General features: G+C 56.2%; 112 protein-coding genes (1 of these 112 only partly in view). 69 read left to right on the plus strand and 43 right to left on the minus strand.

Annotated features, from left to right (window positions below; all coding sequences use genetic code 11):
• The first annotated feature begins 225 nt into the window (after nucleotides 1-225).
• The 16 genes from KA369_12975 (at nucleotide 226) to KA369_13050 (ending at nucleotide 19005) form a co-directional block, all read left to right on the plus strand.
• On the plus strand, nucleotides 226-1827 hold the full coding sequence (locus tag KA369_12975) for an FGGY-family carbohydrate kinase (GenBank protein MBP7736882.1): 1602 nt from the start codon (nucleotides 226-228) through the stop codon (nucleotides 1825-1827).
• Between the two features lie 67 nt (nucleotides 1828-1894).
• Nucleotides 1895-2581, plus strand: a complete 687-nt coding sequence (locus KA369_12980) for a class II aldolase/adducin family protein (protein MBP7736883.1) — start codon at nucleotides 1895-1897, stop codon at nucleotides 2579-2581.
• 176 nt (nucleotides 2582-2757) lie between these two features.
• Nucleotides 2758-4230 (plus strand): aminotransferase class III-fold pyridoxal phosphate-dependent enzyme, encoded by a 1473-nt coding sequence (locus tag KA369_12985; GenBank protein MBP7736884.1) that lies wholly within the window; start codon nucleotides 2758-2760, stop codon nucleotides 4228-4230.
• 71 nt (nucleotides 4231-4301) lie between these two features.
• Nucleotides 4302-5537, plus strand: a complete 1236-nt coding sequence (locus tag KA369_12990; GenBank protein ID MBP7736885.1) for an MFS transporter — start codon at nucleotides 4302-4304, stop codon at nucleotides 5535-5537.
• A 42-nt stretch (nucleotides 5538-5579) separates the two neighbouring features.
• Nucleotides 5580-8513, plus strand: coding sequence for a Glu/Leu/Phe/Val dehydrogenase (locus KA369_12995; GenBank protein ID MBP7736886.1), 2934 nt, complete (start codon nucleotides 5580-5582; stop codon nucleotides 8511-8513).
• Nucleotides 8514-8695: 182 nt separating this feature from the next.
• The gene (locus KA369_13000) at nucleotides 8696-10288 is read left to right on the plus strand and encodes a SpoIIE family protein phosphatase (GenBank protein ID MBP7736887.1); all 1593 of its coding nucleotides are present in this window, start codon (nucleotides 8696-8698) and stop codon (nucleotides 10286-10288) included.
• Nucleotides 10289-10425: 137 nt separating this feature from the next.
• A complete protein-coding gene (locus KA369_13005; protein MBP7736888.1) occupies nucleotides 10426-11982 on the plus strand; it encodes a hypothetical protein in 1557 nt (518 codons plus the stop codon).
• A gap of 93 nt (nucleotides 11983-12075) precedes the next feature.
• Nucleotides 12076-12777 (plus strand): HAD family phosphatase, encoded by a 702-nt coding sequence (locus tag KA369_13010; GenBank protein MBP7736889.1) that lies wholly within the window; start codon nucleotides 12076-12078, stop codon nucleotides 12775-12777.
• Nucleotides 12778-12805: 28 nt separating this feature from the next.
• Entirely contained in the window at nucleotides 12806-13357 is a 552-nt protein-coding gene (locus tag KA369_13015; protein MBP7736890.1) for an RNA methyltransferase, read from the plus strand.
• A 137-nt stretch (nucleotides 13358-13494) separates the two neighbouring features.
• A complete protein-coding gene (gene rfbA, locus KA369_13020; protein MBP7736891.1) occupies nucleotides 13495-14370 on the plus strand; it encodes a glucose-1-phosphate thymidylyltransferase RfbA in 876 nt (291 codons plus the stop codon).
• The gene (rfbC, locus tag KA369_13025) at nucleotides 14370-14915 is read left to right on the plus strand and encodes a dTDP-4-dehydrorhamnose 3,5-epimerase (protein ID MBP7736892.1); all 546 of its coding nucleotides are present in this window, start codon (nucleotides 14370-14372) and stop codon (nucleotides 14913-14915) included. The genes rfbA and rfbC overlap by 1 nt, the downstream gene beginning before the upstream one ends.
• On the plus strand, nucleotides 14912-15775 hold the full coding sequence (gene rfbD / locus KA369_13030; GenBank protein MBP7736893.1) for a dTDP-4-dehydrorhamnose reductase: 864 nt from the start codon (nucleotides 14912-14914) through the stop codon (nucleotides 15773-15775). Before rfbC ends, rfbD begins: the two co-directional genes overlap by 4 nt.
• Nucleotides 15776-15797: 22 nt before the next feature.
• Nucleotides 15798-16868, plus strand: a complete 1071-nt coding sequence (gene rfbB, locus KA369_13035; protein ID MBP7736894.1) for a dTDP-glucose 4,6-dehydratase — start codon at nucleotides 15798-15800, stop codon at nucleotides 16866-16868.
• 39 nt (nucleotides 16869-16907) lie between these two features.
• Nucleotides 16908-18035, plus strand: a complete 1128-nt coding sequence (locus KA369_13040; GenBank protein MBP7736895.1) for an NAD(P)/FAD-dependent oxidoreductase — start codon at nucleotides 16908-16910, stop codon at nucleotides 18033-18035.
• The gene (locus KA369_13045) at nucleotides 18025-18684 is read left to right on the plus strand and encodes an HAD family hydrolase (protein MBP7736896.1); all 660 of its coding nucleotides are present in this window, start codon (nucleotides 18025-18027) and stop codon (nucleotides 18682-18684) included. Before KA369_13040 ends, KA369_13045 begins: the two co-directional genes overlap by 11 nt.
• Nucleotides 18685-18705: 21 nt before the next feature.
• Nucleotides 18706-19005, plus strand: coding sequence for a hypothetical protein (locus KA369_13050; protein ID MBP7736897.1), 300 nt, complete (start codon nucleotides 18706-18708; stop codon nucleotides 19003-19005).
• A 114-nt stretch (nucleotides 19006-19119) separates the two neighbouring features.
• On the opposite strand, the gene KA369_13055 is transcribed toward KA369_13050, so the two are convergent.
• Nucleotides 19120-19389: a hypothetical protein gene (locus tag KA369_13055; GenBank protein MBP7736898.1), complete on the minus strand. Its 270-nt coding sequence runs from the start codon at nucleotides 19387-19389 to the stop codon at nucleotides 19120-19122.
• A 394-nt stretch (nucleotides 19390-19783) separates the two neighbouring features.
• Here KA369_13055 and KA369_13060 point away from each other — a divergent pair, with 394 nt between their 5' ends.
• From KA369_13060 to KA369_13075, 4 genes are all read left to right on the plus strand, one after another.
• Nucleotides 19784-20254 (plus strand): transcriptional repressor, encoded by a 471-nt coding sequence (locus KA369_13060; protein ID MBP7736899.1) that lies wholly within the window; start codon nucleotides 19784-19786, stop codon nucleotides 20252-20254.
• A 59-nt stretch (nucleotides 20255-20313) separates the two neighbouring features.
• Entirely contained in the window at nucleotides 20314-20577 is a 264-nt protein-coding gene (locus KA369_13065) for a DUF5320 domain-containing protein (protein MBP7736900.1), read from the plus strand.
• 74 nt (nucleotides 20578-20651) lie between these two features.
• Nucleotides 20652-20837 (plus strand): CooT family nickel-binding protein, encoded by a 186-nt coding sequence (locus KA369_13070; protein ID MBP7736901.1) that lies wholly within the window; start codon nucleotides 20652-20654, stop codon nucleotides 20835-20837.
• Between the two features lie 16 nt (nucleotides 20838-20853).
• Nucleotides 20854-21150 carry a hypothetical protein gene (locus KA369_13075; protein MBP7736902.1) on the plus strand — a complete coding sequence of 99 codons (297 nt, stop codon included), beginning with the start codon at nucleotides 20854-20856 and terminating at the stop codon, nucleotides 21148-21150.
• An 81-nt stretch (nucleotides 21151-21231) separates the two neighbouring features.
• On the opposite strand, the gene KA369_13080 is transcribed toward KA369_13075, so the two are convergent.
• From KA369_13080 to KA369_13155, 16 genes are all read right to left on the minus strand, one after another.
• Complete coding sequence (locus KA369_13080; GenBank protein ID MBP7736903.1) at nucleotides 21232-21582, minus strand: iron-sulfur cluster assembly scaffold protein; 351 nt, start codon at nucleotides 21580-21582, stop codon at nucleotides 21232-21234.
• A 44-nt stretch (nucleotides 21583-21626) separates the two neighbouring features.
• On the minus strand, nucleotides 21627-22151 hold the full coding sequence (locus KA369_13085; GenBank protein ID MBP7736904.1) for a gamma carbonic anhydrase family protein: 525 nt from the start codon (nucleotides 22149-22151) through the stop codon (nucleotides 21627-21629).
• A gap of 49 nt (nucleotides 22152-22200) precedes the next feature.
• Nucleotides 22201-22467: a hypothetical protein gene (locus KA369_13090; protein MBP7736905.1), complete on the minus strand. Its 267-nt coding sequence runs from the start codon at nucleotides 22465-22467 to the stop codon at nucleotides 22201-22203.
• Nucleotides 22464-23045, minus strand: a complete 582-nt coding sequence (locus tag KA369_13095) for a carboxymuconolactone decarboxylase family protein (protein ID MBP7736906.1) — start codon at nucleotides 23043-23045, stop codon at nucleotides 22464-22466. The genes KA369_13090 and KA369_13095 overlap by 4 nt, the downstream gene beginning before the upstream one ends.
• 105 nt (nucleotides 23046-23150) lie before the next feature.
• Nucleotides 23151-24293 (minus strand): YibE/F family protein, encoded by a 1143-nt coding sequence (locus tag KA369_13100; protein ID MBP7736907.1) that lies wholly within the window; start codon nucleotides 24291-24293, stop codon nucleotides 23151-23153.
• Nucleotides 24294-24301: 8 nt separating this feature from the next.
• A complete protein-coding gene (locus KA369_13105; protein ID MBP7736908.1) occupies nucleotides 24302-24640 on the minus strand; it encodes a NifB/NifX family molybdenum-iron cluster-binding protein in 339 nt (112 codons plus the stop codon).
• Complete coding sequence (locus KA369_13110; GenBank protein MBP7736909.1) at nucleotides 24637-25506, minus strand: Mrp/NBP35 family ATP-binding protein; 870 nt, start codon at nucleotides 25504-25506, stop codon at nucleotides 24637-24639. Before KA369_13110 ends, KA369_13105 begins: the two co-directional genes overlap by 4 nt.
• 46 nt (nucleotides 25507-25552) lie before the next feature.
• Nucleotides 25553-26068, minus strand: a complete 516-nt coding sequence (tsaA, locus tag KA369_13115; GenBank protein ID MBP7736910.1) for a tRNA (N6-threonylcarbamoyladenosine(37)-N6)-methyltransferase TrmO — start codon at nucleotides 26066-26068, stop codon at nucleotides 25553-25555.
• A 64-nt stretch (nucleotides 26069-26132) separates the two neighbouring features.
• A complete protein-coding gene (locus KA369_13120; GenBank protein ID MBP7736911.1) occupies nucleotides 26133-27833 on the minus strand; it encodes an FAD-dependent oxidoreductase in 1701 nt (566 codons plus the stop codon).
• 21 nt (nucleotides 27834-27854) lie between these two features.
• Entirely contained in the window at nucleotides 27855-28721 is an 867-nt protein-coding gene (locus tag KA369_13125) for a 4Fe-4S binding protein (GenBank protein MBP7736912.1), read from the minus strand.
• On the minus strand, nucleotides 28721-29581 hold the full coding sequence (locus KA369_13130) for an ATP-binding protein (protein ID MBP7736913.1): 861 nt from the start codon (nucleotides 29579-29581) through the stop codon (nucleotides 28721-28723). Before KA369_13130 ends, KA369_13125 begins: the two co-directional genes overlap by 1 nt.
• Before the next feature lie 14 nt (nucleotides 29582-29595).
• A complete protein-coding gene (locus KA369_13135; protein MBP7736914.1) occupies nucleotides 29596-30441 on the minus strand; it encodes an MBL fold metallo-hydrolase in 846 nt (281 codons plus the stop codon).
• Nucleotides 30442-30661: 220 nt separating this feature from the next.
• Nucleotides 30662-31135: a hypothetical protein gene (locus tag KA369_13140; protein ID MBP7736915.1), complete on the minus strand. Its 474-nt coding sequence runs from the start codon at nucleotides 31133-31135 to the stop codon at nucleotides 30662-30664.
• A 39-nt stretch (nucleotides 31136-31174) separates the two neighbouring features.
• Entirely contained in the window at nucleotides 31175-31534 is a 360-nt protein-coding gene (locus KA369_13145; GenBank protein ID MBP7736916.1) for a NifB/NifX family molybdenum-iron cluster-binding protein, read from the minus strand.
• Nucleotides 31531-31956: a hypothetical protein gene (locus KA369_13150; GenBank protein ID MBP7736917.1), complete on the minus strand. Its 426-nt coding sequence runs from the start codon at nucleotides 31954-31956 to the stop codon at nucleotides 31531-31533. Before KA369_13150 ends, KA369_13145 begins: the two co-directional genes overlap by 4 nt.
• A 263-nt stretch (nucleotides 31957-32219) precedes the next feature.
• Nucleotides 32220-33533, minus strand: coding sequence for a sigma 54-interacting transcriptional regulator (locus KA369_13155; GenBank protein MBP7736918.1), 1314 nt, complete (start codon nucleotides 33531-33533; stop codon nucleotides 32220-32222).
• A 114-nt stretch (nucleotides 33534-33647) separates the two neighbouring features.
• Here KA369_13155 and KA369_13160 point away from each other — a divergent pair, with 114 nt between their 5' ends.
• The 4 genes from KA369_13160 to nifS all read left to right on the plus strand — a co-directional run bounded on the left by KA369_13160 (nucleotide 33648) and on the right by nifS (nucleotide 36704).
• On the plus strand, nucleotides 33648-33971 hold the full coding sequence (locus KA369_13160) for a DUF134 domain-containing protein (protein ID MBP7736919.1): 324 nt from the start codon (nucleotides 33648-33650) through the stop codon (nucleotides 33969-33971).
• Nucleotides 33968-34330 carry a NifB/NifX family molybdenum-iron cluster-binding protein gene (locus KA369_13165; protein ID MBP7736920.1) on the plus strand — a complete coding sequence of 121 codons (363 nt, stop codon included), beginning with the start codon at nucleotides 33968-33970 and terminating at the stop codon, nucleotides 34328-34330. The genes KA369_13160 and KA369_13165 overlap by 4 nt, the downstream gene beginning before the upstream one ends.
• 307 nt (nucleotides 34331-34637) lie before the next feature.
• Nucleotides 34638-35483, plus strand: coding sequence for a Fe-S cluster assembly protein NifU (gene nifU, locus KA369_13170; GenBank protein MBP7736921.1), 846 nt, complete (start codon nucleotides 34638-34640; stop codon nucleotides 35481-35483).
• 27 nt (nucleotides 35484-35510) lie between these two features.
• Nucleotides 35511-36704, plus strand: a complete 1194-nt coding sequence (gene nifS / locus KA369_13175) for a cysteine desulfurase NifS (protein ID MBP7736922.1) — start codon at nucleotides 35511-35513, stop codon at nucleotides 36702-36704.
• A 50-nt stretch (nucleotides 36705-36754) separates the two neighbouring features.
• Here the strand turns inward: nifS and KA369_13180 are convergent, their stop codons facing one another.
• Complete coding sequence (locus KA369_13180; protein MBP7736923.1) at nucleotides 36755-37513, minus strand: hypothetical protein; 759 nt, start codon at nucleotides 37511-37513, stop codon at nucleotides 36755-36757.
• Nucleotides 37514-37817: 304 nt separating this feature from the next.
• On the opposite strand from KA369_13180, the gene KA369_13185 reads away from it, so the two are divergent.
• From KA369_13185 to KA369_13210, 6 genes are all read left to right on the plus strand, one after another.
• A complete protein-coding gene (locus KA369_13185; GenBank protein MBP7736924.1) occupies nucleotides 37818-38444 on the plus strand; it encodes a YdcF family protein in 627 nt (208 codons plus the stop codon).
• A 33-nt stretch (nucleotides 38445-38477) separates the two neighbouring features.
• Nucleotides 38478-39122, plus strand: a complete 645-nt coding sequence (locus KA369_13190; protein MBP7736925.1) for an HAD family hydrolase — start codon at nucleotides 38478-38480, stop codon at nucleotides 39120-39122.
• A gap of 578 nt (nucleotides 39123-39700) precedes the next feature.
• Nucleotides 39701-40582, plus strand: a complete 882-nt coding sequence (locus tag KA369_13195; GenBank protein MBP7736926.1) for a DUF4349 domain-containing protein — start codon at nucleotides 39701-39703, stop codon at nucleotides 40580-40582.
• A 114-nt stretch (nucleotides 40583-40696) separates the two neighbouring features.
• On the plus strand, nucleotides 40697-40867 hold the full coding sequence (locus tag KA369_13200; protein MBP7736927.1) for a hypothetical protein: 171 nt from the start codon (nucleotides 40697-40699) through the stop codon (nucleotides 40865-40867).
• Nucleotides 40868-40969: 102 nt separating this feature from the next.
• A complete protein-coding gene (locus KA369_13205) occupies nucleotides 40970-41971 on the plus strand; it encodes a methyltransferase domain-containing protein (GenBank protein MBP7736928.1) in 1002 nt (333 codons plus the stop codon).
• A 26-nt stretch (nucleotides 41972-41997) separates the two neighbouring features.
• Entirely contained in the window at nucleotides 41998-42645 is a 648-nt protein-coding gene (locus KA369_13210; GenBank protein MBP7736929.1) for a rhomboid family intramembrane serine protease, read from the plus strand.
• 51 nt (nucleotides 42646-42696) lie between these two features.
• Here the strand turns inward: KA369_13210 and KA369_13215 are convergent, their stop codons facing one another.
• The 6 genes from KA369_13215 to KA369_13240 all read right to left on the minus strand — a co-directional run bounded on the left by KA369_13215 (nucleotide 42697) and on the right by KA369_13240 (nucleotide 49603).
• Complete coding sequence (locus KA369_13215) at nucleotides 42697-43071, minus strand: anti-sigma factor antagonist (GenBank protein MBP7736930.1); 375 nt, start codon at nucleotides 43069-43071, stop codon at nucleotides 42697-42699.
• 130 nt (nucleotides 43072-43201) lie between these two features.
• Nucleotides 43202-45304 carry a PAS domain S-box protein gene (locus tag KA369_13220; protein MBP7736931.1) on the minus strand — a complete coding sequence of 701 codons (2103 nt, stop codon included), beginning with the start codon at nucleotides 45302-45304 and terminating at the stop codon, nucleotides 43202-43204.
• A gap of 226 nt (nucleotides 45305-45530) precedes the next feature.
• Nucleotides 45531-46361, minus strand: a complete 831-nt coding sequence (gene flgF, locus KA369_13225; GenBank protein MBP7736932.1) for a flagellar basal-body rod protein FlgF — start codon at nucleotides 46359-46361, stop codon at nucleotides 45531-45533.
• Nucleotides 46362-46428: 67 nt separating this feature from the next.
• Nucleotides 46429-46875 carry a hypothetical protein gene (locus KA369_13230; GenBank protein ID MBP7736933.1) on the minus strand — a complete coding sequence of 149 codons (447 nt, stop codon included), beginning with the start codon at nucleotides 46873-46875 and terminating at the stop codon, nucleotides 46429-46431.
• A gap of 153 nt (nucleotides 46876-47028) precedes the next feature.
• Nucleotides 47029-48297, minus strand: a complete 1269-nt coding sequence (gene murA, locus KA369_13235) for a UDP-N-acetylglucosamine 1-carboxyvinyltransferase (protein MBP7736934.1) — start codon at nucleotides 48295-48297, stop codon at nucleotides 47029-47031.
• Nucleotides 48298-48472: 175 nt separating this feature from the next.
• Nucleotides 48473-49603, minus strand: a complete 1131-nt coding sequence (locus tag KA369_13240) for a transglycosylase SLT domain-containing protein (protein MBP7736935.1) — start codon at nucleotides 49601-49603, stop codon at nucleotides 48473-48475.
• A 315-nt stretch (nucleotides 49604-49918) separates the two neighbouring features.
• On the opposite strand from KA369_13240, the gene KA369_13245 reads away from it, so the two are divergent.
• The 3 genes from KA369_13245 to KA369_13255 all read left to right on the plus strand — a co-directional run bounded on the left by KA369_13245 (nucleotide 49919) and on the right by KA369_13255 (nucleotide 51606).
• Nucleotides 49919-50206, plus strand: a complete 288-nt coding sequence (locus KA369_13245; GenBank protein ID MBP7736936.1) for a hypothetical protein — start codon at nucleotides 49919-49921, stop codon at nucleotides 50204-50206.
• Nucleotides 50207-50349: 143 nt separating this feature from the next.
• Nucleotides 50350-51225: a hypothetical protein gene (locus KA369_13250; GenBank protein MBP7736937.1), complete on the plus strand. Its 876-nt coding sequence runs from the start codon at nucleotides 50350-50352 to the stop codon at nucleotides 51223-51225.
• A gap of 108 nt (nucleotides 51226-51333) precedes the next feature.
• The gene (locus KA369_13255) at nucleotides 51334-51606 is read left to right on the plus strand and encodes a hypothetical protein (GenBank protein ID MBP7736938.1); all 273 of its coding nucleotides are present in this window, start codon (nucleotides 51334-51336) and stop codon (nucleotides 51604-51606) included.
• On the opposite strand, the gene KA369_13260 is transcribed toward KA369_13255, so the two are convergent.
• Nucleotides 51603-53462, minus strand: coding sequence for a helicase-associated domain-containing protein (locus KA369_13260; GenBank protein MBP7736939.1), 1860 nt, complete (start codon nucleotides 53460-53462; stop codon nucleotides 51603-51605). The two genes, KA369_13255 and KA369_13260, sit on opposite strands and share 4 nt — an antisense overlap.
• A gap of 204 nt (nucleotides 53463-53666) precedes the next feature.
• On the opposite strand from KA369_13260, the gene lepB reads away from it, so the two are divergent.
• The 3 genes from lepB (at nucleotide 53667) to KA369_13275 (ending at nucleotide 58758) form a co-directional block, all read left to right on the plus strand.
• Nucleotides 53667-54761, plus strand: a complete 1095-nt coding sequence (gene lepB / locus KA369_13265) for a signal peptidase I (protein ID MBP7736940.1) — start codon at nucleotides 53667-53669, stop codon at nucleotides 54759-54761.
• Between the two features lie 67 nt (nucleotides 54762-54828).
• Nucleotides 54829-56673: a hypothetical protein gene (locus tag KA369_13270; GenBank protein MBP7736941.1), complete on the plus strand. Its 1845-nt coding sequence runs from the start codon at nucleotides 54829-54831 to the stop codon at nucleotides 56671-56673.
• A gap of 267 nt (nucleotides 56674-56940) precedes the next feature.
• Entirely contained in the window at nucleotides 56941-58758 is a 1818-nt protein-coding gene (locus tag KA369_13275; protein MBP7736942.1) for a long-chain fatty acid--CoA ligase, read from the plus strand.
• A 15-nt stretch (nucleotides 58759-58773) separates the two neighbouring features.
• Here the strand turns inward: KA369_13275 and KA369_13280 are convergent, their stop codons facing one another.
• The gene (locus KA369_13280) at nucleotides 58774-60180 is read right to left on the minus strand and encodes a SpoIIE family protein phosphatase (GenBank protein MBP7736943.1); all 1407 of its coding nucleotides are present in this window, start codon (nucleotides 60178-60180) and stop codon (nucleotides 58774-58776) included.
• 12 nt (nucleotides 60181-60192) lie between these two features.
• On the minus strand, nucleotides 60193-61134 hold the full coding sequence (locus KA369_13285; protein MBP7736944.1) for a PAS domain S-box protein: 942 nt from the start codon (nucleotides 61132-61134) through the stop codon (nucleotides 60193-60195).
• Nucleotides 61135-61436: 302 nt separating this feature from the next.
• Here KA369_13285 and KA369_13290 point away from each other — a divergent pair, with 302 nt between their 5' ends.
• Nucleotides 61437-62354, plus strand: a complete 918-nt coding sequence (locus KA369_13290) for a FecR domain-containing protein (protein MBP7736945.1) — start codon at nucleotides 61437-61439, stop codon at nucleotides 62352-62354.
• A gap of 35 nt (nucleotides 62355-62389) precedes the next feature.
• Here the strand turns inward: KA369_13290 and KA369_13295 are convergent, their stop codons facing one another.
• Both KA369_13295 and KA369_13300 read right to left on the minus strand, forming a co-directional pair.
• Complete coding sequence (locus KA369_13295) at nucleotides 62390-63715, minus strand: phosphatidylserine decarboxylase family protein (protein MBP7736946.1); 1326 nt, start codon at nucleotides 63713-63715, stop codon at nucleotides 62390-62392.
• Between the two features lie 16 nt (nucleotides 63716-63731).
• Nucleotides 63732-64253, minus strand: coding sequence for a hypothetical protein (locus tag KA369_13300; protein ID MBP7736947.1), 522 nt, complete (start codon nucleotides 64251-64253; stop codon nucleotides 63732-63734).
• A 194-nt stretch (nucleotides 64254-64447) separates the two neighbouring features.
• On the opposite strand from KA369_13300, the gene KA369_13305 reads away from it, so the two are divergent.
• From KA369_13305 to KA369_13330, 6 genes are all read left to right on the plus strand, one after another.
• Nucleotides 64448-64699 carry a SemiSWEET family sugar transporter gene (locus tag KA369_13305; protein ID MBP7736948.1) on the plus strand — a complete coding sequence of 84 codons (252 nt, stop codon included), beginning with the start codon at nucleotides 64448-64450 and terminating at the stop codon, nucleotides 64697-64699.
• Nucleotides 64700-64787: 88 nt separating this feature from the next.
• The gene (locus KA369_13310; protein MBP7736949.1) at nucleotides 64788-65681 is read left to right on the plus strand and encodes a hypothetical protein; all 894 of its coding nucleotides are present in this window, start codon (nucleotides 64788-64790) and stop codon (nucleotides 65679-65681) included.
• A gap of 236 nt (nucleotides 65682-65917) precedes the next feature.
• Entirely contained in the window at nucleotides 65918-67489 is a 1572-nt protein-coding gene (locus KA369_13315) for a hypothetical protein (protein MBP7736950.1), read from the plus strand.
• A gap of 202 nt (nucleotides 67490-67691) precedes the next feature.
• Nucleotides 67692-68576 (plus strand): hypothetical protein, encoded by an 885-nt coding sequence (locus KA369_13320; GenBank protein ID MBP7736951.1) that lies wholly within the window; start codon nucleotides 67692-67694, stop codon nucleotides 68574-68576.
• 330 nt (nucleotides 68577-68906) lie between these two features.
• Complete coding sequence (locus KA369_13325) at nucleotides 68907-69791, plus strand: alpha/beta hydrolase (GenBank protein MBP7736952.1); 885 nt, start codon at nucleotides 68907-68909, stop codon at nucleotides 69789-69791.
• 61 nt (nucleotides 69792-69852) lie between these two features.
• Nucleotides 69853-70965 carry a DUF362 domain-containing protein gene (locus KA369_13330; GenBank protein MBP7736953.1) on the plus strand — a complete coding sequence of 371 codons (1113 nt, stop codon included), beginning with the start codon at nucleotides 69853-69855 and terminating at the stop codon, nucleotides 70963-70965.
• A gap of 13 nt (nucleotides 70966-70978) precedes the next feature.
• Here KA369_13330 and KA369_13335 read toward each other — a convergent pair whose 3' ends face one another.
• From KA369_13335 to KA369_13345, 3 genes are all read right to left on the minus strand, one after another.
• Nucleotides 70979-71482: an N-acetyltransferase gene (locus tag KA369_13335; protein MBP7736954.1), complete on the minus strand. Its 504-nt coding sequence runs from the start codon at nucleotides 71480-71482 to the stop codon at nucleotides 70979-70981.
• A gap of 27 nt (nucleotides 71483-71509) precedes the next feature.
• Nucleotides 71510-72106: a TetR/AcrR family transcriptional regulator gene (locus tag KA369_13340; protein MBP7736955.1), complete on the minus strand. Its 597-nt coding sequence runs from the start codon at nucleotides 72104-72106 to the stop codon at nucleotides 71510-71512.
• 75 nt (nucleotides 72107-72181) lie between these two features.
• Complete coding sequence (locus KA369_13345) at nucleotides 72182-73459, minus strand: sensor histidine kinase (protein MBP7736956.1); 1278 nt, start codon at nucleotides 73457-73459, stop codon at nucleotides 72182-72184.
• A gap of 282 nt (nucleotides 73460-73741) precedes the next feature.
• On the opposite strand from KA369_13345, the gene KA369_13350 reads away from it, so the two are divergent.
• Nucleotides 73742-75622 (plus strand): motility associated factor glycosyltransferase family protein, encoded by a 1881-nt coding sequence (locus KA369_13350; protein ID MBP7736957.1) that lies wholly within the window; start codon nucleotides 73742-73744, stop codon nucleotides 75620-75622.
• A gap of 39 nt (nucleotides 75623-75661) precedes the next feature.
• Here the strand turns inward: KA369_13350 and KA369_13355 are convergent, their stop codons facing one another.
• The 3 genes from KA369_13355 to KA369_13365 all read right to left on the minus strand — a co-directional run bounded on the left by KA369_13355 (nucleotide 75662) and on the right by KA369_13365 (nucleotide 79321).
• Nucleotides 75662-76300, minus strand: a complete 639-nt coding sequence (locus tag KA369_13355; GenBank protein MBP7736958.1) for a hypothetical protein — start codon at nucleotides 76298-76300, stop codon at nucleotides 75662-75664.
• A 257-nt stretch (nucleotides 76301-76557) separates the two neighbouring features.
• On the minus strand, nucleotides 76558-77892 hold the full coding sequence (thrC, locus tag KA369_13360; protein MBP7736959.1) for a threonine synthase: 1335 nt from the start codon (nucleotides 77890-77892) through the stop codon (nucleotides 76558-76560).
• A 151-nt stretch (nucleotides 77893-78043) separates the two neighbouring features.
• Complete coding sequence (locus tag KA369_13365; protein ID MBP7736960.1) at nucleotides 78044-79321, minus strand: homoserine dehydrogenase; 1278 nt, start codon at nucleotides 79319-79321, stop codon at nucleotides 78044-78046.
• 215 nt (nucleotides 79322-79536) lie between these two features.
• Here KA369_13365 and KA369_13370 point away from each other — a divergent pair, with 215 nt between their 5' ends.
• The 8 genes from KA369_13370 to KA369_13405 all read left to right on the plus strand — a co-directional run bounded on the left by KA369_13370 (nucleotide 79537) and on the right by KA369_13405 (nucleotide 88528).
• On the plus strand, nucleotides 79537-80136 hold the full coding sequence (locus KA369_13370) for a TetR/AcrR family transcriptional regulator (GenBank protein ID MBP7736961.1): 600 nt from the start codon (nucleotides 79537-79539) through the stop codon (nucleotides 80134-80136).
• A gap of 412 nt (nucleotides 80137-80548) precedes the next feature.
• A complete protein-coding gene (locus KA369_13375; GenBank protein MBP7736962.1) occupies nucleotides 80549-81727 on the plus strand; it encodes a BamA/TamA family outer membrane protein in 1179 nt (392 codons plus the stop codon).
• A 71-nt stretch (nucleotides 81728-81798) separates the two neighbouring features.
• Nucleotides 81799-82584 carry an outer membrane lipoprotein-sorting protein gene (locus KA369_13380; GenBank protein MBP7736963.1) on the plus strand — a complete coding sequence of 262 codons (786 nt, stop codon included), beginning with the start codon at nucleotides 81799-81801 and terminating at the stop codon, nucleotides 82582-82584.
• Between the two features lie 5 nt (nucleotides 82585-82589).
• Nucleotides 82590-83840, plus strand: a complete 1251-nt coding sequence (locus KA369_13385; protein ID MBP7736964.1) for an ABC transporter permease — start codon at nucleotides 82590-82592, stop codon at nucleotides 83838-83840.
• Nucleotides 83841-83881: 41 nt separating this feature from the next.
• A complete protein-coding gene (locus tag KA369_13390) occupies nucleotides 83882-85144 on the plus strand; it encodes an ABC transporter permease (GenBank protein ID MBP7736965.1) in 1263 nt (420 codons plus the stop codon).
• Nucleotides 85145-85208: 64 nt separating this feature from the next.
• On the plus strand, nucleotides 85209-85907 hold the full coding sequence (locus KA369_13395) for an ABC transporter ATP-binding protein (GenBank protein ID MBP7736966.1): 699 nt from the start codon (nucleotides 85209-85211) through the stop codon (nucleotides 85905-85907).
• On the plus strand, nucleotides 85904-87448 hold the full coding sequence (locus KA369_13400; GenBank protein ID MBP7736967.1) for a hypothetical protein: 1545 nt from the start codon (nucleotides 85904-85906) through the stop codon (nucleotides 87446-87448). The genes KA369_13395 and KA369_13400 overlap by 4 nt, the downstream gene beginning before the upstream one ends.
• 156 nt (nucleotides 87449-87604) lie before the next feature.
• Nucleotides 87605-88528 (plus strand): FecR domain-containing protein, encoded by a 924-nt coding sequence (locus tag KA369_13405; protein ID MBP7736968.1) that lies wholly within the window; start codon nucleotides 87605-87607, stop codon nucleotides 88526-88528.
• A 29-nt stretch (nucleotides 88529-88557) separates the two neighbouring features.
• Here the strand turns inward: KA369_13405 and KA369_13410 are convergent, their stop codons facing one another.
• Nucleotides 88558-91206, minus strand: a complete 2649-nt coding sequence (locus KA369_13410) for a PAS domain S-box protein (protein MBP7736969.1) — start codon at nucleotides 91204-91206, stop codon at nucleotides 88558-88560.
• Between the two features lie 312 nt (nucleotides 91207-91518).
• Between KA369_13410 and KA369_13415 the strand changes: the two genes are divergently transcribed.
• Complete coding sequence (locus tag KA369_13415; protein ID MBP7736970.1) at nucleotides 91519-92760, plus strand: glycosyltransferase family 4 protein; 1242 nt, start codon at nucleotides 91519-91521, stop codon at nucleotides 92758-92760.
• On the opposite strand, the gene KA369_13420 is transcribed toward KA369_13415, so the two are convergent.
• Nucleotides 92757-93470 (minus strand): carbon-nitrogen hydrolase family protein, encoded by a 714-nt coding sequence (locus KA369_13420; GenBank protein ID MBP7736971.1) that lies wholly within the window; start codon nucleotides 93468-93470, stop codon nucleotides 92757-92759. The genes KA369_13415 and KA369_13420 overlap by 4 nt on opposite strands.
• 152 nt (nucleotides 93471-93622) lie before the next feature.
• Between KA369_13420 and KA369_13425 the strand changes: the two genes are divergently transcribed.
• The 5 genes from KA369_13425 (at nucleotide 93623) to KA369_13445 (ending at nucleotide 97608) form a co-directional block, all read left to right on the plus strand.
• Nucleotides 93623-94384, plus strand: a complete 762-nt coding sequence (locus KA369_13425; GenBank protein ID MBP7736972.1) for a hypothetical protein — start codon at nucleotides 93623-93625, stop codon at nucleotides 94382-94384.
• Nucleotides 94385-94389: 5 nt separating this feature from the next.
• Nucleotides 94390-94980 (plus strand): septation protein IspZ, encoded by a 591-nt coding sequence (locus tag KA369_13430; protein ID MBP7736973.1) that lies wholly within the window; start codon nucleotides 94390-94392, stop codon nucleotides 94978-94980.
• Nucleotides 94981-95155: 175 nt separating this feature from the next.
• Nucleotides 95156-96064: an SDR family NAD(P)-dependent oxidoreductase gene (locus KA369_13435; protein MBP7736974.1), complete on the plus strand. Its 909-nt coding sequence runs from the start codon at nucleotides 95156-95158 to the stop codon at nucleotides 96062-96064.
• Nucleotides 96065-96478: 414 nt separating this feature from the next.
• On the plus strand, nucleotides 96479-96745 hold the full coding sequence (locus KA369_13440; protein MBP7736975.1) for a hypothetical protein: 267 nt from the start codon (nucleotides 96479-96481) through the stop codon (nucleotides 96743-96745).
• 11 nt (nucleotides 96746-96756) lie between these two features.
• Nucleotides 96757-97608, plus strand: a complete 852-nt coding sequence (locus tag KA369_13445) for a uridine kinase (protein MBP7736976.1) — start codon at nucleotides 96757-96759, stop codon at nucleotides 97606-97608.
• 233 nt (nucleotides 97609-97841) lie between these two features.
• Here KA369_13445 and KA369_13450 read toward each other — a convergent pair whose 3' ends face one another.
• Nucleotides 97842-99089 (minus strand): hypothetical protein, encoded by a 1248-nt coding sequence (locus KA369_13450; GenBank protein ID MBP7736977.1) that lies wholly within the window; start codon nucleotides 99087-99089, stop codon nucleotides 97842-97844.
• Nucleotides 99090-99292: 203 nt separating this feature from the next.
• Nucleotides 99293-99913, minus strand: a complete 621-nt coding sequence (locus tag KA369_13455; GenBank protein MBP7736978.1) for a TetR/AcrR family transcriptional regulator — start codon at nucleotides 99911-99913, stop codon at nucleotides 99293-99295.
• 195 nt (nucleotides 99914-100108) lie between these two features.
• Between KA369_13455 and KA369_13460 the strand changes: the two genes are divergently transcribed.
• The 7 genes from KA369_13460 to KA369_13490 all read left to right on the plus strand — a co-directional run bounded on the left by KA369_13460 (nucleotide 100109) and on the right by KA369_13490 (nucleotide 108530).
• The gene (locus KA369_13460) at nucleotides 100109-100546 is read left to right on the plus strand and encodes a hypothetical protein (GenBank protein MBP7736979.1); all 438 of its coding nucleotides are present in this window, start codon (nucleotides 100109-100111) and stop codon (nucleotides 100544-100546) included.
• 19 nt (nucleotides 100547-100565) lie between these two features.
• Complete coding sequence (locus tag KA369_13465) at nucleotides 100566-101423, plus strand: SDR family NAD(P)-dependent oxidoreductase (GenBank protein ID MBP7736980.1); 858 nt, start codon at nucleotides 100566-100568, stop codon at nucleotides 101421-101423.
• Nucleotides 101416-101835, plus strand: coding sequence for a hypothetical protein (locus KA369_13470; GenBank protein MBP7736981.1), 420 nt, complete (start codon nucleotides 101416-101418; stop codon nucleotides 101833-101835). Before KA369_13465 ends, KA369_13470 begins: the two co-directional genes overlap by 8 nt.
• 302 nt (nucleotides 101836-102137) lie before the next feature.
• Nucleotides 102138-102884 carry a sigma-70 family RNA polymerase sigma factor gene (locus tag KA369_13475; protein MBP7736982.1) on the plus strand — a complete coding sequence of 249 codons (747 nt, stop codon included), beginning with the start codon at nucleotides 102138-102140 and terminating at the stop codon, nucleotides 102882-102884.
• 6 nt (nucleotides 102885-102890) lie between these two features.
• Entirely contained in the window at nucleotides 102891-103547 is a 657-nt protein-coding gene (locus KA369_13480; GenBank protein MBP7736983.1) for a TetR/AcrR family transcriptional regulator, read from the plus strand.
• A gap of 21 nt (nucleotides 103548-103568) precedes the next feature.
• Entirely contained in the window at nucleotides 103569-106880 is a 3312-nt protein-coding gene (locus KA369_13485) for a methylmalonyl-CoA mutase family protein (GenBank protein MBP7736984.1), read from the plus strand.
• A 279-nt stretch (nucleotides 106881-107159) separates the two neighbouring features.
• Nucleotides 107160-108530 (plus strand): methyl-accepting chemotaxis protein, encoded by a 1371-nt coding sequence (locus KA369_13490; protein ID MBP7736985.1) that lies wholly within the window; start codon nucleotides 107160-107162, stop codon nucleotides 108528-108530.
• A gap of 24 nt (nucleotides 108531-108554) precedes the next feature.
• Here KA369_13490 and KA369_13495 read toward each other — a convergent pair whose 3' ends face one another.
• The 4 genes from KA369_13495 to KA369_13510 form a co-directional block, all read right to left on the minus strand.
• Nucleotides 108555-109505, minus strand: a complete 951-nt coding sequence (locus KA369_13495) for a hypothetical protein (GenBank protein ID MBP7736986.1) — start codon at nucleotides 109503-109505, stop codon at nucleotides 108555-108557.
• Nucleotides 109506-109603: 98 nt separating this feature from the next.
• Nucleotides 109604-109993 (minus strand): hypothetical protein, encoded by a 390-nt coding sequence (locus KA369_13500; GenBank protein MBP7736987.1) that lies wholly within the window; start codon nucleotides 109991-109993, stop codon nucleotides 109604-109606.
• A gap of 98 nt (nucleotides 109994-110091) precedes the next feature.
• A complete protein-coding gene (locus KA369_13505) occupies nucleotides 110092-111264 on the minus strand; it encodes a hypothetical protein (GenBank protein ID MBP7736988.1) in 1173 nt (390 codons plus the stop codon).
• Between the two features lie 110 nt (nucleotides 111265-111374).
• Nucleotides 111375-112307: an alpha/beta hydrolase gene (locus tag KA369_13510; GenBank protein ID MBP7736989.1), complete on the minus strand. Its 933-nt coding sequence runs from the start codon at nucleotides 112305-112307 to the stop codon at nucleotides 111375-111377.
• 222 nt (nucleotides 112308-112529) lie between these two features.
• Here KA369_13510 and KA369_13515 point away from each other — a divergent pair, with 222 nt between their 5' ends.
• The 4 genes in view from KA369_13515 to KA369_13530 are tightly spaced (at most 4 nt apart) and all read left to right on the plus strand, a layout consistent with a single transcriptional unit that may run on beyond the window.
• Nucleotides 112530-112754, plus strand: a complete 225-nt coding sequence (locus KA369_13515) for a 4Fe-4S binding protein (protein ID MBP7736990.1) — start codon at nucleotides 112530-112532, stop codon at nucleotides 112752-112754.
• On the plus strand, nucleotides 112747-113814 hold the full coding sequence (locus KA369_13520) for a 3-methyl-2-oxobutanoate dehydrogenase subunit VorB (protein MBP7736991.1): 1068 nt from the start codon (nucleotides 112747-112749) through the stop codon (nucleotides 113812-113814). Before KA369_13515 ends, KA369_13520 begins: the two co-directional genes overlap by 8 nt.
• Nucleotides 113811-114560: a 2-oxoglutarate oxidoreductase gene (locus tag KA369_13525; protein ID MBP7736992.1), complete on the plus strand. Its 750-nt coding sequence runs from the start codon at nucleotides 113811-113813 to the stop codon at nucleotides 114558-114560. The genes KA369_13520 and KA369_13525 overlap by 4 nt, the downstream gene beginning before the upstream one ends.
• Before the next feature lie 4 nt (nucleotides 114561-114564).
• Nucleotides 114565-114977 carry the 5' portion of a 2-oxoacid:acceptor oxidoreductase family protein gene (locus tag KA369_13530; GenBank protein MBP7736993.1) on the plus strand. It continues 136 nt past the right edge of the window, so only the first 413 of its 549 coding nucleotides appear in the window; its start codon is at nucleotides 114565-114567; its stop codon lies beyond the right edge, outside the window.

Below are 114977 nucleotides of genomic sequence, written 5' to 3' on the forward strand. Positions count from 1 at the left end.
CATGGATTAGTAATAAGGAAGGGGTTTAAGGGGCGGAGCCCCTTAAACCCCCCCACATTTTCATTTTCTGATTGGTCTGTTTTTGATAAGACCCGGGCCTGTTTTCATGGTATATATGAATCAGCAACGAAAACAGTACAGCGTGATCTAACGGCGCTATCAGGTCGGTTGAGTTGCCGCGGTGGTCGGCTTGAATTTCCAATAATAACATGAGGGAAATAGAGTATGGCGGAAACGTATGTTGTTACCCATGATGTCGGAACTACCGGCAACAAGTCGTGCATTTATCGCATAAGCGATCGCATAGAGCTGGTCGATTCAAGCCTGGTCGAATATCCCCTCTATACCGTGGCGGACGGCGGCGTTGAGCAGAAGGCCGACGAATGGTGGATGGCCATCTGCGCCGCCACGAAAACCGTCATGAAGCGGTCAAAAATAAAGCCCAAGCAGATCAAGGCCATGACCTTCAGCGCCCAGATGCAGAGCCTGGTCCTCGTGGACGAGAAGGGGAAGGTCCTCAGGAATCCGATGAACTACATGGACGGCCGTTCCGTCGAGCAGCTCGACCGTTATTTTAATACCGGCCTCATTAAAATCGACGGGAAGTGGAACGCCCTGACGGCCCTTAACTGGCTCAGGATCACCGGGGGACTGGCCGGTACGGCCAAGGACCCCCTCTGGAAATATCACTGGGTGAAGGACAACGAGCCCGAGATCTTCAAACGGGCCCATAAATGGCTCGATGTAAAAGAGTACCTGATACTCCGGTGCACCGGGAAGTACAGCATGTCCAAAGACTCGGCCCACCTCACGTTCCTGTACGATACCCGGCCGGGAAAGCTGGGGTGGCACAAGGGACTGTGCAAAAAGTTTGACGTCGACATGGACCATCTTCCGCCTGTCGTGGATTCCACCGATATCGTGGGGAGCCTTCTTCCAGGGCCGGCGGCCGAGATGGGTCTTGCCGAAGGGCTTCCTGTGTTTGCCGGCAGCGGCGATGTCACCCTCACCGGCGTCGGATCGGGATGCCTGGACCTCCATGACGCCCATATCTACATCGGCACCTCCGGCTGGGTCAGCGCCAACGTTGAAAAGCGCATGGTGGATGTCACGAATTTCTGCGCGTCGATCCTCGGGGCCATGCCCGGCATATATAATTTCACCGGGGAGCAGGAAACGTCGGGGGCCTGCCTCAAGTGGGTCCGGGACCACATGGCCCTTGATGAGATCGGCATGTATCTCGACGCCAAGCATGTCGTCGACAAGACCCAGGAGTATGACAGCCTCTTCGATTTCCTGAACGAGGTCATCAGCCAGACTCCGCCGGGGTCGGGCGGCGTGATCTTCACGCCCTGGCTCCACGGGAACCGCTCGCCGCGGGAGGATCCCTACGCCCGGGGCATCTTCTTCAACCTGTCCCTTGACACGGGAAAGCGCCAGATGATCCGTTCGGTCCTTGAGGGCATGGCTTTCCACAAGCGGTGGATCCTGGAGGCCCTTGAGAAAAGGATACCCCGCCGGGAAAGCATACGCTTCGTGGGCGGCGGCGCCAAGTCCGAGGTGGGCTGCCAGATCATGGCGGACATCACCGGCCGGCATATCGAGACCGTGGCGAACACGCAGAACGTCGGCACCATCGGCGCCACGGTGGTGTGCGCCGTCGGCCTGGGGCTTTATAAGTCCTTCCAGGAGGCGAAGAAGCTCATACCGTCGGTGAAGACCTATGAGCCGCGAAAGGAGCTCAAGGGCATGTATGACGGGCATTTTGAGGTGTTCAAGAAACTCTATGACAGGAACAGGAAGCTGTTCGCGAGCTTGAATAAATAACATGTAATAATTCCCCCGCCGCCTTCGGCGGCGGGGGAATTAAAGAAACCAGTTAAAGGATAAAGCCATGGGAAAATACGATATCTATAAGAAACAGGTCTTCGATTGCATCATGGAGCTGGTCCGCGAGGGATACGTGCAGGGGACCGGCGGCAACGTGTCGATGCGGGTCGGGAACGAGGACGTGGTCGTGGTGACGCCGTCGCAGCGGGAATACCACGGCATGACCGTTGACGAGATCTGCGTCGTCGACTTCGACCTGAAGCCCGTCGAGGATAACGGCTTGAAGCCCTCGATGGAAACGGCCATGCACATCGCGGTGTATAAAAACCGGCCCGATGCCGGCGCCGTGGTGCACACCCACCAGATCTACGCCAGCGTGTTCGCGCTCCTCAACCAGCCGATCCCGGCGCTCTTCGACGAGGTCTCCATGACCATCGGCGCCCTTGTCGAGGTCGTGCCGTACGGCCTGTCCGGCAGCCCCCAGCTCATTGAGAACGTGAAGTCGAAGCTGGGGAATCGGAGCAACTGCTACCTCCTCCAGAACCACGGGGCCCTGGCGCTGGGGCCGGACCTCGCGAAGGCGAAGCGCTGCGCGGAGCTCCTGGAAAAGTCCGCCCACGTGTACTGCCTGGCCCTTTCCACCGGGAAAGAGGTCGGCGTCCTGCCCCAGAACATCCAGGAGATGATGGGGAAGATCGTGGCGGCCAAGCAGGACGCGGAGATCAAGCGAAGGGAAGAGATGAAAGGGTAACAGGATAAAAAATAGACCCTCACCTCGCCTCCGGCGCGCCCTCTCCCATTGAGATTGTGAAAAAGGAGAGGGCTTCGGTTCATTCTCCCCTTCTCCTTTTTTCAATTCTTAATGGGAGAAGGGGCCGGGGGATGAGGGCGGAAAAGATATTATTTATTTACAAAAGGAGAAACATCATGAACAAGGCAACCACACAACAATACGGAATATCCCACTGGCCCGATACTGAGGAGCTCCAGAAGCGCCTGTATCACCTGGCCAACGAGCTGCCGATACACCAGGTGGCGCGGGATAAGATGCAGGAATATCTGAAATACTTCGATGACAAGTGCGTGAAGTCCAAGGAGATGATCGGCCGCGCCAAGGAGCTGATCCCAGGCGGCGTGCAGCACAACCTGGCCTTCAACTATCCCTTCCCCCTGGCCATCACCAGGGCCGACGGGGCCTATCTCTGGGACGTCGACGGCAACCGGTACATCGATTTTCTCCAGGCCGGGGGGCCGACCCTCCTGGGCAGCAACTACCGGCCGGTGCAGGAAAAGGTCATCGAGGTCATAAAGGAGAGCGGACCGGTGACCGGCCTCTTCCATGAATACGAGCTGAAGCTGGCGGAGATCATCCACCGCAACATGCCGTCGGTGGAGATGTTCCGCATGCTCATGAGCGGCACCGAGGCCTGCATGGCGGCGGTGCGCGCCGCGCGCTGCTTCAACGGCAAGAAATACCTCATCAAGATCGGCGGCGCCTACCATGGATGGAGCGACCAGTTCGTGTTCGGCATGAGGGTGCCCGGCGTGGGTCCCCTTGATGCCCACGGCATACCGGCAGGGGCATACCAGTTCACCCAGGAGATTTTCCCCAATGACATCGACGGCCTGCAGAAGCGGATGGAGGAGAACGAGAAGGACGGCGGCACCGCCGCGGTCTACCTCGAGCCCCTCGGACCGGAAAGCGGCACCAGGCCGGTGCTCCGCGACTTCAACCAGAAGGTGCGGGAGCTCTGCGACCGCTTCGGAGCCCTCCTGATATTCGACGAGGTGGTCACCGGGTTCCGCATCGGCCTGGGCGGCGCCCAGGGCTATTTCAACGTGAAGCCCGATCTCACCGTGTTCGGCAAGTGCGTGGCCGGCGGCTACCCCGGCGCGGGCGGCGTCGGCGGCCGCAAGGACGTCATGCTCTGCTACGCCGCGGGCATCGGCGGCGGCCCCGGGGGCAAGCGCGCCATGGTGGGCGGCACCCTCTCCGCCAATCCCATGTCCTGCGCCGCAGGCTACTACTGCATCAAGGCGATCGAGGAGACCGGCGCTCCTGTCAAGGCGGGGGCGGCCGGGGACAGGCTCACCAAGGGGCTGGCGGATATCTTCGAGCGCAACAAGCTTCCCTTCGTGGCCTTCAACCACGGCTCCATCTGCCACATGGAGACCGGCGCCGCTATGCTCATGGACATCAAGAATCCCAATATCTTCAAGGAAGTGGGGATCCGGAAAAAGGTCATGGAGGAGATGGGGGCCGCCATGATGGCCGAGGGGATCATTACCCTGGCCGGGAGCCGTCTCTATACCAGCATGGCCGATACCGACGACGTCATCGACGACGCCCTTGAACGGTTCGACCGGCTCTTCAAGCATATCGAGGTGAAGAAAGACTAGGGGCTGCATCGGAAAGCGCGGTCTCGCGACCGCGCTTTCAACACACATATCAAGGGAGGATATAAAACGAGATGGCTGAAGATATGAAATTCAAAGTGTACGGCTACCGGTGGGTGGTGCTGGCGGTCTTTTTCCTGATCACCGTCGCCATCGAGATCCAGTGGCTGTCCTTCGCGCCCATCGCGCGGGAGGCGAGGGCGGCATACGGTTTTGGCAGCGACGAGGGGATCTATATCGATCTTCTCGCGCTTATCTTCCTGGTACTGTTCATTATCATGTGCATTCCCGCGTCGTATATCATCGACAGGTACGGGATCAGGAAGGGGATAGGCATCGGCGCGGCCCTGACCGGCGTCTTCGGCCTGATGAAGGGGATCTTCGCTACAAGCTATCCCATGATGGTGGTCTGCCAGGTCGGGCTCGGCATCGCCCAGCCCTTCATCCTGAACGCCGTGACCAGGGTGGCGGTCAACTGGTTCCCCCTGAGCGAGCGCGCTACGGCCGTGGGCCTCGGAACACTCGCCCAGTACGTGGGCTTCATAGTGGTGAGCATGGTGACGCCCTACCTGGTGGTGAAGAGCGGGGAGACCTACGATCTCTCCGGGATGCTCATGACCTGGGGCGTCGTATCCGCGGTGATCGCGGTGCTCTTCCTGGCGCTGGTGCGGGAGGAGCCGCCCACGCCGCCGTCGGAGCAGGGCGCCGAGGAGCGCCTCCTCTCGCGCGACGGTTTCAAGCATATCATGAGCCACAGGGACATGCGGATCGTCCTGGGGCTCTTCTTTATCGGTCTCGGCATGTTCAACGCCATCACCACGTGCATCGATCAGATCTGCGAGATCAAGAAGCTCACCACGGAGCAGACGGGGATGATCATGGGGGTGATGTTCATCTCCGGGATCATCGGCGCGGTGGTGCTGCCGACCCTGTCCGACAAGCTCCGGAAGCGGAAGCTTTTCATCCTGCTGGGCATGGCCCTCATGACGCCCGGCCTGGCCGGCCTGGCCTTAGCCGAAAGCTACGGCCTGATGATGGCCTCCGCCGCGGTCGTGGGATTTTTCCTGCTGGGCGGGGCCGGTCCTGTCGGGTTCCAGTACGCTGCTGAAGTGAGCTTTCCCGCGCCGGAGTCCCTTTCCCAGGGGATAATCCTCCTTGCGGGCCAGATTTCCGGCATCCTTTTCGTGGTCGGCATGAACGTGGCGGGCATGATCCAATTCATGACGGTATTTATCGTCCTGGCGGTTATCAATATTGCCCTGGCGATTCTTCTCAGGGAATCGCCCGTGATCCTGTCGGGGCAGAAGTAGAGAAGATCCCGCGCTGTGCGCGGGGTATCGGGAGGTGCGATCATGATGGAGCAGAACAGTACTGGACCATACGAAGAAAGGCTGAGCAGGATCAAGTCCAGGCTCATATCGGACAAGGATGTGCAGAAGCTCTTTGATCACATGGTGGGCCATTCCGATCTATCTCCGGAATCGATCATCCACGAAATAGAAAGCGTGGCGGAAAAGATCAATTCGTGGGATTATCCGTACCTTTCCCGTGACCTGGATGAGCTTTCCCTCGGCATCGAGGACGTATCGTTCCTCCTGGAGCACAACCGCTACCAGGAAAAGGAGCGCTGCGGCGCCGACGGCTGCTACAAGAATATCGATGTCCGCGGCGATTTTGCCGGCAAGCGCCTCTTCCTGATATCGGATACGACCGACCTGGTCAGGAAGACCACGGCGGCCATTGAGCGGATCATGCGCGATGAGCCCTCCACACGGTTCCGCCTCTACTCATACCTGATCTCGTTCCATCCCGAGAACAGGGACATCCGGAGGCTCTACATCCTTGAAGGGGAGGAGACCGTGCCCGTCAATACTGACGAGGGAGACAGGGCCGTGGCCTTCATGCTTGACGGGCTCCGCGGGCATGAGCCCGCCATCGCCGTTGAAGACATGAGGGAATTCGTGAACTCCTGCGGCCGCGGCTTCATTTCCCGGGGGCTCGTGAACACCCGCAAGAACAATATCGAGAATTATTTCCTGCCCTGGCTCGGGATGCGCTCCCGTATCAGGAACGACGAGGACCTTTCCATCGACGTCGTCCCGGACCCGGTGGAGGACCGGGCCGCCGAAAAGCTGGTGCGGCTCTGGCTTCCCCTGGAAAAATTCCAGGAGAACTTCGGCACCATCAACAGGATCTTCGAGCGCCGGGGCATCGCCATCAACCGGCAGTACTTCGAGATGTTTTTTTTCCGCGACCGGGCCTTTGTCGCCCTCATCACCTGCATCGACGCGGCGATGCTCTCGCCCGAGGTGGAGGATTTCCTGAAGGGGGAGCTGTACAACCGACTGGTGCTGTTGCAGTCGGCCCCGGTGTCGGTGGGCGAGATCAGGAAGCTCCTCGATCGCATCAGGGGCGCCAGGGACTATGAAAAGCTCGACCTGATCGAGCTGATGCAGAAGAACAAGCAGAAGGAGTACCTCATCCCGCTGGTGTATCTCCTGAACGACAGGAACCGTGACATCCGCGAGAAGGCCTTTGGCCTGATCAAGCACTATCTCCTGAACCCCACGGCGGAGATGAAGAACGATTATTACTGGTCCACTCTGAAGAACATCATGACCGCCTCCACGGTCCCCCTTGAGCGGGAGCCGGACCGTCCCGCCCGGGCCCTCACCGACGAAGAGATCATTAACCTCATCACCTTCCGCGATATATATTACGATGATTACCGGGAGCCCCTGACCGGCGTGCAGTACCTCTTCATCCGCATCAGCGGGACGGGCATAGGCAAGGGAGGGATCCGGGCCGACGCCGATCACGTTTCCTTCTCGGGGGAGGGAGCTCTTTCGACCAATATGCTCTTCAAGACCCTCGGCCTGGGGATCCCCCTGTACGCCGCGGGCAAGGGGGGCATCCTAGGGGACCTGCGGCTCAATAAGCTGCCCGCGGAGGAGCGCGCGGCTGCGCGGGAAAATATCCTTGGCGCCTATGCCGATTTCCTCTACTACAGGGCCGGGGTCGGCCCTTTCTCCGACGTGCCGGCCGGGGACGTGGGCATCGGCGCCGAAGAGATAGGCATCATGTTCCGCCGCATCACCGATAACGCCGGGCGTGACCTCAACCGCATCGTGAAGGGGGAAATCTCACCGCGGTCGCCGGAGGGCCGCATTTTACAGGAGCATTTCGGCATCGATACCGGGTCCGAAGCCGCGGTGCGGACCCTCGCCACGGACCGCGACAGCCTTGAAGGATATACCGCTGCCTCCATAACCGGGAAGCCCGGCGCGCGGGGACTGCGGATACGGGCGGGGGCCACCGGCCGGGGCCTGGTGGAGGTCCTGGCGACGCAGCAGAATTACGGCGATTACGGCGACGCCTCCCTCTGGTCGGACCCGGCCCGGGTGAATGACGCCATATCCTCTGACGAGGATTTTTACCGCCTGGCCCACCGCCGCATCAGGATGCTCACCTTCGCGGTGCAGGGCTTCGGCAAGGTAGGGGCCTCCTTCGCCGGCCTGATCGATCAAATAGGCGGCACGATTAAGATGATTTCCGATGTCAGCGGCACCCTGGCCAACGAGCACGGCATCGAGGGGATTTCAACGCTCCACGGCCTCTGCAAGGGCGGGACCTTCCGCCTCGCCGACGCGCCGCTGGATATCCTTGACCGGAGCCGCTTCTTTCCGGCTGACACGGTGCGCCCCCTGTCGGCCGTGGTGAACGTCGTGGTGCCGTCGGCTCTCGAGGATGTCATCGTCAACCGCGACGACCACCGCGGCAGGACCGTTAATGTGAAGGGCCTGGAGGGGGAGTATGTCCTCCAGGGAGCCAACGGGCCGGTGACCGCCGATGCCGAGGATGTTCTTTCGGAAATGGGGAGGATTTCCTTCCCCGACATCCTGGCGAATTCCGGCGGAGTCCTGGCCTCGTACCTGGAGTGGCTCAACGGCCTTATCCAGGTCTTCGGGTACGGTCGCCTGCACCGGGAGGGGTTCGTCCATCCCATCGTGCATAACCTTGTGGGCCTCTTCCATCCCGGGGCCGAAACCGGGGCGCTGAGGCAGGTGGATGAGCGGGTATATGACTACGCCTTCAAGTTCATTCTCCGGTGGGCCACGGTGGAGACGATACGGCTTTCCCGCACCTACAAGATATCGATGCGCACCGCCTACATGGCCCTGGGCATACGACTCGCGGCGCGGGAGGGAAGGCTCTCGGGACGTTTCAGGACCGCCGTCGAGAAGCTCCGGGACAGCTTCGCCGGCGTCGTTATTCCCGGGCCATGACCGCCGTTCGGAGTTATCTGGATAAACGCGGTTTAAATACTATATAGTATCATCATCGTGACCGATCGATATACTGGGAGAAATCCCGTCCACGATGGGCGGGACGGGGACCGGGCGCCATCAGTCGCCCCGGCCTCTGCCGATATGCCAATAATAAACGCCGCATCGGAAGGAGCGAATCCGTGAACTGGTTATCTGTGCCTGTTTTTATGTCCGCAGCAGTTTCGTTCTATGTCGGATTCTACTATCTGTGGATGTATTTCAAGAGAAGATCGGAAAAGGAACAGCGCTCCTTTGCCGTGACCTGCTTCATCGTAGCCGCCTATGACCTTTTCTGCGGGGGGCTCTACAACGCCCCGACCCTGGCCGACGGCATGTTCTGGCAGCGTCTCCAGTTCGCGGCCCTGGCCCTGCTGAGCATCGCGGTGCTCTGGTTCCTCTTCGATTTTTCACATTATGCGATCGGCAGGATGTTTTACGTCATCGCCGGCTATTTTCTCGTCATCTTCATCCTGGGCCTCGTCGTCAGGAACGAGCTTACGCTTTCGCTGGACAATCCGATGCTGAAACAGGTGAAGCTGAACGACCTGATCGACATCACCTACCGGGAAGTCGATCCCGGCATCATCTACCGGGTGCAGTATGTCTCCATGATGGCGGGCTATGTCTGGATCCTCTACCTGATCGTGAAGGATTACATCGGGGGGAACAGGAAGATCCTGCCCCTCCTCGTTTCCTTTGTCCTCTTTTTCATCGCTGCGATCAATGACGTGCTGGTGGGCGCCGCGGTGTATCCTTTCATCTATGTCGTGGAATACGCCTATATCATCATCATCCTGTCGATGGCGCAGATACTGATGAGCCGCTTCGTGACGCTCCAGCGGGAGGTGGCTGAGCTGAACAGGAACCTCGAGCAGAAAGTGATCGAGCGGACCGAGGAGCTCAACGCCGCCATGGAGGAGCTTGAGGCGATCAATGACCGCCTGGTCCATACCAACGCGGAGCTCGAGGAGGCGCAGCGGATCGCGTCCCTCGACATGGCCATGGCGGCGGAAGTGCAGGAGGGGCTTTTCCCCAAGGAGCCGCCCCCGTCGGAAGAGTGGGATATCGCCTTTTCCTACGTGCCCAAGGCGGAGGTTTCGGGAGACCTGTACGATTTTTACCTTGTTGACGACAGGCTTGCCGGCCTCTCCCTCTTCGATGTTTCCGGCCACGGCATAGCCGCGGGGATCTTCACCCTCCTGGCAAAATCGATCCTCGGCAGGAACTTCCTGGAGATGAAGGGCGCCGGCCTCGGCAGGATCATGGAGAAGGTGGACGCGGATCTCAAATCGGAAATAAGCAATGTCGACAACTACCTGAGCGGCATCGTCCTCAGGTTCCGTGATGACCGCGTGGAGTACGTCAATGCCGGCCACCACGCCCTCCTCATTCGACGGGCCGCCACGGGCGCGGTCAGCGCGGTCAAGCCGGCGGACCGGGACCAGCGGGGATCCATCCTCGGCAAGGACGCCATCGGCGGGGATTTCGACGTGGTGCGGTTCCGCATGGGCGGCGACGACGCCCTGCTCCTGTATACCGACGGCCTTGACGAGAGCGTCAATGTCAGCGGGGAACGGTTCGGCCCGGAGCGCATCAAGCGATTCTTCGCCATGGGGCCGCGCGGATCCGCGCGGGAGCTGCTGGACCATATCCTTGACGAATTCAACGCCTTTCTCGGGACGAAGGGGCCCGGCGACGATTGCACCGTTATCGTGGTGAGAAGATCGGAATAATCGTTGATCCTTCCAAATTGGAACTGTATTATCAAATAAAAGAGTTGACCTTTGGATTATTTGTACCATTATAATCCGTTCGGCGATAGTTAATGTAACGGGAAAATCCGGATTTCATGCTTATCAACGAGGGTGTTATGCTTTCCAAACTGAATGATTATTTCCTTGGCATCTATAACGACTCGAGTTATATTCTCAAACAGAAGGCGAGGATCATTCTCACCATATCCCTCATTGTCTTCAGCATAGTGCCGATTGTGATAATCATGAACATGGTGACCGGGCAGACGGCCGTCGAAATCAATGCCCCCCTTATCCTGGTCATGGCTATAGTCATCGTTGCCATATATTTCCTCAAAAAAGGAAAATACGGCATAGCGTCGCATATGGTGCTGATTATCTCGCTTCTGGCCGTATGGGCTTCGCTTTATCTGGATGATAGTAAAAGCCCCATTGTTGTCCTGGATACTATTGTATATATTCCCGGTATCCTAGTCCTGACGCCGCTGGTCGTTTCCAGAAAAAAATTCGTTATCCTTCTTTATGCGGCGGCCAATCTTGTCATATTCATACTTTTCGTGCTTTTCATGTCCGATAGATTCAAACTGGACCAGAACACCGTCATCGATTACCTGGTCGACAGCTCCATTGCCATTGTGTTTGTGGGACTCATCTCGTACCAGATATTCAAGATCAATAAAACGGCCCTTGACCGCTCCGAGGAGGCGGCCCGGAAGAACGAGGACCAGTACCGGGTCATCAGGGGCCTCCTCGACTCGATCAAGGGCGTTTCTGAAAAGCTGTCGGTGAGCTCCAGCGAGGTGTCGCGGGAATCCGATTCTTTCTCCATTCAGTCCCAGAGCGAGGCGTCGGCCATCGAGCAGATAACCGCCACGTCGGAGGAGATCTCCAGCGGCGTCGACATCGTTTCAGACAGCGTGGTGCGCCAGTACACCAGCATGATGTCCCTCACGGGGAACATCGAGACCCTTTCCGGCACCATCCGGGAGATGGCCGGCCGGATCCAGAAGGCCTTCGCCCTGACCGACGAGGTGTCCGGCGTGGCGAACCGCGGGGGCGATGTCCTCTCGGCCATGAGCCGGAGCTTCACCACGGTCAATGAGAGCTCCGGCCAGATGACCGGCATCGTGGGCATGATCGGCGACATCTCCGACAAGACGAACCTCCTCAGCCTGAACGCGGCCATCGAGGCTGCGCGGGCCGGCGAGGCCGGCAGGGGCTTCGCCGTGGTCGCGGACGAGATATCGAAGCTGGCCGACCAGACCGCGGCCAGCATCAAGGAGATCGATTCCCTCATCAAGGCCAACGTGGAGGAGATCGGCCGCGGCATGGCCAACGTGGAGGCCACGGTGGCCACCATGATGAAGATCATCACCGGGGTAAACGCCATCAGCGCCGAGATCCGGGAGATATCCCGGCAGATGGAGAACCAGAAGGATATCAACCGCAGGGTCAACGAGGAGGCGGGGGCCGTGATGACCATGTCCGACGAGATCAACCAGTCCATGACCGACCAGAAGACGTCCATGAACGAAATCGTGAAATCCATCACCAGCCTGAACGAGATCACCCAGGTCTACTCCGAGGGGGCCCGGAAGCTGTCGGAACAGTCCCGCGACCTGGACCGGATGGTTCGGGATCTCCACACCATGTCCCTCATCGTGGACGAGTGAGAATAACCGGCGGCAACGCATAAAAATCCTTGAATTATAAGCCCATCTTTGCCAGATGTATCTCTCTGGAGTGAAGATTCCCGACCCGGTGTGATGATGAAAAATTCCGACATTCTGGAAATGCTATCAGGCGCGGCCATGGCATTTTTCGACCTGGACGAGACGATTACCGACGCCGATACGGATTCCCTCTGGGCGTCATGGCGGTCCCGCCGTGACCTCCGGGGCTGGATTGAGCGCGCCTGGCTGGCGAAGCTCTACCGTGCCTTCCGGGGGAAGCGAATGGTCATCGATGAATATATGAGATACCAGCGTTTCCGCATCGGCACCCTCGGCGCCGATGAGTTCAGGGCCATGGGCAGGGCCTTCTTCGAGGAATCCGGGCGTCTCCATATTTACCGGGACGCCGAGGAGCTGATAGCCCTGCTGAAAAAAAACGGATGCAGGGTCGTGCTCCTGACCGCGCAGAACGAGTGCATCGCCGGGCCCTATGCCGACCAACTCGCAATGGACGCCATGATCGCAAACCGATTCCATGAAGAGGGCGGACGGTTCACCGTGGCTGTCAGGCCCTACAGCTTCGGCGAAGGCAAGGTCGTCCTGGGCAGGCGCCATGCCGAAGACGCGGGTATCCCCCTCGGGCGCTGCGCGTTTTTCGGCGACAGCATCTATGACGCGCCGTTCCTGGAACAGGCGGGATTCCCCTTCGCGGTGAACCCGGACCCTCTCCTGGCGGCGCGGGCCCGGGAAAAGGGCTGGCCTGTACTGCGCTTCAGCGGCGTAACCCGGGTATAGGGAAACATCTCAGGAGATGGATGACCCCATGGATCGCGACGTCATCAGGAAATTGACCCATCAGGAATTGAAATCAGCCCGGCCCACATCGGACCAATGCAAAGAAATGAAGCGGTTCCCGGTGACCGTGGTGTGCGAGGACATCCGGAGCCTCTACAACGTGGGCTCCATCTTCCGCACCTCCGACGGCGCGGGGATCGAGAAGCTCTACCTGTGCGGCTATACCGGCCATCCGCCGCGCTCCGAGATCGACAAGACCGCGCTGGGAAGCGTGGAAAGCGTCCCCTGGGAATACTACCCGAACCAGTTCGAGGTCGTCCGCGGTCTCAAGGCCCGCGGTTACCGGATGGTGGCCCTCGAGCATACGGATCGGAGCGTCCCCTATGACGAAGCGCGGTATGATTTCCCGGTCTGCCTGGTCCTGGGCAACGAGGTAAAGGGAGTGACCGGCGAGCTCCTCTCCCTGTGCGACATGGCGGTGGATATTCCGATGCACGGCCTGAAACAGTCCCTCAACGTCACGGTTGCCTATGGGATCCTGGTGTATCATGTTGCCGGGATATGCAAAAAACGGGGATAAAAAAATTAATTTCCCATTGACGGGTAACCATGGGACAATAAGAATTTACCTTCTGTGATTGCGGTGTTGTAAAATGTACATATTCCCTGAATAAAAGGGATACTTCTGTAACTATAATACTATTTATTGAGGCTTTTATGAAAGGAATTATACTGGCAGGCGGGTCCGGTACGCGGCTCTATCCGATAACGCACATCATGTGCAAGCAGCTTCTTCCCGTCTATGACAAGCCGATGATCTATTATCCCCTTTCCACGCTCATGCTGGCGGGGATAAAGGACATTCTCATCATTTCGACACCCAGCGATGTTCCCCATTTCAATGAGCTTCTCGGCGACGGCAGCAGGCTGGGGATCTCCCTCTCCTACAAGGTGCAGGATAGCCCCCGGGGCCTGGCCGACGCCTTCATCGTCGGGGAGGATTTCATCGGGAAGGAAAGGGTCTGCCTGGTCCTGGGGGACAATATTTTCTACGGCCATGGGTTCACGGAGATGCTGATGGACGCGGCAGCGTCCGAATCGGGCGCCACCGTGTTCGGCTATTACGTGAACGATCCGGAGCGCTACGGCGTCGTAGATTTTGACAAAAAAGGAAACGCTCTTTCCATCGAGGAAAAACCGAAACAGCCGAAGTCGAATTACGCGGTGGTGGGTCTTTATTTTTACGACAACGAGGTGGTGTCCATCGCCAAGTCGATCAAGCCGTCGGCCCGGGGCGAGCTGGAGATCACCGAGGTCAACAACCAGTACCTTAAGCGCGGCAGGCTCAAGGTCAAGATCATGGGCCGCGGCTATGCCTGGCTCGATACCGGCACCCATGAATCGATGATAGAGGCCGCCCAGTTCGTGAAGGCCATTGAGGACCGCCAGGGCCTGAAGATATCCTGCATCGAGGAGATCGCCTACGCGAAAAAATACATAGATGAGGCGCAGTTGCGAACCATCGCGGAGCCTCTCAGGAAATCAGGATACGGCGAGTACCTGCTGAAAATTTTAAAACAGGATGCTTTTTGATGCCCTTTACCTTTACCAGTCTCGATATCAAAGGCCTTGTCCTCGTTGAGCCGCGGGTCTTTCCGGACGAACGGGGCTTCTTCCTTGAGTCATACAAAGAATCGGAATTCGCCCGGGAGGGGATATCCTGCCGGTTCGTGCAGGACAACCATTCCCTTTCGAAACGGAACGTCATCCGCGGTCTCCATTTCCAGAAGGCCCCCCGGGCCCAGGGAAAGCTGGTGCGCGTTATCCGCGGCTCTGTCTGGGATGTGGCTGTTGACCTCAGGAAAGATTCCCCCGCGTACAGGAAGTGGATAAGCGTTGAGCTTTCCGATGAAAATAATAAGATGTTCTTTATCCCCGCCGGATTCGCCCACGGCTTCCTGGCCCTGACGGACGACGTGCACCTCCAGTACAAGTGCACCGAGGAGTATGATCCGGCCCTTGATACGGGCATTCGATGGGACGATCCCGATATCGGCGTTTCCTGGCCGGTGAAGGACCCCATCGTCTCCGCTAAAGACCGGGAGCTTCCCTATCTGAAAGACGTGGCGGACCTATGATCTGGCTCATCGGCAACAGGGGCATGCTCGGCACGGATGTGGAGCAATCGCTGAACCGGCATTCCCTCGCGTACAGGGCCTCCGATGTCGATGTCGACATCACCGACTATGCCGCTCTCAAGGCCTATGCCGCCTCTTCCCCCGTCGAATGGATCATCAACTGCTCCGCCTACACGGCCGTGGACGCCGCCGAGGATGAGCGCGAAAAGGCCTTCCTGGTCAACGCCGAAGGCGTTCTGAACATAGCGCGGGTCGCGAACGAAATCGGCGCGGCCCTTGTCCATGTCTCTACCGATTACGTGTTTGACGGCGACAAAACCGAGGCCTACCGGGAGGACGACCCCACGAATCCCATCGGCGCCTACGGCGAGAGCAAGCTTGCCGGGGAGCGGCACGTTGTTTCCGCCCTGGAGCGCCATTTCATAGTCAGGACCGCGTGGCTCTACGGCGAAACGGGAAAGAATTTCGTCCATACCATGATCAGGCTCTTCAGGGAGCGGGACGAGGTGAGGGTCGTGGCGGACCAGTGGGGAAGCCCCACCTTCACCGGGGACCTCGCGGAGGCGCTGGTAACGGTGGTGAAAAGCAATTCAACGCGGTACGGCATCTATCATTATACGAACGAGGGAAGGACCACGTGGCATGAATTTGCCCTGGCCATATACGACCTGTCGCGGCGCCACGGCCTGGTCGACCGCGACGTCCGGATCGTGCCCATCACCACGGCGGAGTATCCCACGAAGGCGCGGCGCCCGAAGAATTCTTACCTGTCTAAAGAAAAGATGATCCGCGACCTCGGGGTCCGGTGCCGTCCCTGGCGGGAGGCCCTGGAAGAATGCATCGCCGGTCTGAAGAAATAATTATTGATCAGTGGAGATACAGATGAGAAAGCTCAGCAACATCATGGTCACCGGCGGGGCCGGTTTTATCGGGTCCAACTTCATTCGATACCTCTTCGGCCGGAGCGATTTTTCCGGAACCATCGTCAATGCGGACAAGCTCACCTATGCGGGCAACCCTGAAAACCTTACGGATATAAACGACTCCCACGGCGGCAAGCGCTATTTTTTCGAGAAGGTCGATGTGTGTGATTTCGCTGCAATCAAGGCGCTCTTTGAAAAGCACGCCATCGACACCGTGATCCACTTTGCCGCGGAATCCCACGTGGACCGGTCCATTTTCGGGCCGAAGGAATTCATCGAGACCAATATCATGGGGACCTTCAATCTGCTGGAAGTTGCCCGGGAATGCTGGAGCGGGAGGGATGATGTCCTCTTCCACCATGTCAGCACGGACGAAGTGTATGGGTCCCTGGGCGATACCGGGTATTTCTTCGAGACGACCCCCTATGATCCGAGGAGCCCCTATTCCGCCTCAAAGGCGTCGTCGGACCACCTGGTGATGGCCTACAGCCACACCTACAACATGCCGGTGACCCTGTCGAACTGCTCCAACAATTACGGCCCCTACCAGTTTCCGGAGAAGCTGATTCCGCTGATGATCCAGAACATCCAGGACGAGAAGCCCCTGCCGGTATACGGCGACGGCAAAAACATCCGGGACTGGCTCTACGTCGATGACCATAACTCGGCGGTGTGGCTCATCGTCAACAGGGGGAGGGCCGGCGAAACCTACAATATAGGCGGGGAAAACGAGTGGGAGAACCTGAAGCTGGTCCATGTGCTGTGCGAAAAAATGGCGGCGGCCATGGGGAAGGAAAAGGAATACTATAAAAAGCTGATCACCTTCGTGAAGGACCGTCCCGGCCACGACCGCCGCTACGCCATAAATTGCGACAAGATCAAGAAGGAGCTGGGCTGGCGCCAGAGCTACGATTTCGACGGCGGGCTGGACAGGACGATCCGCTGGTACCTGGACAACGAGAAATGGGCGGCCCGCGTCAGGAGCGGGGAATACCGCACCTGGATAGAAAAGAACTATGACAAGCGTTGATGCCCGCGGATAGGGGGCCTCGCTGGAGAATTAATTCCAGTGCCAATTGATTTTAAATATACGGTCATCGGCGCCGGAGTCGTGGGCCTTGCCATAGCCAGGGCCTTGGCCGAGGACGGCAGCGGCGGCGATCTCCTGGTCGTGGAAAAAGAAAGGACCTTCGGCCGCGGCACGAGCTCCCGCAACAGCGAGGTGATCCATTCCGGGCTCTATTACCGCACCGGGAGCCTCAAGCACCGTCTCTGCCTGAGGGGGAGACGGCTCCTCTACGACTATTGCGCACTGAAAGATATCCCCCACAATAAATGCGGCAAGCTTATCATAGCCGCATCTCCCGAAGAAGAGGCAGAGCTGGAATGGCTCAGGCGTCAGGCTGAGCGCAATAACGTTGAAAACGTCGTGCTTCTGGGCAAAGAGGAATCCCTTCTTCTTGAGCCCCGCATCAAAGTGACCGCGTCGCTGTTCCTGAAGGAAACAGGCATCGTCGATAGCCATTCCCTGATGAAGTCCCTGGAAAATGACGTGAAACAGAAGGGCGGGACCGTCCTCTATAACGCCCCCGTTGTGTCGGTGCGGCGCGCCGGTTGTTACGAGATCAAGCTCCAAGACGGCGCCTCGTTCACATCGGAGTGTTGCGTCAATGCCGCCGGCCTGTCAGCGACGGCCATAGCGGCCATGATCGGTGTTCCGGCGCCGACGCTCTATCCCTGCAAGGGATCCTATTTTTCCTACACGGGACCGCTCAAATGCCGCCACCTGGTCTATCCGGTGCCTGAAAAAAAACTGACCGGCCTGGGAGTGCACGCGACCATCGATCTGGGCGGCAGGATGCGCTTCGGTCCCGATACCGAGTACGTGAGCGCCATCGACGATTACTCCGTCGGCAATGAGAAGCTGGACTACTATTATCGCTCGGCGAAAAAGATTTTTCCGGAGCTGCTCCGTGAAGATCTTCAGCCCGATACCGCCGGCATCAGGCCGAAGATCCAGGGCCCCGGCGATCCCGAGGTGAAGGATTTTTATATACGGGATGAAGGGGACAGGGGTTTTCCCCATCTGATAAATCTCATCGGCATCGAATCGCCGGGCCTGACCAGCTCATTGGCCATCGGCGAATATGTGAAAAATCTCATCAATAATGATATGAAAGTAAATCATGAAATATAAGGCGGTCTTATTCGATCTGGACGGAACCCTCCTGGACACGCTTCATGACATCGCCGACTCGATGAACGCGGTCCTTGAGAAAAACGGGTTTAAGCCCCATCCTGCCGAGCGCTATAAAAAATTTATCGGCGGCGGCGTCGGCGATCTGGCCAGAAGAACGCTTCCAGCCGGCGTCGATGACGGGACGGCCGCGGATATTTCGATGCAGATGCGCAAAGAGTACGCTCATCGGTGGGGCGTCAAGACCAGGCTCTATCCCGGCATAGAGACCATGCTGGACGGCCTGGTTGAGCGGGACGTGGCAATGTCGATCCTGTCGAACAAGCCCGATGATTTTACCCGGATCATGGGCGGCCATTTTCTCGGCGCCTGGCCGTTCCGGATCATTATGGGCGCCTCCGATGTGTTCCCGAAGAAGCCAGACCCCTCGGCGGCATTATACATCGCCCGCCAAATGGGAATCGATCCCGCGGTGTTCCTGTACCTGGGAGACTCGGACGTTGACATGAAGACCGCGGCGGCGGCCGGCATGTTGCCCGTTGGCGCGCTCTGGGGATTCAGGGACGCGGAGGAGTTGCGAGCACATGGGGCAAAGCATCTGCTGCGGAAGCCGGGAGACCTGCTGGACCTTTTTCGCACAGTGTCCTAAGTTTGTGACCGGGAAGGGGATATGATGGAAGCGGATGCCGACGACGTTATCCCCCGTGCCGATGTCGTGGCGATAACCGGGACTTCCATAACAAACCATACCCTGCCCCGGCTGCTGGATCTGTGCCGGCGCGGGTCCTATATCATAATGCTGGGGGATTCGGTCCCCATGTCCGACGTCCTGTTCGACTACGGCGTTGACGCGCTCTGCGGCACGCGGGTGGCAGACGCCGCCCTGGCCCTGAAATGCGTGAGCCAGGGCGCGAACTTCAGGCAGATAAAGGGAGTGAAAAGGCTTACCCTGAGAAAGGATGCGCCATAGGGAATGAGCGGTATCATGGCGGATTATGGAAGCCATCAAACCGGTTAATAAGGATTGCTCCCGGACTACATGGATGTCAATGGTTCAATACCTCGCTGTTTCAAGGCGGAGCGTTCAGCGCTGGTGGCTGACAAGCCATTCCTTTACCCAGTATTCCGTGATAAGCCCTTCCTTGATGTAGGGGTCTTTTTTGCAAATATCTTCCGCCGTCTCCCGGTCCACCGCGGGGAAGATGATCAGGCCTCCTGTCCTGTCCCTGAAGGGCCCGTCGGAAAAGGCCTCGGGCGCCTTTTCCTCCCAATAGGCGATATGGGCGGGAATGGTCGTCTTCAGCTTGAGCGGCTCAAACTTCATTGAGTAGTAAAACGCGAATGTCTGCTTCATTGTATCTCCTTGGGGCTTTTGCCCGGCCCATGCCGCCGATAGACCATCATGATGGGCGGCGGCACCGTGGGGGTTATTCCGGTATTCCGGCAGCAGCCTGACGCGCGTTAATAAAGAATGCGATTGTACCTGGCTGATGTTTCACCGGTGAAGGATAAGCAGCGGCAATTTTTTTTCAAGCATTTACCCTTATGAGAAGCATATTTCTTAATTGACAATATGGCAAATAGCGCAGCCCTTGATGACATCCATAGCCGGTATATCGGCATGCTGAAATAAACAATTATTTCTCATAAGTATTTTTCTGGAATTATTCATTAAATTGTTGACGGCACAGGTTGTTTTCGATATATTGATAATGAAAATCATTTTCAATTAGAATCGCGAGGATGAATTGAGAGGCAAAGGACACGGAGGAGGAGCGTGGTGGCAAAACCGGTTCCACGACATCGGGGCGCGCGTGACGGCGCCGCGCGAGGTCGTGATCGATGTGCTCCATGAAACCGACGATCACGTGAGCGCCACCGACGTATACGTTAAGGCGCACGAGATGAACCCGTCCATAGGACTCACCACGGTGTATCGCACCCTGGACATGCTGACGCAGATGGGCATTGTTCAGAAGTTCGATTTCGGCGACGGCAAGGCCCGGTACGAGCTCGTCAATAATCCGGATGGAAAGAAACACCATCATCACCTGATCTGCCTCCGCTGCAAGGCGATCATCGATTATTCGGAGTTTCTCGATGACGAGCTTGAGTTCATCGGCAAGACCCAGGGCCGGCTTTCAAAGAAATATGATTTCGATATCACCGATCACGCGATCAGCTTTTACGGCTTTTGCGATCAATGCAGAAGGGGATGATTTTTTTAAGATTTTAATGAAAATGGTTTTCATTATTATTTGTATCAAGGAGGTTTGATATGCCACGGGGAGACAGGACCGGTCCGCTCGGATACGGACCGATGACGGGAAGAGGCGCGGGGTTATGCGCTGGCAACGGGGCTCCCGGATATATGAACCCGGCTTGCGGCCGGGGACGGGGTTCTGGCGGCGGAGGACGCGGCTTCGGCGGCGGCCGGGGATGGAGGAATATGTTCTACGCCACCGGCCTGCCCGCATGGGCGCGCGGATATCCGACGGGGACCATGCCGGCCGCTTATGGAGCAATGGCTCAAAAAAAATAATTGCCAGTGGTGAGTAAAAATGAAATACTGCAGGGCAGTCCATTTTCAGCATAACCGGAGGTTCCGCCATGTGCATGCCGACCGTATGGATAAAAGATAATGCGGGGGAAGAACAGATATTCGCGGAAACCGCCATATTGAGAGTCGAGGAGAATACCGTCGTTTTATCGACCCTTTTTGGCGAACAGAAAGTCGTCAGGGCGGTAATTGAAAAGATAGATTTCATGAATTCCCGGGTCATATTAAGAAGGGGGATCTGAAAAAGGGGGGTTATCAATGAATGAAGAAAACGGGCATCATGGTCATAGGCATCACCATGACCATGGCCATACCCATACCCATACCCATGAAACGCATAGTGCCGATCTGAATCCGGAACGGCTCAGGACGCTTATCCCGTATCTCAAAAAGCACAACCTGGATCATATCGAGGATTTAAAGAAATGGCGCGCCCAGTCGATTCAATCGGGTTTTAACGATATCGCGGAGGAGTTCGCGCGGATCGCCGTGCTTTCCGAAGAAATCGACCGGCGCTTCGCCTCGGCTCTTGATCTGCTCGAAAAGCGCGGATAAGAATGATCGCCCATCAGGATCGATCACACAGCCATGGGGGCGGCAATGAACGCCGCAGATAAGCCGTTCACGGAAAGAGCGTCACGTTACGCTCTTTTTATATACATAATCGGCAATGGCCTTTAAGAGCGCCATGGCCGCCAGTATGGAGCAATGGACATGGTCTTCCGGCAGGTCCGCGACCTCGTTTCTTATCGCGGCGGGCGAAATGCCCATGGCCTCGTCGATATGCTTTCCCTCGACCAGCTGTGCAGCCGTTTCCCCGCAAATGCCGGTATGGCCGCACCCGTCGGTGTAAAACCTGGCATCCGTTATGACATCGTTCTGTATAACGAGGTAAAACTCCATCTCGTCTCCGCAGATTCCTTTGACGGAGGCGCTGCTGTCAGGGTCATTCGATCTGCCAAAGTGGTTGAATTCGGAAGTCTCCATGCCGTTCCTTCTATTGATTTTTATAAAATGAAATCACCGCCATGTCACCCTATGACGGAACAATCGGTCTTGTACTGCTTGGCCAGGTCAACATAGATCTGCTTGGCCCAGGTCCATTCGGTCTTGTTATGCTCCTTCAGATCGCCGAGCTCGCGGGACGGAACGCCGGCGTAGATTTTACCCGGCGGTATTATCTGCTTCCTCGTAACCAGCGCCTGCTCGGCCACCAGGGACCATTCCCCCACTTCGGAGAAATCGCTTATGGTGGCCCTCATGCCTATGGTGGCGTAATCCCGGATGACGGCGTTATGGATCATGACGCCGTGCCCCACGGTGACCCGGACGCCGATTTCCGTCTTGTTGAGGGGACGGGCGTGGATGATGACCCCTTCCTCTATGGCGCTCTCGTCGCCGATGGTGATGGTTCCGTAGTCGCCCCGGAGGATGGCCCCCCACCCGACATAGCAGTTTTTCCCGATGCGCACGTCGCCGATGATTTCAGCGGTCGGGGCGATCCAGGCGCCTTCGCCGATGATTGGTTTCCGGTCTTTGATCTGATAGATTGGCATTATTTTCCTTCCTGTGGCATATTGTGGTACAACATAACAGTTGCAATGTTCATTGATGTGAGCCGTCCGTGCCGCGGGCTTTTTGTATCAGGTCGAAAAGGCTTGATATCTTATCGGGAGGCGGAGCGAATATCCGCGCTATCTCGGATTCGGAAAAGTTGCCGCTGATATAGTGTTCAATGTCGATTGTTTCGAACCAGCAGTCTTTGATCCTCCTGCACGGCATCCCTTCGCTTACGGTGCGGCAGTATCTGAACGGCACATAATGTCCCAGGGCGCGGCAATAAGCCGTTTTATCGTCATGCTCTTCTTTCATGATTCGATTGCACCGCTCTTTTTTTTCAGGAACAAGGAAAGCGGGAAAAGGAAGGGAAAATTCAGCAGGAAGAAAAAGAATTCAAATGCCAGGGCGCTGTTTTCCGCCTTGACGCCGCGGATCCTTGACAGAAAGGCGTCGAAGGTGTTGCCGCTCAGGTTGCCGAAGAAAATGGCCCGAATGTAGAGTATGATATCTTCCGCCGTTCTTTCGCCATAATAATCGAAAAGCCTGTTCGTTACCTCCGGGTCCGGCTTTCTGTCCGTTTCAGCGTAGTTCTGCGCGTAGAGCAAAGCCGGAATCTCCTGTGCGGAAGCGTTGGCGTGGAATTGCAGGTCCAGGATCTCCCTGATCTCGTTTTCGGTCATGCCGGAGGAAAGGGCCTGTTTCGCGTGGAACCATGAGCAGTAGCGGCAGCCGTTGACGGCCGTGACCACCAGCATGATTTTTTCCGAGAAAGATCTGGCAATGGCTTTATTCCTGAAGGCCCTGACGAATCCCGGTATGTTTTGCATGATAAAACCGAGATCCTCCCGGTACTGCCTGAACGTGTATATCTTTCCTTTGAAGCTGTCCATGATCGTTGTGAAGTAATTGAAATACCAATAGCGTTTTATCGGCCCTGCTATTGTTTGAAGTACATCAGATGCAATTGATAATCATTGTCAAGTGAGATTTCTTTTTTATTTTACCGCGGCCCGCTTCATCTGCTTCCGCTTGTTAAGCTCTATGCAGATGATCGCGGTCAGGGGCATGCTGAGAAACATGCCGATGCATCCGACCGCCGATTTCACCAGCTCCGAGAGCACCGGGTTATAATTGAACACCAGCATGAGGGGCGTTGCCGGGTCGAAACGCATGGCGATGAGAAGGACCAGGGGCAGGGCGCTCCCGACGTAGGCGAACATGAGGGTGTTTACCGTGGCCCCGAGCATGTCGGAGCTGACGGTGATGACTGATTTAAACGCTTCCGAGACGGAAATCTCGGGATGTACCCGGAAAATCTCCTCGGTGGCCGATACGATGGAGATGCAGACGTCCATGATGGCGCCCAGGGCGGCGATCACGATGCCGGCAAGGGCGAGGCCGCGCAGATTGACATCGATGGACGAGGCGTAAAACACCGTCATCATCTCGCCGGTGACGATGCCCGACAGGTGCATGATCCACCCGGAGAAAAGGGCGAGGGCCGTCGCCAGGAGCACGCCGGACGAGGCCCCCAGTATGGCCGCCAGGGTCTTTGTCTTGAAACCGAGGATGATGGGAACCGTGATCAAGATCGCGAAAAGCGAAGTCCCCACCGCGATCGGAAGCGGCGAATGCCCCTTAAGGGTCATGGGGATCAGGACATAGAATATCAGGATGATCGTCGCGATCAGGGAGAGCATCGAAAGTACTCCGCGCAATCTTCCGACGAACACTATGGAGACGACGAGCAGTATGGCAAGAATGACAATGCCGGCCGTGTTGTCCACATCGTAGATGGATATCTGCTCGACATCGTCGGCGCCGTCCATCCGGGAAATGCCAATGAACACGGTGTTGCCCTCGCGGTAGAACATGTCCCGCGGCATGTCGTCCTCGCCCCGGTAGACGGACACGTGGGTCTGCCCTTTCCTTTCGCCGTCGATGATGCGCAGGTGCACGCGCATCTCGACGAGGGAGGCGCCGGCCCCCCCGGTCCGGATCCGCTCGATTTTTTCGACCTTTGCCCGGGCGAATTCGCGCAGATCAACATAGGCTTTTTTTTCTTTCGCCTGGACGCCTGTGAACACAAAAAGGAGCGCCCCCATGATCGCTGCTGTTAAAAAAAATTTTTTTCCCATGGCTCCCCCTAGTGATCGCAGACGTTCGATCCCGTAACCAGGTGCCCGTCCAGGTAGTCCTTCACTATGGCCGATGGCTCTCCCGCCGGGGCGCCGGTTATGACGGCGACGCCGTTTTCCTTGAATATGGACACGGCGCGGGAACCGATGCCGCCGGCTATGACGCACTTGACGCCTTTATCGGCGAGCCAGCGCGGCAGAAGGCCCGGCTCATGGGGCGGAGCGTTGAAGGTCGCCCGTCCGCTGATCTGCTTCGTGGTGTCGTCCACGTCGAACACTTCGAATTGATCACAGTGACCGAAATGGAGGCACAATTTCTTATCCGATACTGGTAATGCTATCTTCATTTTTTAGCTCCTTGCAGTATGGTGTCGACGATATTGGAAAAGCTTTTATGGGCGGGCGTTTTTTCCGCCCCGTTGTTCCCATGAAAGGGATTGCCGCTGTCGCCGCTGGCGACGATATGGCTCTCGATCGGTATTTCCCCGAGGTAGGGCACGCCCATGTCTTCCGCCATTTTCCTTCCGCCGCCGTTTTTGAAAATGTTCGTTTCCTTGCCGCAATGGGGGCAGGTGAAGCCGCTCATGTTTTCGATGACCCCTATGACCGGCATGTTGAGCTGCTTGCAGAAGCTGACGGACTTGCGCACGTCGATGAGGGCCACGTCCTGGGGCGTGGTGACCACGACGGCCCCGTCGGCGTTATCGATGAGCTGGCATACCGACAGGGGCTCGTCGCCGGTGCCCGGAGGGGAATCGACGATGAGGTAGTCAAGGTCGCCCCATTCCACCTCGGACAGGAACTGCTTGATGACGGTGTACTTCATCGGCCCCCGCCAGATCACCGCAGTATCGTGATCCTGAAGCAAAAATCCGATCGAGATGACCTTGAGGAATTCATTGTAGGGGACCGGCGTCATTTTGCCGTTACTGGTTCCCACCACCTGGCCGAGCTCCATGCCGAGCAGCTTCGGCACGCTGGGCCCGTGGATGTCGATGTCGAGGAGTCCGGTCCTGAATTTTTTTTCCGCGAGGGAGACGGCGAGGTTGACGGCGACCGTGCTTTTCCCGACCCCCCCCTTTCCTGAAAGAACGATTATTTTATGCCCTATGCGGGACAGGTTTTCCCGGAGGGCGGCTTTCTCCTCCTCGTCCTTGTTCGCCCCCTGCGCGCAGGCGCTTTGCTTTTTTTCGTTTTCCTTGATGCTGGACATGATAATCTATACTCCTGTTAATATTATAGTGCGTACTAATTAAATACTATTTATCCTTAAACGGTTTCTGCAGCCATTCGTCGTGGCTTCTCGTTTTTGTCGTCACTCCATCGGAATGGCCCGTTGATATGGTTTTCATCCAGCCGGTCCTTACTTCGTCATCATCAGAGGGAGCGTCAAAGCGCGGATTATACGGCTTGATGTCAAGGAGCGGCGTCCCGTCGAGCATATCCACGTCGCGTACGGTCAATCTTCCCCCCGTAACGCCGACAAGGGTGACGAGGGACAAGCCGATATGGTTGGGGCGGTGGGGCGAGCGGGTCGAAAATACGCCGCGTTGCTCCGTGTCCATGTACGGTTTGGTAATCGTCCTTTCCTCATTGCTGACATGGAGATGATAGAGAAGGAATATATGTGAAAAACCCTCGAGATCGCGGGATGCATCCCGGTACTCATCGATGAGCTCGATATACCCTTCAGCGCCGGGATGGAGGCGGCCCTGCACCGGGATACTGTCCGATACGCTTTTAAACGGCGTATGTATGACGCCGATCGGTTTCATGATGATATCGGTTGATCTCACTTGATATTTGCCCTTCTATTTTAAGTCCTGGTCCCGGCCAGGATCATTTTTTTGCAATTTTGGCATAGGGCCAGCATACGATACCGCCGTCCATGAAGCGCACATTGCTGAAACCAGCCGCTTCCAGGATCTTCTGCGCCTCATAACCGCGAAGGGAAATTTTGCAGAAGGGAATTATATCCCTATCCTTCGGCAGCTCGGAGCAACGCTCGCGCAGCTTTCCGAGAGGGATGAGAGTGACGCGCTTGTCGTCAATCCTTACCTGCTCGAATTCCTGGGGCGAACGGACATCGAGAAAAACAAAATCCTCGTTCCGGTCAATCATTTCTTTGACTTCGCGGGGCGGTATTGAACGGGCTATTCCGTTGATCTTGTTTTGAGCGATATTCGCGGCTGTGATGATATTGTCCATCGCCGGTGAAAATGGCGGGGCGTAAGCGAGGTCGAGATTGCCGTAATCATCGATTTTCAATCCCTGGGTCATGGCGGTTATGACTATCTCAATCCGTTTTGCCACGTCTCCGGGGCCGATAATCTGTGCCCCCAGGATCCTCCGTGTCGCGGTATCAACGATCAGCTTGATGATTATCAGTTTGGCCTCGGGATGGAAGTGGGGCCGGTCCGGAGCAGGACTGAGCACGATAACAATGTTATGGCCGGACTGCCTGGCGCTCGATTCAGTAAGGCCGGTCCGCGCGACATTTATGTCAAAAACCCTGCAGATGACTGTCCCCATGACGCCGGGATACTCCGATGTTTTCCCGCAGATATTATCGGCGATGATCCTGCCGTGCTTGTTCGCCGTTGACCCCATGGGAGCATATATGGGTCCGCCAGTTACAATACTGGTGTTCTCAACGCAATCGCCTCCGGCGTAAATCGACGGATCGGAGGTGCGCAGGTGTTTGTCAACGCGTATGGCTCCTGTTACGCCTATCTCAAGACCGGCATCCGCCGCAAGTGAAACCGCTGGTTTGTTCCCGATTGCGACCAGCACCAGGTCGGCTGGGAAGCCGCCCTGTGAGGTGGATACGCTTATGACATTACCCTGGTCGTCTCCATTGATTTTCATAACGGATGCTCCAAGTACGAGGTTGACCCCCTGTGCCTTCAGTTCGTTATGTACATGGAAGGCCATCTCGTCGTCCAGGAGTGATGGCAGAACCTTGTCCATTTTCTCTATAACCGTAACATTCATGCCCTGGCTGACGAATGATTCCGTCACTTCGATTCCAATGAGCCCGCCGCCGATGATAACCGCGTTTTTACCGATAAGTTGTTTTTCCATATCGCGGATCTTTCGGCCATCCTCCACCGTGGTGAGGAAATTCACGCCGTTCAGGTCCATGCCGGGAATGGGAGGCGCAACGGGGCTCGACCCGGTGGCCAATACCAGGGTATCGTAGGGGATTTCAGCTTCCTCTCCAGAATCAACCTTGACGGCGTGAATCTTCTTCCCTTGGCGGTCGATGCGCTTGGCCAGCGTCTTGTTCAATACTGTTATATCCTTGACGTTTTTGAAAAAAATCGTGTCCCTGACGACACCTGCCGGCGTGGTCATTAACTCTTTATAGTCATTTACCTCTCCTGATAGATAAAAGGGGAGGCCGCACCCGGCATAGGAAAGAAGCTCGCCTTTCTCGACGATGGTAATTTCCGCTTCTGGGTCGAGTCGGCGTATTCGTGAAGCGGCCTTGGGGCCGCAGGCGACTCCGCCGATGATTACTATCCTTTTTTTGCTCATTGATGGTACCTCTCTTTGAATTTAATTATCCTGAATAAGTGACGAAATCCGATTCCATAATGATAGTATGGATTGGGCCGCCGCCCCGGCGGAGTGCTCCACCACGCTTTGGCCGGCGATCTGGGCGCGGCTAACGTCCGTGTCATAGGGTATCTCGCCCGCCACCGTGATGCCGTTGCGCGCGCAGAAGGTCTTTATTTCGGCGACCTTCTCCAGGTTGATGTCCGCCTTGTTCACGCATACCGCTGTCTTTATGTTGAAATGACGGGCCAGTTCATGGATTCTCTTCAGGTCATGGATGCCCGATACGGTCGGTTCGGTCACGACCAGGGCGACAGCGGCGCCCGACATCGTGGCGATGACCGGGCATCCGGTGCCCGGCGAGCCGTCGACGATGACAAGTTCGTATCCTTTTTCGCCGGCGATTTCCCGCGCCTTTTTCTTGATGAGGGTGACCAGCTTGCCCGAGTTCCCCTCGGCGATGCCGAGCTTCGCGTGGACGAGAGGGCCGTGGCGGGTATCGGACAGGAACCATTCCCCGGACACGTGATCGTTCATCGTGACTGCGCCGGCGGGGCAGAATCGGACGCAGACGCCGCATCCCTCGCAGGATATCGGGTCGACGGCGAAATCATCGCTGATCGCGTCAAAGCGGCAGTACCGGAGGCATTCCCCGCAGGCCGTGCAGGTCTTCCCGTTAATGACGGCCTTCTTTCCGCCTGCAAAGACCGTTGTCGATCGCACATCGGGTTTCAGCACCAGGTGCATGTCCGCGGCGTCCACATCGCAGTCGGCGATGACCTTGTTTCGCGCGAGGCACGCCAGCGAGGCCGCCACGCTCGTTTTACCCGTGCCACCCTTGCCGCTGATGATTACCAGTTCGCGTATCATGATCGCGCATGCTCCTTATGATTCCTGGTTAAGTGCAGGGTGATGTTCCTGAAATCCTCCGCGTGATTCGCCAGGAGATAGGAAACGCAGTCTCCCCGCGAGTAGTCCTCGGCGATTTTTCTCACATTGGGGATGCGCGCAATGATCTCTATCCCTTCGGCGGCGCAGTAATCGAAGACGCCCCTGTCTCCCATGTCGGACCTGTTGACAACCACGCCGAAGGGTGTGCCCAGCGCACGCACCGCGCCGACGGCGAGGATGAGATCGTTCAGCCCGAAGGGCGTCGGCTCGGTGACCAGCACGATGTAATCGCTCTCCTTCATCGCCTCGACCGCCGGGCAGGACGTGCCCGGCGGGGAGTCGATGATCCGTATCTCCGAGTCGGGATGGCACAGCTTCACCGCCCTGATGAGGGGCGGCGACATGGCCTCCCCGATGTTGAGCCTGCCGCCGGCGAATAGAATGCCGTCGCGGGACCCGGATTCAGTGACGCCGGTGGTCCTGTCGATTTCCGAGATCGCGCCTTCGGGGCAGACGTGATAACAACCGCCGCAGGAATGGCACATGTCGGCGAACAGCAGCGGTTTTCCCTTGACCAGGACTATGGCGCTGAAGGCGCATAGGCCCTCGCACTGGCCGCAGCCGCTGCAGAGGGCTTCATCGACAATGGGAACCGGGACGGCGAACTCCTCCGTCCCGGTTATCTCGGCTTTAAGGAAAAGATTGACGTTCGGCTCCTCGACGTCGCAGTCGAGAAGGGCGACCGTCACGCCGCTGCCGGCAAAGTGGGCGGCCAGGGACATGGCAATCGTTGTTTTTCCGGTCCCTCCTTTTCCGCTGGCGATGGCAATATTCATGATCACCGTGCCGATTAAAATTCAAAGGAGCTGCCGACCGAGGCGTTGGCGAACTCGTTCTTGAATTCAGCGGCGAACCGCGCCGCCATCTTGAGTCCCGTGCAGTGTGACACGGCTATTTTTTTGACCTGATACCGCCTCAGCGTGTCCATCGCCTTTGCCACGTACTCTTCAGGGGCGCTTTCAAGGTGGGTGCCGCCGATAACGGCGTGAAATTCCTTGTGGCCCGTCTTTTCGGAAAGATCGTCCAGTATCTCCACGATGCCCGCGTGGGCGCACCCGAGAAGCACCACCGGTCCGGACTCAGTATCGATAATAAGCGAGAGATCGTCCGTGAAGGGATCATCGACGATCGCGCCGTTGATCTTCTGCTTGAGGCGGACGTCCCATGTTTTCCAGTCCGCCGGGCGCTTCACGTCTGAAAGCGCCGATATATTATCATTTATCTTCGTGAAGCCCTTGATAATATTGAATTGGGCGCCAGCTTTTTCATAATCTTCCCGCGAGGCGCGCATCCCGATGGGCAGCTCGATGGTGTTCTGCGGAAGGGGCACGACCGCCTTCTTGTCGTTGAAGGCGTCGGGGTGAAGGTACACCTGGGTCTTTTCCTTCCTGTTCTGGAGCACGGCAAGGAGGCCGCCGGTATGGTCGAAGTGGCCGTGGCTCAACACGACGCGGCCGATGGCGTCGAATTGCTTTCCCATTTTCTGCATGTTGTTCACGATCCCGAATCCCTGGCCCGTGTCAAAAAGGGTGGTGTCCCCCGATTCGATCAGGCAGGAAAAACCATGCTCGCCGATGAGGGGCGGGGCCGGAACTACAACGCTGTTCTCGCACAATACGGTAATCTTTGTTTTCATGTCGCATCCTTGAAATGAATTTTTAATACGATAAGCGCTCCCCGGCTCTAATTGTTCTCCGCCGGGGAGCGCCATTCTCTATGAAAGAAGGCATGTCGTGAAGCGTCTCTATCGGCGCCGATCTCGCTTAATCTTCTTCCCGGGGGACCCGTTCTCCGTCCCCGTGGCGTTCTTCCTATCGCCATGACTGTTTTTATCAATCACAAATTTTATAAAACCGTCATCCATAGACCCTCAATTTTCTGAATATCGCCATGCGTCTGTGGCAGAGGCTCTCGATCTCCCGCAGAGAGGCGTCCATCATCGAGAACCGGTCGCTTATGTGCAGGTCGGTCTCCATGCAGGTCAGTGATTCAATGGCGCTGACGCACTCCTGGATGATCTGTTCCAGCCTGCCGTCGATTTCTTTAAGCGCCGACAGGTCTTCGGGAGATATGGGATCGAACTTGTATTCAACGCCCGGCTCGAAATGACTCATCTCTTTTCGTATGCGGTCCATCCGCGACCGTACCGCCAGTATCCTGGACATCAGCTTTTCCATTCCCTTGTCCCGCGCCTTGACGAGACAGGTTTCATTCTTCCTGATGATCCTGTCGAATAGCTCGACCATCCTTGTCCGAATCATCTGGTCGCCTTTCCCAAGAGGATAGGCATTGTAGCCGTTAAATTGATTATAAACCGTTGATTCGTTCATCTGCGCCTCCCTTGATGAGCACAAGATTTGAAACGATGCTTACCAGTGGCCCTCGACGTTCGCCGCCGCTGTTTTTTCCAGTGAGCCGGAACGATACGCCTCGATCGCTTCGCCCACCGTGCCTCCATTCTTGAGAAATATTTCGATGCCCGCCGCGGTCAGGGCGGCATGGGCCTTGGGGCCGACGTTGCCGGTGATGAGGACCCCCGCTCCCGAGTCAGTGACCGTTTTGGCGGACTGGATCCCGGCGCCCTGGGCCGCGTCCAGGTTCTTCACATTGTTCATATATTCATGGGAATCGGTCTCCATGTCGTATATGATGAATCCCGCGGCGCGGCCGAACCGTTCGTCCATTGCCGCGTCAAGGTCTTTGCCTGATGCCGGTATGGCTAGTTTCATTGATTATCCTCTCTTCCTGTTTTATTCTTGTTCACGGCGGATTTCCTTCCGCATTTTCCGAACCGCTGTCCCGGGCGCCCAGAGCATCTGCCTGGTCCCGGACAATATGAGCTCAGCGTATCTGTTAGATAATGCTCGATTATTTCCTCCACAGGGCCGTAGATCATCGGAAGCAGGCGCATCCCTTTTTCATTTATGATATGCGCCACGCATCCGCTCACCGCTCCGCAAATGATGGTGTCCACGCCGATTTCCTTGAGCTTTTCCACGCGCCGGGTCTCACACTCCGTGTTCAGGGAAATATCCATCTTCTGCTTGATGTGGCCGTCCACTGTCTCAAATATTGCATATCTGCTGGAAACATCCAGGAGTGGAGACACTCGATTTTGAAACACCGGAACCGCTATCAACTCGCTTTTCATATCATTATATAATTGCAACTATCATGCCAAATAATGACAATGTGTCGTTAAATAATATAAAAGAAGGGGTGCTCTCGTTATTATGCGGGTTATAGGGTATTCTAATGTTTATTTTCTATAATTCGGATGGATTTGAAGGCAGGTAATTAAAACAATTTCAAATAATGAGCTGAGCATTAATCCATATGTTCGACTAAAATGCATACTTGTATTGCATAATGAAATTAATAGTCAAAGCGTGTATTGCAATATGCAATCTCCCACTAATCATGTGAAATCTTATGATTCTTCATTTTTCTCCAGAGGGTGGTTGTGTCAATGCCAAGGTCTCGTGCGGTGTTTTTCCTGTTCCATGAATTTTTTTCGAGCGCTTTCAATATATAAACGCGCTCCATATCGTCTAGGGTCATGGCGTCATGAAAGGGCGTGTCGATGTTTTTAAAATGACCGGGCAGGTGCGCTTTCTGAATATAGGGCTCGCGGCAGAGAACAAAGGCATGCTCGATGATATTCTCAAGCTCGCGGATATTGCCCGGATAATCATGGTCCATCAGAATGTTCATGACCTCGTCGCTGACCCCCTCGATATCTTTGCCCTTGAGTATGTTGAATTTGTGGATGAAATGCCTGATCAGGAACGGTATGTCCTCTTTCCGCTCGCTCAACGCCGGGAGAGGGATGTTGATGACGTTGATGCGGTAATAGAGGTCCTCCCTGAAGCCGCCGCTCCGGATTTCTTCAGAAAGATTTTTATTTGTCGCCGCGATGATGCGAACGTCCGCTTTGACCGTCGCGACGCCCCCCAGCGGTTCGTATTCGCGCTCCTGTAAAAAGCGGAGCAGTTTCACCTGTATTGCCGGCGATATCTCGCCGATCTCGTCCAGGAAGAGGGTGCCTCCCTCGGCAAGGGCTATTTTGCCCGGCTTGTCCTTCTTCGCGTCGGTGAAGGCGCCGGCCTTGTAGCCGAAGAGCTCCGATTCGAGGAGGTTGTCGGGGACCGCGGCGCAGTTGATGACGACAAGGGGTTTTGCCTTCCTGTTGCTGAGGGAATGAACGGCCCGGGCTATAAGCTCTTTGCCGGTGCCGCTGGCCCCTTCAATAAGGACGGAGGTGTCGCTGATGGCGATGTCGGGGAGGATCCCGAAGAGGTCGCGCATGGCCTTGCTCTTGCTCACGATGTCTTCGAAGGTGTAGCTCGATTCGATCTCCTTCCGGAGCGTCTCGATGGCCGTGATGTCGCGAAACGTTTCGACGCCGCCGATGATTGCCCCCTTGCCGTTTTTGAGCAGGGCCGTGCTTACGCTGATGGGGACTTTCTCGCCGCTGGAATTGACGATATAGATGGTCTTATTGATGATATTATTGCCTGTGCTTAATGTCTCTTTCAATGCGCAGGAATGCTCGCAGATATTGGCGTGAAAGACTTCGTAGCAGAGCCTTCCGAGGGCATCTTTTTCTTCTATGCCCAGGATTTTCTCTGCTGCCCGGTTCATGGAGGTGATGTGAAAATCCATGTCTACGGTGAAAACCCCGTCGGCAATACTGTTCAGGATAATATTTTTGTCTTCGCTTTCCATGGTTAATTTAAATATACCAATATCTTCAGGTGAAAAATATTACTATTTTTCTGATTATACCACTTGACACGATTTGGGCATATGCCCAAAATGTCAACAACAAAGCGGTTTATTATGGCACGATCGAAATGCTGCAGACAGGTGGGCTCTGTGCCCGATACAAACTACTTCAAGCCGAGGGGGATTCCCGCCACAATGCTTGAGGAGGTGGTACTGACCCTGGATGAGTTTGAGGCTGTTCGTCTCGCCGACCTTGAGGGCCTGTATCAGGAAGACGGCGCCAGGAAAATGAACATATCGCGTCAGACCTTCGGCAGGATTATTGATTCGGCCCATAAAAAGATCGCCGATGTGCTTATAAACGGCAAAGCCTTAAAAATTGAAGGCGGCGAAGTCGCCATTAATGATGGCAATAAAGAACAAGGAGAAATCATATGAAAATTGCATTACCGTCGATACAGAACCAGGTAGACGCTCATTTCGGCCACTGTGAATATTTCACCGTATTCACCACGGATGAAAAAAATCAGATCATAAAAGAAGAAAAGGTCATGTCGCCTGCCGGGTGCGGGTGCAAGTCCAATATTGTTCACACCCTGTCGCAGATGGGCGTCACCATGATGCTTGCCGGAAACATGGGAGAGGGCGCCGTTAATGTCCTCAACAGCCAGGGCATCAAGGTGCTCAGGGGTTGCGCCGGTGACGTGAAAACCGTTACCGAGGAGTGGCTTGCCGGGACCCTGAGGGATTCAGGCATTTCCTGCCATGCCCATGAGCACGGGTGCCATGAGAGCTGATCGTAAAATATTATGCGACAAAATACCCCGCAGCTTGCCGCGGGGTATTTTATGAAAACCGCGCGCCCCATGACGCTATAGTCATGGTCATCCCGAACATAAGCGATTAGACCGGTACAATCCCGGCCGAAGATCTATTTTCACCTCATTGAGATGTCAGAAAATCCACTGAAAAAGAAATATTAATTCGACATTTTAAGTATTTTAGAGTATATTAATATAACTGGATTTGTGATATTTGAATTATCTATTTGACAGGTTATTTATATGGTGGCAGATTGTTCAGCTAATTCGCAGGAGGATTCATATGTGGGACTATACTGATAAAGTAAAAGAATTATACACGAACCCGAAAAATGTGGGCAAGTTAGACAATGCCAACGCCGTTGCCGAAGTCGGCAGCATTGTCTGCGGCGACGCCCTTAAATTATACCTATCAATCGACGAGAACCATATCATACGGGACGCCAAGTTCGAGACCTTCGGCTGCGGCAGCGCCATCGCCTCATCGTCGGCCCTGACCGAAATGATAATCGGCAAAACCGTTGAAGAGGCGCAGAAGATCACCAACAAGGATATTGCCGACTTCCTGGGCGGTCTTCCGGACGAGAAGATGCACTGCTCCGTCATGGGAAACGAGGCGCTGGAAAAGGCCCTGGCCAACTGGCGCGGCGAAAAGATAACCGACCACGTCGATACCGAAGGCGAGATCATCTGCCACTGCTTCGGCGTGACCGAAAACCTGATCAGGCATGTCATCCGGGAAAACAATCTCAAGACCGTCGAGGACGTCACCAACTATACCAAGGCGGGAGGCGCCTGCGGCACGTGCATTCCGAAGATAGAGGATATCCTCCATGAAATGGCCGGCGAGGTCCATGAGGCTGAGACCGCGAAGGCGGCGAAGAAGCCCCTGACGAACATCAAGCGCATGCAGCTGGTGGAGGAAACCATCGCCAACGTCATCAGGCCGATGCTCCAGAAGGACGGCGGCGATATCGAGCTTATAGACATCGACAACAAGAACGTCCATGTGGGGCTGCGGGGACACTGCGTGAACTGCATGGTCTCCGACGTGACCCTGAAGAACCTGGTGGAGGCAAAGCTCCGCGAGTTCGTTGAAGAGGACATCGTTGTCCATGAAGTGAAATAATCCGCGTATCCGACGGGGGGTGATGAAATGGAGCGTACCGTATATCTCGATAACAATGCCACGACGATGATAGCGCCCGAGGTCCTGGACGCGATGATGCCGTTCCTGAAAGACCGGTACGGCAATCCCTCGAGCATGCACGGCTTCGGGGGCTCCGTCGCCCGGGAAGTGTCCCAGGCGCGGATGAACGTGGCGAAGTTCATCGGCGCGGACAACGATTACGAGATCGTCTTCACCGGCACCGGCACCGAAAGCGATAACATGGCCGTCCTGGGCGTCCTGGCCTATTACCGCGACAGGCGTCATATCATCACGTCGCGGGTCGAGCACCCGGCAATCCTGTCGCTTTACAAAAAGCTCGAGAAGGATGGATACCGCGTCACCTATATCCCGGTGGACAATGCCGGGAATTTGGACATGAACATTCTTCGTCATTCCGTAGACGATGATACGGCGATTGTTTCCATCATGTACGCAAACAATGAGACGGGCGTAATCTTCCCTGTGGAGGAGATCGGATCGTTTCTGAAAGAGCGGGGCGTTCCTTTTCACGTCGACGCGGTCCAGGCCGCGGGGAAGATTCCCATCGAAGTGAACAAGATCCAGTGCGACCTTCTCACCATCTCCGGACACAAGTTCCACGCTCCCAAGGGGGTCGGCGCGCTCTACGTGCGGCGCGGCACGAGGATGCGGCCCATTCTGTACGGCGGCCACCAGGAAAAGGGGAGGCGCCCCGGGACTGAAAACGTTCCCGGCATTATCGGCATCGGAACGGCGGCTGACCTGGCGATGAAACATCTACCTGATTATTCGACAAAGGTGAAAGCGCTCCGGGACAGGCTCGAGAAAGGCCTCCTGGATACCTTTAAAAACGCGAGCTTAAACGGCGATCCGGGCCGGCGCGTTCCCAATACAACAAACGTCGGCTTCGGCTACATCGAGGGCGAAGCGATCCTCCTCTACCTTGACCAGAAAGGAATAGCGGCGTCGTCCGGTTCAGCCTGCTCGTCTGGCTCCCTTGAGCCGTCCCATGTCCTCAGGGCCATGGGGGTCCCCTTTACCTCGGCCCACGGTTCCATCAGGTTCAGCCTGAGCCGTTATACGACCGCTGACGAGGTCGACCACGTGCTTAAGGTCATGCCTGAGTTGGTCAATCGGCTCCTCGACATATCGCCCTACTGGGACAGCGACAAGCAGGAGCCGAAGCCCATTAATTTATAATATGTATTTGCTGTGGCTGAATCATGGCGTATCGATTCCGCTCTGCATTATCAGCCCGCCTGTTTATCAGTGAGACTTTGTTCAAACCTATACAGGATTGAAAAGTCCAGAAAGGCTTCATAGCCATGGCTGAAGACGAGCTTGTTATTATCAAAAAGTCCCCCTTGCCGGAAGGACATGCCGCCGGCAGTGGCGCCGTAACGTAAACCGCCGCTTACGGAGAGTGTTACAGGTTTTTTGAAGTTTACATTCAATCCCGCAACGATACCCAGGTCAAGTCCGGCCACGTTGTATTTTGCTTTCCCGTACAGGTATGACATAAGCGGTCCCGGCAAAGATTGACAGAGAACATATGAATCGAGTAATTTATTATTATCAAAAAAATTATAGCCGGCTCTCCCGAATATATAGCGGATACCCACCTGCGGGCCGAGCCAGAACTGGTAGTAATCGTTGTGCGATAGGACAAAGCAGAAAGTGTTGATGAAGCCGAATCGATACAAATTCTGGCGGGAATCTTTCACAATTGAATAACGCTCCATCGTGATGTTGTACCGGTGTATATAGGTCCCATCCGGCCTTTCGTCATCGATGACCAGCCCGCCGCCTATGGATGGCATGTAGCCATAGTCCTTGTGAATATTCGAATAAGGCTTCGAGTGAACCCTGTGAATCGGTATCTCATTGTAGAGCGCCGATTCGCCTGTTGCGGCGTTAAATGATGCGCCGACGCTCAATGCCATGGCCGGAATCGTGCCGAATACCGCCAGTATCATCGCCGGCAGCAATAATAGTATTTTTATGGACATAGGAACCCCCTTGATGTAATATCATTTTTTTCATAAAGCGCTCCTCTGTTTGCTTGGATGAGCGGAATCGCGACTATATATTTTTACGTCGCTAATAATCTATTTGTTCATGGGGTTCCTTTATTGTTACAGATATCCTGTTCTTTTACAAGTGTTTTTTTGTTATGCGATCCTATTTTGATTAATGATGAAAAATTTACTTGTCACTGCGCATTAATGGACATACACTGAAATAGTACGATTGGACCTGCTGTAAATCCGTCATTTCGACGGATCGCGGTATGTCTAGCGTTCAGAGATTATCATGAATTTTACCATGCGATCGTATAAAACTATAATATTCCTCATCATCGCGGGCCTGTGCGTGGGCGCCGGAATATACAGGGCAGCTGGTTTTATCTCCTACGGAAAAAGCGCCAGGCCCGTTAAAGCCGATGCCGCCATCGTCCTCGGCGCGGCATCTTATGGAGATAAACCATCGCCGGTGTTCCGGGAGCGCATCAACCACGCCATATGGCTTTACCGCAGGGGCTTCGTGAAGAAAATCATCTTCACCGGAGCCAGGGACAGCCGCAACGAGCCGGCTGCATCAGCGGTCGCATCACGGTACGCCGCGGGCCGCGGCGTGGCCACCGGGGACATCCTCTGTGAAGACCGCTCAACGACCACGCAGGAAAACCTGTTTGGCGCGCGGCAGCTGGCCGAGAAGAACGGCCTGACGAATTTCCTGATCGTCAGCGACCCGCTGCACATGAAGCGCTCCATGATGCTGGCGGAAAGCCTCGGCATGGCTGTCCATCCCGCGCCGACTCCGACTACGCGCTATCGCGGTATCGGCAGCAGGCTGGCCTTTTTGGCGCGGGAGGTCTATTATTACGAGACCTACCTGCTGTACAGACAGGCGGAACGCCTGTCTCCCGACAAGCTGTAAAGATCAAAATTCGCTGGAGATTGTGAACCTGCCATGTATATCGCTTTTTTCGACCTGGACCATACCATACTGAGCACGTCAAGCGGACGCGTTATGTTCAAGGGCTCCTACGAGCACGGCATTATCGGGAAAAAGGAGGTGCGGCGCGGGATCCTGATCAATATTCTCTATCGTCTTGGCATCATCAGCCCCCACGACGCGGTCTCACGCTGGATGAAATGGTATGCGGGCATAAGCGTGGAAACGATCGCTCCCATCGCTGCCGAGTGGATCCATGAGCTTAAGGGGATGGTGCGGGAAGGCGCGCGGAAGGAGATCGACAGGCACCGCGAGAAGGGGGGGCGCACCGTGATCCTCTCGGCTTCGCCCACTTTTATCTGCGAAGAAATGAGAAAGCACCTCGCCATGGATGACATCCTCTGCACCGAGCTGGAGGTCGTCGACGGGTTGCTCACCGGGAACCTCAAGGGTAACTATTGTCATGGCCCGTGCAAGCTTGACCGGGCCATCCAGTATTGCAGTGATTATGGATTTGATCTGAAAGAAGCCTATTACTATGCTGATTCATTTGCCGATCTGCCGGTACTGGAAGCGGTGGGCAATCCCGTGTGCGTCACACCCGACGGGAAACTGGAGCGCGTGGCGCGCCGGAGGGGTTGGAGGATTGCCCGCTGGTAACTACATCGGTTCCCGGCTCTTCCCGAAAAAGTAATTGCCACTGCGGCATAAGAAAGGTACACTATAACCATGAGGCTTATCAAACTCTATATTGTCCCGGCGGCTGTAACCGGCGCGCTGATCCTTCTCTTTATATTGGATTTTAGTCACACACCCTGCAGTGCCGAATATAAAGAAAATACGCGATGCGCCGATATCGAAAAGCGCTATGATTCCGTCCTTTCAGCCGCCACCGGCGCATGCCGCGCTGATGCTGATTGCGGATGCTATCATTCCGTCTCAAAGAAATCAAAATGCGGCGGCATAACGGATAAAAAATCAGCTGCACGTCTCCAGGACCTTTCACGAAAATTCATTGATGCCGATTGTGAATCCCATTGGGAATGCGCCCCCTGGGTTTGTAATCCAGTCTGCAATCACGGCCGTTGCCGCAATGGGCCCCGCATGCGCAGATAATCCAGTGCCTGGTTTTTCCGGCATGTGCGGCAATGGGTTTTTTCGAGAACCGTATACCGGTTTACCGAGTCATATACCAGTAGGAGGAGATTGTCATGGGCATTGCACGGATTTGCACACTAATGGTAATCAGCACACTGGTCTTTTTCCCATCATTATCATGTAAAAAAGCTGAATCGCCCCAGGAGCCCGGAGCGCCGCCGGCGGCCTCCGAGGAGAAGAGCGCCGCCACGGGACTGCCCGCGACCGTGGCCGATAAAGAAGCTGACGAACAGAAGCGCGGAGCCGCGCCCGGAAAAAAGGATGAGGGCAGGGAAGGCATCATCGGGCATTTTCTCGAACCGATGGAGTTCGCCAAAGAGCGACTCCTGGAGTACCGGATAGACCTCACCTATGAGAGCGGCGATCTGCAGAAGTCCCGCCATGAGCTGCTGGCCATTGTGGCGAAGTACGGCTTCATCAAGGACGCGAATACGTCCCTTCAGGATCAGCCCCCGGAAGTCATTTCCGATGTGGTCGTAAAATCGGATAAAATCTATGAGGCCCTTCGGGACCTTGACCGGGTGGGGACCCTCGTATCAGAACGGATCAATGTGACCGACCATACGGAGGAGATGGTTCTTCAAGAGAGGACCGTGAAACGGGAACAGCTCAGGGTGGCTCGGAAGAACACGGCTGCCGGGCAGGTGGCGCCGGCGGTTAAAAGCTGGAGCGAGATCGACAGCTCCCTCACCCAGAGCGAGGACAAGCTGGACGCTGCGGAACACGGGAAATGGAAGATCCGCGACAAGGTCGCCTGGGCGTGGATCCATGTGAACCTCAAGGGGCCTGACCGGATCAATGTGCCGAATTATTTCAATGCCGTCGTCGGTATGATAAATTTCCTGCTCAAACTTCTCTGGGTTGTCATTTACCTCATCCCCTTTGCGGCCGTTGCGGCTTTGATCATCTGGAAGCGACAGGCCATTGCGGGTGTATTCAGGAGAAAGAAGAAAGACGCATAGAACCGGCCGGCACCGTCCGGTATTTCAACGCGACGGCGCCGGCATAAATGAGTTATAATTATTGTCAATCCATCCGATTAATTAATCGGACCCTCACGGAAGAGGAGGATTGCCATGTTGAGGAAAAATACCGTAATACACATCATGGACGCCTGCGATAAGATTCTTTTCAGCAGGGATGACGCCAGCGACATATATTTCATCCTGGAGCATTGTTCCGAAGAGCAGGTGAACCGGTGCTACCAGGCCTATCTGACGGAAATCGTCCGGCAGTGCAGAATGTAAGCATAGTGTCCCGCCGTAAAGCCCTACACGTGAATCAATAAAAGTATTGCATAATTATACGATATGGATATTCTGTGATATTATCCCATGAGGAAAGCCGCCATGCCCGAAGAACATGATAGACCCGCCATCTCCGGCCCCGACCAGATCATAGAAATGGCATCAGCCTTCCAGAAGAGCAGGATCATTCTCACTGCCTTCGAGCTTGACGTGTTTACCGTGATCGAGGGAGGCCGCGCCACATCCGGAGAAGTGGCCTCCCTGTTGCATGCCGATGAAAGGGCCGTGGATCGTCTCCTCAACGCGCTCTGCGCCCTGGGGTTTCTCCTCAAGGAAAAGGGGCGGTTCGCAAACACCCCTCTGTCGCGGCGCTACCTGGTCAAGGGCTCGGAGGAGTACCTCTCGCGCATCGGCCATACGCTGAACGTGTACCGCACCTGGGGCACCCTGACCGAAGCCGTAAAAAAAGGGACTTCGGTCACCAGGAGGGAATATGACCAGTTTTCCCTGGTTAATTTTATCGAGGCGATGCACTTCCGCGCCAGGAAGAGCGCGGACCGCCTCATATCGCACATTGATTTGACGGGCATCGAGAGGGTCCTTGACGTGGGCGGCGGCTCCGGCGTCTATTCCATGGCCTTTGCCGCGGCAAAGCCGGGCCTGCGCTCCGTTGTGTTCGACCTGCCCAAGGTAACGGAACTTACGAGAAAGTACGTCGACGCGGCGGGTCTCTCGGACCGCATATCCACGATGGACGGCGATTACAACTCCGATGATTTCGGAACGGGATACGACCTGGTCTTCATGTCGGCCATCGTGCATATCAACTCCTATGATGAGAATGCGGCCCTTGTGGCGAAGGCCTTTCGTTCCCTGAATCCCGGCGGCGCCATCGTCATCCAGGATCACCTTATGGAGGACGACCGCACCGCGCCGGCGCGGGGTGCGCTGTTTGCCCTCAACATGCTGGTGAACACGCAGAAGGGGGACACATATACTGAACATGAAATGAGGCAGTGGCTTGAAGCGGCCGGGTGCGTCGCCATCCAGCGAATACCGACGGGCATGGAGAATGACCTGATGATCGGTAAAAAACCGCAGTGAGATGATGCCGGGAAGAGAGGGTGCCGATGAACCATCCATTTGTCACATACGCCATCATTGCCTGTACCGTCATCGTGTCGGTTATCGGCTTCGGGAACAGGACCCTCTTCGACAAGAACCTTTTTTCAGTGCGTGCAATTATCGCCGATAGGGAGATATACCGACTTGTCACCTCGCAATTCTTTCATGCGAACTGGGCCCATCTACTCATTAATATGATATCCTTATATTCATTCGGGAATTTGGTGGAGCGGTATTTCGGCCATGGTCTTGTCGCGGCATTGTACGCTGCCGGCGCCCTGGGAGGCGATCTCCTTGCCCTGGCCATTAAAAGGAAAAACATGCATTATACGGCCATAGGCGCCTCGGGCGCCGTGTGCGCAGTCATTTTTTCGTCAATTTTTCTTCTCCCCGGCGGGAGTATCTACATCCTCCCGGTGCCGGTGCCCCTTCCTTCCTGGGTTTACGCTGTGCTGTTCATGGTAATATCGCTGTACGGCATCGGAAGGGGCGGATCGCTCATTGGACATGACGCCCACATCGGCGGGGCCCTGGCAGGTATCCTCGGGGCGTATCTGTACAGCCCTTCGGTGGTGTTGCAGAATTATGTTCTCCTGATCACCCTGACGGTGCCGGTCATTGTGCTGCTCGTGTACTATATCAGGAGAGCCTGAACGCCGGTTCCCTTGCCGCCCAAGGCAGAGACCGGAACCGGCGGAATGCGATCATGCGATTTTATCAGCCCGCGTTTTTTTCCCTCCGCCGCACTGAAGGATGGCTTCTTCTTCCGTCTTGTATAACGTCAGCATGTCCTTGATGTTTATTATCTTCAGGAATATGTTCACCGCATTGTTGTTTTTATTGCACAGAAGAAGCCGGCGGCCGCTGAGATTGAGGAAACGCCTCAATGATATGAATATGCGCAATCCAGAGCTGCTCAGGTAATCAAGCCCTTCCAGAACGATGATCATGTGGTTATCCCTGGTCGATTCAGCGATTTCGAAGAGGTCTTTCTCCACTTGTTCGGCTTCGAAAAGATCAAGCCGCCCATGAAGGTTGACTACCGTGGCGTTGCCGATGTTTTTTGTTCTCAGTATCATGATATCCCCCATGTCCTGATTGTATATATCTATTTCGACATTTTCAGGAATTAATCATAAAAATTATTTTGTCAAGCAAGAATATTATGTCACATTAGAAATGCGGAAGAGCGGCCGTTATGCGGAAATGCTAGAAATCGGGAGAGATGGGGAATGTCATGATCCAGGATGTCCCGCCGCTACGGTCGATGCTGTAGGTGCCGTGGATCTGCTTAATCAGGACGCTTACGAGCTGCAGGCCCAGCGAAGAGGTGGTGTTGATGTCGATGTTTTCAGGGAGGCCGATGCCGTTGTCCCTCACGATAAGGGTCACATCGTTTTCCCCGCTGCGCTGTAGGGTTATGCGTATATCGTTGTCTGCGTTCCCTTCAGGGAAGGCGTATTTAAGCGCGTTGGTTATCAGTTCGTTCACGATGAGCCCGCAGGGTATGGCCTGGTCCAGTCCAAGATGTATCTCGTCGGCCTCGATATGCAGCTGGGGGTTGTTCAGGCTGGTTGAGTAACTGCTGTGCAGTTCCTCCGATATTGTCTTCAGGTACGACGTGAAATCGATTTTTGCGATGTCGTCGGACCTATATAACTTTTCATGGACGAGGGCCATGGCCCTGATGCGGTTCGTCGAATCGTTGAACATCTTCATGAGGATAGGGTCTTTAAGGGTGTTGGACTGGAGATTGATGAGACTTATAATGATCTGGAAATTGTTCTTCACGCGGTGGTGGATCTCCTTTAACAGCACCTCCTTTTCCATGAGGGAAGACTTGATCTGTTCTTCGGCCCGCTTGCGCTCGGTTATATCGAGGATGATGGCGTTGAAGCCGAGGATGGTGTCCTTGAAGCGATAGACCGTTGGCGTCGAATACAGGTGCACCGCGCTCCCGTTTTTGTGCATGAAACGAAATTCGATATCGAACATGTCCCGGGGATTGCGCGATCCAATTTGAAATTCCCCAAGGATTCTCTCGCGGTCTTCGGGATGCAGAAAATCGATAAAGAGCTTTCCCGTCAGCTCGTCCCGTTCGTATCCCGTCATGCTCAACAGCGCTGTATTCACATAGGTGAACCTGCCTCCAGGATTGACGGTCGCTATTCCCAGGGATGTTTTTTCAACGAGGCTCCGGTATTTTTCCTCCGACATTTCTATCATTTCCTGGGATCTCTTGCGCTCGGTTACGTCGCGGATGGTGGCCTGGAGGAACGCTTTCCCGCCAAGCTCGCATTTTGAGAGTAGTATCGTCCCGGGAAATTCGGTCAAATCGAGGCGTACGAATTGCCATTCAAAGAAGTGCCACCCGGTGGTCATTGCCTTGTCTATCATCCGCTCCACTTTGTCATGGGAACGCTCCCCGTCGGGTTGGGTCTCCGGTGAGATCTCGCGGATTGAAATATCCGCGTAGCCGTCATCGCTGTTCTCTATCCTGAACATGTCGATGAAGGTCCTGTTGGCAGTCGAGATTTTCCACGCCGGCGGTTCCAGTACCACGATGGCGTCGCGGGAGAAATCGAACAGCGACCGGTACCGCTCCTCGCTTTCATGGAGCGCATCTTCTGCGCGACGGCGCTCAGCTATCTCTGTCTCGAGCTCGCTGTTCGTTTCGGTGAGCTCCGAGCTGTATTCCTCCAGCTCTATGGCTGCCGCCCGCGAGTTGCTGAGGGCCAGGCGGTACTGGTTGACAAGGAACCAGAGAAGCGCCGCTATGGCGGTGTAGGAGACTGCCACTATGACTGCCCGGTTCTCGAAGTGGCTCTCGGGGGTCCGGATCTGGTGTATCAGGCCGTGGAACTGGGCCAATCCAATGGCGACATAGGCCGTGACGCTCAGGACGACCATGACCCACTGCGCTCTGTGTCCCTGGAGGATTGCGGTCAGCACGATCGATACCGCGTAGAGTATCATGGCGGGCGCCCCGGCCCCTCCTATCGCGTTGCCGTACACGGCAATAATAAAAATGAAGAGGGGCGGCAGATAGCTTGACAGCTTCCAGAAGCCGACGCTGGAAAGCTTCCATCCGCCAAAAAAAATTGACGTTATGAGAACCATGATGATCAGCGTGTCCGGGGGGATGAAGTCAAGGACCCAGCCGATAATAAATATAACGGTGAAAACGGCTGCCGTGAAACCGAGAAGAAGCGAGCTTACTTTGGCCATGTGTTCCCTGATGGCATCACCAGGGTCGACGGAGCGGGGCGCGGTTAAACCGTTCCAGATGGTATTGAGATATTTTTTTTTCACTCGCTGCCTTGATTAATGGTAACGGCTCTAAATCACGAATTCCATCATCTAATAACATATACCCGGGCAGAATGTTAGTCAAGTAAATAATAGCGACTAAGATGGGATGGTTGGAAGCCTATCCTGTAACGTAAGTCCGTCCACCTGCATCTGTCAACAGGATAAACGGCCATGAAAAAAGCGCGGTCCCGGAACCGCGCTTTCAGAAAGAGCATGAAGAATCGTATTACCGGGCCACCTCGTTTATGAGGCGTCCCAGTTCGGCGTCATGGGTCTGGACCGTTTTCTGGTTGGCTTCATAACTGCGTTGGACCTCTATCATGTCCACCATTTCACGGACCATGTTGACGTTGGACTTCTCCAGAAATCCCTGGATTACTTTCACGTCACCCGGAGGCAGGGGAGGCCCGGAAAACTCAGTCTCCTTCCAGAGAGAGTCGCCTTCTTTTTTCAGCTCCCGTATTTTTTCGAAATCAACCAGCTTCAGGCGGTCAAGGACAACCGGCTGGCTCCAGTCGTTATCCGCCATGCCGACAACGGAGTTCGGATCAATGGCGCCATTTACCATTATTTCGCCCCGTTCGTTGACGATAAAATTGTTCTGTTGAACATGGATGATGCCGTTCTCGCCCATGACCGGATACCCGTTGTGGGTCATGAGGATTCCATCCTGGTTGATGGTGAAGGCGCCGTTCCTGGTATAGCGCTCGCCGCGCTCGGTCTTCACCGTGAGGAAACCGCGGCCGTCCAGGGCCAGGTCGAAATTGTTCTCGGTGCGCTGGAGCGATCCCTGGTCGAAGTCGGTGTATACTTCGTTCACCTCGACGCCTGTGCCGAGCTTGCCCACGTAGGGCATGGTGTCGTACGATCCAGCCGGTGTCACACCGAGGCCGCTCTCGTTCAGGCGGCGGATCAGCATATCCGGGAAGGCCTTGAATATGGCAAGGTCCTTCTTGAACCCGGTCTTGTCCACGTTGGCAAGATTGTTGGCCACCACGTCAAGACGCGCCTGTTGCGCGATCATGCCGCTGGCGCCGGTGTATATTCCTCGAAGCATATCAGTCCCCCTGCACTATGTCGCTTTCATTATCGGCAGGGAGTGTGGAGAGAATAAAAAAAAATCGCTATGGATGACGCTTTGGGAGAAATTGTCGGATTTTGATGGGGTAGCCCCAGATGAATTTCCAGCAGATGACATTGTCGATTACTTCTTTCATTATTACATAATTCTTAAAGGGATAGTTATCGGTCTTATTTTTATTAAATGTGTTCAAGTAATTGATAACCGCATAGGCAAGAATCAAAGAAACAGACATTTTAAGCAGTTTCCTCAAATCAAGAAAATATTCATAATCATCAAACCTAACCTGCAGATGAAAAATCCGCCAGCTGTCAGGGCTGTTTCTCTCCTGATACCGTACCATGGAGCCCAAGCGTCCCGGGTCTGTAACATCATCCATCATCTTCTTAATCAATAGTGTAATCAATTCCGATCGTGATATGCCGAGTGAACCAGCCGCCAGGGTGATTTTTCTCAAAATATCAATATGTATGTTCAAAGTGGTTTCCATTGTCATACCCCCGAAAATTATCTTTCAATGAGGTATACGATTGAAGATCGAAGAACGAAAATATTTTTCGCATAAATGTATAATTCATGAAAAAAAGACGGGGTGTCGCCACCCCGTCTTTTTGCTGTATGGGATAAAATAGGTAAAGAAAAATTACAACCCGCCGCCCTTGACGCGCTGGATGTCGGCTCCAAGGGAAGAGAGTTTTTTATCAAGGTTTTCATAGCCACGGTCGCAATGATAGATGCGCCGTATCTCCGTCTCGCCCTGGGCCGCCAGTGCCGCGACGACCAGGGCGGCGCCGGCACGGAGGTCCGACATCATGACCGGCGCGGACATGAGCTTTTTCACTCCCTTGACAATGACGACGCTCCCCTCTATGGTGATATCCGCGCCCATGCGGCGCAATTCGGCAACGTGGGTGAAGCGGCGTTCGAATATGGTCTCGATGATGACATTGATGCCGGGGACTATCGTGGCGAGGGCCATCATGGGCGCCTGCAGGTCCGTGGGAAAGCCGGGATAGGGAAGGGTCCGGATCATGGTCCCCTTCAGTGCCTTGGACGGCTTGATTGAGACGCTATCCTTGTCAGCTTTGACGCCGTAGCCCATGTCGTTCAGCGCATCCATGCACGCGCCGATGTGCTCCGGCATCGCCCCGGTGATGGTGACGGCTCCCCCGGTGGCTGCGCCCGCTATGAGAAAGGTGCCCGCCTCGATCCGGTCCGGTATGACCGAATAGGTCACCGGCTGGAGCTTCTTGACTCCTTCGATCTCGATGCGCTCAGTGCCGAGGCCGGATATCTTGGCCCCCATCTTTATGAGGAAGTTGCCCAGGTCCTCGACGTCCGGCTCCATGGCGCAGTTATCCAGCACGGTCTTCCCCTTTGTCAGGACCGCCGTCATCAGGAGATTTGCCGTGGCGCCCACCGATACGGCCCGCATCTTGAACTCGGAGCCCTTCAGGGCGGACGCCCGGGCCTTGATATAGCCGTGGTCAAGGTTGATTTCCGTGCCCAGGGCCTCGAAGCCGGAGAGGTGTATGTCCATCGGCCTCTCGCCGATGGCGCACCCGCCCGGCAGTGACACGTCGGCTTCGCCGAGCCGCGCCAGGAGGGGCCCCATTACATAGTAGGAGGCCCGCATGGTTTTCACGAGCTCGTAGGGAACCTCCGCGTTTTTTATGGAATTGACCTTGATGCGCAGGGTGTTCTTCGCCGTGTTGAAATCATAGTCGGCCCCGAGGCACTGGATAACCTGGAGCATGGTGCGGATATCTTTGAGGTCCGGGATGTTCTTTAAAACGGTTTCCCCGTCTGCAAGCAGGCTCGCCACGATGATGGGAAGGGCCGCGTTTTTTGCGCCCGATATTGCCACGGTGCCCGAAAGGGGCTTTCCCCCCCTTATTTTATACATATCCATGAGCTGGCTTTCTCCGCTAATTAATGACACAAGTTTACCAGCGTCATTAATTGTGACAAGAGATTTTTAAATTTTTTTCAGCAAGGGAATGCCTGATCGAAAGCGGCTGCTGACCGTCTTCCGGCGATAAATGGTCCTGTTCCGAACGCGGAGTTTGATGCCGGTTGACGCCGCTTCACAGGCGCCTGCGGCCGCCGTTCCTGTAATGGCTGTGGCGTTGTTTATTCTTGTATTGCCGGGTCGTTGACGCCGTGTTTTTCCCTTTTTTCGCGCGGGAGGAGGCGACGCGCGGTGTCCTGATGTTGTATAGCGTATCCGACTTGGCGTCAAGCCGTTCCACCGCTTCCGCGGGAAGACGGAGCCGGTAATTCTTTATTCCCGGAGGGGTCATGGTCGCGTTGAGCTCCGGGTTTAGGTCCCTGATGGTCTGGAGCGGAATGCCGGCAACGCGCGACAGGTTGCGCAGGTCCACGGGCTGCTGGAGCGTATAGCTTTCCGTCTCGATCTTTTTCGGGACGGTGATTTCATCCTTAACGCCGAATAGGCGCTGGTTCTTATATATGACCATGAGGGCGATATATTTCGGGATATATTCGCTTGTTTCATCCCTGAGGTGGCCCCCTTCACGGAGCTTCCAGAAGTCCCTGATGCCGGTTTTCTCCATGGTGCGCTTCACGTACCCGGCGCCGCCGTTATAGGCCGCCAGGGTAAGGGCCCAGTCGGGGAAGGAGCCGCGTATGTTGCGGAGGTGCCGGACCGCTGCAGCCGTGGACTTGTCGATGTCCCTGCGCTCGTCGATCCACCGGTCGCTGCGCAGGCCCAGGGGCCTCGCCGTGTTGTCGACGAATTGCCACAGGCCAACGGCGCGGCTGCTGGAAACGGCGCGGGGATCGAAGCAGCTCTCCAGGAGCGGCAGCAGGGCCACTTCCTCCGGGATATCCTTGTTCTTCCGCATCACTTCCTGTATCATGGCTTCGTACCGGTATGAGCGCTCGATGGCGCGTATCAGGTATTCACGCTTGCTGGTGAGGTACAGGTAGATATGCTTCCGCACAGCCTTGTTCCTGCACACCGACAGGTCGCGGGATGCCTCGAAGATGTCCTTTCCCTTGAATTGAGGCAGGTACAGGATGTCCCGGTCCGGGTCAAAGGCATTCACTTTTTCCAGTCCCCCGGAGCTATAGGTCGTGTCGGTGAACAGGTTGAAGAGACCCCACGAGAGAAGCTGGGTTTCGCTGGCCAGCAGGATTGCGGCAACGATGATGGCGTAGCAGGCGATTCGTATCAGTCTGAATTTATGTCCCATGGCATTACCAAATTTTGGACAAAAAACAGCATGGCTGCTGGAATGACAAGTATATTTTTATTATTATAAAAAGGGCAACTACAATATTTCCTGAGGGTAATCGGTGGCGATGGCGATGGAAACCAACGGCAATCGCGCAGCGCTTCCGATTTCGAATTATTTCATCACGCGAAGATTCCCGATCTCTGATTCCCGGGGAAGTGCGTGCGTGATATTGCGTGACACAATATCCCGCGACGCAGGGCGGTGTATTTTGTCTTCTTTTTGATTTTATTTATTGAAAAAAAAATATTCTATTCTATCGTGGTCATAATCATGGAATCAGAGGGACTTTCGATGGATGTCACGGTCAATCTCCATATCAAGAGTCATTGCATTGAGACCGAGGCACGCAATGAATTCAGCCGGCTGATGGATAGGTATTTTAACACGGATGACCTTGAAGGTGAACTCGATGAAAAGATTGAGCTCCTGAGGGACTTCCTGGAAAGCAGCGATTTTCCAAAGCTCAGGTCCTCGGACATGCGGCTTTCCGGCGGACAGGAGTCGGATGTTGTGATAAAAAGAGGCGAAGATGGAAATATCACCCTTGAGATCCGCTGATCCGACGGTTTCTTGAGGCGGCGCCGGTCGCATCTGGAGGGTATTCGCCGCGGGGTATCTGTCCGGTTTATCCAAAAAAGTAGTTGTAATTTTTCTGATAGTGCATTTTTCTTTCAATCAAGATATGCGGTGGGGATATGGAAATGGATAAGGTGACCGTCTGGTACTTGAGGGACAACGAGAGTGGGATCAAGCTCGTCAACGCCATAACCGGCCTTGGACTGACAGTCAATCTGATTACCGGATATAAATTGCATAATGCCAATATCGTCGAAGATGAGATCAATATATTCATTTTTGATATCATCAAGACCGAGCCCGAACAGATCATCAAGGAGATGACGAAAGACGAGCGCCTTCAAAGCTACTTGAAGTTCCTGATGGTCAAAAAGAGCATGGTGAAGGAGATAACCAAGCTCAATTACAACCTGATGCACCTGGAGTTGCTGAACAGGCCGGTAGACATGCGCGAATTTCTTCTCCTCCTCGAGAAGTCGATCATCGTCGAGCGTTACCGGGAGATCATGAAGTTCATTTCCAGGGAAGCGGAATCGAGGATCGAGGCGTACGAAGGGCTCATGGATATCAACCGCAAGAACGTGTTCGAATCGGAAAAGGAAAAGGAAGCCTTTGAGAAGATCCTTGACTTTGAAAAGAACCTGATCCAGCAGCAGACGAATCTCAGCACCACCATCCGTGATTTTACCCTGCTCCGGCAGATGAACCTGTTTGATATGCGCGATCGCATCAAGGCCGAGGAGATGCTGGCCGATCTCCGCCGCAAGGAGCTGATGGACGCCCGGGACGTGATCACGGCGCAGGAATCGGTCATAAACTATTCAGCCAAGGAGCTGGATGACGCGAAAAAAATAATAGACGCACAGGAGAAGGTCGAGGAACTGTCGCGGTCCGAGCTCATAAATCTCCACAAGGAGATTACGCGGCAGAAAGAGCTCAACAGGCAGCTGGCCGAGCAGGTCGACCGCCTTCTGGCAGACGTGAAGGATCATAAAGATTAATCCGTCATAGGAGAGAGCCCGCTTGGGAGGGGGTGCCGCGGGGCTTGTGAGGAGCGATGTGCCGGTCGCCCGATAATTCAATATCATATCCGGAATTACGCTATGCCGATGGAATGGGAAATAATATTAGCAGACGCCGTGCAAAACGGGAAGATTCGAGAACTGCACCTGAGCAAGATCCCGGTGCTCAAAACGACGACAAACTGGAAAAAGGTCGAGCTCCTGGGGTGGATCGATCATCAGTTGAAGTACACGCATTATCGCGGCGCCCTGGTCAAGCTGAACGAGAAGATCTATTTCGTTAAGGAAAACACCATCCAGGCGCTGCAGGAGTTTCTCAGCTGGAAGGCGAAAAACACGATACAGGTGATCAAGGATTAGTCCTCTTCTTCAAGCTCGTTGAAGAGTGATATGACCGCGTCTTTTTTCCTGCCGATTTTAATTATCTCATCTATGTATTCTTTTTTCACCAGGGCGTGGGTCTGCGATATCCGCTCGATGATCCCTTCCTTGGCGATGCCCAGCATCAGCTCGTCGATGAAATCCGGGTGGCTTGAAGTGAGAAGGATGTGCTGCGATATCTTGATGTTGATGGTCTGGTTTGACCACTCCCGCAGGAGGAAGTCGAGGTTTTGGGGCAGCTCGTTTCGCGAATAGAGCGCCAGCATCTCAAGGAACTTGTCCAGGGACATGCCCCGTTTCTGCGCCCGCACGATGGCCGGCCTGCTGATGACGGTGTTGATGATGACGTCGTGCTTGATGATGTCCGTATGGGTCAGCAAATGGTAGAGGGCGTCCGACGGGAGCTCCTGCGCCGGTATGATGAGGGTGAAATCCGGATTGATGTAGATGTTTTTCGCCGCCGGCGCGCTCTCTTCGGCATAGGTTTTCAGCATCTGGGACGCCAGGTCCCTTCCGATATCGGAGAGCGTTATCCTGCCCCCGGTGACGTCGATTATGCCCATGAGGCAGAGGAAGTTCATAACCGTGCCGAAGCGCTCGAGCTCTTCCTGCTGGTCGATGAGGCCGTCCGCAAAGCTCTTCTCGCTCGCTTCCGACAGCGTCTTGGTCAGGATAGTGATTTTCAGATAACCGTACGTCGCCGATTTGAGCTTGGACAGGAGCTTGATGATCGTCTTGCAAAAATCATAGGACGGTATCTCGAAGGGCGGCTTGAAAAAGGCGTCATAGGGGCCTGAGGCGCCGGCGCTCTTCAGCATGCGCTTCATCAGGAGCAGCGGCTGCTCGAGCTCGCCGCGGATATCGTAGAGCGAGATGCCGGCTATGTCCTTGTTCAGCTTCAGGCAGCCCAGCCGGTTCAGGATGAACATGGAGAGCTGCGCCGATTCCTCTATCGGTATATCGGCGCCGTTCAGGTCCTTGAGGGGGAGCATGGCCTCGGAGATGCGCCTGATGTCGATTTTTCTGAACTCCTGCTGCTTGGTGAGGAATAGCCCGAACGTGGAGATGACGTCAAAGGTGTTCATGAGATTGTTTATCTGGAAATAGCGATTGCTCGCCTTGAGCTTCTTGCGCGTGTCGTCATGGTCGTCCAGGAGCGCCACGGACGGGCTTATCTTGTCCTGGAGAATAAGGTACGTGTTGAAATCCGGGCGGTAGCACTGGTACATCTGGATGATGTTCTGCGACAGGAGCCCGGTTATTGTCTTCTCCGCGGATTTCTGGGGCAGATGGTTCTTCGCCGCGTCCAGCGTGACGATACAGCCGGATTCGGCCATGAATTTCAAAAAGCCCTGTATCTCGCGGTCTTTCAGGGTCTTTTCATGATCCTGGTTCTGTTTCTGCGTTTCCAGATGGAGAAAATTCTTGTGGAGCCGGTCTGCCAGGGCCTTCGGCTCGACGATGCGGAGCAGGCCGGCGATTTCGGCTATGCCATAGGCCTTGTCCATCTTGGTATTGAGCATCTGCCTGTTTTTGGTCACATACAGGAGGAGGTTCCGCGAAAGGATATCCGCGGTTTTTTCAATGACCGGTATGTCGAGCTTGAGCTCCTTCTGGATTTCCACGAAGGTCACCCCGTCGGGCGACCCGTAAGCCGCCATCAGCACCCTGTGGCAGGTGCTGTCCAGACTCTTGAGCAGGGTGTGGAGCCCCGTCACGGTGGACAGGGCCCCTACCAGGTCCCGTTTCGATTTATTCTTCATCTGGAGCCTGGCTGCGAGATCCTTGAAATCCTCCGGGGTCAGTTTTTTGATCGGTTCGTTTATTTCTTTCATATATAAATATAAAAAATTGTAGACACTGAAATAAGCCTATTTTATATAGATGCTGTTATTTTAGCAATACATTTTATTGTTTTAACGTAACAGGCTATTCAGCGTCCTTTCCGTTGTATCAGGGATCATCTAACATCCGGGGTATAATGCCGAATATCCTTCATCCGTTACCTTTACTATGTTCAAGTGTCGAGGAGCGTCCCAATGATTCAATTTTTACGCTTTGACGGTTCAACGATCGAAGAATCGCGGTTTTCTGTCATTTCCGGCAGAGACAGCATCCTGTTTTTCCTGAAACGGGCGGTGTACCTTGTCCTGTTCGTATACTCCACCCTGTTCCTTGCCGCCGCGATACCCTTTGTAAAGACCCCCTTTATTCCCATATACTTCATCGGGGGCTGCGCCACGGCAATGTTCGTCCTGAGGCTGGGCAATTACATTTACCGTTTTGTCCAGTACCGCACCGGCGGCATAGCGGTGACCAGGGAAGGGATTGAGCTTACCGAGAAAGACGCGGTCATAAAGATCCCCGCCGCCGACATCACCTACATCGAGCACAATTTCCTCGGCAATGCCCTTATCCGCCAGAAATACGCCAAGACATCGTTTCCCCTTATGCTCCTCGCCGAGGAGGACCGCGAGAAGTTCCTCGCCCTGTTCCATGACATGGCGCCCCGGCGCACCGTGCTCTTCCGCAAGATATGGGATTTCGTGGACGCCATCGTGGTCGCCCTGGTGCTGGCGGTCCATATCATACAGTATATCATCCAGGCCTATTACATCCCCACCGGCTCCATGGAGGACACCCTGAAGGTGGGGGACCACCTCTTTGTGGAAAAGATCACTTACGGCCCGGTCATACCGCAGATGATCGGCATGAAAAAACCGGTGCACCTCACCTGCATGGGGATCCGGAAGATCAAGCGGGGTGACATCGTCATCTTCAGGCCGCCCCATGACGAGGACAAAGACTACATCAAGCGGTGCATTGCCGTGCCGGGCGACCGTTTCGAGATAAAGGAAGGCGCCGTCTTCATCAACGAGAAAAAGACTGATGAACCCTACGTGAAGGGCATCACGAAGCCCTTCAATTTCGGCCCCACGCGTCAGAACGAGATCGAGGGGGTCGTCCCCGCCGGAAGGATCATTGTAATGGGCGACAACCGCGAGAACTCCCAGGACAGCCGCTTCTTCGGGTATCTCGACATCGAGCGCATCAAGGGCAAGGCATTCATACTCTACTGGAACACGCGGCAGGTCTTCAAGCTTGATTTCTCGAGGTTCGGCCTGATACGGTGATGCCCGGACCGAGCGGCGGCGCGGCGGCCATGCCCCGCAATCCCCTGTAACGGTATGCCCTGAGTATATGAACCAGAAGGTATTTAAGCGGCGGGTGTACATCGCCGGCCTGATATTCGCACTTCTCTCCGTCACGTTCATTATCAGGCTCTTCAATCTTCATTTTTCCGGAAAGGTCGTCGTCTCCGGGGGCGGCGGGGCCGATGTGCGCCGGGGCCCCATCAAGGACCGGAACGGATATTTCCTGGCCCTTTCAATCGAGAAACACTCGGTGTTTGCCAATCCCGAGGAGATCAAGAACCCTGATGAGACGGCGCGGCTCCTGGCGCGGGTTCTGTCCGTGCCGGCCGAGACGATTCTGAATAAATTCAAGAAAAAGAAACGCTTCATCTGGATCAAGCGCAAGATCGACGATTCCGCCGCGGAGGAAATTCGCAGAAGCGCTCTCCCGGGTCTGTATCTGAAAAAGGAATACGCCCGCGTGTATCCCCACGAGGCCCTCGCCTCGAACATCGTCGGATTCGTGGGAATGGACGGCAACGGCCTGGCCGGGATAGAATACAATTTTAACGGAGTTCTCACGTCGCCGGGCGATGGCGGGTCGGAGGCGCCCGGCGGCCTGGCCTTCGGCAGGACCGTCACCCTCACCATCGACCGCTTCATCCAGCACCGCGCCGAAAGGGAGATAGAGAAGGCGGTCTCGCTCTATCGCGCCAAGCAGGGAGCCGTCCTGGTGATGGATGTGAAGACCGGGCGCATCCTGGCCCTTGCCAAGAGTCCCGGCTTCAATCCGAACCGGTATCACGAGTATTCCCAATTCACTCTCAGGAACTTTTCCTTCATCGATTCCTTCGAACCGGGATCGACGATGAAGGTCCTGTCCCTCGCCTCCATGATGGAGCATAATCCCGCGATCCTGAACAGGAAGTACACCTGCCGCGGCTATGTCGATATCGCCGACGTACGGATCAACTGCACCGGCGTCCACGGAACCATCGCCATGGGCGACATCATCCGGCATTCCTGCAACGTCGGCGTCATCGAGGCTATCAGGGGGATCAAGAAGAAGGACCTGTACGATACCCTGCAAAAGTTCCGCTTCGGGCGGAAGACCGGCATGGAGCTGCCCGGCGAGACCGAGGGCATCCTCCGTCCCCTCTCAAAATGGTCGGGATTGTCAAAATATTCCATCGCCATAGGTCAGGAGGTCGCGGTGACGTCGGTGCAGCTCGCGGCCGCCTTCTGTGCCGTGGCCAACGGCGGCGTCTACACAACGCCCTCCATCATCGAGTCAATCGAGAATCATGACGGCACCGTCGTTCAATCCTACAAGCCGGCGGTCAGGGGACGGGTCATCACCAGGAGCATCAGCGACAGGCTCATGGCCATGATGCGCGGCGTCGTGGCCGGCGGCACCGGGCAGAAGGCAGCCTCGCCGTACTTCTGCGTGGCGGGGAAGACCGGCACCTCCCAGAAGTTCGTCCGCGCCAAGGGGTATTCGGACAGGGTCCTCTCGACCTTCATCGGCCTGGCGCCCTGCGAGGACCCGGCGGTGTGCATCCTGGTCATCATCGATGACCCGGCCGACAAGCTCTCCGGCGGCCAGATCGCGACGCCTGTTTTCGCCGCCCTCGTGGACCGGGTGCTGGCGCGGCAGGGCGTCGGAAGGCAGCGTCTGAAGGCGCGGGCGCCGGTCCCCAAAAAAATAGCGGCGGCGGATTTTGACGGCGCCACCATGCCCGATTTCCGCGGGATGCGAATGCCGGATTCCATGGCCCTCATCATCGGGATAAAGAAGCGGTTCGCCATCCGGTATTCGCTGCGCGGCACCGGAACTGTGCATGCCCAGCAGCCGGCGCCGGGCGCCGCCCTTGACGATTCGGTGAAGGTGATTCTCGAATTCAGGGAGTGATTGACGTCCCGGCGTGATTGAAGGGTGTCCCCGCCGATCCTATCGCAAAACCGAGCAGACGGATTTTTTCCCGCTGTTGATTCCTCACAATTTTTTCCCGATATGGAATATGCGATACATTTTTATTTGACATGGAGGCCCCGCGGTTCAGGCTGGCTACAGCATGGCGCGGAACATTCGGAACGAGTGGCGGTTTTCACCGTCTTCGGGGGGCCGTACCGGACTTCGCGATGGCACAATTCGCACGGGAAACCGAGGAGGTACGGCATGAATCGCTTTAACTATTACAGTGAATCCACCATTCCGGGGATTTTTAGAAACCGCGTTTTCAACCATGGGGACGAGACGTTTCTGCAGCAGAAACGCAATGGTTCATGGACATCGATATCATGGAACGAGGCCGCGTCGAAAATTGACGCCATAGCTTCGTTCCTTATAAACGCGGGAATAAAGCCCGGCGACAAGGTCGCCATCTATTCCGAAAATCGTCCCGAGTGGGTCTTCGCCGATCTGGCCATTCTCTCGACCGGCGCAGCGGACGTGACCGTGTATCCCACGAACTCGGCCCCCGAGGCCGCCCATATCATCAAGGACTCGGACACCCGCATCTGCTTCTGTTCCGGGGAGTTCCAGGTGAAGAACCTCGTGTCGGTCCTGGGGGAGCTTCCGCTCCTGGAAAAAATCATCAGCTTCGACGATATCGCCTCTCCGGAGCCGAAAGTCACCACCCTGAAAAAAGCCATGGAGCGGGAAAGCGCCGCGTTGAACAGGGAGGAGATCGACCGCCGCATCCGCGCCATCGATCCCGCGGCGGTCATGACCATCATGTACACCTCGGGGACCACGGGCAATCCCAAGGGCGTCATGCTCTCCGCGAACAACATGGTCGCCGAGGTCCTGCACTTCGTCGTGCACCAGCCGCACCCGAAGAAAGAAATCGCCCTTTCGATCCTGCCCCTCTCCCACGCCCTGGAGCGGAGCATCGGCTATTACCTGATACTGTACAATGGCGGCACCATCGCCTACTGCCGCAGTCCGCAGCACCTCCTCGAAGACCTGGTCGACATCCGGCCCACCTGCTTCATTTCGGTGCCCCGCATTCCGGAGAAGATCTACGAGGGTATCCTGCTGAAGGTGGCAAAGGCCTCCGCCCTTAAACGGGCCCTCTTCGGCTGGGCCGCCGGCGCGGGCAAAAAAGCGGCGCCCTACCTGGACCGGGAAGCGCCGCTGCCCCGCCTTCTCGGGCTGCGCTTCCGCCTTGCCGACAAGCTCGTGCTCTCGAAAATGCGCGCCGCCATCGGCATGGACAGGCTCAGCTGCCTCGGCACCGGCGGCGCTCCCTTCGGAAATGAGATCCACAATTTCTTCTCCGGTATCGGCATCAAGATCCTTCCCGGCTACGGCCTTACGGAGACGGCCCCGGTGACCCATTCCCACACCCACACGAACATCAGCCCTATCAAGCCGGGCAGCGTGGGCCAGGCCCTTCCCATGACCGAATGCAAGATAGCCAATGACGGCGAGATACTGCTCCGCGGGCCGCAGCTCATGATGGGCTATTACAAGAACGAAAAGGCCACGGCCGAGGTCTTCGACGCGGACGGCTTCTTTATGACCGGCGACATCGGCCACATCGACGAGGACGGCTACCTCTACATCACCGACCGGAAGAAAGACCTGATCATCACCGCGGGCGGCAAGAACGTGGCGCCCCAGGTCATCGAGGGCCTCCTCACGGCAAGCCCCCTGATCGAGCAGGCCTCCCTCATCGGGGACCAGCGCAAGTACATTACGGCCCTCATCGTGCCGGATTTCACGAACCTTACCGACTGGGCCAGGCAGAACGGCATTACCGATACGGCGCGCGAATCCCTGGTGAAAAACGAGAAGGTGAAGAAGCACTACGACGCCATCATGGAGGACGTGAACCGCGAGCTGGGCCGCGTCGAGCAGGTCAAGAAGTACACGCTCCTCACCGAGACGTTCACGCAGGAAAAGGGCGAGCTCACGCCGACGCTGAAGATAAAGCGCAAGGCCGTGCAGAAGAACTACAGCGATTTCATCGAGGCGATGTACAGGGAATAAGGGGCGGGGCGCCGACTATCGCGCCTCGATGCCGATAAGGACCATGTCGTCTTCCCGGGAAGCGCCGCGGCGAAATACGTCTATGGCCCCGGCGATGTAATCAAGGGTCTCTTCGATGGACCGGCCGGTCCTGTGGGCGTCGTGAATCAGCGAGAGAAAGGCGTCGAAGCCGAATATCTCGCGGTCCTCGTTTACCGCTTCTATAAAACCGTCCGTATACAGAAAAATCCGGTCCCCCGCTTGAAGGGGGACCGCCACCGGGGATTGGGCGATATCATTGAATAATCCAAGGGCAATGCCCGGAGCCGTTACGTATGAAACGGCGTCCATCTCTTTCCGGTAGAGGACGGGGAAGGGGTGACCCGCTTTCGCGAAGGTGAAGGACGCGGCCGTATCGTCTCCACGGCTCACGATGCCGTATATGGCGCTCAGAAAATGCGACTGCATCGATTTGCACAGCTCCTGGTTGAGGACCCGGAGGAAGTCGGCGGGATTGAGCCCGTGGTCCCGCAGCAGCCGGTCGCTGACCGCCTTGATCATCATGGTGTAGAGGGCAGCTTCGACGCCGTGACCGGAGACGTCGCCGATGAAAATGCCGAGGGAGTCTGTTTCCTTGAAGCTGGTGAACGAGAGAAAGTCTCCGCCCAGCGCGTCCATGGGGGAGTAGAGGTACGCCACCGTCACCAGGCTTGACCGGGGCGGCTGCTGGGGCAGGATCGCCCGCTGCACCTGCTGGGCCGCTTCCATTTCCTGGCGGTTCTTTTCCACCCGGAGGCTGAGCTCCCTTGTTTTTTCATCCACCAGGTCCTCGAGGTGCCCGGCGTAGGTGTCCCGTTCCCGCTCGAGTCGTTTGCGATCTGTTATGTTTCTCGTGGAGCCCTGCACTCCAACGAGGGTGCCTTCGGCGTCGCGCAGGAACCGCGTGTTGATTTCGACCCAGATGGTGCCGCCGTCCTTCGTGTATTGCTCCGCCTCGAAGATGATGCTGCGGTGCGGATCGTAGAGGCCGGTTTTCTCTTTTCCCAGCTCGCTTTCAATGAACCAGAGTACCCGTTTGAGATGCTCGGGGGGAAAAACATCCTGGAGGCGTTCGCGGACTCCTTCCTCCATCGTGAGCCCCCGCATTGCTAAAATCGCGGGGCTGATGTAGGTGAAATTGAGGGTTTCGGCGTCAAGGACCCATATGATGTCATTGGAATTTTCCGCGAGGAGGCGGTATTTTTTTTCGCTTTCCTTCAACGCCTGTTCGGCCTGGATGCGCTCGGTGACATCCTGGAGAATGCCGGAAAAGCCGATTATTTCTCTGTTATCGTTATAGCGCGCGTAGATGGATGCTTCAATATGGAGTATGGCGCCGTCGTTACGGATGATGTCGTAATTCGCCCTGTCCTCTTTGCGGGTAAGGAAAATCCTGTGGAACACCTCGTATACGTTCTACGCCGTCCGGGGCGTCATGATGCTCGTGTACTCTATGCCCTGTTCCAGCTGTTCCCGCGTCAGTCCTGACAGCTGAAAGGCGGCATTGTTCAAATAGGTAAACCTGCCGTCCAGGTCGGTCTCAAAATAGCCTTCGCCCATATTTTCAAGTATGTTCCGATATTTTTTCTCGGATTGTTCAAGGGAAATCCTCATGTCGCGCAGTTCGGTGATATCCCGGGCGACGCCGTAAAAATAGGGGGCCCCTTTGTCATGGGTCAGTATGACATACTGGCCGAACCAGATTGCCGTGCCGTCGCTTTTTAGAATGGGCAGCTCATGGTAGGTTTCAGGAGTTTTTTTTTGGAGCTGGTCCCTGTAAAAACCATATTCCTGGGCTTTAAGCTCCGGAGGAATGATATCAGTGTAGTTGAGGCGGTAGAGAATTTCAGGATCGTAGCCGAGCTTTTCGAGTCCGGCCGGATTCATATACACGAAATCGCCGCGAGAGGTGCATTTGTAAATGATATCACGGGCGCTTTCAACGAGGAGCCTGAATTTTTCCTCGCTATCCTGCAGCGCCGTCATGAGTTCATTCGTTTCCGTGATATTCTCGCAGATAACCAGTATCGACGGCGTCCCGTCGAAAATGATGGGCGTGCTCGATCCGCGCACGAACAGCTCGCTTCCGTCCTGTGACATCAGCGCCTGCTTGGAGTACTGGATCGTATCCTGCGACTTTTTGCGCAGAGCCAGGCTGCGGAAATAGAGATCGTGATAGTCGGGATTGATAAACCGGGAAAGGGGTTGGCCGATTATAATTGACCGGTTTCCGCCGGCCAGCAGTGCGGCGGTGTAGGAATTTGCGTATGAGATGACACCGTCGGTATGGATGAAAATAAGGATAGGGGATAATTCCAGTATTTTGGTGAAGCTTTCTTGATTTTCAGACAGGTCCATTTTACCGGCTCTTGGTATTAGGTTTTGCCAGGGAACTGATCGGTGAGGAATCATTATTGATCCGTTTCGCCATATTCATGATGATTCCGATGTATCATCGGTAATATTTTTCATTCGCTGGTTTGACGTCAACATATTTATTATTGAATAAAGTTATGATATCCCGCCTTTATTTTTGTCATTGACAATGGATCTCTTTTATTCCATGGGTATTCAATGAAAACAGTAATGCAGCGGGATGCCTTCCCCTGTAATTATCGTGTCGGCGTAACAGCCGATGAGCTCATACCACGGAGGAGCATATGAGACACCTGATATCCATCCTTGCCATATCCGTCATTATTGCCGCCGTATCGAGCTGCAAAAAGGACGATTCCAATAAAACCATCACGGTTAACAGCCTGGTGGGCGACGTGAAGGTCGCCGCCGGCGGCGCGGAAAGGACCGCGGTCGTGGGGGATGTCCTCGCCGCTGGAGACACCGTCAGGACCGGGACCGATTCCATCGCGGACATTCTGTTCGGGGATGCCGGTATAATGCGGATCCAGCCCGGCTCCAGCGTTTCAATGGCGTCGATCATGGACCCCGCAACGGGCGACACGAGGCTGGACATGCCCGAGGGGACGGTCACCGTCACCCTGTCGAAGCTGAAAAAGGGGACCTTCAGCGTGAAAACGCCCACCGCTGTCGCGTCCGTGCGGGGCACCACGTTCCGCTTCAGCGCCGGCCAGAAGGCGTCGCGGCTCGACGTTGTCACCGGCGTTGTTGCGGTAAGCCCCGTGCAGAACAATGCCGTGGTCCCGGAGGTGGAAAAAGCCGTTTCAGCGAACCAGACCGTTGAACTCGATGAAAAGACGGTGAAAGAGGTGGTGGAGAAAAAGAAGGAGATCAAGGTCGCCGAGTTGAAGCCGGAGGATATCAAGAAGATTCGGGACGAGGTCAAGGATATTAAGCCGGAAGTTCTGGATAAGCTCAACAATGAGGCGCGGCAGGAGATAAAGGAAAAGATACTGCCTCCCGCCGAGACCAAGGACAGCAAAAAGGAAGAGAAACCGGTTAAAGGAAAGGAACAGACGCGGAAAATGCCCACTGGCATGAAAGCCGCTGAAGAGAAAGCCCCTGAAAAGACTCAACCGGCAATACCGAAGCCCGAGAATAAACAGAAAGGAAAACCGAAAGACGAGTCGGGAAGCTCGCCGGCGAGCGTGAACGTTTTCTAGCGTGTCCGGTGGCGGTCAGCCCTCCGGGAGCCGTTCTATTTTCGCACAACAGTGGCGATGCGAGACCTGACGGGGATGTTTTTCGAATGGAGCCCCGGGGTTTCGCCGTGCAGGTCGAACTCGAGCCCGACCGCGGGACGGAATATCAGGCAATGGGTGGAACCGCCGAAATGGAACATGCCGAGCTGGTCGCCCTTCCGCACGCGCTGGCCCTCCCGTACCGTTATCTCGTTTGACGATACCTCCGCCATCCCCACGAACATCACGCACATGAGGCCGATGGCCGGATTGTCGGCCTGTATGAATATCAGCGCCCGGGCCGCGACCTGGGTGATGTATCCCTGCGACTCGTTAGGCCCGGCCGGATCGAATCCTGCCGAGAGGGCCTCCGCGTAATAGGACCCGTCCACGAGCCTGGTCTTCACGATCTTCCCGCTGACGGGGCTGTGCCACCGGTGATAGCTCAGGGCGCTCAGGAAGGCCTGGTACACGGTGCCGCCGATGAACTGCTCCACCAGGGGGTCTCCCGCCATCATGTGATAGAGCGAATAGGGCTGGGCCTTGATCCAGAACCGGTCGGTGCCCTTCACCGCCGTTGCCAGGCGGTAGGGAGCTGATTCGCAGGCGTTGGCTATGACCGCGTCGTCCCCGGGGCTCGCCAGCGGGCGCCGGCCGTCGCGGAACTTCCGTGTGAAGAAATCGTCCCAGGAGGCGAAACCGTGATAGGGCGCCGAAGGATCACACAGGTAATCCTCGACGAAGGTTGGCATGGCCTTTTTCGCGTCGCGGCCGAACCAGCCTTTTTCCGGATCGTCGTTCAGGACGTAGCGGGAATCCTTCGACGCCAGGAAGAGGGCCCACTGGTTCAGGATTTTTTTCAGACAGCGGTTAACCTTCTCGTTCAAGAAGAGGGCTGTTCCGGCGCGGGTGGCCATCGGCCAGTTCACAATGGCGTTGATGGGGAAGCCGACCAGGTCGGTTTTGTTGAATTCCGGCGCAGTGGCCATGATGTGGTTGAGGACCCGCAGCATCTGGCGGTAGTCCCTTATCTGGGGCCGGCCGGTGGGGTCGTTCCTGAATTCCGGCGTTGCGGGGACCTGCTCGAACATTTCGGTGAAGATCATGTATATCTCCGGGTCTCCTTCGATCAGCTCCCTGAGCTCCCGCACGGCCGGATGCAGCGGCCGGGTATCCCTGTCCGCTTCGCTGATCCGCTCATCCGTCCAGCGGTTGATGATCGTCCGGTCGGTGGGGAGCCATCGGCCGATAAGGTAGGGATTCTTCGCCGATAAACCCGCGGCAATGAAGTACACCGCCACTGCAATGGCCGCCACCGAGACGAAGACAATGATTTTTTTCATCATGGAATCCCTCCTTCTATAGAGACGGGAATATTCCGTTAAAGAAGACAAGGAGCCCCAGGCCCCATGCCAGCGATCCGACCAGCGCGATGAGGGCCGGCCACGGTTTGTTCACGAACCTTTCGGCGAAAAAGAAAAAGTGCGCCGGCAGCGTGACCAGGGGGCTCCTCCCCTCCATGGAGAACCAGAGGGCCCGCGCGGCACGCATGTCCGCCGCCCGATGTGACGCCATTATCTCAAGGAGCTTTTCAGCGTGGTATCCGTATAATCCGAATGTAATGAGGAAAAACCAGAGAGGCGTCAGGTTGACGAGCTGCGTTTCGCTCAGGCGGTCAAAGAAAAAAGCGTATATGGCGACGCATATCGCGACTCCCGAGCCGATCATTATGGGGTAGATGGCTCTTTTTCTGACGCCCCGGCTTGTAAATATATTGGATACGGGATTGATGTTATCCCGGTCGTAAAAGGTCCCGCAGTAGGGGCACTGGGCCCTGGACGGATCAACGGTGCCGCCGCAATTAATGCAGTTGGGTGTCATCGCTTTTTTCCCCGATGGATTCAGCCGCAACGCAGCATGAGCCAGTGAAACCGAAATTTGATTTTAATCAAGTGTTATTTTTTTCTTGCCATGATCGGCTTCTTCCGTCATGTAAGGATTGTTTTTTCATGAAGATCGATTCGGCCCGGCACGGCAGCGCGCTGCGTCCGGTGCCCGTCTCCCTGGTGATAATAATGGATATGACAACACTGCTGGGCTACGCCGCCGGCGCCCTTACAACGATCGCTTTCATTCCGCAGGTGATACGGACTTGGAAGACAAAATCGGCGAAGGACATCTCCCTCGGCATGTTCGTCACCTTCTGCCTGGGCGTTTCATTGTGGCTCATGTACGGGATCATCCTTCATTCGCTTCCCGTCATCATCGCCAATGCGGCGGTGCTGGCACTCTCGATGGTGATCCTGATCATGAAATTGAAATACTGAGGTCCCGTGGCGCGGCCTTTCCCGTCACCGGACATGGCTTGGCGTCAATGCGGCGATGTCCGATCAGGGCGCGTGTTCCCGGAGGAATATGATAATCGAATACAGTTCCATCTGCCTCAACAAGGATAATTACCGTGAGAAGATACGGGAGGCCCGCGCCGCGGCCGTGGCGGCCGGCTTCGAGTTCGGGATCCAGATCCACAATTCCATCGACGAGCCCTTTCTCCGCATCCTCGGGGAGCTCCGGGGAGAAATCGAATTTTCAGCGCACTCGCCCCTGCTGGCGAAATATTTTCTTAACCTCGCGTCGGGTGATATGGCCCATATCAAGCCGTCCCTGGACGATGCCGTGTCCGGGCTCGATGCCTTCGGTACCGACCTCTTCTTCTTTCACGGGTTCTTTCTCACCGATAAGCCGATCCTCCACGACATGAAGAATTACCGCAGGGCCATGGCGGCGTCGATCGGCCCCGAGTTTTCCCTGAACGGCTCCTTCATCATGGACCCAGCGTTTTTCGAGACGGAGCGGTATGCCGCGATGAAGGAAGTTTTTCGCAAAAACTTGGCCCTCGCGCGGGAATTGTATCCCCATCTGATCGTCGCCGTGGAGAACGATTTCGTGGGCATCGGCAGCGGGCTCCAGAGGCCCCGTGAGATCATCGAGCTCGCCCGCGACCTCTGGTTCGACACCGGGCATTTCTGGTGCGCCTCCCTGGTCCATGGGTTTGATTTTTACGAAGAGACGGCCCGTGTCCTCAATTCCGTCCGCGTCCACGGCGTCCACGTGAACAACAATCTCATGACCCGCCGTGATCCCCTCGAGGGCATGCGGGACAGCCATACCCACTTCTATATCGAATCGGAGCAGAGGCTGAAGCCGCTGGTGCGGTCCATAGCGGACAGGGGAATACCTCGGCTGACCCTGGAGATCGTCGACGGCGATATCCGGGACCTGGAGATCGTTCTCGACTGGCTTGGATAAGGCAAGCCGGATGGACTCTCAACCTGGCTGATGGGGAAAGTATTTTTTCCTTGATATTAACACCAATCGTTGTTCAATGGATACGTATGGTTATCTGTACATGCGTCACCAGGTTGTTGCCGGGTTTATCAAAACCCGGCATTGTACCTCCACGGGGGGCGGCCAACATGGTGTTCTAGCGGTTGTCGCATGACCGGTGCCGAAACTATTTTCCACTATGGGTTTGGATAATCGCCATGAAACTGAAAGAGATCGCCCTAAAGCGCATCGAAGTAAAATTCAAAGACCAGGATCTGCTGATCAAAAAGAAGGCCGAGCTCATTTTCTTCTGGAGCGTGATTCTCCTCGGGTTAATGGTCCTGCTTTCCATCGGGTCTATGTTCATCAGCTTGCAGCGATTCGTCGAGTACCTGCCCTTTACCGGCACCATCAGCTTTGGCGCGCTACTGTGCATTATTTTTGTCCTGAACGGCAACTTGCACCGGGGGGCCATGGCCTCCATCATCTCCTATGGATTGGTGGTGGGCCTCGGCCTTGCCGGTAAATATATGCTGGCGCCCCATGCGACCTTTGCCCTTGCGTATTTCTCCATGCCGATCATCGTGATCGGGGCGCTTTTTTCGACCAGGATCATCGTAACGGTGTTAACCCTGTATTTCATAGCATGTCAGACAGCGGCCTTTGTAGCCCTGAGGAATTCCTTCGAGGGAGCGCTCATGGACACAATTAAAAATTCCTACCTGGACTGCGTGGCCGGGACCATCGTCACCTACATCATATCCATGATGATCATACAGACCATGACCAGCGTCATCAGGCTCATGAGGGAGGAGAATCAGAAAAACAGCAAGCAGATCGGCTTCATATCCAATCTCCTCCAGACGATCAAGGCGACGTCAAACAACCTCCAGGAGTCGGTCATGGTGACGAACGGCGCTATCCAGACCCTTTCGAGCAATTCCCAGAACCAGGCAGCGTCCATGGAAGAGCTTTCCGCCACCATAGAGGAGATCTCCGCCGGGTCCATAAACGCGGCGGACGCCACGCAGGGGCAGAACGAGTCGATCCTGAAGCTGATCGACATCATTCACCGGCTCTCGGAATCGATCGTGAAGATGAACGAGTACGGCGAGAAGATATCCTCGCTCTTCGCTGAATTTTCCTCCCACGTGAAGGAGGGGGAGCGCTCCTCGGCGTCCCTGGACGAGACGAACAAGACCCTGCTGGAAAACTCGGAGGACATACTCTCCATCGCGTCGATCATGAACGACTTTTTCGACCGGATCAATCTCCTGGCCCTCAACGCCTCGATCGAGGCGGCCCGCGCCGGCGACCACGGCAGGGGCTTCGCGGTGGTCGCGGACGAGATCTCGAAGCTGGCCGACAGCTCGGCCCACGAACTGAAGCAGATCACGGACCTCATCACGAAGAACAAGCAGGACGCCGAATCGGGTAATAGGATCATCGGGGACATCGTGACGTTCCTCAGGCTCCTGGCCGACAAGTCCGGAGCGCTGCAGCAGCATTCACGGGGCATTATTGATGAAATAAACAACCAGAAGTCCCTCCGGGACACCATGGACGACAGCGCCTCCGACGTGAACAGGAAATCGGACCTCATCAAGAACATCATGAAGGAGCAGCAGGTGGCGATAAACGAGGTGGCGCGCTCCATCGAGACCACCAACGAGCTTGTCCAGAACAGCACCCAGAACACGGAAAAGCTCAGGGAAAACTCCGACGGCCTTGTGAACCTTGCGGAGTCTCTCGGCAGGGAATTCGGCGAAGAATCAGCCGCAGGCAGCTGACGCGGGCATGTCCCGGACATCTCCGGCTATGAACACCGGGGGCGAATGTATGATTGTAAGGCATTCCACGGAGCGAAAAACGATTCAAAAAATAATTGCCATAGAGCTGTATCTGTGGATTATTAACAGGCAGCCCCATAGCCTGTCGGAATGGAAAACATAATTTCAGAATGCGCGCGATTACCAAGGTGGAGGTATTGTCATGGAGCGAATAAAAGGTTTCATAAAATCGGCCGCGGCGCCGCTGCTGTTCGCAGCGTTGATCATCGCACCGATGGGGACGATACTACTCTTCGCCGAATATGCCCCCTGGGAAAAACCGAATTCAATAACAGCATCAAGCGAGGTGAAGGATCAGTTCAGGCGTTACCACCCTTACCACCTGGCGGACGGGACCTGGGCATCCTGGTGCGAGGGAGCCGCCGGCGACGGCATCGGCTCGAAATTCACCTATACCTACGGCTCCGCCCAAACTGTTAAGGACGTGTATATCAAGAACGGCTTCGGCCTCAGGCAATACTTCCCGCTGAACAGCCGGGTGAAGAAAATCAGGATGACCGCGGACAAGAAGAAGGCGGTCCTCTTTGACCTCGCGGACAAGCCGGACGTGCAGAGGTTCAGGCTGAAGGAGCCTGTCGCCGGCGAGGTCTTTGTCTTTGAGATCCTGGAGGTCTACAGGGGATCGAAATTCAGCGATACCTGCATTGCCGAACTCGGCTTCAAGCCCTTCACCATAGCGGATGCGGAGGAGATGCCGAAGTTCAAAACATTTTCCTTCGGTCTTGCGTCTTCCGGCAACATGGGCCAGGCATACAACAGGATAACCCTTAAATCCGATGGTACTGTGAAAGAGGTGAACAGATTCGGCGCCCAGTGCGATATGCCCTTCCTCGGCGGGACCTGGTCGAAAAAACCGGACGGCAGTGTCATCATAGACTATGATTATAAAGAACCGATCAACTGCGGAGACATGATGAACGGCCTGCAGTTCAAAGATGCGAAAGAATCGATCAGGCTGAAACGCTTCGCCATAGACGGAATCATAGAAGCGGGGGGAGATCGCGGCGTCGACATCTCCTGGGATTGATGCAAAGAAGAAGCTCTCTGTACGTAAAGCGAATCAGCAGCTTTTCAAGGTTTCAGCGGTTTGGAACCGGTTTTATTGTTATCGGGGCAACATAATGTCCATTATGGTTAACGGTTGTTAAAATAACACCCGTGTTCTTAACAAATAATTCATTTTTTTTCATATAAGTGGATTGACGGCGCGGAATGCTTTTACAGAATTTCTTTGTTTTATACGCGCCTGTGACAAATAGCCTTTTTCGCCGTCACCCGGGGCCATGATCGCAGGGAAGATCCCTTTTCCATTTTTTGGCCTGATATAACTAATACACCGTACCGACGAGGTTTCATTATGCCAGAACCGGCACGTCCTCTCAAAACCACTCTGCCTCCGCAATTCATGGAGGGAGAGGAGCAGCGATTCATTGACCTGAAGGGTATCCGCCTTTCCTACAAGGTGAGCGGCGACGGGCCGCCCCTGGTATTCCACCACGGCTGGATCGGCAACGAGGACACCTTCGCCATGTGCCACCAGGCGTTCGCCCGCTATTTCACGGTGTACCGTCCCGCCTGGCCCGGATACGGCGACAGTTCGCCGCTTAATAAGTTTTCCATAGAAGACCTGGTGGAGCTTTCGCGCGAGTTCATCACGCTCCTCGGTTTGCGCCGACCCGTCATGGTGGGCAATTGCCTCGGCGGCAACGTGGTCATGGAATTTGCCCGGGTCTATCCCCGGCTCCTCTCGCGGCTGGTCCTGGTGGAGATTTACGAATTTTTCCCGGAGGTGTACCGGCTCCTCCTGGTGCCGGGTATCAGCTGGATTCTGTACCATCTTCTCTTCAAGACCCGCACCGGTTTCAACCTGCTCAACAACTACATGCCGCTGCAGATGACCAACGGCAACAACGGATGGGAATACACCTGGGAGGGGTTCACGCGGACCCATACCAAGAGCGCTCTCCGGTTTCTGAAGGCCATTTACGTCTACTCGAAAAACTTCGGCAAGTACAAGGAAAAATACCGCTCCGATGTCCCGGCCATATACGTTTCCGGCGGGAAGACCTTCGGCCCCGCCGCCACTTTCGGCGCCATCGTCGACGACCTTTTCAGCAATCTGTCGGTGGTTTCGATACCGGAAAGCCAGCACAACCCGGTGGTGGAGCGGCCCGAGCTCTTTCAGGAACGCGTTCTTGAGGCGCTCGGGTTCGACGCCCCTACGGTCCTGATGGGGAAGTAGCGGCCCGGTCAAGGGCCGGGGCCGATGCCGTCATGACTGCTCAATTAATGGAGAAAAATCTATGGCACAATCGAAGGTTGCGATAATCCGGACAAAACCGGAAACCGTTCTGGACGATCATGAGCGGTTGTTCAAGCTCGCGGACGGGGCGAAGCATCTCGATCCCTCTATCCCGACCATCCTGAAGGACAATATCAGCTGGCACTATCCCTTTCCTTCCGCAAATACCACCCCGTGGCAGCTCGAGGGCACCATCGCCGCGCTTCAGAAGAACGGCTTCAGGAAGATCGTGTGCGTCCAGAACAAGACCGAGGTCACCAACGCCTACAAGGGGGAGCGGCTGAACCTGTATCCCCCGATTTTCAAGGCCTATAACATCGAGGTTCTCTTCAATTTCAAGGATACCGACATGAAGTGGGTCCTGTACAAGCCCAAGGCGAAGATGCTTGTCCTGAACAAGATCTACAGGAATGCCATACGAATACCGGATTATTTCATCGGCAAGAACATGCTCCACCTGCCGACGGCGAAGTGCCATATCTATACAGAAACGACCGGCGCCATGAAGAACGCCTTCGGCGGGCTATTGAACCACAAGCGGCACCAGACGCACACCTACATCCATGAGACCCTCGTCGATCTCCTCGCCATCCAGAAGGAGATCCACCCGGGCATTTTCTGCGTCATGGACGGCACCACCGCCGGCAACGGCGGGGGGCCCCGCATCATGACGCCGTTTCAAAAGGATGTGATACTGGCGAGCGCCGACCAGGTCGCCATCGACGCGGTGGCGGCCAAGATCATGGGATTCGATCCGATGAAGCTGAAGTACATCAACCTCGCCCATAACGCGGGGCTCGGAGTGGGCGATCCCCGTGACATAAAGATCGTCGGGGATGCCGATCTGATCAACGAGAACTGGGGCTTCAGGGTGCAGAAGATCTTTCACCGGCGCGTCGCCGATGTCACCTGGTTCGGGCCAACGAGATTCCTGCAGGGGATCCTGACGCGGCCCCCCATATTGTACCTCGGAAATTTTTATTCCTTCTTCTACCACGATGTCCTTCACTGGCCCTTCCGTGAAAAGAAGATCTACGAGCGGTGGCTCAAAGAGTCTCCCTGGGGGCGCCTCTTCACGAAATATGGCGCACAGGGGACCCTGGGCGTGCGCTAACATGGCGCCAGGGTCAGCCTGCCAGGATCTTCTGCATCCAGATCACGTCGAATGTTTTTCCTTTTTTCATGCCTATGCCTGCGAACCTTCCGCATTCCCTGAAGCCATTCGCCCCATGGAACCTGAGGCTGCCGGGATTTTCCGATGAGATTTCGGCGAGGATCGAGGTGATTCCCTTCTCCCTCGCTTCCGCTTCAAGGATGGATAAGAGATTCCTGCCGAGGCCTTTACCCGTGCAATCCCTGTCGATGAAGCATGTTATGGCCGCTGTCTTCCTGAAGGCCGGCATCGGGTTATAGGCCTTCAGGAAGCCGAAGCCGATGCACCTCCCGCCGTCATCCTCGTCGACAAGGACGCGGGCCGGCAGGTCCTTTGACATGTTTTTCATCATTCCGAAGGCCTCAACGGGCAGGGGTTGCTCCGGGAATGCGGCGAAGCTGTTTTCAATGTAGTAATTGAATATCCCCATGACCTGCGGGGCGTATTCGTCGCTGAAGGGTCTGGCGGCGCTTTTCATGGTTTGCTCCTTTCATAATGATAGATATCATGACCTTGCTATACGCAGGAAAGTGTCCCAGTTTTTCTTGATTGATTCCGCCGCGGATTTTTTATTCCCGGCAAGATTATGCATCATGACCGGCGCCATGAAGAGCCCTGTATAGATACCGGTCAGCTCGTCTGCGCCAAGATCGTCCCGTATACACCCTGCCTCCTGGCCTCTGGCGATGGTCCTGCGTATCTCTCCATGGAAGAGTTTCATGTTTTCCATGATGGCTTTTCTTTTTTCCGGGAAGTGCGACGCAATCTCCGTTGTAATGAACACGTTCCCCGCTCCCAGCGTGCTATAAAGGAAATCCACGTGGGTCTCGAACATGATGCGGAGCGTGTCCAGGGGATCGGATCCCGCAACTCTTGCGTTGGCGATGGCGGCGGCCATGGTTTTGCGCACTTGGGCCAGCGTAGCGTCTATCATGTCGCCTTTTCCCGGGAAGTGCCTGTAAATGGCTGACGGAACGATCCCGACCGCCTCCGCGATGTTTTTTACCGTAAGACCAACCATGCCCTGAGACGCCATTATTTTCATAATGGCGTCAACAATCTGCTCTTTTCGGGTCTCCGTATCAGTATATGTTTCCGCCATAACTCCTCAATGTGAACACAAATTCACATTGAGGATAACCATGATCCGTGTCAAACTCTTTATATCATAAAACCATTATTTTTTTTCACCGGGGATGGTGATCGTATACCGCGTTCCCCGGTCGCGTGTGACAGAATATGAGCCGCCGATCTGTTTGATGAGGGATTCGACAAGGATGAGCCCGAAGCCTCCTGTCGTGCTTTGACTATTCTTCTTCCCGGACCCGTTGTCTGAAACCATGATCGTGAGTGAACTGTCCGCCTGCTTATGAAGGGAGAGAAGAATGGCCCGGTCATCGACGCCGTCAAAGGCGTACTTGAAGGCATTGGTGACCAGCTCGTTGATGATAATGCCGAGGGGAAACAGCTGACGCGTGTTGAGAATGATATCGTCAATATCAACATCGATGGTGACGGTCCCGTCGGCGTCATAGGCGGCGCGCAGTTCGGAAACCATCGATATAATATAGTCCTTAATGCTGAGTGAATCATACTCGCTCTGCCGGTAGAGCCGGTCGTAAAGATCCATCATCGCATAGGTCCTGTTCTTTGCGGCCGTGAGGGCCTCCTTCGTCGATTCGCTGTCCGACATGTCCGCCTGGATGGAAAGGAGCGAAGTGATTGAGGCCATGTTGTTTTTTATCCTGTGATGCACCTCCGTGAGGAGGAGCTCTTTTTCGCCGAGAAGGCCGCGGATCTCCAGGAGGAGGCGGCCGTTTATCATCAATATGAGGGCGAAGGTGAGCATGACCCCGAGGATCATGAAGACGAAGATGGACAGCACATCAAAGAGAGCGGCTTTAAAGTAATCATTACCCTGGGGAACAAGTATAAGGAAAAAGATCCTGAACAAAGCAACGAGGCAGTAGAGCAAAAAGACTATGCCGGTGCCGCGTCCAATCAGCCTCAGCTCCCTGCGGGGTATGCTGAGCATGAGGATGGAGCTGAGCAGAGAAAAGACCAGAATGCCCGCCGAGGTGTTCATGCTGCGGAATGTAATGGAGGGCATGAAAAAAGTAAAATATGCCTGCACTGCCATAAAAGCCGGTATGTACAGATAGAGCCACGCTTCGCGACCTTTCCTTCCAGCGAAACGGCGCAGGCCGATATAAAATAAGATGATGCCCATGATGACCATCGTGTTGCTGATGACCATCGAAATAAAATCGGGGATATACCCCCGCAGGACGATAAGCAGCTGGGCCACCGCCTGAAGGATATAGTCGGCAAGCCAGAAGGAGATGCCGTCATAGCGTTTCCTGTTCTGGATCCAGAGAGAAACCAGGATGCCTGAAATGAGTATATTGTATATGAGAAAGGCGAAGACCACCGTCTTCATGTCAAGGAAACTCATCTCACTATCCACCGATCCTTTGATGCTCGTATGATTCCTTCAGACGGCCAAGAAATGAACATGTTTTTCCATGAGCCGCGAGCGGCATGACATCGATGCCGCAGGGAACCGCCTCCATTTGCATATGGGAGCGTATGGCTATAATAATACTATAGCCGGAACCAATCGTCAATGATTTTCAGGGATGGAATTACGCCCCCCTCCCCATGAACAATCCGTGTTTGACCCGCACGGACAATATTTTCCTTGAACTTTCACGGCGGTTCATACGATAGATATTCCATGGGACACTATGAAGGCAACATGGCCGTATTGAAGCGGCGTTTTCCCGATATTCAGGGCCCTGTCGCCGCCGCCGCCGATGACGGCTCCATCGAGGCGGTGGAAACGAAGCTGGGAGGCTTTGTCCCGGCCCTCTCGAAGGAGGGGAAGCGACTCTTCATCCACAGCAAGTTCGATCCCGTGAAGGAGGCCGAGCGGTTCATCGGCGAGATCGACACCGCCGCCTTTGACCTGTTCATCGTCTTCGGCTTCGGCTTCGGCTACCACGTGGAGGAGCTCCTCCGCGGCATGGGGGGCGATTCCCTGGTCCTGGTCATAGAGAAGAGCCCCCTGATGATAAGGAGGGCCATGGAATGCAGGGACCTGGGGCCGCTCCTGGGCGATGAGCGCGTCCTCATCCTCATCGACCCGAACGAGGACGTCATCGCAGGCGCGCTGAAGGGGAAATCCTCCCGCCGCACGAGCCTCATCCTCCACCGCGGCTCGTTCCAGGCGGAGCAGGATTATTACGGCAACCTGCAGCATGTCGTGCGCTCCTATCTTTCCACGAAGGACGTGAACATAGCCACCCTGGCGAAATTCGAAAAGGTGTGGGCCTCCAACATCGCCCGGAACATCGGCGCCTATATCAGGGCGCCCGGAGCGAATATTTTCTTTGATAAATTCAGGGATGTGCCTGCCATAGTCGTCGCGGCCGGGCCGTCGCTCCGCCGGAGCCTCGAGTTCATCAGGCGCAACCGCGACCGGGCCGTTATCGTGGCTGTGGACACGTCGTACCGCATTTTAATGAAGGAAGGGATCGAGCCCCATTTCTGCATCGTCGTCGATCCCCAGGCGATAAACGCCCGCTATTTCGAGGGATCGGCTCCCGGCAGGACGGTCCTGATCGCGGACCCGACGGTGCATCCCTCGGTGTTCCGCCTCTTCAAGGGTCGCGTCGCCATGACCGGCGTCGCCTTTGAGCTCATGAAGTGGATCGAGCGACTCTCCGGGGAGAAGGGTGAGATCACCCATGGAGGGTCCGTGTCGACCAATGCCTATGACTTCGCCCGGCGCCTCGGCGCGAAGCCGGTGTACCTCGCGGGGCAGGACCTGGCCTTCACCGGTGGATACGCCCACGCCCGCGGGTCGTACCTGGACGAGCAGGTGCACCTCCGCACCGGCAGGCTCTACACGCCGGAAATGTTCAACCGGTTTCAGCTTACGGCCCTGCCGAAGATTCTCGTGAAGGGGATCGGGGGCGGAACGGTGCACACGAACCAGAAGATGATGATATTCCTCACCTGGTTCCAGAAGCGGGAGGACCGTGGCCTCGTCAACGCGACCTGCGACGGGGCCCTGATTCCCGGCGTGAACCATGTCGCGGCCGCCGACATAGACCTTGCGGAACCGCCCGGCGCCATCGAAGTCCGCATAGACGAGTTGTTCAATTTGTCTGTACCGGGACAGGGCGGGGGGAGCGGAAAGCTCCTTGCCAGGATCGGAGCCGTGCAGGAAGAGATCGAGGCCCTGCTGCCGCTCCTTGACAGGGCGGTGGGATACTCCGAGCAGCTCCTGGGCCTCATGAAGGACAAAAACAGCGGCGGCGGCAATGCCGGGGACCAGGGCAAGGTCGATTACCTCCTGAAAAAGCTCGCAGAGACGGACCGTGTTCTGGATACGAAAAAAGGGGCCAAGGACATGATCAGCTTCACGATCCAGCGCGTGGTCCATACCATCACCGAGGGCTATGACATAGACGAAGACGATGATTCCCTCTCGGGGGACGAGCTGGTGGCGAAGCGCTCCCTCTACCTGTACCGGGGCCTCCTAGACGGCGCCCGCCTCAACGGGAGGATCCTGTCCAAGATGAAGTCCATTCTCGGGCGTTCAGCCCCTTGATGGAACGGAGCGGGCCATTTTCGAGCTGGCGGCGGTGAGCTATACCCCGGTCTTATAGAAAAAATCCCATGCCCTGAAGATCAGTTTTATCGAGGCGATAGGCTCCGGCTTTGAGTCCAGCAACACATTGGATGGCGATCTGTAGAGGTTGAATCCGAACCCGGCCCTGAACCCCATTTCAATGGCAAAGGTTATTTCATTGCCGGTATGAATATTCAGTCCCACCACAGGGCCGATCTTGTTGTATATGACAGGATCGTAAATCGTATTATTCTTGCTCTTGAACTCGTAGGAGAGGGCGAATTGCGGACCAGCCCAGAGCCTCAGGCGGCTCGTTCTGAAAAAGCCGAAACCGAAGGTGTTCGATATGGTGAGCCTGTTGGTGTCATAGGACAGGCTGCCGAAGATATAATCTTTCTGTACGGTCGAGTTTTCGCAGTCCATGCTGAGCCGATAGTTAAAAAGACGGTCCTTCGCGACGACCGTGTCAAAGATAACCTTGGTGCCCACCATGCGGTCGACCAGGCGGTTGAAGAGAGATCCGTAGGTCGCCCCCGGGACGGGCATGTCGAGACGATTGTCCTGGCGGTTAAGGGCAATGCCGATGGCATGGGCTGACTGGAGAGAGGCCATGGCCAGGATGATGGCTGCGACTGTTAAGGTAATTAACTTCTTCATTTAATGATAGCTGTATATATTTATTTCGATTTGCAGAATCAGGGTCCTCTATACTGAGAAGACCACGCATCGTCAACTATTTTCCTGATAAAAAAACACCTCTTATCGGGCCGGTTCACCATTCATCCGCCTGCGCGGGCTGATAATTAAACACGCCCGGCGCGATAAAGTGTCACCCGGGCAAAAATTTTTTCCGAGTTTTTTGAAACTCTCACCGCTGCTTCGACCTTCGATGGTTCTGTTTTAAATGACGCGTTCTATTGCCGCGCCGCGAATTCCCGCTCCAGGGCCTCTTTGATCTTCCCGATATCCGGCGGCAGGGTGATGGGCCTGTTGGCGTACTTGCAATCCACGTCCGCCAGTGTCCCTTCGTGGTAGCCGACCTTGAACTCCGAGAACTTGAGGCCATGAGCAGTGGATATGACGATGGTGCGGTCCTTCTTCGAGAGCACCTGCTTGTCAATGAGCTTCATCAGCACCGCCAGGGCCACGCCGGTGTGGGGGCAGGAGTAGGTGCCGGTGCGGTCCGCCAGGGCCGCCGCGTTGGCCAGCTCGTCCTCGCTGGCCTGTTCCACCACGCCGTCGAACTCCTTCAGTGTCCGTATGGCCTTCTGTACCGACACCGGGTCGCCGATCTGGATGGCCGACGCCAGTGTCTTCTGCGGCGTGATCGCCTTGAAGTCCTTGAATCCGTTCAGATAGGAAAGATACAGCGGGTTCGCCTTCTGCGCCTGGGCCAGGACGATGCGCGGCTTCTTCGTGATGAGGCCCAGGTCGAGCATCATCCTGAAGCCGTTCCCCAGGGCCGAGACGTTCCCCAGGTTGCCGCCCGGGATGATCACCGCGTCCGGCACCTCCCAGTCGAACTGCTGGACCATCTCGATGGAGATGGTCTTCTGCCCCTCGATGCGGAGTGAGTTCATGGAGTTTGCCAGGTAGATGGTGTTGTCCTTCGTGATCTCGCGGACCACGCGCATGCACCCGTCGAAGTCCGTGTCCAGGGAGAGGACGATGGCGTTGTTCGCCATCGGCTGCACCAGCTGGGCCGTGGAGATCTTGTTCGCCGGGAGGAACACGATGGAGGGGATGCCGGCGTAGGCCGCGAAGGCTGCCAGGGCCGCGGAGGTGTCGCCGGTGGAGGCGCAGGCCACGGCCTTGATGTTCTTCCCGCGCTTCATCATGTCGTTCACCACGGACACGAGCACGGTCATGCCCAGGTCCTTGAAGGAGCCGGTGTGGCTGTTGCCGCACATCTTGATCCAGAGGTCGTCCATGCCGAGCATGGCGCCGAAGCGCTTGGCCCAGAACAGGTTGGTGTTCCCCTCGAACATCGACACGATGTTTTCGTTGTCGATCGACGGCACTACCCATTCCTTCTTGCTCCAGATGCCGCTTCCGAAGGGCCACTCGGTGGTGCCCCTCCTGCTGTCAAAGAGGCGCCGCCACTCGCGGCCGCTCTGCTTCGACAGCATGGCCAGGTCGTGGCTCACCTCCAGGAGGTTCCCGCATTTCCTGCACTCGTACACCACCTCGTCGAGGGGATACTCCTCGCCGCAGGCGATGCAGCGGAACACGGCCCGGTAGTCGCTCATTTCTGCTCTCCTCCGCTCAATTGACTTGTTGCAAAACTCCGTCCTTGGAGTTTTGCAACGTGGCGAAATCGCGGGAGACCCGCGATTTCTTGCATTCGCTGCGCGAATGCGCCTGCATCCAGCAGGCGCATTTGAGTTGTTTTGCAACAACTCAAATGGAATCCTCAACCCGTATCAGCATGACGCCGCCGTGGGTGAAGTTAAATTTTCTGATCTCCTCCAGGGCCCGCAGCATCCCCGCCTCCTCGGCCTCGTGGGTCATGAAGATGAGGGGCACGTGCTCGGCGTGGAGCTCCTTCTGGATCACGGAGGCGATGGATATGTCATGCTTGCCGAAGACCCCGGCAATCTGGGACAGGATGCCGGGCCGGTCGTCGGTCTGCATACGCAGGTAGTATCGGGACATCCGCTTCCCCGGCTCGATGAGGAGCGCGTGGCCGTCGGTCACCAGGGGCGATTGGTACGCCGCTCCCTGCTGGGCGATCTGGATGATGTCGGACAGCACGGCCGAGGCCGTGGGGGCCGCGCCGGCGCCCCTGCCGGTGAGGATCACGGGGTCGGTCATGTCGCAGTCGAACATGATGGAGTTGTATTCGTAGCGCACCGACGCCAGGTGGTGGCCCTCGGGGATCATGGTGGGCTGGACCCGTATGTCGATCTTACCGTCTATGTCCTTGGCGATTCCAAGGAGCTTTATCACGTAGCCCATGTCGCGGGCGTAGTCGATATCGGCCTTGCTGATCCGGGTTATCCCCTCGATGCGGATGTCCTTGTAGGATATGGCCTTGTTAAAGGCAATCATCGCGAGGAGGGCGATCTTGTGCCCGGCGTCGTATCCCTCGATATCGAAAGTCGGGTCCGCCTCGGCGAAGCCCTTTTCCTGGGCATCCTTCAGGGCGTCGGGGAAGGGCATGTTGTTCTCGCGCATCATGGTGAGGATGTAGTTGGTGGTGCCGTTCAGGATTCCCATGATGGAGCGCGCCCGGTTCCCCACCAGGCCGTGGCGCAGGGCCAGGATGCAGGGGATGCCGCCGCCGACGGCAGCCTCGAAGCCGATGCGGCCGGGGCCTGAGCGGGCAGCCTCGAAGATGGCCGCCCCTTCCTCCGCCAGGAGCTTCTTGTTGGCGGTGACCACGCCCTTGCCGTTCTTCAGCGACTCCATGATGATCGATTTGGCCGGCTCGATGCCGCCGATAAGCTCCACGACAATGTCGATCGATTTATCCTTCACGATCTCTTTCCAGTCGGAAAGGATGGCCGCGCCGGGGGCGGTTTTCTTCACATGGTCGGTCCTGACGTCGCAGATAGCCTTGACGGCGATATCAATGCCGCTGCGGCTTGCTATAACGCCTGCGTTTTTTTCGAGGAGTCGGTAGAGCCCGCCCCCCACGGTGCCGAAGCCTATGATTGCGATGTTCAGTTTCTTCATGGAGCAATTCCTGCATCTGGTGTCTGCCTGTGTCATAAACCGGGCGCGCTTTTTGTCAATAGATAATTTGCCCGACGATCGAAGGCGAGGATGCGCATCCTCGCCTTCGATCGTCGATTGCATAATCCCCATGTCCATGTTTTTTCTTGACAATCTCACGGCCGGGAATTAAATTAAACGAGTGTTTAAATCATAAGGCTGACCAGGACAACAATATGGGCGCGGGAAAAAAAGAAGACGATATTACAATGCGCGACAGGATTATCCGTGCCACCATCGAGTGCATCGAGAAGCATGGCCTTCATGATCTCACGGTGCGGCGCATAGCCAGAGAGGCCGGCGTCAACGTGGCTGCCATAAATTACTATTTCGGCTCCAAGGAGAAACTCGTTGACGAGGTGTTCCAGAAGACCATTTACACCGGTTTTGATGAGAACATCGACGATTTCCTCAAAGATTACAAGGAATCGCCCGATACCGCCCTGGAACAGTTTCTCCGCCACTTCATGGCCGGCGGCCTGCAGTATCCGAACCTTGTGAAGATCCATTTCTATGAAGCCTTCGTGAACAACAACTACAAGACCTTATCTGCAAAGGGCGTGAGCGCTTTCCTGGATAAGTTCGAGACGACCGTTAGTTCCTGCATGGACAAGAAAAAAGGGAACCAGTGCAAGATCGAGATGACCCAGTTCTGGTCAGCGGTCTTTTTCCCCATCGTGTTTCCCGGCCTCTTCCGCGACTACACGGGCGTTGACTTCAAGGACCAGGCCTGGCTGGAAATGTATATCAGAAGGCTGGTTAAGATGTATTTTTAGGATATCTCCTGATTGATCATCCATATCAATACTCTAGTCTTTTTACTTTTATCTATTTGTCATTCCAGACCCTGATTGCCGCGGTGAGAAAATCCCGGAAATTATACATTTTAATTGAGTTTTCTCCTCAACCCGAAATGCCGGGTTTCGTCGAAATGATAGTTATCTTGCTGATCTCTTATAGGCTTCTCTCTGTTTTTCTATAAGATAAATACATTTTTTCTTATTTTTTTCACTTCAGCACTTGACGTTTAAACACCTGTTTAATATATTAAAACTATAGTTTTAAACATTTGTTTTAAACTATAGTTTATGCTGATCAATGCCTGGCCCGGAAAGAATTATAATATGTGGAATCCGGTGCTTCAATAAGCAGGGTCACGGCACGATGTAAAATGGAAGAGGTGATCAAATGATACGCGGTATAGCTCTGGCTCTGATGCTGGTTTCGGGGATTTGCATCCCCGCTGCCGCCATGGCCCAACAGAATGAAGGTGATGACAAGAAGAAGAAAAAAGTCGCGGCCCTGAAGGAGCCGGAAAAAAAGAAAAACACCGAGCCCCAGGGCGTGGTCGGAAAGGAAAAGAAAAAGTACGGCGTCATCCCCTTCGGCTTTCCCTTCTACTCCCCGGACACCAGCGGCGCCCTGGCCTTTGCCCTGGTTTTTTATCATAACCCTGATCCCAAGGACCCGACGAGCAAGCTCGACGAGGTATCCATCGGCGGGACCTACACGCTGCGGAACCAGATGGCGCTGAAGCTCGATTCCACGGTCTATTTCCAGAAGGATAGATACAAACTCACCTTCAGCATAGCCGGCGCCAAGTATCCCCAGGATTTCTGGGGCGTCGGGCCTGACACTAAGGATTACATGAAGGAAAAATACACGCCGGTGAGCATTGACGGCCAGCCGGCGTTCCTCTTCAAGGTAGTCGACAACCTGTACATGGGCCCCATCTATCATGGGTCCTACGTGGAGACATGGTACAAGAAGAAGGGGAAGCTCCTTTCCACGTTCCATATCCCCGGCAGCGACGGCACAATCGCATCCGGATTCGGCGCCAACATCGTCTTCGACAACCGCGACAGCACCTTCTACCCGCACCGGGGCTTCTACCTGGACGCGCGGGTCATCGCGTACCGCCGTGAGTTCGGGAGCGAGTACAATTTCACCAGGCTTGAGCTGGACTTCCGGCCCTACGTGCAGCTCTACAAGGACCTGGTCCTCGGCTTTCAGCTGAGCGCGCGCCTGAACTGGGGCACCGTGCCCTTTATGCTGATGCCCCAGATCGGCGGCATGGAGAGGATGCGCGGCTACATGGACGGCCGGTACATGGACAAGGTCTGTCTCATCGGGCAGACGGAATTCCGCTTCCCCATCGTGTGGCGCATCGGCGGCGTCGTCTTCGGCTCCATCGGCACGGTGGCGCCGCGTCTTGACGAGATCAATCCATACTATTTTCGCTACGCCTGGGGCGGCGGGCTGCGCTTCACCGTGGACAAGGGAGAGCACATCAACTTCCGCTTCGATGTGGGCGTGGACGAGAACCTGGAGCCGAATTATTACTTTTTCATCAAGGAGGCCTTTTAAACCTCACCCGATTACCCTCCCCCCTGATGGGGGAGGGTTGGGAGGGGGAGATGTTATAGCAGGGGTACATTATGACACAGAAATCCATTATCATATCATTCATAACCATCGTCGCCTTCAGCGGCGTCGAGGCTGCGGCCATGACCGCGAAGGAGATCGTGGAGAAATCCGAGAAGGCGATGCGCGGCAATTCCCAGGTGGCCGTGTGCGAGATGACCATCAAGACGAGGCGGTGGACGCGCACCCTCAAGGTGAAGAACTGGGAGAACAGGATTATACGGAAATCCTTCACCGAGGTCCTGGCGCCGAAGGCCGACGCCGGCAACCGCTTCCTCATGGTCAACAGGGACCGTCTCATGTGGCAGTACAATCCCCGGGTGGGCAAGGAGATAAAGATCCATCCTTCCATGATGCTCCAGTCGTGGATGGGGTCCGATTTCACCAACGACGACATCGTGAAGGAATCGAGCATGATCGAGGACTACCATCACACCCTCGCCGGTACGAAAACCGTGGACGGCCACCGGTGCCACTGGATAACCATGAAGCCGAAGCAGGGCGCCGCGGTAGTGTGGGGGTCCCTCGTTTCCTACGCGAGAACGGCGGACTGCCTGCCGGTCCGCCTCGAGTACTACGACCAGCACGGGAAGCTGAAGAAGGTCCTTTCGTTCAGTAATTTCCGCGAGATGGGAGGGCGCGTCATTCCCGTCACCTACAGGATGACCACCATGAAGAAGCGCCGCGAAAGCGACGATGGCGACGTCGAGGAGTATACCCTCATGGAGATCAGGAATGCCTCCTTCGACATCCCCATCGACGACTCGGTCTTCACGATCCAGAACCTGAAGAGGAGATGACCGCCATGAAGGAACGGAACCGGTCCATCGAGATCCTCCTGGCGTGGCGCAACCTGTGGAAGAACAGGCGGCGCACCGTCCTCACGCTCCTCACCATCATGGTCGGGTCCTCGATGATCATCTTCATGAGGGCCTGGCAGGATGGCGGCCAGGGGCAGATGATCGAGGACGCCATCGCCCTGAACGCCGGCCATATCCAGATCCACGAGAAGGGCTTCTGGAAGGAGGAGTCGAGCATCGATTACGCCTTCAGGCCGGACGATGCGATGCTGGCAAAGCTCCGGGGAGACCGCGACATCCGCTGCTTCAGCAGGCGGATCCACGCCGCCGGTCTCTTCTCGAAAGGCGAGACCACCTTCGGCGCCGCCATCCAGGGGATCGAGCCTGCCCGGGAGACAGGGGTGAGCGTCCTCCACCGCTTTGTCATGAAGGGCGGCAGGTTCCTCGCCGACGGCGACGACCGGACCGTAGTCATGGGACACATCCTGGCCAAGAACCTGGGCGCTGAAGTGGGAGACACGGTTTCGATGATATCCCAGGGCTTCGACGGCTCCATCGCCTCGGAAAACTACACCGTGGCGGGGCTCTTCATGAGCGGCAGCCCCGACTATGACCGCTCCCTGGTGCTCATGCCCTTCGATCAGGCCCGGGACACCTTCAAGATGATGGGCTACATCAATGCCATCGCCATCCGACTGGCGGACCCGTCGCGCATGGAAGCGGTGAGGGACCGTCTCCGCGGCTCCATCGGCACGCGGAAGCTCGAGATCATGGGCTGGGACGAGCTTATGCCGGAGCTGGTGCAGCACACCGCCATTGACCGGGCCATGGCCGGGGTATTTTACTTCATACTGTTCACGGTGGTATCCTTCGGGGTGCTGAACACGATACAGATGTCCGTGTACGAGCGGACCCGGGAGCTCGGCGTAATGCTCGCCATCGGCACGTCGCCCGGGCGTCTCCTCCGCATGGTCCTGTGGGAGTCGGCCCTCATCGCGGCCATGGGGATCGTCCTGGGCGCGGCCCTGGGGTCGGCGGTGAGCTGGTACTTCACGGTGAACCCGATCGTGTATTCCGATCACCAGGAGGGGATGACCGCCATGGGCGTGGTGACGAACGTGTTCCCGGCAAAGCTGGGATGGGTCAATGTTTTGACAACGTCGGCGGCCATGTTCGTCCTGGCCCTGGTCTTCACCGTAATGCCGGCGCGCCGGGCAGCGGCGCTGAAACCCATCGACGCCATTCGGCACCTGTAAGGACGGGAGACCATTGAATACCATGAGAAAAGGACAGACCGATGAAATACATTAAAGCACTTACCGCGCTGAAGCCTTTCATGATGATGGGATGGCGGAACCTGTGGCGCCAGAAGCGCCGCTCCCTCATCGTCATGTCATCGATAGCAATAGGCATTTTCGCCATGGTCCTGGCCGTGGGATTCATGAACGGCGTTATGCGGCAGCTCGTGGAGAACACCATTAACACGTCGCTGGGCCATGTGGCCGTGCATCGGAAGGGATTCCATGATTCCATGAAGGTCGAGCTCTGTTTTCCGCCGGAGCGCGCGGTCCTCGACGCCGTAAGAAAAAACCCGGCGGTCCTATCCTGGGCGCCCCGGGTCAAGGTTCAGGGCATGGCGCGGTCCGGCGAAACGGCCCGGAGCGTCATGATAGTGGGGATCGATCCCGCGGCTGAGCGGAAAACGACGAGCCTCTACTCCTACATGGAGAAGACGGGCGGGAGCTCCTTCATCGAAGATCCGTCGGAGGAGGGGGTCCTCATCTCGCGGTCCCTGGCGGAGGTCCTTGACTGCAACCTCGGCGACAGGCTGGTGCTCATGATGCAGGACCGCAGGGGCGGTATCGCCGGCGTCGGCCTCACGGTGACCGGGTTCTTCCGGTCTCCCTCGGACGACTTCGACCGCCACACCGTGTTCGTTGGGATCCGCCGCCTCCAGGAGATCGCGGGCCTGGACGATGCCGTATCAGAGATCATGATCATCGGCCGGGACCGGGACGGCGCCGACGACATGAAAGGCGGTATAGCCGCCGCCATCGGCCGCCCCGACCTCGAGGTGCTCTCGTGGAAGGACATGGCGCCGAGCCTGGTGAGCGCCCTGGAACTTCAGGACATGATGATCATGATCTTCATGGCCATCATCTTCATCACCATCATCTTTTCCGTGGCCAACACGCTCATCATGTCGATCATGGAGCGGTTCCACGAGCTGGGCGTGATGAAGTGCGTGGGCACGCGGCCCGGGCAGATCGTCTTCATGGTCCTGTTCGAGGCCGGGAGCCTGGGCCTCGCGGGCCTGGCAACCGGGATCGCCGCGTCCCTTCCCCTGGTGCTGGTCCTGGGACAGACCGGGCTGGACCTTTCCTTTGTCGCCGATTCCCTGCGCGCCTGGGGAGCGGGAAGCACCATCTACCCGGTGGTGCGCCTGAAGGACATCGTGATCGCCGCGGTCATGGTCTTCGCCACGGCACTGGGGGCGTCGCTCTACCCGGCCCTGAAGGCGGCGCGCATAAAACCGCTGGAGGCGCTGCATTTTATATGATTCTCTGTTAGCCCCCCAACCCCCCAGAGGGGGGCTTATTTAGATAAATGAAGAGGTATCACATATGAGCATAATATCAATATCAAACCTTGTAAAGGACTACGAATCTAACGGACTTACGGTCCGCGCTCTCCGGGGCGTGGAGTGCTCCGTCGAGAGCGGTGAGTTCACGGCCATCGCCGGCCCGTCCGGATCCGGGAAGACGACCCTGCTGAATATCATCGGCGGCCTTGACTTGCCCACGAGCGGCGGGGTCACCGTGGCAGGGAGCGACCTGACGGCGATGTCGGCCCGGGAGCTTTCCGATATGAGGCTCCTCAGGATCGGCTTCATCTTCCAGGCCTACAACCTTATCCCGGTCCTAACGGCCATTGAGAACGTGGAGTACATACTGCTCCTCCAGGGCGTCGGCCGGGAGGAGCGCCGCGGCCGCGCCGCCCGGGTCCTCGATGATGTGGGCCTCTCCGGCGAGATGAACCGCCTGCCGCGGGAGCTCTCCGGCGGGCAGCAGCAGCGAGTGGCAGTGGCACGGGCCATCGTGTCAGAGCCGGCCATTGTTCTGGCGGACGAACCCACGGCGAACCTTGACCAGAAGACCGGCGCGGGCCTCCTTGACCTGATGCACGGCCTGAACCGGGAGAAGGGGATCACCTTCATCTTCTCGACCCATGACCGGATGGTGATGGAGCGTGCGGAGAGGCTGGTCAGCATCACCGACGGTACGATAACGTCAGATGTCCGAAAAAAGGGGAAGCGGAGATGACACCCTGGTACAGGGCAATAGTTATCGGTATCATTGCCCTGTCCATGACAGCCGGGACCTTCTTTAGCGGGTTGGATACCGTCCAGGGGCCTCTTTTTGCTCTGACCCCTGCCCATGATACCGGCGCTGACCCGGCGTCGGCCGGGGTCAGAGCCTCTAATGACGAAAATGCCATCGAGGAGAGCACAAAACCGCGCTTCAAGTTCGGGGGCACGGTAAAGAACCTGTACCAGTTCCACCGCACCGATAACTATCTGGGCTCTGACCCACTGTCCCGGGGATCGAAAAATCTCTCCGCGGATATGACACGGCTGCGGCTTTCGCCGGAATTCACCTACCGTGAAGCCCTGACAGCCAGGGTTGACCTGGATAATGAGCTGATCGCGAGCAATTACGGCAGGAGCCGCGACTTCACATCGGCCTGGCGCCAGTCGCAGTACAATGACCTGCTCACCCTCGCCTGGGAGCCCTACCGGGGCAAAGATCTCTATTGCCGAATTAAAGCGCATCGCGCCACGGTGAAGGCTGCGGCCGGGTGGTTTGCTCTGACCCTGGGGCGGCAGCAGATCCGCTTCGGAAGCGGGAAGCTCTGGAACCCACTGGACATCCTCAACCCGGTGTCACCGACATTTGTGGAGGGAGGCGACGAGCAGAAGGGGACCGATGCGGTGAAGCTCGATTTCTATCCGAACGACAAGACCGAGATCACCGCCGTTGCGGATTTGAAGAAGAGCGGCAATGAGATCGAGCATTTCAACCTCCGGGACTGCAACTACCTGGCCCGGGTGAAAACGTCGGCCGGTGAAGCGGACATCGCAGTCATGGGAGGGTATGTATCCCGCCGCGGCATCGTCGGTTTCGACGTGGCGGCCATTCTCTTCGACGGCATGGTCCGGGCCAGCGCCGCAGCCTCGATCCATGACCGGCGGAAGGTCTTTTTTCAGGCCAACGGCGGGTATGAGTACACCTTCAAGAACGGCCTGTTCTTCCTCGTGGAATATTTCTATAACCAGAGGGGGCTCAATTATGACAGGGACCTCAAGGCGGCTTCGATCGCCTACGGCATGGGCGCCCTGGACCGGATGAGTGCCAGGGACAGGATCCGTCAGGCCACAACGCTCGGCGACGGATATTCCACCGCTGCGCTGGCCTATGACGAGATGAGACGGCGCAGGGGACAGCCGATGGAAGGCTACGGCGCCAAAAGCATCAAGGCCTCAATCAGATCATACAGCTATCTGAACCGGGGCCAGAGGACCTACCTCGAGCTGGCGAACGAGCCCCTCACTGTGAACCAGCATTACGCGGCAGTGGCCCTCGGCTATGACTTCCATCCCCTGGTGAGGGGCGAACTCTTTGTCATCGGCGACATCCAGGGACGGGGCATTTTCTTCGGTCCCACATTGAAGATAAACGCCTATGAGAACCTCGATTTCACTGTGGGCATGATGGGAGCTGTCATATTCAACAACAGGGCGTCTGATTTTTCCGAGTTCCGGAAGCACTATCTGTATTATGCATCGGGAACCTACGTTTTTTAATGTAATTAAAGGATTCATGCTGCTTCCTGTCAGGGCTTTCCCTGGCACTCGTTAAAAGCAGCCATAAGAATCCCCTCAGCTATTTATTCTTGACTTTTTTATTCGGTCCCTTTCTAGTAATGCATACTGTTATTAGCGTTAAAATTGGAGGGGACCATGAAACGACTGGCATGCGTGGCTTTTGTATTGCTCCTGGCGGCGGGACTCTGCTGCAAGAAAGAACAGAAGGTCGAGCGTGAGGGTATCGTGAATTTCATCACCGGCACGGTCTCGATCGTTGACGGCGGGAAAAAGGCGCCGGCCAGGGTGGGCGACACGGTGAAGAAAGGCATGAAAATCGAAACAGGCGATAAATCATCCATCGATATATATTTTGATGAGAATGCCATTAAGATAATGGAAAACAGCGTTGTCGAGATTACCGAACTTGTCGTTAACACGCAGGATGAATCGGAGAAAACGCAGGTCCGCATAACCAATGGAAAGGTCTTTTCCAAGGTGGCGAAGAAGCTCGCCAGAAACGACCAGTTCCAGGTCAGCACTCCCACGACAACGGCGGGCGTGCGCGGCACCGAGTTCCTGGTTACGGAGGATAAGGGAAAGGGCCTGGTAGCTTGCCTGAACGGGACCGTTGTCGTTAAGAACGAGGCTTCGCCTGCCAAGGGAACGGTTGAGGTGGCTGATAATAAAGAGGTAACCGTCGAGAAAGACAAGGACATGGTCGTCAAGGACCTGTCAGCGGAAAACCGGAGGCTCATGGAGGATATCTCCAGGAACTTCCAGGATATGAAGAAGGATATCCGCGAGCGCTTTGAAAAGAAGCGCGAGGAGATCCGGAAAGCCGTGCAGGACCAGCGCCAGAAGAATAAAGAATCTGTGGAGCGGCAAAAGGCGATAGACAAGGAAAACGTTGAAAATCAGAAGGCCCGCGACAAGGAAAACGTGGATCGGCTGAAGGTCATCTCCGATAAAACCGGGTCCGAGGCGAAGGAAGGGGTCAGCCGGCAGCAGGAAGAGTCCCGGAGTAAGATCGAGGGCGTGAAGCCCGAGATCAAGAAGTTCAAGGGATCGGTGAAATAACCAGGGGTTTAAACCCCTGGTTAACACTGTCACTCCAGTATTTCCTTAATTTTCCGAGACAGCTCCTCGGCGGAATAGGGTTTCTGCACAAAGCCGCGGATCCCCTTTTCCCGGGAGGAGGCCAGAAGCTCGTCCTCCATGAATCCGGATGTGAGGAGCGCCCTGATGGCCGGATTAACGAGTTTCATCTTTTCATAGGCTTCCAGTCCCGAGATTCCCGGCATTGAAAGATCGAGGATGACCGCGTCGATGCGCCTGTATTCCTTCTTGTAGATATCAATGGCTGTGGCTCCGGTTTTTGCGGTCAACACCCGGTATCCGAACTGCTCGAGCATCCCCGACGCTACGCGGAGGATCGCCTCTTCATCATCCACCACCAGGATGAGGCCCTTGCCGGGGACGATGGCTTCTTCCTTCTCGTCGGGAATATCCGCCGTTCCTTCTCTCGCCCGGGGGATGTACACGGTGAAGGTGGAGCCGATGCCGGGTTCCGAGAAAACGTCTATGAAGCCATGGTGCTGCTTGATGATACCGTAGGCCATCGCCAGGCCCAGTCCCGTGCCCGAATCCTTCTGCTTCGTGGTGAAGAAGGGCTCGAACATTCGCTTCTTCGTTTCGGGTTCCATGCCCACGCCCGTGTCGCACACCTGGATCATCGCGTAGTCGGTGTTCTGCCGCGCGTCCGGATGGACCGCGAGGAAATCCTTCCCGCTCCGGAACGGCTTCGCCACGACAAGGAGCGTTCCGCCCTGGCGGTCTTCTGCCGGCCTCATGATGGTCATGGCCTGGGAGGCGTTGAGGCAGAGGTTGATAAGGACCTGCTCTATCTGTGTCGAATCCGCGAGGATCCGTAATTCCCCCTCGCTCATCTGGAAGTCGAGTTTTACGGATTTCGGGAAACTCCCGGAGCATATGTTCAGCACGTTGGCAAGGGACTTGTTGATGTCCACCGGCGCAAGGCGAAGTTCCTTTTTGCGCGACAGGGTGAGAAGGCGCCGGGTGAGGTCCGCCGCGCGCCGGGACGAATCGTGGGCCGTCTCGATATAATTCATGATGGCATCCCTCTGCCTGATTTCCTCTTTTTTCAGGAGAAGGCTTATCAGGTCAAGGCTCCCCATGATGCCGCCCAGCATGTTGTTGAAGTCGTGGGCAAGGCCGCCGGCCAGGGTCCCCACGGCCTCCATCTTCTGGGCCTGGATCAGCTGGTTCTGCATGCGCTCCCGCTCGACTTCCGCCTCTTTCCTGTCGTTGATGTCGGTGAGGATCCCGGTGATTCCCTCGAATTGTCCGTTCGACATGATGGGACTGCTGAAGCTCATGACCCACCGCTCCCGGCCAGATTTGCTAATGACACGGTATTCCAGGGGGAGGCGTATGTTGTTCGACAGCTCTTTGAAACGGGTGGTCAATGTGGGAATGTCGTCGGGGTGTATGAATGAAAGGAAATTTTTCCCAGCCAATTCGGCCGGCGTATACTCGCACAGGCGCGTTATGGCGTGGCTGATATAGGTGAACGACCCATTGGCGTCAAGGGAGAAAATGACCTCGTTGATGTTTTCGATAAGGTTGCGGTATTTCTCCTCGCTCACCCGCAGCGCCTCCTCCATGTCCACCTGCATGGTGATATCGGTGCAAAAACCCTCGATCCCGACCGGAGCGCCCCCTTCATCGTGGAGGATAACGTTGCGCTGCTCGATCCACCGAATCTCGCCTGACTTGTGGATGATGGGATATCTGATCACATCGGCGGGAGCTCCCTTTAAAAGATCCCTCCAGTATGATTGCAGGGTGTTCTTCCATTCGACCGGTATAAGTTTTTTGAACAGATTGCCGGCTGTCCTGGTTTCATCCAGGGTGTAGCCTGTCAGGTCAACGGAGCCGGGGCTGGCGAATTCCATCTCGTTCGTCTTGAGGGAAAACCGGAATATGACCGCCGGGGCGTTCTCTACGAGGCGCCTGATGAAGGTTTCCTTGGCGCTCAGCTCCCGCTCCGACCGTATCAGCTCCTCGTTCTGCGCCTCGAATTCCTCGTTGGTGGCCTGCAGTTCTTCCATGGCGGCTTCGAGCTCCTCCAGCGTGGCTGCCTGTTCGTCCTTTGCAAGCCGGTCGTTGCGGAGTGACTTGTCCAGGCTTGCTATCAGGTATCCGATGGAAAGCCCTATGCTGAGGGAGATAAGGCTCAGCATGGTGATGAATATGGCCCACGTTGTTATGCCATCCCGGTGAACCGAAGCCCATGCCGGGTTCGTGTCGTCAATAATGAAGAACAAGCCCAGGAGCAGCAGCGCGTTAAAAATCGTCGCCCCGAGGGCTGCCCGTGACCCGAAGAAAATAGCCGTCATGGAGATGCACAGGATCATCCATGCGACCCTGGCGTAATTCGGCCCCAGGTATATTAAAAAGGAGGTGGTCATGACATAGAGAATGACAATCCAGATTATGCTGCGTATATGGTATCCGAGGGAGGGCAGCAGAATTCTGATGAGGAACGCGGTCCATATGACAATATCCATGACGACAAGAAAATACAGTTTCTGCTCGACGTAGGAGGGGAAAAAGAAGATGGAGGTAATGGGAAAGATGACAACGAAGAACAATGCGAGTACATCGATCAATCTGTTCCTCAGGCTGGCCAGGTCCATGGGGCCTTCGAAGACCTGCTTGAATCGTTCTAGCATAGCGTTCCCCCCGTGGTACCGGCTATGGTCGTATCCGCACAAAGCTGGAGCTGGCTCTCCGCCGGTCGTCCCTGAAATCGATATGTCATCTGTTGCCGAGACGTGTTATAGTTACCCGATATAACACGCTCCATGGTCTGTTTTTGTTTCATTGATGGTATTGGAACCAATTGTAAAATGAATTCTGATGAAAGGCAACCACATTTCGGAAAAATTCATTGATTGATTTGTTAATGGGCTGTATAGTGATTGACGCGACAGAGAGATGACCGCAATTGTCATAACTCGCGGCAGGAGGCGCGCCCAGGCAGCATGAAAAACATCGGATTCATATCGACCCGCATTTCCGGAACCGACGGCGTGAGTCACGAGATCGAGAAGTGGGCTCTGACCCTCGAGCGGAACGGTTTTTCATGCTTTTACTGCGCCGGCGAGGCGGACAGGCCGCCGGAGCGGTGCATGATCATCGATGAGGCGCACTTCAAGCACCCCGACGCAACGGCGATTAACAGGGATGTCTTCGGAAAAAGTACCCGCTCGAGCGAGACGACACGGCTGGTCCACGCCATGGCGGCCCATCTCAAGCAGGAGATCGGGCGTTTCGTCCGTGACTTCGGCATCGACTGCATCATCGCCGAGAACGTCCTGGCCATCCCGATGAATATCCCCCTGGGCGTTGCCGTGACGGAGCTCATCGCGGAGACCGGTATCGCCACTGTCGCCCACCATCACGATTTCGCCTGGGAGCGCGAGCGGTTCCTGGTCAACGCCGCCGGCGATTTCATCCAGATGAGCTTTCCCCCGGCGCTGCCCTCGGTCCGTCATGTGGTCATTAATTCCCTGGCCCAGGTGTCACTTTCCCACCGCCGCGGCGTGACGAGCACGGTCATCCCCAATACCTTCGATTACGCCAATCCTCCCGCTCCGGCCGACCCGTCGGTGACCATGAGCCTCCGGAAGGAGATCGGCCTGGGGAGGGATGAGCTTTTCGTGCTCCAGCCGACCAGGGTCGTTCCGCGGAAATGCATCGAGCGTTCCATTGACCTGGTGAGCAGGCTCCGGGGAAGCGGCCGGCGTCTCGTCATCTCTCACCCTTCGGGTGATGAGGGAGACGAATATGAGAGCAGGCTCAGGGAATACGCGGACATGCGGGAGGTGGAGCTGATATTCATCGATCGCCTCGTGTCGCCGGGACGTTCCGCGTCGAAGGACCGGCCCTATGCCATCGGCGACGTGTACCAGGCAGCCGATCTGGTGACCTATCCTTCCTCCTATGAAGGGTTCGGGAACGCCTTCCTGGAGACCGTGTACTTCAAAAAGCCCATAGTGATGAACCGCTACCCGGTCTTCATCGCCGACATCGAGCCGAAGGGCTTCGACCTCTGTCTCATCGACGGCTTCATCACTGGCGGCACCGTCAGCGAAGTTGAAGGAATACTCGCTGATGCAGGAATCCGCGGCCCCATGGCCGACACGAACTACCGCGTGGCGCGGGAGCACTTTTCCTTCGAGAAGCTGGAGGAGCTCCTGACGGGCGTGATGCGCACCCTTTAGACTTCGATTTCGCGGCAGATGATCATTGTTGAGTCTTCTTCTTCAGGGCTTACCCGGTAGAGGACGCCGTTACCGTTTGCAATGAGGCTCCGGGCCTGGAGGAAGTTCCGGAACTCCGATTTCACCCCGCACACCTTGACGATGACCGCGCCCGAAAGGGCGGCCCCCCGCACGTACAGGTCATTGTCGCGCTTGAATTTTTCCTCGATCGATTCCTCCTTGCGCGGCGAGAACACCGGCGAGAAGACGATGCGCGCGCCGTTGTCGCGCATGAAATGGAAGCCGTCATCATCAAATACGTCCGCGCAGATGATAACGCCGAAGGTGACGCCGTATGCCTCGAAGACCCGGTATGGTCCGCCCGGCGCGATCTTCGCCTTTTCAGGGGCGTAAAGGTTCTTCTTGCGGTAGCTTCCCAGGAGACGTCCTTCCTGGAACACGAAGGTCGTGTTGTAGATGACTCCATCGGCGAGCTCCGGCATGGTCCCGCCGATCACCACCGTTGAGAGCTCCCGGGAAAGGGTTTTAATGCGCTGCAGCTGGCGCGCCTGGTTGTGCGGCGTCTGCACCTGTGTGCCCAGGCTCGTGTTCACGAAAAAGTATTCAGGGAAACAGACGAAGTGCGGCCTGAAGCGCCGCATCATATCCGCCTCGTCATGGGTGACGGGCACGCCCAGCTGTTTCTGGCAGAGGATTACACGGAAATTCATGGATGCATTATTATCATGATGATCCGGGCGGGCAATCTTTTTTTTGGGAAGGCTGGGTGGTTATGTAAGGGGGCTCTGACCCCCCTCATTTATTATACGGCTTTACTGATAAAGTATTTGATTTTTGACGCGCCAAATTATCATGGGGACCCATGGATAAGTATATTTTCTGCCTGGAAGACAATTTAAAGACCATGACGCGGCAGCAGTTCCGGGATTTTATCCTTCGCGAGGCGACCCCCGCTGTCATGAAGCATAATCCGGCTAACTGCAAGGTGACCATCTCTGCGGTTCAACAGCCATCGATAACGATTCTTCCTTTAAAGCGTAATGGCTTCGCGATGTTTTCCGTGACCGGGATCGACCGCGAGGTTGTGTTTGATGAATTGAAATCCTGTCTGAATCCCGGCCGTTTGCTATATGGATATGCCGTTCATGAGTCCCCCTATCTTCTTTCGGGCAGGACCTGGAATCCAGGCAGCGAATCCCCGGGCCTCATTCTTCTTACCATGTTCCGGAAGAAGAAAAACCAGCCGCGGGAGACCTTCATGCGCATATGGTTCGGGGAGCATTCGCCGATGTCGATCGTGATTCATCCGCTGATTAATTATATACGAAACGTCGTTACCGGCTATATAACGGAGGACACTCCCCGGGTCGATGGAATCGTGGAAGAGCATTTCGGTTCTGACAGGGATTTGCTTAACCCGGTCAGGATGTTCGGCGGCGTCAAAAAAGCGCTTCCCTCGATGCTCCGCATTCAGCGCCATGTTTCCGGCTTTATCGACCTGTCGAACATACGGAATTATATCTGCAGGGAGTATCTTATCAAGGGGGAGCTGGCCGCGTGCAATAGGGAAATGAGGGATGATGATATTGTTACTTCTGAACCGATAGGGATCGTCAATAGGTAAAGGCCATGGCGTTCCTGCTCCTTCAATTTCTGCCCATTCTTGTTTTTATCGTTGTTGATACGATTATCGAAAATACCGTCATCTCCATCATCTCCGCAGTGGTCTGCACCGTCATCCAGGCGGGGATCACCTTTTTCATGACAGGTGAATTCGATTATTTCATGCTCGCCGACGTGGCCCTCATCGCGGTCATGGGGGGAGTTTCGCTCATCACGAAGGATGAGCGTTTCTTCAAAGTGAAACCCGCCGTGATCGAGGGCCTGTGCGTTCCCTTTATCCTTTATTTTATGTTCGCCCCGGCCAGGTTCATCATGAGCTATTTCGGCAGGTACATGCCCCCGGGCCGGGCCCTTGTGCCGGAGGCGATTCCCCTGCTGAAAACGACGCTTCTCATCACCGCGGCATACATGGCGCTTCACATCCTCGCCATTCTTTATACCGCTTTTTACTCCGATAAAAAGACCTGGGCCTTCGTCTCCGGCCCGGGATTTTATTTTCTCTTTATCCCGATCATGGCCTGGGTGCTTTTCAAGCGAATAAGGGCGGGCCGACGGCCGAAGAGCGGGGCTCCGCCGGGAATAGATACGATGTCTTGATGTCAAGAAGTGCATGTTGAGGGGTACAGAGACTGGGTAGAGCCATTTCTGAGTTTATGGAGGTCAATTCATTGCCTGGATCTCATTTTTTTGCTGGTCATCATTGGTGAAATGCTTCAAAATCATACAGCAGTTATTGTTGATGATCAATTATATAGATAAATAAGGTGATGAAATGAACGAAATACGTTTTGATGGACGGGTGGCAATTGTAACCGGCGCTGGCACAGGCATGGGCAGACAATATGCCCTGGACCTGGCGTCACGGGGAGCAATGGTTGTAGTCAATGATTGCGGTTGTGACCGCCATGGAGAAGGATCCTCGGAGTCTGTCGCTAACCGTGTCGCTGACGAAATACGGTTATTGGGCGGAAAGGCCGTGGCCGTTTTCGGCGATGTCTCGGATGCTTCAACCGGGAAAGCACTTGTTGAAACCGCGTTGGATACATTCGGAAGTGTTGACATACTGGTAAATAACGCCGGGATCATCCTTGACCATTCGTTCCTCAAAACAACCGAAAGTGAATGGGACAGGATAGTTGGCGTACACCTGAAAGGGGCTTTCCTTGTAACCCAACCAGCTTTCAGCGTGATGCGTGAGCGCGGATACGGTCGTATCATCATGACAACCTCGGGAGCTGGCCTGTATGGTAATTTCGGGCAGGCCAATTACGGAGCGGCAAAGATGGGATTGATCGGGCTCATGAATGTTCTGGAACTGGAGGGAAACAGGTACAATATTTGCATCAATGCGATAGCCCCCCTGGCCACAACGCGTATGACGGCGGACCTCATCCAGGGAAAGTTCGCGGAGCTGATGAAGCCATCCTGCGTTACGGCCCTGGGTTTGTATCTTGTTTCGGAAGAAAACAATCAAACCGGCTGTATTTATAATGCCGCCGGAGGATGGTACAGCAGGACTGAGATAATCTGCGGTAGCGGAACAATCATTGGGGATGGAACCGGTCCGGTCAGTCCGGAGGATGTGAAAAAAAATTTTGGGAAAATTAATTCACTTAAAGGCGGTAAACCCCTTAGCTGCCTGCAGGATAGTTTTTTATTTGTAGACCCTGTATTCAAATAAGGTTGCACATTTACTATTCATCATTCATCTTCTGGCTTCTGCCGTTCCTGGTCTGGATCGGACCGTTTTTTTTATCTTTCAAATCAGCCAACAATGATTCGTTCCGCTTAATGGTGCGGGATTAAAACCCCTTTCTGTCGAACGGCATGGGCCCAATCCGGATGATGAAATATTGACTTTGGTTCTGCCAGTAATGCAACTCAAACCTCTGATTGATAGGCACTTGTTGACAAGCGGTGCATCCGAAGAGGGAGTATACGAGGGGGAAGGCCGGTAAGCCTTCCTTCTCGCTATATATGGGCTGGGACCCCTCTGCCCATATTTCTGCTTGCCTTTTATCATTAATACCGGTATTATTAGATAGAACCGGGGTGAAATAATAAATCACGGTGCATTTCTTCAGCGGGAGGCGCTATGTCGGGAAAAATATTCTACAGGGAACGCCGCAATGTCCAGGACGGAGACCACCACGCCAGGTTTACGGTGGTCGCGGTATCCGGAGCTGATGTCAGGTTTACAGTTCAGCATTTCAGGTTGAGTGAGCTGGAATGGATAGCGGGAAAGGTGGATGCCGAGCTCCACCTCCTTGTAACCGAGCCGGGAGTGAAAAAGCACGGCCTGGGAGGGGCCAAAAAAGCGAAACAGGCCGCGTCGAAAAAAGCCAAGAGCAAAAAACATTAACAGGGGGCCCCATGGCACTGATCAGGGAGAAGGACGGAATGCGCCTGCACGTGAAGAGCAGGCTCATGGGGGAGAGCCTTGTGAGCAATTCTTTTTTCGAGACCCTCGAAGTGGCGCCGCAGCAGCGCCTCTTTCCCGACGTGAGCATCCTCAAGATAGGCGGCCAGTCTATCACCGACAGGGGCAAGAAGGCCCTTGATTCGATAATCGCGGAGATCGCCGAGAACAAGCCGCGCCACAAGATGCTCATCACCACGGGCGGCGGCACCAGGAGCAGGCACATCTATTCCATCGGCATCGAGCTCGGCATGCCGACCGGCATCATGGGCAAGTTCGGCAGCGCCATCTCGGAGCAGAACGCCCTTCTCGTATCCACGCTCCTCGCCCGGGACGGAGGCATCAAGGTCGATCAGAAGCAGATCCTCGAGCTCTCCATGTTCTATGAACAGGGGTCCCTTCCCGTCATGGCGGCCATGCCGCCCTACGACTATTTTTCCATGCCGTCAAAGAATGCGCGCATCCCGATGCACCGTACCGATTCGGGAACGCTCATCATCGCCGACCTCATAGGGGCCAAGCAATGCATCTTCGTGAAGGACGAAAACGGGCTCTACACCAATGATCCGAAGAAGGACCCCGATGCCGTCTTCATACCTGAGATCAGCGTGTCCGAGCTCATCGGGCGCAACCTGGACGACATGGTGATCGAGCGCCCCTGCCTGGAGATCATTCAGAACAGCGAGGTCATCGACAGGATCCAGATCATCAACGGCATGGTCCCCGGCAATATCACGAAGGCGCTCAACGGCGAGCACGTGGGCACGATAATACATTCCGATAAGCAGAAAAGCGGTGGGTCATAAGTTCACCATATTAACAGAGAAAAGTACTTCTGATAATTAAGCCATCAAAACGTCCACCCGCAGGGTGGACACTGATGGGTGATTGTTGTCTGAGCCCTCACAGAACGAAGCGGAGCGAAGTGAATGAGGGCGAGTTAAGCACCCAGCCCGCCGCAGGCGCGGGGTGAGGAGGAGCGCGAGGAGGAGAGGGATGCCGCCCTCTTCTCCTCGCAAAAAAGCTGACCCGCTCCGGGTTACAATCCCCTCGGATCCCAGTTCGGCCCAAAGAGTTTTCTTAACATGTACATGGTATCAGGCGGTGTCATGCCGGTGTTTTCCCGGTGGCGCTTCCAGAACTGCTCCCACCAGTCCGACGGCTCTTCCTTGGGCCCGTCATATTCCGTGGGGCGACTGGTGTCGCCGTCCACCACAAGGCTTCCCACGTAATCGGCCTTGCTGTAAACCCTCTGGATCTGGTCCTTGATTTCCTTCATGTCTACTTCCGAAACGACGCCGTTGCCCGTGGCCTTGTAGAACTGCACGGTGACACGGATCGGAAACCGTTCGTCCCGCTCTATGTCGAGGCCGGCGATCTCCGTGAAGGGGCCTTCCACCTTGCCGTGGCCTATCACCGCGGCTTCAACATCGCTCTTTCCCGCCGGAGCAGCCTTGTCGTAGGCCATGCTCTCCTGGCAGGGCGCGCTCTTGAAGCGCATGAGCTGTTTCTGCTTCAGTGGGACCTGGATGAGGAGCACCAGGTTGAGGCCGCTTTCTCCGGCGGCGGAGGCCGTATGCTTCGAGCCGTTTCCTTTCTTCCCGTTTTTTTGATCAGCTTTAAAATCGCTCAGGCGCTTGCCGGTGAGGGACGCCCGCTCTCCCTTCTGGTTGAAGAAGAGACGCTGTCCCCAGGTCATCCCCGCCTGGAAGCCGTCCCGCTTGTTGTCGATGACGGTCATGCTGGTCCCCTCCCTGGTGGCGAGGATCGTCAGCACCGCCGGGTTATCCGCATAGGACTGGTAGTTGAAGAGCACGGGGTTGAACTCGGCGATGCCCTTCCTCGGCACCGGCAGGAAGCAGGCCTGGGCGCTCACCAGCACGTGGGTGTCGCGCTTCGCCAGGAGGGATTTCCGTGATCCTTTCCAGGAGCCGGGATCGCTCATGTGGGCGCGAAGGTTTTTCAGGAGCTGCGTAAGGGTTATCTTTTTCAACTGCTTTCCCTTCTCGTTGCCCACGAGGACATAGAACCGGTCCGGGTCGATGTCCGCGCTCAGGTCCTCGTAGTTCGGGTAGCGTATCACCGGCATGCAGGTGAGGCGGTACTGCTTCGTGGCCGGGTCCTGCTGCTGCACCTGGATGGTCATGTCGCTGATGTTGGGCCCGACGGAGGAGCCCTTGTAGCGCCCCGTGTCCTCCCAGGTGACGTTCAGGATCTGCAGGCCCTGCTTCTGCGCCAGGGACTGCGCCGTTCCGTCGCTGACCATCCACGCGGTTTTCTGGACCACGTCGCTGTACTGGCGGTAGTTCCCCGGCTTTCCCTGCGTAACGGCCTGTGTATTGGGGAAAAGGGCCGACGACGTGAAGAGAAGTATCAGAATAATAATGAAGTTTTTCATGGCGGGTGTTCCCCTCCTGTGATGATGAGTATCGGTTCTGATGGTTAGAGGGGGGATGGGCGGTTTTGGATCTTAAAATTTCTGAAAAATTATTATTTTAACAGGCCCCGGTAAAAGACCTGCCACATCCGGTTCACCTTGGTTTTCAGCTTCTTTCGTGAAAGGATCGTCTGGCTGCCGCCGAAGGAGAGGAGGATGATACCCACTGTCGAGCCGATGACGATCTCCGAGGTCTCCCAGGGATCGACTTTTTTTATCTTTTTTTCCCGCACGGCACGCTCTATCTGGTCGGACAGGAGCTTGACGCAGCTCCGCTCGATGCCGGCGGCCCGCTCCTTGACCGACCTGGTGCTGTTGGCGATCACCTCGGCGGACACGTCCGAGGCGAGTAGTTTGAAGTAGTTCCCGTGGAGAAAGGCGAAATCGGTGATGACGCCGAGGTATTTCTCGAGGTACACCTGCAGGGATGTTGGATCTCCCTCGATTAGCCGCAGCTGGCTCAGCAATAACTCCAGGCCGTCGGTGGCAATGTCCAGGAAGAGGTCGTCCTTGTTGACGTATTCCAGGTAGACCGTGCGCTTGCTGTAACCGGCCCTGCGTGCTATCTGGTCGATTGACGTGAAGCGATACCCCTTTTTCAGGAAAAGCTGCCGCGCTGATTTCGTTATTTCTTCCCTGCGGTTTCTCCGCAGTTTATCCGGTTTTTCTGCCATGGCCAAGGTTGTGTCACAATATGATTCAATGGCAAGTATAATTCAATGCGTTTTGCTTATAAACACGGTTTTGCTTGACAGGCCAATTCGTTAAAAAAGAGATTTTTGCTCTTGACAAATCGACATGGAGGCCATATATTGGTAACCGGTGGTTAGTAACCATCGGTTACCAATATAATCGAACGGGGGGATGGAATGGGCGGTCAATACGAAAAGTACATAGTCAGGAAGCCTATCAATGTCAACGAGCTGCCGAGTCACGATCTGAGCCAGGTGATACCGTACCCGGTGCTGATGGGAAGCGAGCTGGTCCCCGAGGCCAGGGCCTGGGTGCTGTACCTTTACATCAAGGAGATCACGGAGGCCCTCAAGAACATAGCCATCAAGGGGGACAGGGCCGCTCCGCATATGCACGACTATGACGAAATGTACCTGATGATCGGCGACGAGAAGGCGATTACCTTCGAGGTCATGCTGGGCGACGAATTCTACGAGGTGTCCACGCCGGCGGCCGTGTACATTCCGATGAATACGCCCCACGCGATCCGTCCCGTGGACGCCACGCCTGGTCTCACCGGCGGCCTTATCCCGGTCTGCCTGAACGGGAAGTACATCACCAAGCCGGTCGAATAACCGTGCGCGGAGGGCATCTATGAGGATCCTGAATGATAAAAAAGCGGTCGTTACCGGGGGCGCCATGGGTATCGGTTTCGCCATCGTGCGGCGCCTCCTTGACGAGGGATGCGTTGTGGCGGTGTGGGACAACAACCCCGATGCGATCAGGAGCGCCGCGGAAGAACTGGCCGGTTTTTCATCGAGACTCAGGTTCTACCGGTGCGATGTCAGCGACAGCGGCGCGGTGGAAGCATCGGCGCTGCAGACAAGGAAAGACATCGGCGAGGTGGATATTCTCGTCAATAACGCGGGGACGGTAACGGCCGGGAGGTTCGCATCCCATCCGGCGGAGGCGTGGGACAGGCTGACGAAGATCAACCTTAACTCGATCTACTACACCACCGCCGCCTTCCTCCCCGGCATGTACCGCCGGAACCAGGGGCACATCGTGAATATCTCGTCCGGCGCCGGCCTGGTGGGGCTGCCGGACCTTGCCGTGTACTGCGCCACCAAGTGGGCCGTGTACGGGTTCACCGAATCCCTCAGGCTTGAGGTCATGGCTGACAGAAAAAAAGGAATCAGGCTTACATCGGTCCATCCCGGATTATTGAAAAAGGGACTGTTCGAGGGGAGCAGGATGAACGTTCTGGGAGAGCTTCTCCTTCCGCGGGTGGAGCGCCATGATGACATCGCGAAGGCCGTTGTTGAAAAGGCCCTGAAAAAGGGGCGGTGCGTCGTGAAAAAGCCGTGGAGCCTCCAAATCGGACAGATCGGCCGGGCCCTGATGCCGGACAGCATGCTAAACCGCCTCCTCATCCTTGCCGGCGCCGGGGAGTGCATGAAGGAATGGGTGGGCCATAACTCAATACAAACAAAGGATAAATATCATGCGTAAGGATCAATTGATGTCCGTGGGATTTATCGTTGCCGGGTGCGTGAATGTTCTGGGGATTCCCCTCTTCAGCAGATTCTTCACCAATACCTTGATGATGACCGTCGATGCCGGGACTTTCTCCGGCACGGGCCTGGGAGTGATCATGCTCTGGGGACTGGCCTATATCGCCGTATCCAGGTCCTATTCCCTTATCCCGGCCATCGCCGGGGTCTTTGCCCTTGAAAAATTTTTTTATACCGCCGTCTGGGGCCGCTGGCTCTGGAACCATGGAGGAGAATTGAGCTCCCTCTACGCGCAGGATGCGCTAACCGGCTTCTTCTATAGCGTGTACGGCATCAATGACTTTCTTTTCGGCGTTTTTTTCCTCTATGCCTTCATCCTGGCGCGGAAAGGGAGGGCGGCCATCCCCTGATGGATCGGGCCGGCGCCGCGGTCCTTCGGCAGCTCCACGTGCTTTCCCTGTAATATCTATATCACCCCCATCCTGGCAGGACGCCTGCCGGACATCCTATCCGCCCTCTTCATGGAAATATTTATTCGCCGTTGTCCACAAATGGGTATCGTTCATGATATCGAAGATGTCATTTGTTCCTCCCGTCTTGCGTTGTCGGATCGGTTTAGTATTATTATTGCATACTTGCCTGTATCGTGTTGCGGCCTCACGGCTGACCACCGCAGGGAAGAAATTCCACAATGTTTCAAAATGGAGGTATCATGTCAGAGATACAAACAGCCGATGCCGGATTCGATAAGGAATTCTCGGAAAATTACCGGCGCTACGCCGCCCCTGTGATCAGGTTTATCAAGAAGATGGTCTATGACCGCGATATTTCGGAAGAGCTCTGCCAGGACGTTTTTCTCAAGGTCTATGAAAAGAGGATTTCCCTGGACCCGGAATCGCCGCGGACCCTCGGTTTTTTCTTCACCGCCGCCCGAAACATCGCCATTGATTACGTGCGGAAGAAGCGCTCCGAGGAGGAGAAGCTCCAGGCCCTGCGGGTCGAGGAGGTCGTGATGGACCGGCAGTTTTACGAGGACATAGAGAATGTCTGCCTCCGCGGCGAGGTGATATCGACCCTGGGCGACGTTATCAGCGGGTTTCCCGAGGAGAGGCGGGCCCTTATCGCCGCCACCTGCCTGGGCGGCAGGTCCGCGGCGTCCGTGGCCAGGGAAAGCGGCATGTCGGCCTACCGCGTGAGAAAGATCGGGGAGGAGGCCTGCCGGGCGATACGGACGCGCATGGAGGGCTTTTTCGAGGATGACAGCGGGAAAACGGGCTTGACAGAAAAAAATACGCTCGATAATGTTGACCGAGCGCTCGTTCGGAAGTATATTGGAGGCAGGAAGTCCGCTTCAGCCCCGGCCGCACGGAAACGGGTCACCGGGAAGCGGAGTGTCCGGAAACGGGCCGCCCGGGTCACGGCCCCTCCGGGACGGAAAAGAAAAAAAAGGGCCCTATAAACCCCGATGAAAAAAAAGGAAAAAACCAGGAATGTACCCACGCAGATCAAGAACCAGGAGCTGGTGGAAAAGCGCCGGCGCCAGATCATCGACGCGGCGGTCCGCCTGTTCGTGGAAAAGGGCTTCCACAAGACCACGACGCGGCAGATAGCCGCGGCCGCGAGGATGCCCATCGGATCGATGTACGAATACGTTGCCTCCAAGGAGGACATCCTCTACCTGGTGTGCGACGCCATACACGCCGAGGTCGAGAAGGGCGTGATCGAAGCCATGGCCCGGGCCACGAAGGGGAAGAACGTCCTGGCCGGGGCCATCCGCGAATATTTCCTGGTCTGCGAGCGGATGAGTGACCACATCCTGCTCATCTACCAGGAGACCCAGTCCCTTCCCCGGCAGTGGCGCAAGAAGGTCCTCGAGAACGAGGTCCGCATCACCGGTATTTTCATTACGCTTATAAAGGTATTGATGTCTTCCGGGGACCTGGAGCATCTCGACGACAATGCCGTCGAAGTGGCTGCCCACAACATCACCGTGCTGGGGCACATGTGGACGTTCCGGCGCTGGTTTTTCAGCCGCAAGTACAGCATCGACGAATATATACGGCTCCAGACCGGTTTTATCCTGGGCATGCACGGCGGCGGGAAAAACAGAAAGCAGAATTGAATATCGAAAAAGGGGGAATCCATGACAACCGCAACATCCATTACAGAACGATCCGGCGAGGCCATTGCCGCCGAGCCCGAGGCGTATACCCCGAAGAACCGCGTCAGGATAGTGACCGCCACGTCCCTCTTTGACGGCCACGACGTGTCCATAAATATCTTCAGGCGCATCCTTCAGGAAACCGGGGCCGAGGTGATCCACCTGGGCCATAACCGCTCGGTGGACGAGATCGTGAGCGCCGCCATCGAGGAGGACGTGCAGGGCATAGCCGTCTCCTGCTACCAGGGCGGACACATGGAATTCTTCAAGTACATGATCGACCTGCTGAAGGAGCGGGGCGCCTCCCACATCAAGGTCTTCGGCGGCGGCGGTGGCGTGATCGTCCCGGACGAGGCCCGGGAGCTCGAGGAGTACGGCGTGGCGAAGATCTACTCGCCGGACCACGGGATCCGGTGGGGCCTCCAGGGGATCATCAATCACCTTATGAGCGCTGTCGATTACCCGATCCCCGACGCGACCGAGAGCGACGCGGGCGGCCTCGCGCCCGAGAAGAAGCAGGCCATCGCCCGGCTTATCACCATGACCGAGACCGCGCACCGGCGCGAATCGGCGTCCTACGGGCCACTCATGGAGAAGATCAGGGCCGGGGCTTCCGGCGGCGACATGGCAGTCATCGGCATAACCGGCACCGGCGGCGCCGGCAAGTCGTCGCTCATCGACGAGATCGTGGTGCGGCTCCTGCGCGATTTCGGCGATATCCACATCGCTGTTCTCTGCAGCGACCCGGCCAAGCGCCGGAGCGGCGGCGCCCTCCTGGGCGACCGGATCCGCATGAACGCCATCACCGGCCGGCGCGTGTTCATGCGCTCCTTCGCTGCGAACCACCATAATACCGATTTCTCCGACGCCCTGGCGGAAGCCCTGTCGGTCGTGAGGGCCGCGGGGTTCGACCTGGCCATCGCGGAGACCGCCGGCGTGGGGCAGGGGAGCGCCGGCCTCAGCGACATCGCCGATTGCTCCGTGTACGTGATGACGAGCGAGTACGGCGCGGCGTCGCAGCTGGAGAAGATCACCATGCTCGATTACGCCGACGCGGTCGTCGTCAACAAGTTCGAGAAGGAGGGCGCCGACGACGCCCTTCGCGACGTGCGCAAGCAGGTGCAGCGGAACCGCAAGGCCTTCGACAGTGCGCCGGAGGAGATGCCGGTCTTCGGCACCATCGCGTCGCGCTTCAACGATGACGGCGTGACGGCCCTGTATCATTATCTTCTGGACCTGGTGAACGCGAAAAAGAAGAACCGCTTCGTATCGTCCCTGCCCCGGCCCGCCGGAAGGGCGTCATCATCCAAGACCATCATTATACCGCCCCGGCGCACGCGCTACCTGGCGGAAATAGCCGAGACCGTGCGGGACTATCACCGCCGCACGGAAGAGGAAGTTGCCGCCGTGCGCCTGCCATGGCACCTGCGCGAATCCGCGAAGGCCCTTGCCGTGAGCGCTCCGGGCGATACGGCCGCGTCACGGCTGCGCGACGAGGCGGACGGCGCCGAGAGGCGCCTCGGCGCTGAAACAAGGGACCTCCTGGCGCAGTGGGATGCCATCCGGAAAGAGTATGGCCGGGAAGACCTCGTGTACCAGGTCCGGGACCAGGAGATACGGACGCCACTCCGCTACGAGTCGCTCGCGCGCAGCTCCATACCGAAGATTTCCCTGCCGCGCTTCACCGACCCGGGCGAGATATACCGGTGGCTCCGGGAGGAGAATGTGCCGGGACGGTTCCCCTATACCGCCGGCGTGTTTCCCCTGAAGCGCATGGACGAGGACCCGACCCGGATGTTCGCCGGCGAGGGCGACCCGGCCCGCACCAACGCGCGCTTCAAGCTCCTGTCAGCGTCCTTCGAGGCGAAGCGCCTGAGCACCGCCTTCGACTCCGTGACGCTCTATGGCCGCGACCCGGACCCGCGGCCCGACGTATACGGCAAGGTCGGCACCTCCGGGGTGAGCGTCTGCACCCTCGACGACGTGAAGGTGCTCTACGGCGGCTTCGACCTATGCTCGCCGAGCACCTCGGTGTCCATGACCATCAACGGGCCGGCGCCCATCATGCTGGCAATGTTCCTGAATGCGGCCATAGACCAGCGGGCGGATCGGTTCGAGGCCGAGCATAAGCGCCGGCCGAATCCGGAGGAATACGCGAAGATCAGGGTGGAGGTGCTTTCGAACGTCCGGGGTACAGTGCAGGCGGACATTCTCAAGGAAGACCAGGGGCAGAACACCTGCATCTTTTCCATAGACTTTGCCCTCAAGATGATGGGCGACATCCAGCAGTTCTTCATTGAGAACAACGTGCGGAACCTCTACTCCGTGTCGATATCGGGGTACCACATCGCCGAGGCCGGGGCGAATCCCATCACCCAACTCGCCTTCACCCTGGCCAACGGCTTCACCTACGTGGAATACTACCTCTCTCGGGGCATGGACATTGACAGCTTCGCGCCGAACCTGTCGTTCTTCTTTTCCAACGGCATGGATCCCGAGTACACGGTCATCGGCCGGGTGGCGCGGCGCATCTGGGCCGTGGCCATGCGGGAGAAGTACAAGGCGGGGCCGCGCTCGCAGATGCTCAAGTACCATATCCAGACCTCGGGGCGGTCCCTCCACAGCCAGGAGATCCAGTTCAACGACATCCGCACGACCCTGCAGGCCCTCTGCGCGGTCTATGACAACTGCAACAGCCTCCACACCAATGCCTACGACGAAGCGATCACCACGCCGAGCCGCGAGTCGGTGCGGCGTGCCCTGGCCATCCAGCAGATCATCAACCGCGAATGGGGCCTGGCCCGGTGCGAGAACCCGGACCAGGGGAGCTTCATCGTGGAGGAGCTCACGGCCCTGGTGGAGGAGGCGGTGCTGTCTGAGTTCGACCGCATCACGGAGCGGGGCGGCGTGCTGGGGGCCATGGAAAAGGGATACCAGCGGAGCCAGATCCAGGAAGAGTCGATGTACTACGAGCATCGGAAGCACACCGGCGAGCTCCCCATCGTCGGCGTGAACACCTTTATCGACGCCGGGGCCGCTCCGGAAGAGGCCGCGGCGAAGGTCGAGCTGGCCCGGGCCACGGAAGATGAGAAACAATCGCAATTGTCGCGCCTGACCGCGTTCCAGAAGCGGAACTCGAAGGATGCGCCGGCGGCGCTGAAGCGTCTTCAGGAAGCGGCGTTGTCAGGCAGGAATATCTTCGCCGAGCTCATGGACACGGTGCGCCATTGCTCCATCGGGCAGATCACCGGCGCCCTCTACGAAGTGGGCGGCCAGTACCGGCGGAGCATGTAGGGGGATTGATCAATGCGCTTAAGACTAATAATGATTTTGTAATGATACCGGTATCATCAACCATGTAGTGTACTGGCCGGTACGCCATTCAACACAAGTCAGGCGGCCGGCCTTGTAGTCAAACCCACCATAACTGCTATTCGGATAACCCCCTGATCCATTAATGCGCGGCAGGCATTCAATATCCTTCTCATTATCGATTTTTATGATTTGCATTGATAGCGTTTGTTGTTATATTTGTGATAGGGGTTCATACGATTCCTCAGGAGGATATACATTATGTCAGCTGCCAGCTATATCGCGGGGAAATACGCGGATAAGGATTTCATCACACAGAAAAAGGCCCAGTATCTCTTTGTTTTCTCCATCATCCTCCTGGTTTTACTGCCGATCGTGACGGCAGTGGGCATCATCACGAAGCCGGAGCGGGCGGTTGCCACCATCATTACCATCGTGCCCATCGTGGCAGCTTCCATCATCGCCCTGTTCCTTGTCATCAGGCGCAGGGGGGAGCTCGGCGGGATAATCATGGTCGTGATAATCGGTGCCGCCATCATGTTTCTTGTCTTCAGCGCCCCCAAGGGGGAGACCCTGTCGAACGCGGTATACTATACCTTCACCTTTATGGTTCTGGCCCTGCTCTTTTCCAACAGGATAGTCCTCACCGTCGCGGTGATCTGTTTTCTCGCGGGGATGATCCCCTATTATTATTATGTAACGGGCAACGGTGTTGCCACGTCCGTCATATTCCCGTCAATAACCGGCTTTTATTCGGCGGCCATCCTTGAGTACATCCTTTCCATCCTCCTTGTCGGGGCCATGAACAACGCCATCGTCATCTCCCGCAAGGAGGCCGAGAGGAGCGGGAAGCTCCTCGACATCAACGAGTCACTGCTCGGGGAGATCAAGGAGCAGGTGTCTCACCTGTCGTCGGTGTCGCAGGAGGTGTCCGATACCGCGGCGGTCATATCGGAAGGGGCCCAGAGGCAGGCGTCGGGCATAGAGGAGATCGCGGCGTCACTCGAGGAGATGGGAGCCACCATCAACCAGAACGCGGATAACGCCCAGAAGGTGCGCACCCTCACCGAGGCGGGGGCGGTCACGTCCCAGGGCGGCAACAGGATCGCCCTCGAAGCGGTCGATTCCATTAACGATGTCAACAGCGCGAGTAAAAGGGTAGCGGAGATCACGCGGGTCATCAACGAGATCGCCTTTCAGACGAACCTCCTTGCCCTGAACGCGGCCGTTGAGGCCGCCCGGGCCGGCGACGCCGGAAGAGGCTTCGCGGTGGTGGCCGGCGAGGTGCGTAACCTGGCCCAGAGGTCTGGCGGCGCCGCGAAGGAGATCGAGAACCTGATCATGGACACGGTCACCCGCGTTGAGAAGGGCACGGACCTGGTGAACCGCACCGGCAAAAGCCTTTCCGATATCGCCCGCGACGCCTCTGAAACGGCCCGGATTATCGGCGAGATCGCGGCCGCCAGCATCGAGCAAAAACACGGCATCGACCTGGTGAACGGCGCCATAGCCGACATGGACCAGATGACCCAGAGCAATGCGTCCGCTTCGGAGAACCTGACCGGCATGGCCGAGTCCCTCGCTAACAGCGCAATGAGGTTGCAGGATCTCGTTACGTCTACAGGCAGATGATGGATGACGGAGGGGTGGTCGCGGCTACCTGTTCCTCAGGGACTGCGAAAAGAACCAGGCCATGACCGAGGGGTCGTTGCTGAAATGGAAGCCCAGCGATGAATGGCCGACGTCGGCGAATTCTGTCCGCTTGACTATTTCAAGGGAGTTCAGGGTCAGGGTCCAGGTGTCGGCCGTGTAGCTCCCCACTGAATAATCCATCCGCGTCGTTTCCATTGCCCCGGCGTTGCAGGAGAGGTTTTTCAGGTAGTCATAGGAGTTCCTGCCGGCGGTCGTCGAAGCGGTATCCAGCAAGCCCGTCATGATCCAGACCCCGGCCCGGGCTGCCACAGCAGCGTCGAGGTTGACCGCCCCGCCGTTCAGGGTTATGATCCCCGCGAAGTAGCGCCCCGTTCTCTTGTGGTAATCGCCGGCCAGTGTGTAGGACCCCCATCCCCCCATGGAGTAGCCGTGAACATATATCCGTTCGTCGTCAATCCGGTAGATGCTTCGAAAGTACTCGATAAGGTTTATGATCTTCGTCGTATTGAAGGGCGCCCCCGTCTCCTGGGGAACAAAGGTGAAGCAGGGATATTTTTTCTTGAACGCGCCGGCTTCCTCCCTCATGTATCCGCTCGGATTGTCATACCCCATGTAGTAGAGGTTGCTGATGTAGCCGGCCTGGTCCCTGCCGTGAAGGTATATCAGGAGGGGATATTTGCGGCAGGCGTTGTAGCTCTTTTCGTAGTTCCACGGGGTGGAGAGGTAGTAGTTGTTGTTGACCGGGTCGGGGTAGAGCGTCAGGTTCGGCCTGTTGCTGTCGTCGAAGGCTTCTTCAATGGCCATCTCTGAGTACGTCCCGGAGCAGAGGGCGCTCAGGCTCTGGGAGTAGGCCAGGAGCCTCTTCGTGCCGTTGTCATGATTTTCGCATCCCCATAGCGAGAACGCTGCCGTCATTGCGGCAAGGGACACGGCCAGGAATCTCAATGTGTGCATGGGCCATCACTATTATGATGGCGCAATAATTGTCAATGTAAAAAACGGCATCTCGCCGATGGCCTTTGTTCCAGGGACGGGCAGCGCGTATCGCTGCTTTACTGCCGGCCGGCTTTATTCCCGGCCCCTGCCAGGGAACATGCCGTTGCCGCGGCCAATGACAAACCGAGGATGATGTACGGATACAGGGTGTAGTGATAGCTGTTCCATCCGGGGCCGCTCATTTTTGAAATGGCATAGGAGAGGGCGATTCCGATATCTTCGCCGGCCACGGCCCCGATATAGGACCGTATGAATGGTACGGGGACCCCGCGAATCTTTTTAACGGCCAGGAACGCCAGGGCGGCAGGAACAAGGGCCGGCACCGGGAAGAGGAGCGCGAGCAGTATAACCAGCACCGGGACGGCCACCCTGTTGATCCTGTTGTAGCCGTTGGCGAGGAGAGGGGCACTTCGCAGGATTATGAAGATGACAGTTGAGACTGCCATTACTGTCCTCTTGGAAAATGGAAGTTGAAATGCCGGTGTCATATCCATATATCATGCAGATAGTATCAATAAAATCAATATTTTTTTGAGGATGGCGATTACCACCGGGGCAGGGCGAGGCGGGCTTTCCATACCTCCAGCGCCGGCCGGGCGTTGCCGTCCTGGTCGTAGAAACCCGTGTCCCGCCAGGCCTTGTTGATGTCCTCCGGAGAGCCGAGGCCTCCGGGCGCGGGCGTCGACCAGAGTACGTCGTAGTCCCGTACGAGAAAATTCACAACAAAGACGAAGCCGTAGTTCTGCGCCTCCTCCAGGAGGTAGCTGAAATAATAGCGCTGTTTCTCCGGCGTTCCTGCCAGGGTAATATCCGGGTCGTAGTACGTCATGGTGAGCTCCTCAGCGGGAAAGCTCGTCTCGGTTATGCAGGCCGGTTTCCCCTTCGTGTTCAGGGAGAATATCCGGTCCGCCATGTCCGCCGGGACCGTGCCGCCGGGGACCTCTGCGAAGAAAGGATGGAGCGATATGGCGTAGTAATCGGTATGGTCGATGACCTGCGAAAGCGCCGCCATCTGATCGGCGTGATTGGCGTCTGAGTAGCCCTCGACCAGGTCAATGCCGGTGAGGGTCACGAAGATGGGGAGGTTCGGGTAGAGCGCTTTCAGGGCCGCATAGGTTTCACCCTGCAGCTCCAGGTACGCGTCCCACTGCGCGGGGATGAGCTTTTTCACCAGGTTCACTTCCACGCCCACGGCGATATAATCCGGATTGAAGTAATCGATGACGCTTCTGCAATAGTACAGGTAGGCGATCTTTACCTCGGTGCTGTTGAAGGTCCGGCTTTCCCAGTCCGTTCCGGTAAGGGGCTGGTTGTCCCCCGTGGCGTTCCAGAGGGGCGCCAGGCCATCCCTCATGCCATTGATGGGAGTGACGGCCACATAGAGTTTGTGCCCCGCCGGCGTATGGCTTTTACGGAAATACCAGTCGTCGGTCACCTTCGAAGGATAGGGGGTCCCTGCCAGTGCCTGGTCCCACGGTATGCCGTTGTCGAAGTGATGGGCCATCAGGTCCGCGTCGGTACGGATCCTGTCATAGACCCATTCGATCCTGTCAACCCCTGAGATGTCATAGGGGAAGGGCGTGAGGCCCAGGTAGTAGCTCCGCGAGATAAGGGCGGCCAGCGCCAGGGCGTCGACTTTTTCTTCTTTTTTATTGCATGATAATGAGAATGATAGAGCGGCGATAAGTATTATTGATAAAATCCATAATCGGTTCATGGTGAAAGCTTCCCGGACAATCCAAACAATAATACATAACAATGGGGACCGCGGCAAATTTTTTTTCATTTCACTGCCGTGGGAGCTCCGGGAACTTCCACTATTCCCTTTTACAGAAAATCGAGGGCCAGCCGGTTGAATCGCTCCGCGTGCTCGTCATGGGGGCAGTGGCCGGCTTTTTCGAAGATGACCAGCTTTGCGGTTTTCCACATTTTCGCAAGCTCCTGGGACCGGTCCAGCGGAACGGCCCGGTCCTCATGGCCATGGATGATTAGGATCGGCTTGCCCATGGCGGCAAGCATCTTCGCCTCCTTTTCAACGACCGGCGGCACCAGCATGTACCGGTGCATATACAGGGCCCCGGCATGGGTTCCCTCGATGTGGCTGGGCCTCAACACTTCGGCTGCGTATTCGTCCGTCACCCCGGCTTTGTCATAGAAGAAGATATTCTTGAGATTATCAGTGAGCAGTGAATCGCCCGGTATTGAAAGCATGAACTCGCCCACGAAGGGGAGCTTGAATACCCGGGCGTCCAGGGGAAGGTCATAGGGGATGACCGCCGGGGCCACGAGGAGGAGCCTGTCAATCCGGTCCGGGTTATGCGCCGCAGTGTACACGGAAATGCCGCCGCCCATGGACTGGCCCACCAGGGAAGCCTTCGGGATTTTAAGGGCGTCCATGAAGCCGATGACCTGCCTGCTGTAAAGGTCGAAGCTGTAAGCATCTTTGGGAAGCCGCTGGCTGTATCCCCAGCCCCACAGGTCGATGGCATAGACCTTGAATTTCTTTGAGAGCTTGTCAATGTTTTTGTTCCACATGGCCGTATTGTATAAGAACCCATGGATCATGATGACGGGTTTGCCCGCGCCTTTTCCGATGTAGTGAATTTTTTTATTGTTCACGGTAATTATCTTACCCCTGGCGAATTGTTTTACCGCTTCATCGTAGGAGTAATATTCATTGGTATAGATCAGGGGGAAGATTATAATGGCCAGGACCATGAAAAGGATAATGCAGCCGATGATGATAATGGCTTTTTTCATATCAGACCTCCAGCTTTAATCAAAACATGCTGATGCGGTTGAAACAGCCGAGTGTGGATGGTATTATTATAAAACTGTTTTGGCGGCAAATCAATAAAAATCGGACATAATGCGAAATCAGGGTTAAATTTTTAACATCCCCGGAAGAAAAAAATTTCTTATTGAAAAAAAAGACCCCCCCTGTAGTGTGTGTCTTACTTTTTAACCGATACGGATCATGGAATGACGAAAACAGCGGTAAAACATATAGTTAAAATCAACACCGAGATGTGCAAGGGGTGCGGCCTCTGCGTCGCCTACTGCACGAAGAAGATGCTCCGGGAGTCCGAGAACCTGAACAAGGCGGGCTATCACTACGCGGAGCCCGGGGACATGGACCTCTGCTCCGGGTGCATGATCTGCACCCTGGTATGTCCGGAGGTGGTGATCGAGATGTTCGATGAATAAGGTATTCATAAGCGGGAACCACGCCTTTGCCGAATCGGCCATCAGGGCCGGGTGCCGCTGCTATTTCGGCTATCCCATCACCCCGCAGAACGAGCTCGGCGAGTACATGGCCGACCACATGCGGAGGGAAGGCCGCGTCTTCATCCAATCCGAAAGCGAAACCGCCGCCATCAACATGGTCATTGGCGCGGCAGCCACCGGCTCCCGGGTCATGACCTCGTCGTCGAGCCCCGGCGTGAGTCTCAAGCAGGAGGGAATATCCTTCCTGGCGGGTTTCGAGCTCCCGGCGGTCATCGTGAACGTCATGCGCGGCGGCCCGGGCCTCGGCAACATCGCGCCGGCCCAGGGCGATTACTTCCAGGCGACCCGCGGCGGCGGCCACGGCGACTACCGCACCCCGGTCTTCGCCCCGGCGTCGGTGCAGGAGATCGCCGACCTGACGTACCACGCCTTCGACGTGGCCGACCGGTACCGCACGCCGGTGATGATGCTCTCCGACGGCATGATGGGCCAGATGAAGGAGCCCGTCGTGTTCCCTGAGAGGATTGGCGAGCTGCCCCAGAAGGAATGGGCGCTGGGCGGACGGGGCGACGGCCCCAGCCGGTACCTCTGCTCCCTCATCCTCGACGCCATGGAGATGGAGCGCCACAACTGGAAGCTGGTGCGGAAGTACAATGAGATCGAAAAGAACGAGATACGGTTCGAAGAATACATGACCGATGACGCCGAGATCATCGTCATCGCCTACGGCACCACGGCCCGCATCGCCAAGGGGGCGATCAAGCGGGTGCGCAAGGATGGCGTGCGCGCCGGCATGATACGGCCCATCACCCTCTGGCCTTTCCCGAAGCAGGTCCTGAACGACCTGTCCTCGCGGATCAGGACCTTCGTGGTCTTCGAGATGAGCACCGGCCAGATGCTGGAGGATGTGCAGATAGCGGTCGCGGGCAAGGCGGACATCATCTTCCACGGCAGGCCCGGCGGCGTGGTGCCCACGCCGATCGAATTCGCGCGGATCATATACCGCGAATACCAGAAGACAGCGAAGGGCGATCGATGAAACTGAAGAATCCATGGCCGAAATACTACAAGAAAGACGTGGTCACCCACTACTGCCCAGGGTGCGGCCACGGCATCGTGCACCGCATCGTGGCCGAGGTGCTGGAGGAGCTTGACCTGGGGAAACGCGCCATCTGCGTGAACCCCGCGGGCTGCGCCGTGCTGGCCTACCTCTACTTCGATTTTGACGTGATCGAATCGGCCCACGGCCGCGGCACCGCCATCGCCACCGGCGTCAAGCGCTCCCGGCCGGACCTGTTTGTGTTCACGTACCAGGGCGACGGCGACCTCTCGGCCATCGGCACGGCTGAGACGATCCATTCCGCCAACCGCGGCGAGAACATCACGGTCATTTTCATCAATAACGCCGTGTACGGCATGACCGGCGGACAGCTCGCGCCGACCACCCTTCTTGAAATGAAGACAACCACCACGCCCCTGGGTCGCGACCCGAAGTATGACGGATATCCATTGCATATAACGGATGTTGTGGCCCAGTTCCCCGGCGTCGTCTACGCCGAGCGCGTGGCCGTGGACGGCCCCGCGGGGATCCGCAAGACCAAGAAGGCCATTACCACCGCCTTCCAGACGCAGGTCGACGGCCTCGGCTATTCCATCATCGAGGTGTTGTCGCCGTGCCCGACGAACTGGAAGATGACGCCGGTGGATTCGTTCAAATGGGTCACCGACGTGATGATGAAGGAATTCCCCACGGGCGTGCTGACCGACAAGAGGAGCAAAACGTAATACTATGCTGCTGAAACTTTTGATCGCCGGATCCGGCGGACAGGGCGTGCTCACCATCGGGAACGTTCTCGGCAATGCCGCCATGCTGGACGATTATTTCGTGACCTATCTGCCGTCCTACGGCGCCGCCATGCGGGGCGGGACGGCCAACTGCACCATCTGCATTTCGGACGAGGAAGTGGCGTCCCCCGTATCGTCGACGCCTGACATCCTCGTGGCGATGAACCAGCCCTCGCTCATGGCCTTTATCACCAGGCTCGAGGCGGGGGGGCAGCTCCTGTACAACGCGGATCTGGTGGACACGGTTCCGGAGCGCCATGACGTAGATCTGTTCGGCGCGCCGGTCAACCGGATCGGCCGCGACCTTGGCAGCGAGCGCGGGGCCAACATTGTCATGCTGGGCGCCCTGGTGAAGCT

The organism is Spirochaetota bacterium, from assembly GCA_017999915.1.
In the GTDB taxonomy this organism is placed as follows: domain Bacteria; phylum Spirochaetota; class UBA4802; order UBA4802; family UBA5550; genus RBG-16-49-21.

What these genes read in the sequence shown, in the direction of transcription:
- KA369_12975 (MBP7736882.1), top strand. Translation starts at nt 226, where the DNA reads ATGGCGGAAACGTATGTTGTTACCCATGATGTCGGAACTACCGGCAAC.
- KA369_12980 (MBP7736883.1), top strand. Translation starts at nt 1,895, where the DNA reads ATGGGAAAATACGATATCTATAAGAAACAGGTCTTCGATTGCATCATG.
- KA369_12985 (MBP7736884.1), top strand. Translation starts at nt 2,758, where the DNA reads ATGAACAAGGCAACCACACAACAATACGGAATATCCCACTGGCCCGAT.
- KA369_12990 (MBP7736885.1), top strand. Translation starts at nt 4,302, where the DNA reads ATGGCTGAAGATATGAAATTCAAAGTGTACGGCTACCGGTGGGTGGTG.
- KA369_12995 (MBP7736886.1), top strand. Translation starts at nt 5,580, where the DNA reads ATGATGGAGCAGAACAGTACTGGACCATACGAAGAAAGGCTGAGCAGG.
- KA369_13005 (MBP7736888.1), top strand. Translation starts at nt 10,426, where the DNA reads ATGCTTTCCAAACTGAATGATTATTTCCTTGGCATCTATAACGACTCG.
- KA369_13010 (MBP7736889.1), top strand. Translation starts at nt 12,076, where the DNA reads ATGATGAAAAATTCCGACATTCTGGAAATGCTATCAGGCGCGGCCATG.
- KA369_13015 (MBP7736890.1), top strand. Translation starts at nt 12,806, where the DNA reads ATGGATCGCGACGTCATCAGGAAATTGACCCATCAGGAATTGAAATCA.
- rfbA (MBP7736891.1), top strand. Translation starts at nt 13,495, where the DNA reads ATGAAAGGAATTATACTGGCAGGCGGGTCCGGTACGCGGCTCTATCCG.
- rfbC (MBP7736892.1), top strand. Translation starts at nt 14,370, where the DNA reads ATGCCCTTTACCTTTACCAGTCTCGATATCAAAGGCCTTGTCCTCGTT.
- rfbD (MBP7736893.1), top strand. Translation starts at nt 14,912, where the DNA reads ATGATCTGGCTCATCGGCAACAGGGGCATGCTCGGCACGGATGTGGAG.
- rfbB (MBP7736894.1), top strand. Translation starts at nt 15,798, where the DNA reads ATGAGAAAGCTCAGCAACATCATGGTCACCGGCGGGGCCGGTTTTATC.
- KA369_13045 (MBP7736896.1), top strand. Translation starts at nt 18,025, where the DNA reads ATGAAATATAAGGCGGTCTTATTCGATCTGGACGGAACCCTCCTGGAC.
- KA369_13050 (MBP7736897.1), top strand. Translation starts at nt 18,706, where the DNA reads ATGATGGAAGCGGATGCCGACGACGTTATCCCCCGTGCCGATGTCGTG.
- KA369_13055 (MBP7736898.1), bottom strand. Translation starts at nt 19,389, where the DNA reads ATGAAGCAGACATTCGCGTTTTACTACTCAATGAAGTTTGAGCCGCTC.
- KA369_13065 (MBP7736900.1), top strand. Translation starts at nt 20,314, where the DNA reads ATGCCACGGGGAGACAGGACCGGTCCGCTCGGATACGGACCGATGACG.
- KA369_13070 (MBP7736901.1), top strand. Translation starts at nt 20,652, where the DNA reads ATGCCGACCGTATGGATAAAAGATAATGCGGGGGAAGAACAGATATTC.
- KA369_13075 (MBP7736902.1), top strand. Translation starts at nt 20,854, where the DNA reads ATGAATGAAGAAAACGGGCATCATGGTCATAGGCATCACCATGACCAT.
- KA369_13080 (MBP7736903.1), bottom strand. Translation starts at nt 21,582, where the DNA reads ATGGAGACTTCCGAATTCAACCACTTTGGCAGATCGAATGACCCTGAC.
- KA369_13085 (MBP7736904.1), bottom strand. Translation starts at nt 22,151, where the DNA reads ATGCCAATCTATCAGATCAAAGACCGGAAACCAATCATCGGCGAAGGC.
- KA369_13090 (MBP7736905.1), bottom strand. Translation starts at nt 22,467, where the DNA reads ATGAAAGAAGAGCATGACGATAAAACGGCTTATTGCCGCGCCCTGGGA.
- KA369_13095 (MBP7736906.1), bottom strand. Translation starts at nt 23,045, where the DNA reads ATGGACAGCTTCAAAGGAAAGATATACACGTTCAGGCAGTACCGGGAG.
- KA369_13100 (MBP7736907.1), bottom strand. Translation starts at nt 24,293, where the DNA reads ATGGGAAAAAAATTTTTTTTAACAGCAGCGATCATGGGGGCGCTCCTT.
- KA369_13105 (MBP7736908.1), bottom strand. Translation starts at nt 24,640, where the DNA reads ATGAAGATAGCATTACCAGTATCGGATAAGAAATTGTGCCTCCATTTC.
- KA369_13110 (MBP7736909.1), bottom strand. Translation starts at nt 25,506, where the DNA reads ATGTCCAGCATCAAGGAAAACGAAAAAAAGCAAAGCGCCTGCGCGCAG.
- tsaA (MBP7736910.1), bottom strand. Translation starts at nt 26,068, where the DNA reads ATGAAACCGATCGGCGTCATACATACGCCGTTTAAAAGCGTATCGGAC.
- KA369_13120 (MBP7736911.1), bottom strand. Translation starts at nt 27,833, where the DNA reads ATGAGCAAAAAAAGGATAGTAATCATCGGCGGAGTCGCCTGCGGCCCC.
- KA369_13130 (MBP7736913.1), bottom strand. Translation starts at nt 29,581, where the DNA reads ATGAATATTGCCATCGCCAGCGGAAAAGGAGGGACCGGAAAAACAACG.
- KA369_13135 (MBP7736914.1), bottom strand. Translation starts at nt 30,441, where the DNA reads ATGAAAACAAAGATTACCGTATTGTGCGAGAACAGCGTTGTAGTTCCG.
- KA369_13140 (MBP7736915.1), bottom strand. Translation starts at nt 31,135, where the DNA reads ATGAACGAATCAACGGTTTATAATCAATTTAACGGCTACAATGCCTAT.
- KA369_13145 (MBP7736916.1), bottom strand. Translation starts at nt 31,534, where the DNA reads ATGAAACTAGCCATACCGGCATCAGGCAAAGACCTTGACGCGGCAATG.
- KA369_13150 (MBP7736917.1), bottom strand. Translation starts at nt 31,956, where the DNA reads ATGAAAAGCGAGTTGATAGCGGTTCCGGTGTTTCAAAATCGAGTGTCT.
- KA369_13155 (MBP7736918.1), bottom strand. Translation starts at nt 33,533, where the DNA reads ATGGAAAGCGAAGACAAAAATATTATCCTGAACAGTATTGCCGACGGG.
- KA369_13160 (MBP7736919.1), top strand. Translation starts at nt 33,648, where the DNA reads ATGGCACGATCGAAATGCTGCAGACAGGTGGGCTCTGTGCCCGATACA.
- KA369_13165 (MBP7736920.1), top strand. Translation starts at nt 33,968, where the DNA reads ATGAAAATTGCATTACCGTCGATACAGAACCAGGTAGACGCTCATTTC.
- nifU (MBP7736921.1), top strand. Translation starts at nt 34,638, where the DNA reads ATGTGGGACTATACTGATAAAGTAAAAGAATTATACACGAACCCGAAA.
- nifS (MBP7736922.1), top strand. Translation starts at nt 35,511, where the DNA reads ATGGAGCGTACCGTATATCTCGATAACAATGCCACGACGATGATAGCG.
- KA369_13180 (MBP7736923.1), bottom strand. Translation starts at nt 37,513, where the DNA reads ATGTCCATAAAAATACTATTATTGCTGCCGGCGATGATACTGGCGGTA.
- KA369_13185 (MBP7736924.1), top strand. Translation starts at nt 37,818, where the DNA reads ATGAATTTTACCATGCGATCGTATAAAACTATAATATTCCTCATCATC.
- KA369_13190 (MBP7736925.1), top strand. Translation starts at nt 38,478, where the DNA reads ATGTATATCGCTTTTTTCGACCTGGACCATACCATACTGAGCACGTCA.
- KA369_13195 (MBP7736926.1), top strand. Translation starts at nt 39,701, where the DNA reads ATGGTAATCAGCACACTGGTCTTTTTCCCATCATTATCATGTAAAAAA.
- KA369_13200 (MBP7736927.1), top strand. Translation starts at nt 40,697, where the DNA reads ATGTTGAGGAAAAATACCGTAATACACATCATGGACGCCTGCGATAAG.
- KA369_13205 (MBP7736928.1), top strand. Translation starts at nt 40,970, where the DNA reads ATGCCCGAAGAACATGATAGACCCGCCATCTCCGGCCCCGACCAGATC.
- KA369_13210 (MBP7736929.1), top strand. Translation starts at nt 41,998, where the DNA reads ATGAACCATCCATTTGTCACATACGCCATCATTGCCTGTACCGTCATC.
- KA369_13215 (MBP7736930.1), bottom strand. Translation starts at nt 43,071, where the DNA reads ATGATACTGAGAACAAAAAACATCGGCAACGCCACGGTAGTCAACCTT.
- flgF (MBP7736932.1), bottom strand. Translation starts at nt 46,361, where the DNA reads ATGCTTCGAGGAATATACACCGGCGCCAGCGGCATGATCGCGCAACAG.
- KA369_13230 (MBP7736933.1), bottom strand. Translation starts at nt 46,875, where the DNA reads ATGGAAACCACTTTGAACATACATATTGATATTTTGAGAAAAATCACC.
- murA (MBP7736934.1), bottom strand. Translation starts at nt 48,297, where the DNA reads ATGGATATGTATAAAATAAGGGGGGGAAAGCCCCTTTCGGGCACCGTG.
- KA369_13240 (MBP7736935.1), bottom strand. Translation starts at nt 49,603, where the DNA reads ATGGGACATAAATTCAGACTGATACGAATCGCCTGCTACGCCATCATC.
- KA369_13245 (MBP7736936.1), top strand. Translation starts at nt 49,919, where the DNA reads ATGGAATCAGAGGGACTTTCGATGGATGTCACGGTCAATCTCCATATC.
- KA369_13250 (MBP7736937.1), top strand. Translation starts at nt 50,350, where the DNA reads ATGGATAAGGTGACCGTCTGGTACTTGAGGGACAACGAGAGTGGGATC.
- KA369_13255 (MBP7736938.1), top strand. Translation starts at nt 51,334, where the DNA reads ATGGAATGGGAAATAATATTAGCAGACGCCGTGCAAAACGGGAAGATT.
- KA369_13260 (MBP7736939.1), bottom strand. Translation starts at nt 53,462, where the DNA reads ATGAAAGAAATAAACGAACCGATCAAAAAACTGACCCCGGAGGATTTC.
- lepB (MBP7736940.1), top strand. Translation starts at nt 53,667, where the DNA reads ATGATTCAATTTTTACGCTTTGACGGTTCAACGATCGAAGAATCGCGG.
- KA369_13270 (MBP7736941.1), top strand. Translation starts at nt 54,829, where the DNA reads ATGAACCAGAAGGTATTTAAGCGGCGGGTGTACATCGCCGGCCTGATA.
- KA369_13275 (MBP7736942.1), top strand. Translation starts at nt 56,941, where the DNA reads ATGAATCGCTTTAACTATTACAGTGAATCCACCATTCCGGGGATTTTT.
- KA369_13285 (MBP7736944.1), bottom strand. Translation starts at nt 61,134, where the DNA reads ATGGACCTGTCTGAAAATCAAGAAAGCTTCACCAAAATACTGGAATTA.
- KA369_13290 (MBP7736945.1), top strand. Translation starts at nt 61,437, where the DNA reads ATGAGACACCTGATATCCATCCTTGCCATATCCGTCATTATTGCCGCC.
- KA369_13295 (MBP7736946.1), bottom strand. Translation starts at nt 63,715, where the DNA reads ATGAAAAAAATCATTGTCTTCGTCTCGGTGGCGGCCATTGCAGTGGCG.
- KA369_13300 (MBP7736947.1), bottom strand. Translation starts at nt 64,253, where the DNA reads ATGACACCCAACTGCATTAATTGCGGCGGCACCGTTGATCCGTCCAGG.
- KA369_13305 (MBP7736948.1), top strand. Translation starts at nt 64,448, where the DNA reads ATGGATATGACAACACTGCTGGGCTACGCCGCCGGCGCCCTTACAACG.
- KA369_13310 (MBP7736949.1), top strand. Translation starts at nt 64,788, where the DNA reads ATGATAATCGAATACAGTTCCATCTGCCTCAACAAGGATAATTACCGT.
- KA369_13315 (MBP7736950.1), top strand. Translation starts at nt 65,918, where the DNA reads ATGAAACTGAAAGAGATCGCCCTAAAGCGCATCGAAGTAAAATTCAAA.
- KA369_13320 (MBP7736951.1), top strand. Translation starts at nt 67,692, where the DNA reads ATGGAGCGAATAAAAGGTTTCATAAAATCGGCCGCGGCGCCGCTGCTG.
- KA369_13325 (MBP7736952.1), top strand. Translation starts at nt 68,907, where the DNA reads ATGCCAGAACCGGCACGTCCTCTCAAAACCACTCTGCCTCCGCAATTC.
- KA369_13330 (MBP7736953.1), top strand. Translation starts at nt 69,853, where the DNA reads ATGGCACAATCGAAGGTTGCGATAATCCGGACAAAACCGGAAACCGTT.
- KA369_13335 (MBP7736954.1), bottom strand. Translation starts at nt 71,482, where the DNA reads ATGAAAAGCGCCGCCAGACCCTTCAGCGACGAATACGCCCCGCAGGTC.
- KA369_13340 (MBP7736955.1), bottom strand. Translation starts at nt 72,106, where the DNA reads ATGGCGGAAACATATACTGATACGGAGACCCGAAAAGAGCAGATTGTT.
- KA369_13345 (MBP7736956.1), bottom strand. Translation starts at nt 73,459, where the DNA reads ATGAGTTTCCTTGACATGAAGACGGTGGTCTTCGCCTTTCTCATATAC.
- KA369_13350 (MBP7736957.1), top strand. Translation starts at nt 73,742, where the DNA reads ATGGGACACTATGAAGGCAACATGGCCGTATTGAAGCGGCGTTTTCCC.
- KA369_13355 (MBP7736958.1), bottom strand. Translation starts at nt 76,300, where the DNA reads ATGAAGAAGTTAATTACCTTAACAGTCGCAGCCATCATCCTGGCCATG.
- thrC (MBP7736959.1), bottom strand. Translation starts at nt 77,892, where the DNA reads ATGAGCGACTACCGGGCCGTGTTCCGCTGCATCGCCTGCGGCGAGGAG.
- KA369_13365 (MBP7736960.1), bottom strand. Translation starts at nt 79,321, where the DNA reads ATGAAGAAACTGAACATCGCAATCATAGGCTTCGGCACCGTGGGGGGC.
- KA369_13370 (MBP7736961.1), top strand. Translation starts at nt 79,537, where the DNA reads ATGGGCGCGGGAAAAAAAGAAGACGATATTACAATGCGCGACAGGATT.
- KA369_13375 (MBP7736962.1), top strand. Translation starts at nt 80,549, where the DNA reads ATGATACGCGGTATAGCTCTGGCTCTGATGCTGGTTTCGGGGATTTGC.
- KA369_13380 (MBP7736963.1), top strand. Translation starts at nt 81,799, where the DNA reads ATGACACAGAAATCCATTATCATATCATTCATAACCATCGTCGCCTTC.
- KA369_13385 (MBP7736964.1), top strand. Translation starts at nt 82,590, where the DNA reads ATGAAGGAACGGAACCGGTCCATCGAGATCCTCCTGGCGTGGCGCAAC.
- KA369_13390 (MBP7736965.1), top strand. Translation starts at nt 83,882, where the DNA reads ATGAAATACATTAAAGCACTTACCGCGCTGAAGCCTTTCATGATGATG.
- KA369_13395 (MBP7736966.1), top strand. Translation starts at nt 85,209, where the DNA reads ATGAGCATAATATCAATATCAAACCTTGTAAAGGACTACGAATCTAAC.
- KA369_13400 (MBP7736967.1), top strand. Translation starts at nt 85,904, where the DNA reads ATGACACCCTGGTACAGGGCAATAGTTATCGGTATCATTGCCCTGTCC.
- KA369_13405 (MBP7736968.1), top strand. Translation starts at nt 87,605, where the DNA reads ATGAAACGACTGGCATGCGTGGCTTTTGTATTGCTCCTGGCGGCGGGA.
- KA369_13410 (MBP7736969.1), bottom strand. Translation starts at nt 91,206, where the DNA reads ATGCTAGAACGATTCAAGCAGGTCTTCGAAGGCCCCATGGACCTGGCC.
- KA369_13415 (MBP7736970.1), top strand. Translation starts at nt 91,519, where the DNA reads ATGAAAAACATCGGATTCATATCGACCCGCATTTCCGGAACCGACGGC.
- KA369_13420 (MBP7736971.1), bottom strand. Translation starts at nt 93,470, where the DNA reads ATGAATTTCCGTGTAATCCTCTGCCAGAAACAGCTGGGCGTGCCCGTC.
- KA369_13425 (MBP7736972.1), top strand. Translation starts at nt 93,623, where the DNA reads ATGGATAAGTATATTTTCTGCCTGGAAGACAATTTAAAGACCATGACG.
- KA369_13430 (MBP7736973.1), top strand. Translation starts at nt 94,390, where the DNA reads ATGGCGTTCCTGCTCCTTCAATTTCTGCCCATTCTTGTTTTTATCGTT.
- KA369_13435 (MBP7736974.1), top strand. Translation starts at nt 95,156, where the DNA reads ATGAACGAAATACGTTTTGATGGACGGGTGGCAATTGTAACCGGCGCT.
- KA369_13440 (MBP7736975.1), top strand. Translation starts at nt 96,479, where the DNA reads ATGTCGGGAAAAATATTCTACAGGGAACGCCGCAATGTCCAGGACGGA.
- KA369_13445 (MBP7736976.1), top strand. Translation starts at nt 96,757, where the DNA reads ATGGCACTGATCAGGGAGAAGGACGGAATGCGCCTGCACGTGAAGAGC.
- KA369_13455 (MBP7736978.1), bottom strand. Translation starts at nt 99,913, where the DNA reads ATGGCAGAAAAACCGGATAAACTGCGGAGAAACCGCAGGGAAGAAATA.
- KA369_13460 (MBP7736979.1), top strand. Translation starts at nt 100,109, where the DNA reads ATGGGCGGTCAATACGAAAAGTACATAGTCAGGAAGCCTATCAATGTC.
- KA369_13465 (MBP7736980.1), top strand. Translation starts at nt 100,566, where the DNA reads ATGAGGATCCTGAATGATAAAAAAGCGGTCGTTACCGGGGGCGCCATG.
- KA369_13470 (MBP7736981.1), top strand. Translation starts at nt 101,416, where the DNA reads ATGCGTAAGGATCAATTGATGTCCGTGGGATTTATCGTTGCCGGGTGC.
- KA369_13475 (MBP7736982.1), top strand. Translation starts at nt 102,138, where the DNA reads ATGTCAGAGATACAAACAGCCGATGCCGGATTCGATAAGGAATTCTCG.
- KA369_13480 (MBP7736983.1), top strand. Translation starts at nt 102,891, where the DNA reads ATGAAAAAAAAGGAAAAAACCAGGAATGTACCCACGCAGATCAAGAAC.
- KA369_13485 (MBP7736984.1), top strand. Translation starts at nt 103,569, where the DNA reads ATGACAACCGCAACATCCATTACAGAACGATCCGGCGAGGCCATTGCC.
- KA369_13490 (MBP7736985.1), top strand. Translation starts at nt 107,160, where the DNA reads ATGTCAGCTGCCAGCTATATCGCGGGGAAATACGCGGATAAGGATTTC.
- KA369_13495 (MBP7736986.1), bottom strand. Translation starts at nt 109,505, where the DNA reads ATGCACACATTGAGATTCCTGGCCGTGTCCCTTGCCGCAATGACGGCA.
- KA369_13500 (MBP7736987.1), bottom strand. Translation starts at nt 109,993, where the DNA reads ATGGCAGTCTCAACTGTCATCTTCATAATCCTGCGAAGTGCCCCTCTC.
- KA369_13505 (MBP7736988.1), bottom strand. Translation starts at nt 111,264, where the DNA reads ATGAACCGATTATGGATTTTATCAATAATACTTATCGCCGCTCTATCA.
- KA369_13510 (MBP7736989.1), bottom strand. Translation starts at nt 112,307, where the DNA reads ATGAAAAAAGCCATTATCATCATCGGCTGCATTATCCTTTTCATGGTC.
- KA369_13515 (MBP7736990.1), top strand. Translation starts at nt 112,530, where the DNA reads ATGACGAAAACAGCGGTAAAACATATAGTTAAAATCAACACCGAGATG.
- KA369_13520 (MBP7736991.1), top strand. Translation starts at nt 112,747, where the DNA reads ATGAATAAGGTATTCATAAGCGGGAACCACGCCTTTGCCGAATCGGCC.
- KA369_13525 (MBP7736992.1), top strand. Translation starts at nt 113,811, where the DNA reads ATGAAACTGAAGAATCCATGGCCGAAATACTACAAGAAAGACGTGGTC.